Below are 101300 nucleotides of genomic sequence, written 5' to 3' on the forward strand. Positions count from 1 at the left end.
CAGCCCATCGTGCGCGCCTGGAGTGTGAGCACGGTGCGCGTGCTCGATGAGCTCGGCCATGTGCTGGCCAGCGCACCGCCGCCCACGGAGCCGCACTTTGTCGCTACTCCCGGCATGAACGCATTGGTGACGCACTGGGCACAGCCCCTGCTGAAGCCCGAACTGCACGGCGTGAGCGGCGCCCGCGCCCTGACCGAGACCCGCGTCACCCACATCGAGCGCGACGCACTCAATCACGGCCAATGGCAGCTGCGCGCCGAGGACAGCGCCGGCGGTCAGGTCGTGCTCGGCGGCTTCGACCGCGTGGTCCTCGCGCAGCCCCATCTGCAAGCGCACGACCTGCTACTAGCCTCCGGCCATGCGCCGCATCTGCGCCAAGCGCTCGCGCCCGTGCAGGTGGCACCGTGCTGGACGCTGATGGTGGCCTACCCCAACGCGATGCAGCCCGGCCTGAGCCATTTCGGGCCGCAATGGAACGCCGCGCGCAGCACCCACCACCGCATCAGCTGGCTGGCGCGCGAAAATAGCAAACCCGCGCGCGAACGCGTCGAGCGCTGGACCATTCAGGCCAGCCCGGACTGGTCGACCAAACACCTGGAGGACGACGCCGAACGCGTCAAGGCCAAGCTGCTCAAGGGCTTCGCTGAAATCACCGGGATACGAGTCACGCCGGCCCACGCGGTAGTGCACCGCTGGCGCTTCGCGCAAACCCAGCAGCCGCTGGGCCGCCCCTTCATCTACGACGACGAACTGGGCATTGGCCTGTGCGGTGACTGGTGTTTGGGACACCGGGTGGAGGACGCGTTTGTGTCTGGTCTGGAAATGGCGCTGGCCATTGTTTGACGCCTCCCTGCGCTGCTTCTCGTCGCCCCACAAGGCGAGCTCACCTGCGGCCCAGCGAAGCCGGTTTCGCGTTGTGCGCTGAAAATGCCGCTGGCCTTGGAAGCTGTTGTCCACCGCCGACCTGATGCCCAACACGCCATGGATTGAACCGGTCTACAGAGGCCGTTTTGCACCCTCTCCCACTGGGCCTTTGCACGCCGGCTCACTGGTTGCCGCGCTCGCCAGCTGGCTGGACGCCCGCGCGCACGGCGGCGCCTGGCTGGTGCGCATGGAAGACGTGGATGCTCCGCGCTGTGTGCCGGGTTCCGATCGCCTCATCCTGGAGCAGCTCGCTGCCTGCGGCCTGGTCAGCGACGAGCCGGTGGTATGGCAGTCGCAGCGTGGCGCGCGCTACCAGGCTGCGCTGGACTGCCTGATGGCAAGCGGCCTCGCCTATCCCTGCGCCTGTTCGCGCAAAGATATCGAAATAGCGCGGCAAGCGTTGGGGCCGCCCCGCCAACGCCACCAGGCGGCTGTCTACCCGGGTACCTGTCGGCCCGAGCGCGGCGGCTTGCAAGGCCGCGCGCCGCGGGCTTGGCGCTTTCGCTTGCCTGAAGACGCCCGCGTACAGTGGGCCGATGCGCGGCTGGGCCCCCAGGCGCAGGACGTCGCCTCGACCGTCGGCGACTTTGTACTCCGGCGTGCCGACGGCTTGTGGGCCTACCAGCTCGCGGTGGTGGTGGACGACGCAGAACAAGGCATCACCCACGTAGTGCGTGGGGACGATCTGGCCGACAACACGGCGCGGCAGATCCTGCTGCAGCAAGCCCTGGGCTATGCCACGCCCTCGTACCGGCATGTGCCGCTGGTGCTCGCGGCCGATGGTGAAAAGCTCAGCAAACAACACGGCGCGCAGCCGCTGGACCTCAGCCATCCCCTGGACGCCCTGAGCCAGGCCGCGAGCCACCTGGGGCTCGCGCCCGCGCAGACCGATGTGGCCACAGCGCTGGCGGGATGGGTGAGCGCCTGGTCAGTGGCAGTCCCAGCGGCCCCATCCACTCGGCCCAGCGAGGCCTAGGACGACGGCATGAAACGATTTATCTTTCGGGGCTGGCTGGCACTGTGCCTGCTGGTGCTGGTGGTGCTGCTGGGTTGTTCGTCCAAGAGCGACCACGCTAATGCTCGGGTGGAGCGCGACATCACGCTGCAAAGTCAGGTTTTTTTCGATGCCTCGGGGCAGCTGACGGTGGACCAGATCGCACAGCGACCAGACACCGAGCTGCAGCCGCTCGATCACTACCAGTCGTTTGCACTCGGCGATGGCGCGCTCTGGCTGCGCCTGAATCTGCCGCCGGTGCTGCCGCCACAGGACTGGTACGTGTTGATGGACGCTTCGGCCTTCATCGACCGGGCCACGCTGTACCAGGGCGACAAGCTTGGTGGCTGGATCGCGCAGCAGGCGGGTGACCAGTTGCCCGTCTCGCAGTGGACGATTGCCGACCGGTCGCCGGTGTTTGCCATCGCTGCCGGGGCTGATCAGGCCGCGCTGTGGTTGCGGGTCGCCACCGGACCGGCTGCCCTCAACCCGAGGGTGTATGTGTTGAACGAAACCGCGCTGCAGCACAAACGCCACTGGACTTACCTGCTGCTCGGGGGCTACCTCGGCTTTGGTGTGCTGGTGATGTTTCTCGGGTGGGTGCACCTGCGCCTGTATCGCGACCGGTCGTTTGGCGCCTACGTGGTCTACGTGGGCTGCATGCTGGGCTTCCAGCTTTCCTTCACCGGCATCGGCGCCCTATTTTTCTGGCCCGACTGGGCCTGGTGGGCCAATGCCGCCCCTTCGGTGTTCATGCTCTGGCTCACCGCCTCGGGCATCTGGTTTGTGCGGGAGGTGTGCGCGGTGTCGCGGCACTCACCCCGGCTGGATCGTTATGTGCTCGCCTGGTGCGCCTTCGGCTTCCTGTACCCGGCGGTCTACCTCGCGCTGCTCAACGGACCCGCTTTCTTGGTGCTCAGCCTCTATGGTCTGTTGTCGGTGCTGCTCAGCATCGGCCTTTGCCTGTGGACCTGGCGCCGAGGTGAGCGCTACGCGGGCTGGATGTTGCTGGGCTTTCTGCCGGTGCACCTGGGCTATCCGTTTCCCGCGCTGCGCAGTGCCGGCCTGCTGCCCGACAGCTGGGCCACCCAGTACGCGGTGCTGATCGGCTCCTGCATCGAGATTCCGCTGCTGCTGTACATCCTGCACCGGCGAGCCAAGGAGTTCAGCGAGAACCAGGCACGCATGCGGGTGCTTGATCACACCGATCCGCTCACGGGCCTGACCACCAGCCTGGTGTTTCGCCTGCGCTTGCGCGATGCGATCCGCCGGGCGCGCCGCTACCACCAGCATTGCGGTCTGCTGCTGGTGGAACTGTGCAACCACAAGGAATTTGTGCTGTCCGAGGGGCGCGAAGCCGGGGACCGCGCGCTGGTGATTGCCGCCGCTCGACTGACCCGCGTGCTGCGCGACGTGGACACCGTCTGCCGGGTGGCCGACACCCGCTTTGCCGTACTGGTGGAAGGCCCGCAGACACCGGCCGACCTCAAGCTGCTCGCGCAGCACATGGTAGCCAAGGGGCTTGAACCCGCGTCGGTCCTGCCTGGGCAGGCCAGTCTGCGGTTCCGGCTGGTCAGCGCCCTGCAGCCCGGGCGCGTGCCAGGCATGGGCGAGGAACAGGACGAAGCCACCGAGGCCAACGGCATGCTGGCGCAGCTGCACATCGCGCTGGACCAGATGGCAACCACCGATGACCGGAAGATGGTGCAGCACCTCTGGGCAGACCCCGAACCCGCGCCACCGGGTCTCGCCTGAGCGGACACTGGCGCTCGGGCGCGACAGCCGCTCGTCCTACAATCGGCGGCCCCACGCAAGCCAAGCCCCCATGAGCTCCCCCACACCGCCACCTGATGGCGCCAAAGCCGCTTACCCGCCCGACAAGCCCTTCATGCGCGTGGTCAAAAGCTACGTGCTGCGAGCGGGGCGCACCGGCCCGGGCCAGGTGCGCGCCTACGCCCAGTTCGGTCCGCGCTTTCTGCTGGCCTATCAGGCGGACCAGCCGCTGGACGTCGCAGCGGCCTTCGGGCGCGACGCGCCGCTGATCCTGGAAATCGGTTTTGGCATGGGTGGCGCCACCGCGCAGATCGCCCAGGCGCGACCGCAGGACAACTTCCTCTGCTGCGAAGTGCACGAGCCCGGCGTGGGCGCGCTGCTCAAGCTGTGCGGCGAAGGCGGCATCGAGAACATCCGCATCCTGCGACACGACGCGGTCGAGGTGCTCGACCACATGCTGCCCGAAGCCAGCCTGGACGGTGTGCACGTGTTTTTTCCCGACCCCTGGCACAAGAGCCGCCACCACAAGCGCCGCCTGATCCAGGGGCCGTTCGTCAACCGCCTCGCCCGCCACCTCAAGCCGGGCGGCTACCTGCACCTGGCCACCGACTGGGAGCCATACGCCGAGCAGATGTACGCCGTGCTGCGCGCCGAACCGCTGCTGGTCAACACCGTCGCCGAGCCTGGCCCGCACGGCTGCGCGCCCAAGCCGGACTACCGGCCGCTGACCAAGTTCGAAAACCGCGGCCTCAAGCTCGGCCACGGCGTGTGGGACCTGGTGTTTCGCCGCATCTGAACAGCGCGACGCATGGCCTGAAGGCTCAGTCGGCCGCGGTGGCCACCTCGTCAGGACCCATCATCACATCGGCCGTCTTGCCGATGACCTTGCCACCGATGCGTGCGGTGCCCACCGCCGCGTCCACCACCAGCCCCGCCGTGCCAACCACGGCAGAGGCCGCCACGTCGGCCACCGCGAGCACGGTGCAGCCGGGCAGGACGAACGTGCACGCCAGCAGCAAGGCGATGCTGGCGCGCTGACATCCCACTGCGATGCGGGTGTGGAGAGATGATCGATGGGGTTGGTTCATGGCGTGTCGGCGAGCGTTTTGGGCCTGCGGCGCAGAATACCTGCTTTGCGCAACCGGCCTGTAACCATATCCTTCAAGGCGGTGCATTGCCCTTTCAGCCGAGACCCATGTCACGCTCCCCACGCTCTACTTCGATCCCGCCGCGACAGGGTGTGTCGGCCAGTTGCGTGTCCTTGCAGCCCCTGACGGCAGCGCCGTGGACGACCCTGCTCGACTTCTTGTGTCACCGAATGCCAACCGTCACTCGAGCCGATTGGGTCCTGCGGCTGGCGCAGGGCCAGGTGCTGGCGGAAAACGGCGACGCCTTGTCGCCAGACGCGCCCTACGCAGGTGGCACCCGGGTCTATTACTACCGGGATGTGCCCGACGAAACCCCCATCCCGTTCGAGGAAACGGTGCTGTACCAGGACGAGCACCTGGTGGTGGCCGACAAGCCGCACTTCCTGCCGGTCACCCCGGGTGGGCGCTACGTGCAGCAGTCGCTGCTGGTGCGTCTGCAACGCCGCCTCGGCCTGCCCCAGCTCGCGCCCCTGCACCGCATCGACCGTGAAACCGCCGGGCTGGTGCTGCTGGCGGTGCAGCCGGCCGAGCGTGGTGCCTACCACGCCCTGTTCAGCGGCCGCACCGTGGAGAAGACCTACGAGGCCATCGCGCCGCATGCCGAGCACGGCGTGTGGCCACACACCCGATGCAGCCACCTGACCGAGCACCCCACCGATTTTTTTCGCATGTGCGAAGCCGAGCACGGCGCCGCCAACAGCGAGACCACCATTCACTGGCTGGAGCGGCACGGTCCTTGGGCTCGCTACCGGCTGTTGCCGCGCACCGGCAAACGCCATCAGCTCAGGGTGCACATGATGGCCCTGGGCTTGCCGATCGCGGGCGACCAGCTCTACCCTCAGGTGCTGCACGGACCCGATGACGAAGAAAGTTTCGAGCGGCCGCTGTGCCTGCTGGCCCAGGCCATCGCCTTCACCGATCCGGTGACCGGCGAAGCTCGGCGATTCGAGAGCCGGCGCAGGCTGGACTGGCCTATCCCGGCAGTAGATCGGCCAGCAAGCGGCTGACGTGCACCGCTTCGCGCTGCGCACCGTCGTGGATCTGGTGGCGGCAGCTGGTGCCGTCGGCCACGACCACCGCATCGGGTTCGGCCCGCACCGCGGGCAACAGACTCAGTTCGGCCATCTGCATCGACACCTCGTGATGCGAGGCCTCATAGCCAAAGCTACCTGCCATGCCGCAACAGCTGCTTTCGATGAGTCGAGGCTTCGCCTCGGGGATCCAGCCCAGCACCGTGAGGATGGGTGAGACCGCGTCGAACGCCTTCTGGTGGCAGTGCCCGTGCAGCAGCAAGGGCCGGCCCAGCGGCTTCAATGAAGCCTTGAGCGCATCGAGCCGACCGGCCCGGTCTTCGCGAACCAGAAACTCTTCCAGCAGCATCGACTGCTCCGCGATCCGGTGCTCACCGGCGTTCAAGCCCATCACCAGCAGCTCGTCGCGCAGCGTCAGCAGGCACGAAGGCTCCAGACCGACGATGGCGATACCGCGCTCGGCAAACGGCAGCAGGCTTTGCACCACCTCGCGCGCCTTCTCTCGTGCCCGCTCCACCATGCCCGAGGCGAGATAGGTGCGGCCGCAACACAGGTGCTGGCCGTCGGGTTTCAGCTTGGTCGCCACGTGCACCGTGTAGCCCGCGGCCCGCAAGACCTTGACGGCTGCCTGCGCGTTGTCGGCTTCAAAGTAGCCATTGAATGTGTCGACGAACAGCACCACGCCGCGCTCGGCGGCCAGCACCTGCTCGCGGCTGGCGGTCTGGTGGGTCTGGCTGGGCTGGTTGAAGAAGTGCCGGCTTTGCCATTCGGGCAGGCTGCGCTGCGCCGAGAAGCCCAGCAGCTTTTCCGCCAGCTTGGCCAGCAGCAGCATGCGGTTTCGCAGGTTGAGCAGGGGCGCGAGGCGGGCCGCCGTGCGCGCGTAGTCGGGCAGCTGCGCGACCAGCCGGTCTTTCAGGGTGAAGCCGTGTTTCGCCTTGTAGTGGTGCAGAAACTCGACCTTCATCTTGGCCATGTCCACGCCGGTGGGGCAATCGCGTTTGCAGCCTTTGCAGCCCACACACAGGTCCATCGCCTCCATCACCACCTCGCTGGTGAGCGCGTCCTGGCCCGCCAGGCCTTCAATCTGTCCGCTGAGTGCCAGACGCAAGGTGTTGGCGCGGCCTCGCGTGAGGTGCTTTTCATCGCGCGTCACGCGGTAGCTTGGGCACATGGTGCCGGCGTCGAACTTGCGGCAGTGGCCGTTGTTGTTGCACATCTCCACCGCCTTGGCCAGCCCCAGCGCCGGGTCACCGCCCGTACCCGGTTCGGAGGTCTGCTCGGTCACGGGGTCGTTCTGCACGTCCCAGGCGCGCCAGTCCAGCACCGGCTGGATCGGCACCACCTTGTAGGTGGGCGGGAAGCGCATCAGGCTCGCGTCGTCCATCTTCGGCGGATCCACCATGCGGTTGGGTGAAAACAGGCCTTCCGGGTCCAGCCGGGTCTTGATGCGCGCAAATGCCTCGTTGATGCGCGGACCAAACTGCCACTCGACCCACTCGCCGCGGCACAAGCCGTCGCCGTGCTCGCCGCTGTAGGCGCCCTTGTATTTGCGCACCAGCTCGCTGGCCTCCTCGGCGATCGCGCGCATCTTGCTCGCGCCATCGCGGCGCATGTCGAGAATGGGCCGCACGTGCAGCGTGCCGACCGAGGCATGCGCGTACCAGGTGCCGCGGCTGCCGTGCCGGTGAAACACCTCGGTGAGCGCATCGGTGTATTCGGCCAGGTGCACCAGCGGCACCGCACAGTCTTCGATGAAGCTCACCGGCTTGCCGTCGCCCCGCAGGCTCATCATGATGTTGAGACCTGCCTTGCGCACTTCCCACAGGTTTTTCTGCGGCGCATCGTCCACCATCTCGACCACGCTGCCGGGCAGACCCAGCTCGCCCATGAGATCCACCAGTTCGCGCAGCTTGTGCGTGAGGTCGGCCTTGCTGGCCCCCGAGAATTCCACCAGCAACACCGCTGCAGGCTTGCCGCCGTTGATGTGGGGCGAGAGCGCGGTGCGGATGGTGGGCGCAAACGCGGGGTTCTTGAGCGAGAGCTCGATCATGGTGCGGTCGACCAGCTCCACCGCGCTCAGGCACCCGCCGCTCATGCCTTCGCCCAGCTTGACGATGTGCTGCGCGCTGTCCATCGCCTGGTAGAAGGTGGGGAAGTTCACCACGCCGAGCACCTTGGCACGCGGCAGCTCGGACAGGCGCAAGGTGAGCGAACGGGTGAGTGCCAGCGTGCCTTCGCTGCCCACCAGCAGATGGGCCAGATTGACCGAGCCGTCTGCGTTGTAAGGCTTCTGATTCTGGTTGCGGAAGATGTCGAGGTTGTAGCCCGCTACCCGGCGCAACACCTTGGGCCAGCGTGCATCGATCTCGTCGGCGTGTTCCATCGCCAGGTCGCGCACGAAGTCGCCAATGGCCAATGCATCCGGCGAGGCCTGGCTGTAAGCGCCGAATTCAACCAGGCTGCCGTCGGCCATCCAGGCCTCGGCACCCAACACGTTGTGAACCATGTTGCCGTAGGCGATGGAGCGGCTGCCGCAGGAGTTGTTGCCCGCCATGCCACCCAGCGTGGCCTGCGCACTGGTGGAGACGTCCACCGGGTACCACAGGCCATGGGGCTTGAGCTGCGCATTGAGGTGATCGAGCACCAGACCCGGCTCCACCTTGGCGGTGCGCTCGGCGGGGTTGACATCGAGCACGCGGCGCATGTGCTGGCTGTGGTCGATCACCAGCCCGGCGCCCACGGTCTGGCCGCACTGGCTGGTGCCGCCGCCGCGCGGGACGATGGGCACCGAAAGATCGCGGCAGATGTCAATCGCCAGGCGCACATCGGCCGCGTCTGTGGGCACGAACACGCCCACCGGCATCTGCTGGTAGATTGAGGCATCGGTGGCGTAGCGGCCCCGATCTGCGGGGCTGAACAAGACTTCGCCCCGGGTCTGCACCGACAGGCGTTTGGCCAGTTTGCCCGCGACTTCGTTGCTCACACCGGCTACCCGGTCGTACATCGCCTCGGGGGCATCTCGGGTCACATTCAGAGGCAGAGGGGCATTCATTCGGCTTTTCCTTGAGGACTGGCGGTCCCGGTTTCCAACGCTCGCAGCTGCTCCATCACCACGTCGCGCTTGTTGTTCAGGTGTTTGAGCAACACGCGGCTCAGGGCGGCGCTGTCGCGGACCTCCAGCGCCTGAATCATGGCTTCATGCTCCTGCATCGCGCGGCGCCATTTTTCGCCATCCTGGTTGGAACGAAACCGCAGCGCCTGCAAGCGCGCATTGACCTGGTTGTAGGTACTGGTGAGCACCGGGTTCTTGGCCGCGAGGTTCATGCGATGGTGGATGGCGGCGTTGAGCTGGTAGTAGGCCGAGAGGTCTCGCCGGGTATATGCCGCCATCATTTCAAAGTGCAAAGCCTTGATCTCGGACAGTTCGGCTTCGGTCACCCGCTGCGCCGCGAGTTCGCCGGACAGGGCCTCCAGCCCGGCCATCACCTCGAAGGTGTCGCGCACCGAGGCTTCGCTGAGCTGCACCGCCACCGAGCCGCGGTTGGGCAGCAACTCCACCAGGCCCTCGGCGGCCAGCATCTTGATGGCCTCTCGCAGGGGGGTGCGTGAAATGCGCAGTTCTTCGCACAAGGCGCGCTCGTTGAGTTTGGCACCGGGCGCAATGCGGCCCTCGACCAGCATCTGGCGCAGTCGGCGCGCCACCTGCTCGTGCAACACCGGACGCTCGATGGACAAGATTTCTGCGGTCATGCAATCAATTCTGTATGCAAAAAAGAATCGCTTTCAGGTCCATTCTAGGGTGTTCGCCCTTGACATTTGTATTTTGAATACAAAAAATGGGGACACTCAAGAAAGGTCTCTCCGCATGCTGACGACGAACGCACACCCGACCGGCCGCCACTTCCTGCAAATCCCGGGTCCCTCGCCGGTCCCCGACCGCATCTTGCGCGCCATCAGCTCGCCCACCATCGACCACCGCGGCCCGGAGTTTGGCCGCCTAGGCCTCAAGGTGCTGGCCGACATGCAGGCCATCTTCAAGACCCAGCACCCGGTGATGATTTACCCGGCCTCGGGCACAGGCGCCTGGGAAGCCGCCCTGGTCAACACGCTGAACGCGGGCGACCATGTGCTGATGTACGAGACTGGTCATTTCGCCTTTCTGTGGAACCGGCTCGCCACCCAGCTCGGCCTGAAGACCGAGGTGCTGAGCCTGCCCGGCCTGGAAGGCTGGCGCCACGGCGTGCAGGCCGACCTGATCGAGCAGCGCCTGAAGGCCGACAGCGGCCACAGCATCAAGGCCGTGTGCGTGGTGCACAACGAGACCTCCACCGGCGTGACCAGCGACATCGCCGCCGTGCGCCGTGCGATCGATGCGGCAAAACACCCGGCCCTGCTGCTGGTCGACACCATCTCGGGGCTGGCTGGCGCTGACTACCAGCACGACGCGTGGGGCATCGATGTGTCCATCAGCGGATCGCAAAAGGGCTTGATGCTGCCTCCAGGCATCAGCTTCAACGCGCTGTCGCCAAAAGCGATCGAGGCCAGCAAGGCCTGCAAGACGCCGCGCAGCTACTGGGGCTGGGGCGAAATGATCGAGATGAACAAGACAGGCTACTGGCCGTCCACCCCCAACACCAACCTGCTGTACGGCCTGAGCGAAGCCTGCGACATGCTGCTGGCAGACGGGATGGAGAACGTCTTCGCCCGCCACCAACGCTGGGCTGCGGGTGTGCGCGCTGCGGTCAACGCCTGGGGGCTGCCGATCCAGTGCGCCGACGCCGCCGTGTATTCGCCCATCCTCACCGGCGTGATGACACCCGAAGGCGTCGATGCGGATGCCGTGCGCAAGGTGATTTACGAGCGTTTCGACTGCTCGCTGGGCACCGGCCTGGGCAAGGTCAAAGGCCGCATGTTCCGCATCGGCCACCTCGGCGACAGCAACGATTTGACCCTGATCGCCACGGTCGCGGGCTGCGAAATGGGCTTGCAACTGGCCGGTGTGAAGCTCGCCGGATCGGGCGTGCAGGCCATCATGAACCACTTCAGCAGCCACCCCGGCGGCCTGCTGAAGGCCTGATCACCATCATGTTTCCGTGCCCCGTGTTGTCCGCGCACGAGGCACCCTTTTCCAGCGGACACTCAACACAAGGAGACAGCCATGCAAGCCCCTACCCTCAAGTTCCCGACCTTAGCCGGTCCCCTGCGCCAGGTGACGGTTGCTGCCATTCTGGGTGCCAGCACGCTGTTGCTCGGCACCGGCATGGCCCATGCCCAGGTCGAGATCAAGCTAGGCCACGTCGGCGGCCCGGGTTCGCTGTTCGAGCGCTCGGCCAACGAGTACGCGCGCCTGGCCAATGAGCGCCTGGGCACAAAGGGCAAGGTGGTGGTGTTTGGCTCCAGCCAGCTGGGCAGCGATGCCGAGATGATGCAGAAGCTGCGCCTGGGCACCCTGGAAATGGCGCTGCCTTCGTCTGTGATGTCATCGACCGTGCCAGCCTTCGGCATGTTCGAAATGCCCTACCTGGTCAAAAACCGCGATCACATGAAAAAGATCGAGTCGGATGTGCTACGCCCGACTTTGCTGCCCCAGGCCGAAGAAAAGGGCTACAAGATCCTCGGGGTGTGGGAGAACGGATTCAGGCACATCACGAACAACGTCAAACCTGTAGTCAAGCCAGAAGACCTCGCGGGCATGAAGCTGCGCACACCCAAGGGTGTGTGGCGGGTCAAGATGTTCCAAGCCTATGGTGCAAATCCCTCGCCCATGGCCCTGTCTGAAGTCTTCGTGGCGCTGCAGACCGGCGTGATGGACGGACAGGAAAACCCGCTGACACAGATCTACTCGTCCAAGTTCCAGGAAGTGCAGAAGTTCCTGTCCATGACGGGCCACGTCTACACACCAGCCTATCTCACCGCGGGCGCACGCAAGTTCGGCACCCTGCCCGCCGACGTGCGCGAGATTTTGGAGAAGACCGCGCGCGATGTGCAGCCCTATGTCTACAAGACCGCAGCCGAGCTTGACGGCGAGCTGGTGGACAAGATCAAGGCAGCAGGTGTCAAAGTGAACGAGGCCGACAAGAACGCCTTCATCGCTGCGAGCAAGACGGTCTATGAAGAATTCGGCAAGGAAGTGCCAGGCGGCGCCGAGCTGGTCAACAAGGCAGTGGCCCTGGGCGCTGGTTTCTGAGCCCTGCGCTTGCCCGTCCATGCGCTGCGATGCGGCGCATGGACGCTCATTTTTACCCGCTGGCCGCGCCAGCCCCCGAGGATGATTCACTGTGTTCTTCACTCTGAGAACCGCGTTTGATCGCGCGCTGACGGCGTTCGTCATCTTGCTGCTGGCCTCGCTTGCCGTCATCGTCCTGATGGGGGTGACCTACCGAAAACTCGGCATCTCCATGGTCTGGTACGACGAGGTCGCGTCCATCGCGCTGGCCTGGCTCACCTACTACGGCGCGGCGCTGGCGGCGCTCAAGCGGGCGCACATCGGCTTTCCTGGGCTGGTCAATGCGATGCAGCCAATGCTACGCGTGCCCGTGGTACTGCTAGGCGAGGTGGTTGTGATCGGCTTCTTTGCCGTGCTCGCCTGGTACGGTTTTCAGGTGCTGGTGATTCTGGAAGGTGACGGCATGGTCAGCCTGCCCTGGGTGCCCACACGCTTGACCCAGTCGGTCATCCCCATTGGGGCGTTGCTGTTCATCCTGGCCCAGCTGTTCAGCTTGCCGGAACTGCTGGCCCAGGCACGCGGCGCAGGTGTGATCGACGCAGAGAAGCAGGAAATGCAGAAAGAACTTGAGAGGGCTCTTCAGAAATGACCGCCATCCTCATGTTCGTGGGCCTGCTGGCCCTCATCCTGATCAACGTACCGATCGGCATTTCCCTGGGCGTGGTGGCCATGGTGGCCATGGTGTTGCATAGTGGAACCGACGCCTTACTGAGCGCGGCCATCACCATGTTTTCGGGTGCCACCAGCTTCCCGCTGCTGGCGATCCCGCTATTCATCTTGGCCGGCGCCATCATGAATTCGTCCAGCCTGTCGCGGCGCCTCATCGCGTTCGCCTCGGCGCTGTTCGGCTTCATCAAGGGGGGTCTGGCGATGGTGAACATCGGCACATCGCTGTTCTTCGCCGAAATATCAGGCTCTGCCGTGGCCGACGTGGCCGCCATGGGATCGATCCTGATCCCGGCCATGAAGAAGAAGGGCTACCCGAAGGAATTCGCAGCCGCCGTTACCTCGTCATCAGCCACGCTGGCCATCATCATCCCGCCCTCCATCCCCATGATTCTCTATGCGGTGATGGCAGAGGCATCGGTGGTGCAAATTTTCGTGGCTGGCATCATTCCGGGCATCATGGGCGGCGGCGGCATGATGGCATTGGCTTACTGGTACGCCAAGCGCTACAACTACCCCGTCGAAGAGGTGTTCAGCTGGAAGAAGCTGTGGTCTACCTTCAAAGACGCAGCCTGGGCCTTCCTGCTGCCGATGATCATCCTGGGCGGCATCTTTGGTGGCGTGGTCACCGCCACCGAGGGCGCCGCGCTCGCGGTGCTCGCTGCGCTCTTCATCGGCGGTGTGATCTACCGCGAACTCAACCTCAAGCACCTCTACGAGTGCATGGTGGAAGGCGGCATCCAGACCGCAGTGGTGATGCTGCTGGTGGCCGCTTCTGCCCTGCTGGGAAGTCTGCTGACCGAGCAGCAAATGCCCCAGCAACTAGCCTCCTGGATTTCGGCACTCACCGACAACCGCTACGCGGTGCTCGCCATCCTCAACATATTTTTCCTGATGGTGGGTCTGTTCCTACACTCGGCCGCGGCCATCATCCTGGTGGTGCCGATCGTCATGCCACTGGTGAAGGCCGTCGGCATCGATCCGGTCCACTTCGGCCTGATCGTCACGCTCAACCTGGGCATCGGCCAGCAGACACCGCCCGTGGCCAGTGTGCTCATGACCGCATGCTCCATCGCCAAGGCCGACATGTGGAAGGTGACCCGCGTCAACCTGCCCTTCATCGGTATCCTGGTGGCGCTGCTGCTCATGGTCACCTACATCCCGGCGATCCCGATGTTCCTGGTGGAGTACTTCTACCGTTGAACCCACTCGGCAACGCGGCGCCTCTTCCTCGCAAGGCTTAGACCATGAGTTCAGACACTGGTGAAGTGAGCTTGGTCATTGAGGCCGACGTGGCCTCGGTGACCTTCAACCGGCCCCAGGCGCGCAACGCCATGACCTGGCCCATGTACGAGCAGCTGGTGGCCATCGCGCGACAGCTGACAAGCGACCGCGACGTGAAGGCAGTGGTGTTCCGCGGCGAAGGCGGCCAGGCGTTTGTGGCCGGCACCGACATTGAACAGTTCACCCAGTTCCAGTCTGCCGACGACGGCGTGGCCTACGAGCGCCAGATCGAGGCCTGCATAGAACTGCTGGGCGAATTGCCCCAGCCCACCGTGGCCGTCATCGAAGGCTGGGCCGTGGGTGGCGGCCTGGCGATCGCCACCGCCTGCGACTTCCGCCTGGCCACGCCGGGCACGCGCCTGGGCGTGCCCATCGCCAAAACGCTGGGTAACTGCCTGTCCCTGGCCAACGTGGCGCGCCTGCGTGCCGCCTTCGGCCACCAGCGCGTCAAGCGCATGCTGATGCTGGCCGAGTTCATTCAGGCTGAAGAGGCGCTGGCCTGTGGCTACCTGCACCAAGTGGTGGCGGCAGATCACATCGCCGCCGCCACCGCCGAACTGGTCCAGCAGCTGGGCGCGCTGGCCCCCATCACCCAGCGCGTGAGCAAGGTGGCGCTGGCGCGGCTGATCACACAAGACCTGCCTGTGGCCGATGACCTCATTCGTGCGGCCTACGGCAGTCAGGACTTTCACGAAGGGGTGCAGGCCTTTGTGGCCCGGCGCCCTCCCGTCTGGAGCGGCCAATGAAGCCGGCTACAACGCCGCGCAGCGGCCCACTGGGCGGCCTGCGGGTGCTGGAGATCGCGCAGATCATGTCCGGCCCGACCTGCGGCCTTTTGCTGGCTGACATGGGAGCCGACGTAGTGAAGCTTGAAAAGCTGGAAGGCGGCGACGATGCGCGCGGCTACCGCGACCCGCAAGTGAACGGCGTCTCAGCGCCATTCATGATGATGAACCGCAACAAGCGCGGCCTGGCGCTCGACCTCAAGCACGCCGAGGGGCGCGCCCTGTTGCTGCGCATGGTGAAACACGCCGATGTGCTGGTGGAAAACTTCCGCGGTGGCACCATGGACAAGCTGGGCCTGGGCTACGAAACGCTCAAGGCAGAAAACCCGGGGCTGATCTACTGCGCCATCAGCGGCTACGGGCGCACCGGTCCCTACGCCGACAAAGGGGGCTTCGACCTCATCGCGCAAGGCTTCGCTGGTCTGATGTCGATCACTGGCGAGCCGGGCCGCCCGCCCGCGAAAAGCGGCAGCGCGGTGTCGGACATGAACGCCGGCATCCTGGGCGCACTCGGCATCCTAGCCGCCTACATCCACAAGCTCAAGACCGGCGAAGGTCAGCTGGTCGACACTTCGCTGGCCGACGCGGCACTGCAACAGACCTACTGGCACGCTGCGGTCTGGTTCGCCACACAACAAACGCCACAGCCCACAGGCTCGGCCCACATCCTCACCGCGCCCTACCAGGCCTTCGAGGCCAGCGACGGCTGGATCAACATTGGGGGTGCCAACCAGGCCAACTGGGAGCGCATCTGCACGGTGCTGGGTCACCCGGAGTGGCGCGAAGACCCGCGCTTCGCCACCAACCGAGACCGCATGGCGCACCGCGAAACGCTGGTGGATTTGATGAATGACGTGGTGCGCCAGCGCACGAGAGCCACGTGGCAGGCCGCGTTCGACGCCGCAGGCGTCCCCGCCGGCCCGGTGCACACCATCGGCGAAGCGCTGTCTCACCCGCAGACGCTGGCGCGCCACATGGTGCTGGAACTGGAGCACCCAGAGGCAGGTACCACTCACGCCATCGGCTGCCCGATCCAGTTCTCCGCCACGCCGACCGACAGCCGCGCACCAGCCCCGTTACTGGGTCAGCACACCCGCGAGCTGCTGGCCGAATACGGACTCGCCGATGACGAGATCAGCGCGCTGATTGAGCGCGGCGTCGTTGCGCAGGCCGACTGAGCGACCCACTCACCCCGCCTCAGACCCGTTCGGCCACCCACGCTTGCACAGACGCCAGCGCCTGAGGCAGGGCGCTCGCATCGGTGCCACCAGCCATTGCCATGTCAGGCTTGCCGCCGCCTTTACCGCCAACCTGCTGCGCGACAAAATTGACCAGCTCGCCGGCCTTCACTTTGCCCACGCTGTCGGCGGTCACTCCTGCAGCGATCTGCACCTTGTCACCGTCCACCGCGGCCAGCACGATGGCGGCTGTTTTCAGCTTGTCTTTCAATTTGTCCATGGTCTCGCGCAGGCCCTTGGCATCGGCTCCCGGCAGGAGCACAGCCAGCACTTTGAGGCCTTTGACCTCCACCGCCTGGTTTACCAGCTCCTCACCCTGGGCCGACGCCAGCCGGCTCTTGAGCGCGCCCATTTCTTTTTCCAGGTCGCGCATCTGCTCCAGCAAGGCGCCGACACGCGCCGGCACTTCGTGCGGCGTCACCTTGAGCGTGCCCGCCACACCACCCAGCGTGGTTTCCATGCCCTGCACATAGCTCAGCGCGTTCAGACCGGTGACCGCTTCCACGCGGCGCACACCCGCAGCCACTCCCCCCTCGGCGGTGATGGTGAAGAAGCCGATATCGCCGGTGCGGGCCACGTGCGTGCCGCCACAGAGTTCGCGGCTGCTGCCAATGTCGAGCACGCGCACGGTCTCGCCGTACTTCTCACCAAACAACATCACAGCCCCGGTCTTCTGCGCGGCGTCGATGTCCATCACGCGCGCCTGGGTGGCCGCGTTGGCCACGATCTCGGCGTTGACCCGCTGCTCGATCTCGCGGATCTGCGCGTCGGTCACCGGCGCGTTGTGGGTGAAGTCAAAGCGCGTCTTGTCGGCGTCGACCAGGCTGCCCTTTTGCTGCACATGGCCGCCCAGCACTTCGCGCAGCGCTTTGTGCATGAGGTGGGTGACCGAGTGGTTGCGCATGGTGGCGCCGCGCTGCTCGGTGTTCACCTGTGCGCTCACCGCATCTCCCACGGCAAGCGTGCCCTGCTCCAGCGTGCCGTGGTGGCCAAACACGTCGGACTTGATCTTCTGCGTGTCTCCGACGGCGAAGGTGGCGGTTGGCGTGCGGATCGCGCCCTCGTCGCCCACCTGACCACCGCTCTCAGCGTAAAACGGTGTGGCGTCCAGCACCACCACGCCCTGCTGGCCGCTCTTGAGCTCCGCCACCGGGGTGCCGTCGAGGTACAGCGCCACCACCTTGGCCGGCGTTTCGAGCTTATCGTAGCCCACAAAGGTGTTGCCAGCACCGCTGTACTCCAGCGCCTTGTCCATCTTGAACTTGCCGGCTGCGCGGCCAGCGGCTTTTTGCTTATCCATGGCGGCACGGAAGCCCGCTTCATCCACCGTCAAGCCGCGTTCACGACACACATCCGCCGACAGATCGAGCGGGAAACCGTAGGTGTCGTGAAGCTTGAAAGCCACTTCGCCGGGAAGCTGTTTCACGCCCCCCGCCAGCGAGCCGTCCAGGATTTCCATGCCAGTGGCCAAGGTCTCGAAGAAGCGCTCTTCTTCGGTTTTGAGCACGTCGGTGATGCGCTGCTCCTGCGCCGCCAGGCTCGGATAGGCCTCACCCATGAGCCTCACCAGATCAGCGACCAGCTTGTGGAAAAACGGTGTCTTCTTGCCCAGCTTGTAACCGTGGCGGATCGCGCGGCGCACGATGCGGCGCTGCACATAACCCCGACCTTCGTTGCTTGGGATCACGCCGTCGCTCACCAGGAAGGCGGTTGCGCGGATGTGGTCGGCGATCACCTTCAGCGAGGGGTTGGCCAGATCGCTGCAACCGGTCTCGCGAGCAGCGGCCTTGATAAGCGCATCGAAGATGTCGATTTCGTAGTTGCTGTGCACATGTTGCAGGATGGCCGCCAGGCGCTCCAGTCCCATGCCGGTGTCCACGCAGGGCGCAGGCAGCGGCTTGACCGAGCCGTCTTCGGCCATGTCGAACTGCATGAACACGTTGTTCCAGATTTCGATGAAGCGGTCGCCGTCTTCATCCGGGCTGCCGGGCGGGCCACCGGGGATGTGCGGGCCGTGGTCATAGAAGATCTCGCTGCAGGGGCCGCAGGGGCCGGTATCGGCCATCATCCAGAAGTTGTCGCTCTTGTAGCGCCCGCCCTTGTTGTCGCCGATGCGGATCACGCGCTCGGGCGGCAGGCCGATTTCCTTGGTCCAGATGTCGTAGGCCTCGTCGTCCTCTTCGTACACCGTGGCCAACAGGCGCTCGGGCGGCAGCTTGTAGACCTCGGTGAGCAGCTCCCAGGCCCATTTCAGCGACTCGCGCTTGAAGTAGTCACCGAACGACCAGTTGCCCAGCATCTCGAAGAAGGTGTGGTGACGTGCGGTGTAGCCCACGTTTTCCAGGTCGTTGTGCTTGCCACCGGCTCTCAGGCAGGCCTGCACCGACGCGGCGCGCACGTAGGGGCGCTTGTCGGTGCCGAGGAACACGTCCTTGAACTGCACCATGCCCGAGTTGGTGAACATCAGCGTGGGGTCGTTACCGGGCACCAGACCGCTGGAGGCCACCACGGTATGGCCCTTGGAGGCAAAGAAGTCCAGAAAGGTCTTGCGGATGTCGGCAACGGTGGCCACAGGGGCGGTGACGGTTTCGGGGCGGGTCATGATGGCCTTGGGTGGGTTCGGATCGGTCAGGGCGGGTGCTCAGCAGGTCGGGCACCAAACCTCCTATTTTCCAACACTTCCGCGGTCGACCCCAGCGCGACCGGCTCCGGCTTGCGCCCTCATTGGCCCTGGCGACCCGGTCGCTGGCGGCTCTGCAGTCACAGCAGCAAAGGGCTATGCTTCCCCATGACGTGAAACGTGGCCCGCTGGCGACCTTCACAGCACCCCTTTCCCAACGGAGACACACCATGGACATGAAGACTTCCCCCCTGGCCCAGCTCAAAGACCCGACCCTGCTCAAGACCGATGCCCTGGTCAACGGCCAGTGGCTCAAGGGCGCGAGCCGATTCGACGTGCTGGACCCGGCCACCGGTCTCAAACTGGCCGACGTGGCCAACCTGGGCCCGGCAGACACCGAAGCGGCGATTGCCGCCGCCAACGCCGCCTGGCCCGCCTGGAAGGGCAAGACCGCCAAGGAGCGCAGCATCATCTTGCGCAAGTGGTACGACCTGCTGATGGCCAACCAGGACGATCTGGGTCGCATCATGACGGCCGAGCAAGGCAAGCCACTGCCCGAGGCGAAAGGCGAAGTGGCCTACGGTGCGAGCTTTGTGGAGTGGTTCGCCGAAGAAGCCAAGCGCGTCAACGGTGAGACCCTGCCGCAGTTCGATAACAACCGCCGCCTGATGGTCTTGAAACAGCCCATCGGTGTCTGCGCCGCCATCACGCCCTGGAACTTTCCCCTGGCCATGATCACCCGCAAGGTCGCCCCGGCGCTGGCCGCCGGCTGCCCAGTCATCATCAAGCCCGCCGAGCTCACGCCGCTGACCGCGCTGGCCGCGGCCGAACTGGCCATCCGCGCCGGCATCCCGGCTGGCGTGCTCAACATGATCACGGCCGACGCCGACAACTCGATTGCGGTGGGCAAAGTGCTGTGCGCCAGCGATGTGGTGCGCCACATCTCCTTCACCGGCTCGACCGAGGTGGGCCGCATCCTGATGGCGCAGAGCGCGCCCACGGTCAAGAAGATGTCGCTGGAGCTGGGTGGCAACGCCCCCTTCATCGTCTTCAATGACGCCGACATCGACAGCGCGGTCGAAGGCGCCTTTGCCAGCAAGTACCGAAACGCCGGCCAGACCTGCGTCTGCTCCAACCGCCTGTATGTGCAAAGCGGCGTGTACGACGAGTTCGTGCAGAAGTTCGCCGCTAAGGTGAAGACCGCCAAGGTCGGCAATGGTTTTGAAGAAGGCGTGAACCAGGGTCCACTGATCGAGGAGGCGGCGCTGGAAAAGGTGCAGCGCCACGTGGACGACGCGGTGGCCAAGGGTGCCCGCGTCGTAGCCGGCGGCAAGCGCCTGGCCGGCCAGTTCTTCGAGCCCACCGTGGTGGCGGATGCCACGGCCGACATGCTCTGCGCCAAAGAAGAAACTTTTGGCCCGTTCGCGCCAGTGTTCAAGTTTGAGCAGGAACAGGAAGCGATTGACGCGGCCAACAACACCGAGTTCGGTCTGGCCAGCTACTTCTACAGCCGCGACATCGGCCGCATCTACCGGGTGGCCGAAGCGCTAGAGTACGGCATGGTGGGTATCAACGTCGGCATCCTGGCCACCGAACACGTGCCCTTTGGCGGCGTGAAACAGTCAGGCCTGGGCCGAGAAGGCTCACACCACGGCATGGACGACTACGTGGAAATCAAGTACCTCTGCCTAGGGGACATCCAGAAATGAGCGCACTGCGCCGTGCGCTGGTGCTGCTGGTGACGCTGGCGCTCTGCGCCTGCGCCAGCTTCATGCCGGGTGATCCGCCACAGGTCGATGTGGTGGGTGTCCAACCGCTGCAGGGCCAGGGAATGGAGCTGCGCATGCTGGTGAAGCTGCGCGTCATCAACCCAAACGACACGCCCATCGAGTACGACGGCGTGTATTTGGAGATGGACGTGCGCGGCAAGCGTTTCGCCAGCGGCGTGAGCGACATGCGCGGCGCGGTACCGCGCTTTGGCGAGGCCGTGGTCAGCGTGCCGGTGAGTGTGCCGGCGGTGGCCATGCTGCGCCAGGCTCTGGGCATGGCGCAGGGCGATGCCAGCGCCATCAGCTACGTCATCAGCGGCAAGCTCTCAGGCCCACAGTGGCGCAACACGCGGTTCAGCTCGGAAGGCGAGTTCAAGCTGCCAGAGGGCATGCGCTGAAGGCGCCCCGCGTCAGTTGATTACCTTCCAGCTGCCATCGGCCTGACGGCAGGCAGTGCCGTAAACCGTTTCGGGTTGGCCGCCAATCAGCGCCTTCACCGAGTATTCGCGGCAGGGGCCTGCTGCTGATTCGTAGGTGCGCGTCGGCGTCACGGTGTACTGGTTGCGAGTGTCGGGATTGACCCAGGTCGAGGGCACCGAGGTGCGCACCGACTCCAGTGCATGCGCAGTCTTGAGCCGGTCGGTCTCGTCCATCGAGCGGCCGATGTTGCCGCCGATACTGGCGCCAACGATGGTGCCCAGTATGGTGGCCACGGTGCGCCCGGAGCCTCGGCCCACCTGATTGCCGATGACGCCACCCAGAATTCCGCCCACCACCATGCCGGACTGCTCCTGGGTCGGCGGCGTGTTGCAGCCAACCAGCGCCAGAGCAACCAGCGGGATGGCCAATAGGGTGCGATGCGTGGTCATGTCAGATCCTTTCAATCGGTTGAAGATGACTTCAGCATAGGCATACCCCAGGGAGTTATCTTGATCGGGGTCAAATGCGGGGCGCATTTGAGACTTGTCTCCAAAAGTGCCCTGGTGCTGTCTCGGACACGCTCCAAAACCCTATTCACGGGCAAGCAATTGAGTTCAACAATATTGCTACAAACTGATCGATAGAAGTCCACGCAGGCCTTCACTCAGTCGCTCATCCTGCAGGAGACACCCCATGACCCGCCCCACCCTCTTCCTCGCCTCTGTGCTCACCGCAGGGGCGCTTACCTTGGGCGGCTGTGCCACCCCGATGCAGGCCACCACCCCTCACCGGGTGGTGTTCCAGGTCAGCGACAACGACCCGGCCAAGTGGAACCTGGCGCTGAACAACGCCAAGAACGTGCAGCAGGAATACGGCTCGCGCCCGATGCAGGTGGAAATCGTGGCCTACGGCCCGGGCATCGGCATGCTCAAGGCAGATTCGCCCACCGCCAACCGCGTCACCGAAGCCAGCAAGGCCGGCGTGCAGATCGTCGCCTGCCAGAACACCATGAAGGCCCAGAAGCTGAACACGGCAGACATGAACGCCAGCATCGGCTACGTGCCAGCGGGCGTGGTGAAGCTGATGACGCGGCAGCGCGAAGGTTGGTCGTACATCCGACCCTAAGTCGACGGGGCGACATGGCCCCAGCTGCCTGTCCGGCAGACGGACAAAGCCCGATAGACTCCAAACAGCTGGCCACGCTTTGTGTGGCCAGCTTTTGACTGCACGCGATTCGCGCGGATACAGGGTATCTGGGCCAAGCCACTGACTGATGGGGCCCGGCAAGCACCTTGGCCAGTCTCGCTCCACCGCGACCCGTGCACCCGCACAGGCATCAGGAAACACACCGTGAACCTGCGATCCGTCGAGTCGTTCTACTGGGTGGTGATGCTGCGCAGTGTGACGCGCGCGGCAGAGAAGCTGCACCTGACCCAGTCGGCCATGTCGAGCCGCATTGCCATGCTGGAGCAGGAGCTGGGCGTGCAGCTGCTGGACCGGCGCGACAAGCAGTTCCGCATCACGCAGGCAGGCCAGCGGTTTTTTGTGCATGCCGAGCGCCTGCTGGATCTGCAGCGCGAGATCAAGTCGGAAATGGGCACGGCGGCGATCCAGCCCGTGGTGCTCAAGGTGGGCGCGTTTGAATCGGCTTCGCACTCCTGGCTGATGGACTGGGTGCGATCGCTGCACAAGGCCAATCCCATGCTGGCCCTGGAGCTGACGGTGGAGACCTCACCGGTGCTGGTCGATCTGCTGTCGCGCGGCGCCCTGGATCTGGCCATCGCGGCCCTGCCCGCGACTGGCAACAGCGTGCGGTCGCTGGCCTTGCCCTCGATGGAGATGAAGTTTGTCGGCCACGCCGAGCTGCACCGCCGCCGCCGCTGGACACCGGCGCAGCTGGCTGCAGAGGAGCTCATCACCTTCCAGCGCGGCTCCCAGCCGCACCTGGCCCTGCTCGACATGCTCAAGCGCACGGGCGTGGAACCTACGCGCGTACACACCGTGTCCTCCATCAGCGCCATGTCGCAGCTGGTTGAAGACGGGCTGGGCATCGCCACCCTGCCCGCTCTGGTGCTGCAGCGGCTGCGCCGCCGCATGCCACTCAAAGCACTGGCCAGCGACATCATCCTTCCGGCGCTACCGACCCACCTGAGCTGGCGGATCGACCCCACGCTAGTGGCCCAAAAAACGCTGATCGACAGCGTTTTGAACCATCTTGGGGTAAACCCGAAGCATCGATTAAATCGATGAACTGAGCGAGAAACTTTTTGTTTGCCCTGCTTTTGGATCACCCGCAAGATGCGTTCATGACACCGGGACTGGATCCCGGATGCATTTCAAGAACCAGGAAGGGACCACATGCAGGGCACCGCATTCAACTTCAACGCAGACGCCGCGCGCCGTGGCTCAGAGTTGCGTGCACGCATCCGCAGCGGTGAGCTGAACCGCCACACCAGCGGACTGGCCGATGACCTCGTGCAAGGCAACTTGGTGGTCCTGCCTGCGGCTGATGCTCATGACTTCCTGCTTTACTGTCAACGCAATCCCAAGCCCTGTCCAGTGATCAGCGTGGGCGAGGTTGGCGACCCGTCACTGCCCAGGCTGGGCCATCACATCGACCTGCGCACCGACCTGCCGCGCTACCGTGTCTGGCGCGACGGCGAAATGGTTGATGAGTGCGAAGACGTGAGCGCCGTCTGGCGCCCCGATCTGGTCTCCTTTGTCATCGGCTGTTCGTTCTCTTTCGAATGGGCCATGCGCACCGAAGGCATTGCGGTGCGCCACATCGAAGAAGACCGCAACGTCTCGATGTACCGCACTTCGATCGAAACCCAGCCGGCTGGCGCCTTTGGCGGCCCGCTGGTGGTGTCGATGCGCCCCCTGGTGGCGGCCGACGCGATCCGCGCAGTCCAGATCACTTCTCGATTCCCGGCGGTGCATGGCGCCCCGGTCCACATCGGCGACCCGGCCCAGATCGGCATCAGCGATCTGAGCCGGCCCGATTACGGCGACGCGGTCACCGTGCTGCCGCATGAGCTGCCCGTCTTCTGGGCTTGTGGCGTCACGCCACAGGCGGCACTGAAGCGGGCTCGGCCGTCGTTCTGCATCACCCACGCCCCGGGGTCGATGCTGATCACCGACCTACTGAACCACCAACTCGCCAGCAACTGAATGGCATTCCCACAGGAGAACCTCATGAAATCCATCATCTTCGGCCTCACAGCCATCAGCCTTGCGACCGCGGTCAGCGCCCAGACCAAATGGGACCTGCCCAGCGGCTACGGCGCCAACACCTTCCAGACCAAGAACCTCGAGCAGTTCGCAGCTGACGTGAAAGCCGCCACCGGTGGCAAAGTGGAGATCACCGTGCACTCGGGTGCCTCGCTGTTCAAGCAGCCCGAGATCAAGCGCGCGATCCAGACCGGTATGGCACCAGCCGGGGAATTCATCATCTCGGGCCTCGCCAACGAAAACCCACTGTTTGGCGCCGACTCGATTCCTTTCCTGGCCACCAGCTACGCCGATGCCAAGCGCCTGTGGGAAGCCACCAAGCCGGTGCAAACCAAGGTGCTCGCCAGCCAGGGCATCAAGATGCTGTTCTCGGTGCCATGGCCAGGCCAGTCGCTGTACTCGGTCAAGCCGATCACCAGCGCCGACGACTTCAAAGGCACCAAGATGCGCGCCTACAACCCGGCCACTACCAGGATCGCGCAGATGCTGGGCGCTTCGCCGGTGACCATCCAGTTGCCCGAACTCGGCCAGGCACTGGCCACTGGCGCAGCCAACAACTTCCTGACCAGCAGTGCCAGTGGAGCCGACGGAAAGCTGTACGAGCAGGTGAAGTACTTCTACCCGGTCAACGCCTGGCTGCCGCGCAACGTGACCGCCGTCAACCAGAAATCCTTTGACGCGCTGGACAAGGCGACACAGGACGCGGTGATGAAGGCTGCAGCCGATGCTGAAACGCGCGGCTGGAAGGCCAGCGAAAAGGTAGACGAGGATTCGATCGCGATCCTCAAGGCCAACGGCGTGACCATCGCGCAGCCATCCGAGAGCGTGAAAGCCGCACTGCAGAAGATCGGTGACACGATGACAGAAGAATGGCTGGCCTCTACCGGCGCCGACGGCAAGGCCATCATCGACGCTTACCGCAAGAAGTAAGCCCTCCTGCTAAGCGCCATGGCCCGCTCGGGCCAGGCGCCGCCCGACCACCGTCTGGAGTGCGCGATGCTGAATCGACTGGCTTTTGGTTTTTACAAGGTTCTGCTTGTGCTGGCCGGCGTGGCCATGATCGCCGCCTTCGTGTCGATCATGCTCAACATCATGGCGCGCATTTTTCTATGGAACATTCCGGGGCTTGACGGCTATGCAGGCTATGCCATCGCGGCAGCCTTGTTCCTTGCGCTGCCGTCCACATTGCAAAGTAACGAGCACATCCGTGCCACGCTGCTGCTGGACCATGTGAGCCCTGGCGCAAAAGGGGTCATGGAGACCGTCGCCTTGTTGCTCGGCACGGGCATCTCCATCTTTCTTGCCTGGTTCTCCATTCGGCTGGTGTGGGTGTCCTACACGCTGCACGACGTCGCTTTCACAGGTGACGCCACGCCCATGTGGATTCCGCAGCTCAGCATGGCTCTGGGCTGCGTGGGCTTTGCGATGGCCTTCGCGCAAGCACTCTGGTCCCGATTCACGGGTGTGCCATTTTTCGCCGAAGCCAGCGACGAAGTGACCCACGCTGACTAACGCGCACCCAAGGAGAGAAACATGGATGTTCTGATTGCCGCTGGCCTGGTTGCGGCGTTATTCATCGCTTTGGCGTCAGGTCTCTGGATCGGCATGGCCTTGCTGGCCGTGGGTCTGATCGCGATGGAGCTGGCCACCAGCCGTCCGGTCGGCGACAGCATGGTCCTGACGATCTGGGGCGCGCAGTCGAGCTGGACGCTGACCGCGCTGCCGCTGTTTCTGTGGATGGGTGAGATCCTGTTCCGAACCAAGCTCAGCGAAGACATGTTCAAGGGTCTCGCTCCCTGGATGAACCGACTGCCGGGCCGTTTGCTGCACGTCAACGTAATCGGCAGCACCATTTTTGCCGCGGTCTCGGGCTCGTCCGCTGCGACCTGCGCCACCATCGGGCGCATTGCGCTGCCGGAACTTCGCCAGCGTGGCTACCCGGAATCGCTGGCCGTGGGCTCGCTGGCTGGTGCGGCTACCCTGGGCCTGCTGATCCCCCCGTCGATCATCATGATCGTCTACGGCGTCGCGGCCGACGTGTCCATCTCCAAACTGTTCATTGCCGGCATCGTGCCAGGCATTGTGCTCGCGTCGCTGTTCATGGGCTACATCATTGTCTGGTCGCTCTTCAACCCGAGCAAGATCCCCGCCGCTGAGATGGGTATGCCCTTCATGGCCAAGCTGTATGCGTCGCGCCATCTGATCCCCGTGGTGCTGCTGATCGGCGCGGTCATGGGCTCGATCTACACCGGCGTGGCCACCGCCACCGAGGCGGCCGCCATCGGCGTGCTCGGCTCGCTGGTGCTGGCCACGGTGGAAGGCAGCATGAGCTGGAAGACCTTCACCGAGGGCGTGGGCGCGGCCTGCCGGGTCTATTGCATGATCGGTCTGATCCTGGCGGGAGCGGCCTTCCTGACGCTGGCCATGGGCTTTGTCGGCCTGCCACGGCACCTCGCCGAATTCATCACAGCACAAAACCTGTCGCCTTTCGCGCTGGTGTTGGCGCTGACCCTCTTCTACATCGTGCTGGGCTGCTTTCTGGACGGCATCTCGATGGTCGTGCTGACCATCGGCGTGCTGCTGCCAACGGTACAGGCCGCAGGGTTTGACCTGATCTGGTTCGGTGTGTTCACCGTGCTGCTGGTCGAGCTCGCTCAGATCACGCCGCCTGTGGGGCTGAACCTGTTCGTGCTGCAAGGCCTCACCAAACATCCGCTCACCTACATCGCGCGCACCGCGACGCCGATGTTTCTGATGATGCTGGTGGCGGCCGTGCTCTCGTACTTCGGGCAAGACCTGATCCTCTATCTGCCCAACCGGATGTGAGGGTAGCCAGATGACGCTGCGCCTTCTGGATGCCGGCGACGCGGCTTTCACCATCGAGCTGGGCAACAGCATCGACCCCGGCTTGCTCGCCAGCGTGCATGCGCTGGACGCCGCCATCGCCCAGGAGCAAGCCGCCGGGCGCCTGCCAGGCCTGATCGAGACGATGCCGACCTTCCGCTCGCTGACGGTGTTTTACGACCCGTTGGTAACCCGTCAGCAGACCTTGCTCGACACCCTCAAGCCTTTGTTCGATGGCGCCGATCACGCCACACCCATCGAAGGCCGCCGATGGCGCCTGCCGGTCTGCTACGAAGGCGAGCTGGGCCTCGATCTCGCGACCACCGCCCAGACCATTGGCGCCACCGAAGACGAAGTGATCTCGCTGCACAGCGGCACCGAGGTCCGCGTCTACATGCTGGGCTTCCTGCCCGGCTTCCCGTTCATGGGTGATGTGCCCGAGCGGCTGAGGTTGCCGCGTCGAACGCAGCCCCGCGTGCGCGTGCCCGCAGGCAGTGTCGCCATTGCCGGCGGGCTGACCGCTATCTACCCTTGGGAGAGTCCCGGCGGCTGGCACCTGCTGGGCCGCTGCCCGGTTCCGCTGTTCGATGCAACGCGGGAAGAGCCATCGCTGTTGTCGGCGGGTGATAGCGTTCGTTTCGAGCCCGTGTCGCACACCGAGTTCCTGAAGATGGAGGCGGCCAGCCAGGCCGGCGAGGTCGACCCGACACACTGGCTCGCCGATGAACAGGGCGCGGCATGACGGCGGAACCCCACATCGAAGTGATCTCGCCCGGCGCCTACGCGTCGGTACAGGACACCGGTCGCCGGGGCTACCGGCGCGTAGGGGTGCCCTGGGCGGGTGTGCTCGATCCGCGCCTGATGCGCGTGGCCAATGCGCTGGTGGGCAACGCAGACGGCACACCGGTGATCGAATGTTTTGACGGCGGCCTGCAGCTGGTCGCGCGAGGCGGCAACGTCAGGCTGGCGGTGGCCGGCCATGCGGTGGTCGAAATCGAGAGCGCGGGCGAACGCCGTGTGCTGGGCGCATGGCGCTCCTTGACCCTGACCGAGGGCGACACCCTGCGCTTGCGCCGACTGGAGCGCGGCCGGGTGGCGGTGATCGCCATCGAGGGCATGGCCTTGCCGACGGTGCTGGGCAGCGTGTCAACCTACGCGCGTGCGGCGCTTGGCGGCGTGGAGGGTCGCGCCTTGTCGATCGGCTCCACCTTGCCCGCCACGGCCGCGGCTGACCGCCCAGAGTCCATGCTGCCCGCTGCCCCGACCGTGGACGGCGGGCCGATCCGCCTCGTCGCAGGTCCACAGGCCGATCATTTTTCGGTCGCTGCGCTCGCGAACCTGGTCGACACGCCGTACCAGGTCACTCCCGAGGCGGACCGCATGGGCGTGCGCCTGGAAGGCGCCGCCCTGGAACACATCGGCTCGCCGGAAATCGTGTCCGATGCCACCGTGCCCGGATCGATCCAGGTGCCTGGAACGGGCCAGCCCATCGTCTTGCTGGCAGATGCGCAAACGGCCGGTGGCTACCCCAAAATCGCTACCGTGATCAGCACAGATCTGCCGCGGTTCGCAGCTGCGCGTCCCGGCGAGTCTTTGCGCTTTATGTTCATCGACACCGAAATGGGGGAAAACCTGGCGCGTGCAGCGGAGGCCGAGACGCGGGCCCTGCTGACCAGCCTGCGGCCACTGATGCTGGGCGGCGTCGATGAGGCAGCGATTTATGCTGGCAACCTGGTCAGCGGCTTCATTGACGCCTTGTCGGCTGAACACAGACCACTGACAGAGATCCTCTGAATCACGAACCCCAAGCCTCTGGATCAAGATATGAACATCAACCTGAATGCCGACTTGGGCGAATCGTTCGGCGCCTGGACCATGGGCGAGGACGTGGCCCTGCTGCAAGTGGTGGGCACGGCCAACATTGCCTGCGGATTCCACGCCGGGGACCCGCTGGTCATGCGCACCACCGTGCGCACTGCGCTGGCTGCAGGTGTGAGCCTGGGCGCCCATCCCGCCTACCCCGACCTGCAGGGCTTTGGCCGGCGGCCGATGAAGATGGCGCCAGCCGAACTGGAAGCCGCCATCATCTATCAAATCGGCGCCCTGGCGGCCATGGCCGCCGCGGAAGGTGGTCGTCTGACCCACGTGAAACCGCACGGCGCCTTGAACAACCAGGCCTGCGAAGACGCCGCGCTTGCCGACACCGTGGCCCGCGCGGTGCGCGCGATCGACCGCGAACTCATCTTGTTGGCGCCCGCACGCTCGGAGATGATCACCGCCGGCCAGCGCGCAGGCCTGGCCGTCGCCGCAGAAATTTTTGCTGATCGCGCTTACAACGACTCGGCCAACCTGGTCCCACGCAGTCAGCCTGGCGCCGTCATCCACGACCCTGACGAGGTGGTCGCACACGTCATGCGCATGCTGGACTCTGGCTGTATCGTGGCGCAAAGCGGCAAGCGACTGCCCACCCACTTCCACAGCATTTGCGTACACGGGGACACACCGGGCGCAGTCACCAACGCCCGCCGCCTGCGCGGTGCCATTGAAACCGCAGGCTGGACGCTGACCGGTCTGCCAGCCGTGCTGGCCGAGTCTGTCCAAGCTTGAGAGTGCCCTGCGATGGCGTAAACTCTGCACCACTGCGGGTGTAGTTCAATGGCAGAACGGCAGCTTCCCAAGCTTCATACGAGGGTTCGATTCCCTTCACCCGCTCCACACGAGTCGCCAAAGGCCGTCAAGGACATGCACCTGACGGCCTTTCTCATTGGCGAATCAAGACACTGCGTCAAGAATGCACCTAGATCTCGCCAAAGCCAGATGATGGTGCTGTTCGCGGCAAGTAGACACAAAACGTGGAGCCCTCCTGTTGCGCTGACTCTACCCAGATACGACCACCGTGAGACTGGATGATTCGCTTGCACATGGCTAGACCGATTCCGTCACCACTGATTGAGGCATCAGCGTCGACCCGGGTGAACATCCCAAAGATGTCCAATGCGTCACCAGCCTCTATGCCGAGTCCGTTGTCTCTGATTGACAAGGTCCAACCATCAACCGATTCCACACTTGCGAAATTCAAACAAGTGACTTCTCGCATCCCAGAGTACTTGAAAGCATTGTCCAAGAGGTTCGACCAGACTTCTCGTGTCAAAACAGGATCAGCCCAGACCACTGGCAGATCGTCAACTCCAGAGGCTGTAAAGGCTTGAGACGGAAATGACGCGGAGACCTCACCGATGCATTCGGTCGTCAGCTTTCTCATGTCCACCATGCAGCAATGGATACCCTTTCGGCCCAATCGAGAGAAAGCAAGCATTCCATCGATTAGAGATGAGAGTCTGTTCCCTGCTGAAATAACCTTGTCGCAATAGACCATCGCAGCATCGACATCGCCTGCAACGATGGATGACTTCACGATTTCAGAGAAGCTGGCCATATGCCGAACCGGCTTCTTGAGGTCATGCGAAAGCGCATGAGAGAAGACCTCCAGAGACCGATTTGCTTCTTCAAGCCTCGTAGTCCGCTCTCCCACCATGATGCGCAGCTTTTCATTGTTCAATCGCTTTTGCTCATACAGCTCCTTGTACACCGATATGTCCTGAATGGTCCAGGTCTCAGGTCCGCGCCAGTTCCGATCTTGGCGCTCTGGGACACCGCAGACGCGCACCCATCTCCGATGCCCATTGGTTGTGACGATGGGGAAATCGTGGTCAAACTCTTCGCCTGTAGCAAGGCTCTTGTCGATTCGCTCCTGGAGTTCTGGCAAGGCTTCGATCGCAACGAACTTCCGCAGGTCTCCTAAGCTGCCACCCGTGGTTGACTTGTCAATCTCAAAGATCTCGTTGATCTCCGAAGTCCATTTCAGTTGTTGCGTGACCCGATCAAATTTAACCAGCCCAAGCTTCAGGAGCCGCTGAGCTGCTTGGAGGTGGTATTGCAGCTGGGCATTAGATTTCTCGAGTTTTCGCCTCTCGGTGACATCCATCTGGATGGAAAAGTACGCGATCACCTCTCGGTCAATATTGCGAACTGGTTCGATGTTGAGAAGCAAGGTGTAAGGCTCACCGCTCTTGCGATAATTGACAACCTCAACGCCTGACACAGACCTTCCTTGACGCAGAGTATTGCCAAGTTGCTCGGTCACGCGTTTGTCGGTAAGAGGTCCGTGGGTTCTTGCACCTGCAGGGAGTCCCCGCACCTCGTCGAGAGTCCAGCCGGTGACGGCAGTGTAGGTCTGGTTGACCCAAGTCACACGGCGATCGGCATCAGTCACGACCACCATGTTGCTGCTCTCCTCTACGACCCGCTCCAAAATCATGAGCCAGGAAGTGAGGTCGTCTAATTCGTTTTCAGGACTGATCATAGATGGGGGGGGAAATCACCAGGTAATTCACAAGTAGTACCGGCCCAGATGGGCCTGGATCAGGCCTCTGATTTAGAGGACCACGCTCTTTATCACCGACCGGCGCTACACAATCAAGAGTAAATCACTTGGCCTTAGTGATCTGGGTCACTCGCAAGCCAGCGCGACGGAGCGACCTACACGTACATGTGGATAACATCACGGTCATGCTCCTACCTGTCCTGCATACTGCCTCGCAAAACTGGCGACTTCGACTTGCACAGCAAAAGCTAAAGCCATGGAAATGAGGAATGAGAATCGGCTCAGCGCGACTGCTGATCCCGGCTGTGACAGCTGCGCTACTCGCCAGCAGTGCCTGTTCGCTAGAGCTGCTTCGGCCAATAACAATTCGATCAAGTTGCATCTGCGCGAGCGCGCAGTGGGAGTGGGGGAGCTGATTGAGAAGCAAGGTGACCTCGCAAACTTCATTGGAGTCGTCAAGGTGGGTCTTCTGAAGGGCTTGCGGTCGAATGCCCAGAACATCAGCAAACCGATCGCCCTGTTTGGTCGTGGGCGCGTCGTTGGATTGTCCAGTGCGTATCGGCTGCCGTCGAGGCTGACTTTGGTTGCAGTCACCCCGATGCGCCTGTGCGAGGTGGGCTCAGAAACCTTCGAAAGACATACCTTGATGCAAGGGGGTCTGCAGGAATTGTTGCTCCGATCTGCAGCAAGCAAAGTGGACTGCTTGACGGATTGGGCTCGCCTCCTTCGTGAAGAAAGCCACCTGCAGCGGCTCTGCAATGCTTTGAGATTGATCGCTGTTGAGGAGGGAAGTCAAGCGTTTCGCATACCCAGTCATTCAGACTTGGCCGACTTGCTTGGCTCGCGGCGAGAAACGATTGCGCGAAACCTTTCCACACTCATTAGGCGTGGTTTCTTTCGGAAAACGGGGCGATGGCATGGTGTCTTGACAAGACCGCAGTGTGAGGTCCAGGGGATTGAATCCGAAACGGATTGATAGGCACGGAAGTGCTCTTTGGCCGACGCTTCTTGTGAGTGAGTCAAAGTGCGCTCTTTGCACCCCATGCGCTACGCCTCGCGATTCCATCAAGTAGGCTGGCTTTCATCGCCGAGGATGACTAGCCGCTGAAGGCGCGAACCGCGTTGGCCAAGCGCTCAGCTTGATGCTGCAAGCTGGTCGCTGCTGCAGCGCTCTGCTCAACCAGAGCTGCGTTTTGTTGTGTCGACTGGTCAAGTTGAGTGATTGCGGAGTCGACCTGTGAAATCCCCTCCGCCTGTTCCACGGTCGCGCTAGCGATCTCTTCGATCAGTCGAGAAACCTTCTGGACGCTGGCGACGATTTCGATCATGGTCTCTCCAGCCCGTCCCACCAATGAGGTTCCCTCGCGCACCTTGTCGCCACTGTCGTCAATCAAGCTTTTGATGTCCTTCGCTGCTGCAGCGCTTCGATGGGCCAGTGCACGGACCTCTCCAGCAACGACAGCAAAGCCTCTTCCCTGTTCGCCTGCTCTGGCGGCCTCAACTGCAGCGTTCAAGGCCAAGATATTGGTTTGAAAGGCGATCCCGTCAATGAGTGCGGTGATGTCGGCAATTCGTTTGCTACTCGTTTGAATGTTGGACATGGTGTTTGCGACTTCTGAGAACCCATGCCGCCCCGCGTCTGCAGCCGTGCTCGCCTGCTGAGCCAAGCTCTCAGCTGCCCGGGTCCGCTCCGAGTTATTCGCTACCGTCGCGTTCATCTGCACCATGCTGGCTGCCGTCTCTTCTAGGCTAGCTGCTGACTGCTCAGTTCTTGAACTCAGGTCGGAGTTTCCCTGGGCGATCTCTTTGCTCGCTGCTTGTATTCTTTCCACCTGCTGCGAAACGTCGTCGAGTAGTGAGCGCAAGTTCAGTCCCGCTTGATTCACGGCTCTGGCCAGCAGCCCTATGTCGTCCACTCTGTTCAGCGGAGCTACTGAAGTGGTCAGCCCAGCTGCAACTTTCTCGGCATTCGCGAGAATGACCCGAAGCGGCGAAGTGATCTGTTTCTCAAGCCACCAATTCACGGCGAGTCCGGCCAGTAGAGCTGTGACAACCTGCCCAACTGGGCCAATCGGGGCGAGTGTGGCAGCGGCAACATACAAGAGCACCAGACACCCAAGGGCAAGCCTCACTCGCCAGGCAGTGGGCAACAATTGCATAGCAGACATCCACTTCAACCAGCCCGCACGGACAACGAGTCCTTTGTGGAAGACAAGGCCAGAGGCTCGTCCCTGCCGGAAGGATTTGTAGAGGTCTTCGGCCCGATCAACTTCTTCTTTCGTCGGTTTTGTCCGGACAGACATGTAGCCAGTGACAACTCCGCTCCGATTTATTGGAGTCGCATTTGCTCTTACCCAGTAGTGATCTCCGTTCTTTCTCCGGTTCTTTACCAACGCTGTCCAAGACTGGCCCCCCTTCAACGTTTTCCACATATCGGCAAATGCAGCTGCTGGCATATCCGGATGCCGAACTACGTTGTGGGGATGCCCGATAAGCTCGCCGTTTTCGAATCCACTCACCTCTACAAATGCCTCGTTGGCATATGTCAAGTTGCTGTGAGTATCTGTGGTGGACATCAATGTCGCATCTTTGGCAAGGACATACTCTTGCTGTGTGACAGGTTGGTTGTTGCGCATTCCTGATCCTTTGGGTCTTGGTAAACGTTGGTTTGACGCTCACAAGTATCGGGAATGGTCTCGACAGTAATTTGGGAAAGTGCGGTTGCTTTCCTATACAGATTCGGCCCGAGTGATCTAAATCACTTTCATCCACCGTGGCAAGCTACTTACGTCCGCTATTCCTCTGAAATCGATCGCCAGACCCGTGAGGAACGGTGTCTCTCGGATGGCCGCAATTGGCCAAAGAGTGCGAGTTCACAGCGCGTTCGACATCGACAGCATTCGCTACTGCAAAGCAGTCGATCAGCCTGACCAAGCGAAGGATTGCCAGGGATCGAGCAGAGACCCTTGACCTGCAGCCAGACAGAAGACAGCCGACGACGCGGATCCGGGGTCAACCTGAATCTTCACTGCGTGGTCGCCACCAAAGAACCCTGGGGTAGCGTGAGCAAGACCGGGGAACAAATCGGGGAACAGATCAAGATGTTACGAATGTTATTGGCTTCCCTTCACCTCACACAGCGCAAACGGCCCCTCGGGGCCGTTTGTCTTGGGATCGATTCCGGACGGATTCAGATCAGCGGCACGCCGGTCTTGGCCTGGATCTGCTCGCGCGTGACCTCGGGCGCCAGCTCCACCAGCTTCAAGCCCTCGGGCGTCACGTCCATTACGCCAAGGTCGGTGATGATGCGGTCGACGACGCCCTTGCCCGTGAGCGGCAACGTGCACGCGGGCAGGATCTTCATGTCTTCGGTACCGTCCTTCTTCTTGGCCACGTGTTCCATCAGCACGATGACGCGCTTGACGCCGGCCACCAGGTCCATCGCACCGCCCATGCCCTTGACCATCTTGCCGGGAATCATCCAGTTGGCCAGGTCGCCTTCGTGGGTCACCTGCATAGCGCCCAGGATGGACAGGTTGATCTTGCCGCCGCGGATCATGGCGAACGACTGATCACTGCCAAAAATCGCTGAGCCTTTGATGGTGGTCACCGTCTGTTTGCCGGCATTGATCAGGTCAGCGTCAACCTCGTCTTCGTAGGGAAACGGGCCGATACCGAGCATGCCGTTTTCGCTTTGCAGCCAGACCTCGACATGGTCGGGCACGTGGTTGGCCACCAGCGTCGGGATACCGATGCCGAGGTTCACGTAAAAGCCGTCTTGCAGTTCCTGGGCCGCACGCGCGGCCATTTGGTCTTGGGTCCAGGGCATCTTGATCTCCTTATTTGCGGTCGCGGGTGGTGCGCTTTTCGATGCGCTTTTCCGGCGTGGGGTTGTGCACGATGCGGTGCACATAGATACCAGGCAGGTGCACATCGTCGGGAGCGAGTTCGCCGGTGGCCACAATGCGCTCAACCTCCACGATGCAGACCTTACCTGCCGTGGCGGCGGCCGGGTTGAAATTGCGCGCGGTCATGTTGAAACGCAGGTTGCCCGAGCGGTCGGCCACGTCGGCCTTGATCAGCGCCACATCGGGTATCAAGGCGCGCTCCATCACGTAGGTCTCGCCATCGAACTCGCGCAGCTCCTTGCCGTCGGCCACCAAGGTGCCGACACCTGTCTTAGTGAAGAAAGCGGGGATGCCGGCGCCGCCGGCCCGCAGCTTCTCGGCTAGGGTGCCCTGCGGCGTGAATTCGAGCTCGAGTTCGCCGGCCAAGTACTGGCGCTCAAACTCCTTGTTCTCGCCCACGTAGCTGGAAATCATCTTCTTGATCTGGCGCGTCTGCAGCAGCTTGCCGAGACCGAAGTCGTCCACGCCCGCGTTGTTCGAAATCGCAGTCAGGTTCTTCATCCCCGAATCGCGCAGCGCGTCGATCAGGGCTTCGGGAATGCCACACAGGCCAAAGCCGCCCACGGCGATCAGCTGGCCGTCGGCCACCACACCTTTGAGCGCTTCGGCCGCGCTGGGGTAAATCTTGTTCACGTCGTTTGCTCCAGGGATTGAACACCAGTGGGTACGATACTACGTAATGGCATACGTAGTTTGACCTAATGACTAACCCTGACACCTCCGCTCCGGACATCGACTACCGGCTCGCTTTCGATCTGGCGCCGCTTGGGATGGCGCTCTCGCGCCAGCGCGTCATGGTCGACTGCAACCAGGCGCTGTGCGACATGTTCGGGGCCACGCGCGAGCAGCTGCTCGGCCAGAGCTTTCAGATGCTGTACCCCAGCGCGGCCGAGTACGAGCGCACCGGTGCGCGCATCGCACCCATCCTGGGGCGCAACGGTACTTACGCCGACGACCGCGTGATGAAGCGGGTGGACGGGCGCTTCAAGGGCGAGACTTTCTGGTGTCACGTGACCGGGCGCGCCCTGCAACGCGCCGAGCCACACGAAGCAGGCATCTGGAGCTTTGAAGATCTCAGCTCCCGGCGCGCAGTGCGCGCCGAACTGACGCCGCGCGAACGCGAGGTGGCCGCACTGCTGATGGACGGCCTGACCAGCAAAGAAATCGGCAAGGCTCTGGCGATCAGCCACCGCACGGTGGAAATTCACCGCGCGCGGCTGATGCGCAAGTACCAGGCCCACAGCACGCCTGACCTAGTGCACCGGTTGCTTGCAGGATGAAACCCGGAGGCGCTTCGCGCCACCCCCTCAAGGGGGCAACCCGGTGCGGCCCCGCCAAGCTGGTTCCGCCGCGTTTCTGGAAGGCTCACTTCGCTTCAGAGAGACCAATTGGAAGGGTCTCCTCAGGTGCGTCGCATCACTGAGGCTGGAAGCCGCTGTCCTTGATGATGCGGGACCACACCTTGGCGTAGGCCTGCTCACGCGCGGCGAGCTGGTCACCCGACATGTAGCCCACCGACAGGCCCATGGCGGTCAGGCGGTCGCGCACCTCGGGCTGGGCGATGGTCTTCTGGATCGCGGCGCCCAGCTTGTCCAGCGTCGCCTTCGGCGTACCGGCCGGTGCGAATATGCCGTAGTACGGCACATCCTCAAAGCCGGCTAGACCCAGCTCGGACAGGGTCGGAACCTCGGGCATGGCTGGCTGACGCTGAGCACCCATGACGGCGACCACGCGAAGCTTGCCAGCCTTGTGGTTTTCAATGAAGTCAGGCACCGAGGCCACGCCGGCCGGAATCTGGTTGCCCAGCATGTCCGCCATCATGGGTGCACTGCCCCGGTACGGCGCGGTCACCAGGTCCAGGCCGTTTTTCTTGGCGATTTCCTGCACCAGAAACTGCGGCACCGAGTTGGGCGCCGGGATGCCCACCGCGCCCTTGCCGCCAGCCTGCTTCACGCTGTCCACATAGGCTTTGAAGGACGTCGCCGGCGTGCCGCTGGAGAGCGCAAACGCGTTGACGAAGGTGGCGAAGCCAGCCACCGGCACAAAGTCCTTGACCGAGTCGTAGCCCGCGTTCTTGGTCACCATGGGCAGGATGGTGATGCTATGGTCGTGGCTCAGGAACAGGGTCTGGCCATCGGGCGCAGCGGCCTTGAGCGTCTGGGCCGCAATCTGCCCACCCGCACCAGGCTTGTTCTCCACCACCACCGGCGCACCCAGCTCCAGCTGCAGGCGCTCGCCGAGGATGCGTGCAATCGCGTCGGTGCCACCGCCGGCCGGAAAACCGACCAGCATCTTGGTGACTGGCGCACCCTGGGCCGAAGCCCAGCCGGTGGCGGCGAGGGTGGTCACCAACGCCGCGCCACCCAGGGTGCGGCCAAGCAATCGACGAACAGACATCATGTTCAACTCCTGCAGAAAAAAAGGCGATGAGGGAAAACGAGTCAGGGCGCGGGCGCGTCCACCACCTCGGCGGCGGTTCGGAATGCTTCCACTGCGGTGGGAACACCGCAATACACGGCAGCGTGCAGTAGCACTTCCTGAACCTCCTGCACAGTGGCGCCATTGTTGAGCGCACCGCGCACATGGCCGCGCAGCTCATGCTGCTTGCCCAGCGCGGTGAGCATCGCCACTGTGACCAGACTGCGCGTCTTGCGATCCAGTCCGTCGCGCTGCCAGACATCACCCCAGGCGTTGCGAGAGATGTGGTCTTGGATCGGCTGGGTGAAATCGGTGGTGCCGCCCAGCGCTCGGTCAACGAACGGGTCGCCCATGACCCGGCGGCGCGTGGCCAGCCCCTTGTGATATTGCTCATCTTGCATGTGTGTCTCCGCGAGGTGGGTGGTGATGGGCGTGAAGGATAAACTCCTTTGCAGCTTTTCCGAACCACCAATGGAGACAACACATGAGCCAAGACCGCTATCCCCTGCCCGACCTGAACACGCTGCCGGAGGACATCCGCGCCAAGGTGATGGAGGTGCAAGAAAAGGCGGGGTTTGTGCCGAATGTGTTTCTGGCATTTGCTCGCCGTCCCGCCGAGTGGCGCGCCTTCTTTGCCTACCACGACGCGCTGATGACGCCCGAGGCAGTGGGACGAGCTTCAGGCCTGAGCAAGGGTGATCGCGAGATGATCGTCACCACCACCAGCGCCGCCAACCAGTGCCTCTACTGCGTGGTCGCCCACGGCGCGATTCTGCGCATCTACGAAAAAAAGCCACTGGTGGCTGACCAGGTGGCGGTGAACTACCGCAAGGCCGACATCACTCCGCGCCAGCGCGCCATGCTCGACTTCGCCATGAAGGTCTGTCTGGCGTCGCATCAAATCGACGACAGCGATTTTGAGGCCCTGCACGCCCATGGCTTCAACGACGAAGACGCCTGGGACATCGCGGCCATCACCGCATTCTTTGGCCTGTCGAACCGCATGGCGAGCTTCAGCGGCATGATGCCCAATCCGGAGTTTTACCTGATGGGTCGTGTGGCCAAGCAGAAATAAGTCCCGGTTCCCGGAAATATCCGCGGCTCATCGCCCGCGGTACATGCAACCCGCGGTACAAACGGACGGATGAATCGTTCCGATTTTTCCACCAACCATTCCGATGTGGAGCAGGCCGCACGGGATCGAGACTCACCGCAGAGCTGGCTGGTCAATACCCCGTTGCTCGACATCCAGCACCCCAAGATACGGCTGCTGGCGTTGCGCCTCACCCAGCTGCAGCAGGGGGACCGAAACAAGGCGCTGGCCTGTTTCCAGTACGTGCGCGAGCTGCCGTTTGCCTGCCTGCCCGACGGTAACAGCGTCTCGGCCCTGACCGTGTTGCGGCGCGGCAAGGGCGACTGCCACACCAAATCGACCCTGCTGGTGGCGCTGCTGCGCGCCATCCAGATCCCTTCCCGGCTGCGCTTCGTCACGCTGCGAGCCGACTTCCTGCGTGGTGTGATCGATCTGGGCACCCTGCCGATCGAACACTGCTGCGTCGAGGTGCTGATCGACGACCGATGGGTCGCGGTCGACAGCCATGTGATGGACCCGCTGCTGGCGCGTGCGGCCCTCGCCCGTCTGGATAAAGAAAACCGCGACCTTGGCTACGGCATGCACCGCCGGGGCGCCACGGACTGGGACGGCGAACAACAGGCGTTTGCGCCCTTTGTGGCGGACGACACCGCCAGTCTGCCGGTGCACGACTGGGGACCGTTCGACGACCCGTACCAGTTCTATAGCCAGGTGCCCGAGCAGCGTGAGCGCTTGGGGATCCGCGGGCGACTGACCTGGATGGTCGGTGCCCGCGTGGTCAACCGGCGGGTGAAGGCCTTGCGAGATACCGCGATGGGCCAGCTGCAGGCAGTTGCGTCACTGAGTCGTTGAGGCGCTTCAGGGCATCACCACGCGCAGCAAGCGGCCATTGCTGGTGTCTTCGGTCAGCAGGCAGCGCTGGCCGTCTGGTCCCTGGCGCACGTCGCGGATGCGCTAACCGAGGCTCACCAGCAGGCGCTCGCGGCCCACTTCGCGCTCGCCCTCAAACACCAGCCGCCACAAGCTGCGCCCGGCCAGCGCACCGATGAACACGTTGCCCGTCCACTGCATCGGCTGGCTGCCAGTGAAAAAGGCCATCCCGCTGGGCGCGGGCAACGACTGGCAAGCTCGGTGGTGCTCACAGCACCAGCGGTCGGAACAAAAAGCGCGCTCGGCGGGGCTGGTGCAGGATCAATCAGCGCTGCGGATTCGCTGCCACCACCGCAGGCCACGAGCCAACTGCTCAGGATCAGCGCTGCGGCAAGAGCCGTGGGGGGCACGAAAATTTCGGAGATGCAACGTGCCCGCATGCGAGGGCGCCCCCGGCCAACCGGGCGCAAGTATTTGTGAGCTCAGGTGAGCAGCTCGCGCATGCGCGCCGGCAGGGGCGAGGACTTCTGCTGCGGGAAGTTGACCCAGACAGTGGTCGCGCCACCCGATGCGTACAGCGTGTCGGGGTCGTCGCTGCGCGAGAGCGTGCACCAGCTCTCGAAGCTGCTGCGGCCGGGGTCGCTCACGAACAGCGTGGCCAGCACATCACCCGGATACTCCAGCTGTTTGTGGAAGTTGCAGAACGCGTTGACGATCACCGGCCCTTCGCCCCGCGGATCGGGCTCGCAGCCGATGGCGCGCATCCACTCGATGCGCACGATCTCCAGGTAGCGGAAGTACACCGTGTTGTTGACGTGACCCATGGCGTCCATGTCACCCCAGCGAATGGGCAGGGTCATGCTGAAGACCAGCTTCTTGTGAACGGGTAGTTCGAGTTTCATCGATGCGCGCGGATGGAGGCCAGCAGACCGGCCAGGAAAAAACCACAAGCCAGCCACTGAACCAGCGCCGGCCAGTGGGCAAACCAGAGGAATCCATAGAGCAGCCCAAACACGGTCTCGCTCACAATGAGCTGCCCCGCCAGGCTGCCACTCAAGCGGCGACTGGCCATGTTCCACAGCACCGACGCGACCCAGGCCGCGCCAATCCCGGTGACCACGCAGACTGCCACAAAGCTGGCCAACCCAGGCTGCTGAGACAGCGTGGCCAGATCGGTGCCGGCCACAGCCCAGATCAGCAGCGCGCCGAGCCCCGCGGCCACGCCCAGCCAGTTGGCCCACTGGGTGGAGTTCACCTCCGGGTGACGAGCCAGCCAGCGCGCATTGAGCAGGCCGAACAGCACCCAGGAAGCGGCCGCCAGCGCGGCTAAAAAAACGCCCAGCCAGACCTGCGGTCCGCCGGGCAGCGCGCCCAGCCCTTGTGCCGTGGCCTGCATCATCAGTCCCATGCCGGCCGCGGTCAGCAGCAGGCCCGGCATCAGCGTTGCCCAGCGCAGGTGAGCCGGCTTGCCCAGCAGCATCATCCAAAGTGGGATGGTGCCGATCACCAACACCGGCAGCGTGGCGCCAGCGGTCTGGATGGCCATCGCGAGCAACAGGTAATAGCCCGTGTAGCCGAGCACACTCAGCCCCAGGGCCGCCCCGGCCTGGCGCCAGGTCGGCACCAGCCCAACCCCGCGCAGCGCCGCCCACACCATCAGCACAATCGACAAAGCCGCGCAGGCTAGGTACCGCCCCACCGTGATGTCGACCGCACTGAAACCTGGCGCCATCAGCGGCGCTACAAACGCCATGCCCCAGAACGCGCCCGCGCCAAGCCCGGCGAGCACGCCGGTGGACATGCCGGAGGGTAGGCCCGGCGCCATCGAAACCGTGGTGGAGTTCAAATCAATTCAAGCCCGTGCGAAGCGTTGATCCTGAGAGCCGCAGGCTGTGCAGCATGAAAGCGAGGAGAGAGTCTTCCGGCGCGAGTTGTCGTGTTTCAGGGCGCCGCCTATCTGGCTTTGCCAGTGGGCCAGCGACGCTCCTGGGAGGCTGACGGTGAAGCCGGCGCGAGGGGTCAAGCTCCAAACCCATCATCGGCCGCAATCACCGCCCCATTGATGAAATGGCTCTCGCTGGCACAAAGCATCACCAGCAGCGCATCCAGATCACTCGGCTGGCCCACCCGCTTGCGCGGCAGCATGCTGATCAGCTTCTGGCCCTGCTCGGTGGTCCAGTGGTGGTGGTTAATCTCGGTGTCGATGTAGCCTGGGCAGATGGCGTTGACGTTGATGCCGAAACGGCCCCACTCCACCGCCATCGCCTTGGTCATCTGCACCACCGCTGCCTTGCTCATGCAGTACACGCCGATCTGTGGCAACACCTTCAAGCCGGCCATCGACGCGATGTTGATGATGCGGCCACCGACGTAGGTTCCGGGCGCGGCGCCCTTGGCGCGCGCCAGCATGCGCTTGGCCACTTCCTGCGCCACGAAGAACGCGCCCTTGGTATTGGTGTTGAGGATGAAGTCGTAGTCCTCTTCCGTCACATCCTGCAGCCGCTGCGTCGTACTCACGCCCGAGTTGTTGATCAGGATGTCGATCGCGCCGACCTCGGTCTCGGCATGGGCCACCGCAGACCGGATCGACGCGAGATCGGTCACGTCAAGCGCCACCACGTGCGCATCGCCGCCCTCGGCTTCAATGTGCGCGCGCAAGGCCATGAGGCGATCGGTGCGCCGGCTGGCCAGCACAACCGCCGCACCCGCGCGGGCCAGGGTTTTGGCGAACTGCTCGCCCAAGCCACCCGATGCCCCAGTGATGAGCGCCACGCGCCCCGACAGATCCAGGCTGTATGCCATTAGAGAGTCTCCTCAAAAGTCGGCGGGAGTGTCCGGTGACACGCCCTGAGTGACAACGATTGTGCCTGCTTCACCTCTAGAATCGGTCTCGAGCCAGACACAGGCTGCCCGCAGGGCATGATGAACCATCGGGTCTGCGCGCAATACACCCCGGTGGTTGCCACCAGTCCCCCACCCAGAGAGAGAGAGCACACAGCATGACGCAAGACGAGATCCTCGCCGCCCACGGACCCCGCGAAGCCATGGAGTACGACGTGGTGGTGATCGGTGGCGGCCCCGCGGGCTTGGCCACCGCCATCCGGCTCAAGCAACTCGCCACTGAAAAAGGAAGCGATTGCAACGTGTGCGTCCTGGAGAAAGGCTCGGAGCCCGGCGCTCATATCCTGAGTGGCGCGGTCATGGACCCGCAAGCGCTGACCGAGCTATTCCCCGACTGGAAAGAACGCGGCGCGCCGCTGAACCAGCAGGTGACCAGCGACGACGTGCTCTTTCTTTCCGAGTCCGGCCACAGGCGCACACCCGACTTCCTGGTACCGCGCAACTTTCACAATCACGGTAACTACGTCATCAGCCTGGGCGCGGTGACCAAGTGGCTGGGCGAGCAGGCTGAGGCCGCGGGAGTGGAAATCTTTCCTGGCTTCGCCGCGGCCGAGGTGCTGTACGACGACAAGGGCGCGGTCAAGGGTGTTGCCACCGGCAACCTCGGAGTGGGCAAAGACGGCGAGCCCACCGAAAGCTTCCAGCTCGGTATGGAGTTGCATGCCAAGTACACCGTCTTCGCTGAAGGCGCCCGCGGTCACCTCGGCAAACAGCTGATCGCGAAGTTCAAGCTCGACCAAGGCAAGGACCCGCAAAGCTACGCCATCGGCATCAAGGAACTGTGGGAAGTGCCGGCCGACAAGGCCCAACCCGGCAAGGTGGTGCACACCGCTGGCTGGCCCATGGACAACGATACCTACGGCGGCGGCTTTCTGTATCACCTCGAAGGCAACAAGGTCACGCTGGGCTTCGTCACCGGCCTCGACTACCAGAACCCATGGCTCTCGCCGTTCGAGGAAATGCAGCGCTGGAAAACCCACCCCGCGATCAAGGCCCACATCGAAGGCGGCAAGCGACTAGGTTACGGCGCACGGGCCATTACCGCCGGTGGCCTGCTCTCGCTGCCCAAGACCGTGTTCCCGGGTGGTGTGCTTGTGGGTTGCGACGCTGGCTTCCTGAACGCAGCGCGCATCAAGGGCAGCCACGCTGCGATCAAGAGCGGCATGCTGGCCGCCGACGCCGCGTTCGAGGCGCTGGCCGCGGGCCGCAGTAGCGACGAACTCGCCGCCTTCCCCGCAGCGTTCGAGAAGAGCTGGCTGCACACCGAACTGCACCAGTCGCGCAACTTCAAGCAGTGGTTCAAGAAGGGCGCCACCATGGGCGCGCTCATGACCGGCATCGAGCAGTGGTTCCTGCCCAAGATCGGTGTCAGCACGCCGCCCTGGACCATCCACCGCACGCAGGCCGATCACACCATGCTGCGCCCAGCCGCCGACATGCCGCAGATCAGCTACCCCAAGCCCGATGGCAAACTCACGTTCGACCGCCTATCCAGTGTGTTTGTATCCAACACCAACCACGAAGAGCAGCAGCCGGCCCACCTCACGCTCAAGGACGCCAGCGTGCCAGTGAGCATCAACCTCGCCAAATACGCCGGTCCCGAGAGCCGCTACTGCCCGGCCGGCGTGTACGAATACGTCAAGACCGAGGCAGGAGAAGACCGGCTGCAGATCAACGCCCAGAACTGCGTCCACTGCAAGACCTGCGACATCAAGGACCCGACGCAGAACATCGTCTGGGTGACCCCGGAAGGCGGCGGTGGACCCAACTACGCCGGAATGTGAACCTGCCTTTCACCCCGGCATGAGTGACCAGGCCCAATAACGCCCTGTCCATGGCGGGCGGCAAGGCCCCTGCACCATCGCCAAGCCATTTTTGCTCCCGCCCGGCAGGTCATCGGCCAGATGCCGAGGCCTTCCGGTACACTGGAAGCCGTCAGGAGAGAGCCCCCCCGGCACGGGGGCCGCCGAAGGCGCAGGAGGTCCGCGTTGCAGCAGCAAGCAGGCCCTGAACGCTCAGGCAAAAGGACTGACCAACACTGCCTTCACCGGCGGTGTCCCCCACTGGAGAGAGGTCTTCCTCGAGAAGGCCCACCGAAGGAGCAAATGCGGCATCACCCGCGTGAATCTCTCAGGTAAAGCGGACAGGGGGGCAGCACACGGATGCACCGTGTCACGTCCGCGCAAAGTGCGTGGACTCTGCCCCAACGCCACCTGAAAGCCCGCCGTGTCTGTCGCCTCCTCCACCGCCGATTTGCTCCAGACCCCGCTGCACGCCTTGCACCTCGAACTCGGTGCCCGCATGGTGCCGTTCGCTGGCTACGCCATGCCCGTGCAATACCCCATGGGCCTGATGCAGGAACACCTGCACACGCGTGCCGCCGCCGGGCTGTTCGATGTCTCCCACATGGGGCAGCTGAGGCTGGTCGGCACCGACGCCGCCTCGGCATTCGAGACGCTGATGCCGGTGGACGTGGTCGACCTGCCCGTGGGCAAGCAGCGCTACGGCCTGCTGCTGAACGACGCCGGCGGCATCATCGACGACCTGATGTTCGTCAACCGCGGCGACGATTTGTTCGTCATCGTCAATGGCGCTTGCAAGGATGGCGACCTGGCGCACATCGAAGCCACCATCGGCAAGCTCTGCCATGTCGACGCCCAGTTCGACCGCGCCTTGCTCGCGCTGCAGGGCCCGAAGGCCGTGACCGCCTTGCAGCGCCTGCTGCCCGGGGTGGAGAAACTGGTGTTCATGACCGGCGCCGCGTTTGACTGGGCCGGTGCCGACCTGTTCATCACCCGCAGCGGCTACACCGGTGAAGACGGATTCGAAATTTCCCTGCCAGCCGATCATGCGGACGCCTTTGCCCGCGCGCTGCTGGCCCAGCCCGAGGTCAAGCCGGTCGGCCTGGGCGCACGTAACTCGCTGCGCCTGGAAGCCGGGCTGTGCCTCTACGGTCAGGACATTGACGCCACCACCACCCCAGTCGAGGCAGGGCTCAACTGGGCGATGCAGAAGGTGCGCCGCACAGGCGGCGCCCGCGCCGGCGGCTTCCCCGGCGCAGAGCGCGTGCTCGCCCAGCTCGACGGCACCGAGCCGCTGGCCAGAAAACGCGTCGGTCTGGTGGCGCTCGAGCGAGTGCCGGTTCGTGAGCACGTCGAAATCCAGTCGCTCAATGGCTCAACCATTGGCGAAGTCACCAGTGGCCTGCTTGGGCCGAGCGCCAACAAACCCATTGCCATGGGCTATGTCAGCGCGGAGCAGTCCGCGGTCGGCACCCGCCTGCAGGCCATGGTGCGCGGCAAAGCCGTGCCCATGGAGGTAGCCGCGATGCCGTTTGTGCCCAACCGCTACTACCGAGGATAGGCAGCCTGCGCCCCATGGCGTCTTGCCCATGCGGGCTCGACGCCCCGCCCCCTTGATCTGCCACCCTCATTTTCCCTTTACGTCTACCCCTTTACTTTTGACAGGAGCACAGCCATGACCACCAAGTACACCGAAGACCACGAATGGATCCGCGTTGAGGGCGATGTCGCCACCGTCGGCATCACCCACCATGCGCAGGATGCGCTGGGCGATGTGGTGTTTGTCGATCTGCCCGAAGTGGGCAAGTCGTTTGCGCAAAAAGACGTAGCCGGTGTGGTCGAGTCGGTGAAAGCCGCCGCCGATGTGTACATGCCGGTCAGTGGCGAAGTGGTGGAAGTCAATGAAACCCTGCGTGGCGATCCGTCGCTGGCCAACAGCGATCCGCTGGCGACTGGTTGGTTCTTCAAGGTCAAGCTGTCGACGCCCGCCGAAGTGGACGCGCTGCTCGACGAAACCGCCTACGCTGCACTCACTTGACCCACCCTTGCCGCGCTTCGCGCGTCCCCCTCAAGGGGGCGGCGCTGGCGGCCCGGCGAAACAGGTTCCGCGACGCCCTGGGATCAAGTCGCCTCTCGCCGTTTGTGCCTGCTTTTGCCACTCTTGGTTTGTTGAAACTCCTCACTTACCCCTAGGTTCCACCATGCTGATGCCTTCCGCCAAACCCTTGGACGAACTCGAGAACGCTCCCGAGTTCATCGCCCGCCATATCGGTATCAGCGAAGCCGATGAAGCCCACATGCTGTCGGTCATCGGCGAGGCCTCTCGCCGAGCGCTGATCGACGGCATCGTGCCGCGTTCAATCGCGCGCAGCGCGGGCATGAAGCTGCCTGCTGTCGCCAGCGAGGCGGCAGCGCTGGCCGAGCTGAAAACCATCGCGCAGAAAAACAAGCTGCTCAAAAGCTTCATCGGTCAGGGATACCATGGCACCCACACGCCGGGCGTCATCCTGCGCAACGTGCTGGAGAACCCAGCCTGGTACACCGCTTACACGCCCTATCAGGCAGAGATTTCGCAAGGCCGCATGGAAGCGCTGCTGAACTTCCAGACCATGGTGACCGACCTCACCGGCATGGACATCGCCAACGCCTCCATGCTCGATGAAGCCACCGCGGCGGCCGAAGCAATGACGCTGGCGATGCGCTCGGTGAAGTCCAAAGGCCAGACCATCGTGGTGGCCGGCGACTGCCACCCGCAGACCATCGAAGTCATCCAGACCCGCGCCGCGCCGCTGGGCATCACGGTGCAGCTGGCCAGCTCCGCGCAAGAGTGGGATGCGGCGCTGAATGGCGACAGTTACTTTGCCGTGCTGGCGCAGTACCCTAGCACCAGTGGGCGCATCGATGACCTGCGCGACGATGTGCAGCGCGTGCATGGCAAACATGCCGCCTTCATCGTGGCCGCCGACCTGCTGGCCCTCACTCTTCTGGTTCCCCCGGGCGAGTTCGATGCCGACATCGTGGTCGGCACCACGCAGCGCTTCGGCATGCCCATGGGCGCGGGCGGCCCACACGCCGCCTTCATGGCTTGCCGCGATGCGTTCAAGCGCTCGCTGCCAGGCCGTCTGGTCGGCGTGAGCGTGGATGCGCACGGTAACCCGGCTTACCGGCTCGCCCTGCAGACGCGGGAGCAACACATTCGCCGCGAAAAAGCCACCAGCAACATCTGCACCGCGCAGGTGCTGCCTGCCGTGGTCGCCAGCATGTACGCCGTGTACCACGGCCCGCAGGGTTTGAAGCGCATTGCGCAGCGCGTGGCGGCCTACACGGCCATCCTGGCAAAGGGCCTGGAGCAACTGGGTGTGCCTTTGCGCGACCAACGCGCCTTCGACACGCTCTCGCTCAAGACCGATGGCCTCACCCAAAGTCTGGCTGCCAAGGCGCGTGGCCTCGGGGCCAACCTTCGCGTGTATTTCGACGACCACCTGTGCATCACGCTGGATGAGACCACCACCCGTGCAGACATCGACATGCTGTGGACCATCTTCGCTAAAGAGGACCAGGCCCTGCCCAGCTTCGACGCCTTCGAGAAAGGTATCGAACCGCTGATCCCCACCGAGCTGCGCCGCACCAGCGCCTACCTCACGCACCCGGTTTTCGAGAGCCACCACAGCGAGACCGGCATGCTGCGCTACATCCGCAGCCTGAGCGACAAAGACCTGGCGCTGGACCGCAGCATGATCCCGCTGGGCTCTTGCACCATGAAGCTCAACGCCACCAGCGAGATGATCCCCATCACCTGGCCCGAGTTCGCCAATGTGCACCCGTTCGCGCCTGCTGACCAGCAGCTGGGCTACCAGGAACTCGACGAGCAGCTGCGCGCCTGGCTATGCCAGGCCACCGGTTACGCGGGCATCAGCCTACAGCCCAATGCCGGTTCGCAAGGCGAATACGCCGGCCTGCTGGTCATCAAAGCCTCGCACGCTTCGCGCGGTGAAAGCCACCGCAACATCTGCCTCATCCCCAGCAGCGCCCATGGCACCAATCCGGCCAGCGCGCAAATGGTGGGCATGACGGTGGTGGTGACCAAGTGCGACGACAACGGCAACGTGGACATGGCTGACCTGAAAGCCAAGTGCGAACAGCACAGTGCGAATCTGGCCGCGGCCATGATCACCTACCCCAGCACGCACGGCGTGTTCGAGACCACGGTGAAAGAACTGTGTGCGTTGGTGCACCAGCACGGCGGGCGCGTCTACGTGGATGGTGCCAACATGAACGCCCTGGTGGGCGTGGCCGCACCGGGCGAGTTCGGTGGCGACGTGAGCCACCTCAACCTGCACAAGACCTTTTGCATTCCGCACGGCGGAGGCGGCCCGGGCGTGGGCCCGGTGTGCGTGGTGGAAGACCTGGTGCCTTTCCTGCCCGGTCACGCGACGGGCGGCGTGCCGGTCAACGGCGTTGGTGCGGTGAGTGCAGCACCCTTGGGCAATGCGGCCGTACTCCCGATCAGCTGGATGTACATTCGAATGATGGGCGCGGATGGCCTGAAACACGCCACCGAAGCCGCGATTCTTAGCGCCAACTACATCAGCAAACGGCTGAAAGACCACTATCCCACGCTGTACGCCTCGGCCAACGGCCACGTCGCGCACGAGTGCATCCTGGACCTGCGGCACCTGAAGGACACCAGCGGCGTGATGGCAGAGGACGTGGCCAAGCGGCTGATGGACCACGGCTTCCACGCGCCCACGCTCAGCTTCCCGGTGGCCAACACGCTGATGGTCGAACCGACAGAGAGCGAAACGCTAGGAGAGATCGACCGCTTTATCGATGCGATGATCGCCATCCGCGACGAAATCCGGCTGATCGAAAATGGCACCTGGCCCAAGGACGATAACCCGCTGAAAAATGCGCCACACACCGCTGCCAGCCTGATCGCAGGCGAGTGGACCCATCCGTATTCACGGGAAGTGGGAGCGGCCAGCAGCGGCTCACGCGCGAACCAGAAGTATTGGCCGCCCGTGGGCCGGGTGGACAACGTCTACGGCGACCGCAACCTGTTCTGCAGCTGCGTGCCGGTGAGCGAACTGGCCTGATCGAAACGCGCAGCCGCGTGCCGCGCGGACGAAAGATCGCCACCGGAATCTGTTGAAGCCACCGGCGTCAACCCATTAAGTAGGACCGCACCAGCAGACTGACGCCGCCCAGAATCAGCAGCGCCCACACCGCCTGCAGCGCGCGATGCGGCGGCAAGCGGGCATACAGGCGACTGCCCGCGACAAAACCCAGGAACGCAGCTGGCATCAACATCAACGCCGCGGAAAGCAGGTTGGGTTGCTGGTACAGACCGCTGCCGGTGAACATCACCAGCCGGACCAGCCCAGTGCACAGAATCAGCAGGCTGATGCTGGCGCGCAGCACACCTTTGTCAGGCAACCTGCGCGCCAGGTAGATGGTGTAGATCGGCCCGCCCGTCCCGAACATGGACGTGAACGCGCCGCCCACCAACCCAGCCGGGACGGACCACCCGGTCGAGGCGGGCCTCACGGCGGCGCGCACAAGAAGGCTCCACGAGGCGTAAGTCAGCACGAACCCCCCGAGCAACATCAGCAGCAAGCGTTCCCCAGCCTGCACCAGCAGACTCAGGCCAAACGACATGCCGATCAGCAACCACGGCGACAGCCGCAGCAACTCGCGCCAGTCAACGATGCGGCGGTGTCGCAACCCGAGCAGCAAACCAGCACCGATGTCGAACAGCAGCATCATGGGCACGGCAAAGCGCAGCGGGAAGATGTGCGCGAGAAACGGGATGGCGATAATGGACGCGCCAAATCCAGTCAGCCCATAGACCAAGTAAGCCAGCGCCACGACAGCCGCGGCGAAGACCAGCGTTGGCCAAGGCAGATCCATCATGGGCGCTGCATGACCGGCGCCGGCAGTCCATCGATCATCACGTTCAGGCAGGCCGGCAGGCCACTCAACAGCGCGCGCTGCAGAGCGGGCACCATGGCATCGGCACGGGTGACCTGCTCGCCATGGCCACCGAACGCAGCAGCCACCGCGTCATACCGGCTCGGCCGCAGTTCGCAACCGATCACCCGGGCGGCGCCGTAGTCGCGCAGCTGGATCTGGTATTCGGCATTCCAGCGAGCATCGTTGCCCACCACCGCAACGAAGTCGAGGCCGTAACGCACCGCCGTGTCGAATTCGGCGATGTGAAAACCTACGGTGCCGTCGCCCATGACCGCGATGACCGGGGCGCCAGGAACGGCGGCACAGCGCGCGGCGATCGCGTACGGCAGTGCCGATCCGATCGCACCGGCCACGCCATTGATGAGGCGGTGCGGCGCGTCCAGGCAGGCGCTGGCCCACTGCCCGATCTCACCACCGTCACACACCAGGACCGCGTCCGGATGGCTCTCGAGCGCGGCTTGAACTGGCCGCAGCATCTGCACCGGATGCAGGCCATCGACCTGCGAGGGCGACGCCTGTTCCCAGGCGGGAGGGCGCCACGCGATCGCCTCATTGAACTGGTCCAGCCAGTGGGCTTCGTTATTCGACGGGCCCTGCGGCTGCACAGCCATCAAGCCGACCAGCGCCGACGGCGCATCAGCAGTGGCGCAGACCTGCAGGCGATCGCCCAGCGCCTGGCGGCTCCGCTCGATCTCGCTGATATCGGCATCAATCTGGCACACCAGGGCATCGGCCGCGATCGCTGGCGCCTGTCCGAACTTGAGCGTGAAGTCGAGCCGCTTGCCCAGAAGCAGCACGACGTCGGCCTGGGCAAGCATCTGCGCGAAAGCACCCAGGCGCGGGTCCGCCACACCGCGCGGGCTGTCCATGCCTACCACCGGCATGCCGCAAGCGTACTGCAACGCGGCCAGCCGGGCGCGACCGGCGCGTGTCATGCACGACGGACCGGCCAGGATCACCGGTCGGCGAGCGCCCTTGAGCTTGGCCATGATGGTCTGCGCGGCCGCGCCATCCAGCAGCATGGCTTCAGCCGCAAAATCCCCGGCCGAGCGAGGCGCTGCCTGGCTGACCGGTTGCTCCAGCACATCGGTGGGCAGGCTCAGGTGCACCGGGCCCGGCCGCCCCGAGCGCGCGATGCGCACCGCGCGCACAAAGTCTTCGGCCACCGCGTCGGCACTGGCACAGGTCCAGGCGGCCTTGCAGACCGGCTCGGCCATCTGTGCCTGGCGCATTTCCTGAAATGCGCCTTGTCCCAGCAGCGCATTGGGCGCATGACCCGACAGCAAAACCACCGGCGCCTCGGCCATCAGGGCCGTGTACAAGGCGGACACCGCATTCGCATGGCCCGGACCTCCGGTCACCAGGGCCACACCGACCTCACCGGTGATTCGGGCCAGGGCATCGGCCATGTGCACGGCAGCGGCCTCGTGCCGGGTGTGGATCAGGGGGATGCCAGCGTCCAGCGCGGCATCGAACACCGGCATGATGTGGTTGCCTGAGAGCGTGAAGATGCGGCTGACGCCAGCCGCCTGAATAGCGGCAAGGAGCGCGTCACAGCCGCGCTGTGGATGGGATGGGGTCATGGGTTGTTCGGTTCTGGCGGGTCGATTCCGTTCGACCTGCGGCTCGCGGACCTTCGCTGGTGCCGACTCTACACAAGGCGTGCGTCCAGGCTTCCCGCCTGCGGCGCGTCAGGGCTTGTACTGGACCATCGCAGAACAAGCGCCCACAAGGTCAGGCCCGCCAAGCTCGGGCGCCATCAGGGGCTGGCTGGTGCCGCCTCCAGAATGGTCTGCCCCGGCGCGACGCGCGTGAACCGCACCGGTTCACGGTCGATCGCCAGCTCACCCTGGCGCTGCGTGACGACGATATAGGTGGAGCTGGGCAGGTCGCCGGTCTCCGGATGGTCTTCGCGAAAGTGCGCACCACGCGAATCCTCGCGCGCCAGGGCGGCCGTAGCAATGACACGGCTCACCGCAATCAGGTTGCGCAGGTTCAACCAGTCGTGCCAGCTCAGGTTGAAACCCCGGTCGCCATCTTGCACGCCGGTGCGTGCCAGCGCCGCGTCCAGTCCGTCGAGGGTGGCCAGCGCACGCCGCAGCCCGGTGGCATCGCGCAGGATACCGACGTCCTGCCACATGCAGTCGAACAAGGCTTCGCGGATCGCCTCCAGGTCGCCAGGCGGCTGCGCGAACGGCACCAGTTGTTCGGCCACGCTGGCCGCCAGAGCGGCTTCGTCGGGCGGGCGCAGCACACCTTCGCGGGCCACCCACTCGGCCATGCTGTCACCGGCAATGCCACCGAAAACCGTCGAATTCGCCACACCATTGCCGCCGAGCCGGTTGGCACCGTGCACACCGCCGGTGTCTTCGCCTGCGGCGAACAGGCCGGTCAGACCGGTTCGGCAATCGGCATCGAACACGACGCCGCCCATCAGGTAGTGCGCGGTCGGCACCACCTCGACCAGGCCAGCAGCCAGATCAAAGCCGCAGTCACCACAGCGTTCAACCATGCCCTTGAACTGCTGCCGCACGTTTTCGGGCCCCAGATGTTCCATCTTCAGGTAGACGCCGCCGTTGGGCGATGTGCGGCCCGCGCGCATCTCGGTATAGATCGAACGCGAGACGATGTCGCGCGTGGCGCGTTCGCCACGAGGGTCGTACTGGTCCATGAACCGTTGCTGCTCGCCGTTGAGCAGGTGGCCGCCCGCGCCACGCAGGCCCTCCTCCAGCACCGTGCCAGTCATGCGGGTGCCGTTGCCCGCGAGCAGGCCGGTGGGATGGAACTGCACCATCTCCATGTCGCGCAATGGCAGGCCCGCACGCAGCGCCATGGCCAGTCCGTCCGAGGTCTTGTCGCCGGATGGCGTGTGGTACTTGTACATGGTGGGCCCGCCGCCGGTGGCCAGCAAAACGGCCTTGGCCTGTACAAACACAAAGCCACCGTCGTGAATGTTGATCATCAACACACCGGCGAGGGCCTGGCCGTCGGCGGTCTTGATCAGGGAGACCGCGCGGTGTTCTTCCAGGCGGTGGATGCCACGCGACCAGACCTGTTCGGACAGCCGGTTGATGATTTCGATGCCGGTCAGGTCGCCCTTGTGCACGGTGCGGTCGAAGGTCTGCCCGGCAAAGGCCTTCTGGTGCACGGTGCCGTCGGGGTTGCGATCGAAGAAGCAGCCGAGCTCGTTCTCGAGTTCGTGAACCCGCTCGATCGCCTTGGTCACCAAGGTCCAGGCGAGGTCCTGATCAGACAGCCACTTGCTGCCTTCAATCGTGTCCATGAAGTGGCGCTCGACCGAATCGCCCGGCGCCAGTGCGACGTTGTAGCCGCCCTGCACCATGCGAGTGCAGCCGCATTTGCCGAGCAGGCCCTTGACGGCGACGGTGATGTGGCTGTCGTTGGCTTGCTGATGCGCATGCAGCGCTGCGAACAAGCCGGCACCACCCGAACCCAAAATCAGGATGTCTGTCTGCAGTCGTTGGATGGCCGTGCTCATTGCGTCACACCCAGGCTCGCCAGCACCGCCGCACGGCGCGCCTGCGCCGCGTCGCGCACACGGTCGTACAGGCTGCCGCCGTGGCTGTCCATGGCCACCAGCAGCGGGCCGAAATTGCGGATGCGGAATTTCCACAAAGACTCGGGGTTGAGGTCATCCAGGTCGACGTCCTCAATCGCCTCCACCCAGGTGGTCTCCAGCGCCGCGGTGCCGCCGATGATCGCCAGGTAGGCGCCACCCAGGTCCTGGAACGCCTGGGCCGAGGCCTCTCGTAACCCCCCCTTACCCACAATCAGGCGAACGCCGTACTGCTCCATCAGCGGTCGGGTAAAGCGCTCCATGCGGTCGGACGTGGTGGTACCGACGCACACCGGCTGGTAGCCGACCGGAAACGCCTCGCTGCGCTCGACCTTGCGCACATTAGGCGCGGTGTGGATCACGGCGTGGCCACGCAGATCGAAGTGGGTGGTGCGTCCGCGATCGAACATGTGAATCTGCGTCGCGTCACGGATGCCGAACAGGCGCGCTTGCAGCGTCACGGTGTCATTCACCCGAAGCGCGCGCACTTGCTCCTCGGTCGCGGGCATCGTCATTTCATGGTGGGCCATCGGTGGTGTGTCCGCTGTGTCTAGAAGCCAAACGCCACGCCGGCGGGCGTGATGTCAGCGCGCGCGCGCCGGGCCGAATGGCATTGCATGTTGACCGCAATCGGGTTCATGGTGATGTGGGTCGCGGCCAGTTCGATGTGCACCGCAAACGCGGTGGCGTCGCCGCCCAGGCCCTGAGGCCCCACGCCCAGCTGGTTGACGGCAATGGACAGCTGCTGCTCCAGCTCGGCGCCCGCAGCGTCAGCGCAGGCGCTGCCCAGTGGCCGCGTCGCCGCGCGCTTGGCCAGCGCCACCGCGAGGTCGGACGTGCCGCCCAGCCCAACACCGACGATGGTCGGCGGGCAGGTCTTGCCGCCTGCGGCCAGCACGCAGTCGATTACAAAGGTCTTGATCGCGGCGATGCCTTCGGCCGGCACCGCCATCTTCAGGAACGAGTTGTTTTCCGAGCCACTGCCCTTGGGAATCATCTCGATGCGCAGGTTTTCTGGCTCGTCGCTGAAGTCGATGTGGATCACCGGCACCTCGATGCCACACGAGGTGTGCTCATTCTTGCGTGTGAGCGGATGCACGACCGAACTGCGCAGCGGGTATTCGCGGGTGGCGCGCTCGCAGCCGCGGCGCACCGCCTGCTTGAGCGCCTGCCCATCCACCTCGACACCCGGGCCGATCCACAGGTTGTAGATCGGCACGCCGGTGTCTTGGCACAGCAGGTTGTCGGTCTGTTCGGCCACGGCGATGTTCTGCACCATCGTGGCCAGCACGCGCTTGGCGGTACCACCCGTCTCGCTCTTCTCAAGTCTGCTGAAACCCTGTTTGATGTCGGGCGGCAGCACCTTGAGCGCACGGATGTACAGCTCCTTGGCCGTGTCTTCCACAACTTGCAGGTCGATCTTCATGCCATCTTTCTAAGAGCGCCCAACACTCAGTTGGCCGACAGGCCGCGGTTCTTCACGACCGTGGCCCAGCGCGCCGACTCCAGCTCCATCGCGGCGACAAAATCGGCGGTGCTGTTGCCCACGGCGGAGATGCCCAGGTTGTCGAGCTGAGCCCGCGTCTCGGGGTCGGCCAGAACCTTGGCCGTGTCTTGCTGTATCTTGGCGATGATGGCTGGCGGCGTACCGGCGGGCGCGAACAGGCCAAACCAGCCGATGTTCTCGAAGCCTGGCAGACCGCTCTCGGCCACGGTGGGCACGTTGGGCAGGCGCGGCGAGCGCTGCTTGCCGGTGACGCCCAGCGCTCGAAGCCGACCATCGCCGAGCAGGGCCGAGGCGGCGGCAAAGTTGCCCACCATCATGTCGACCCGCCCCCCCATGAGGTCGGTGTAGGCCGGCGCCTCGCCCCGGTAAGGCACATGCATGATGGCGATGCCGGCGGCATCGGCGAAGTTTTCGCCGGCCAAGTGCACCTGGCTGCCCACACCGGCTGAGCCGAAGTTGATCTTGCCTGGCTGGGCCTTGGCCATCGCAATCAGGTCCTGGACGGTCTTGGCCGGCGAGTTGTCCGGCACCACCAGCAGCATCGGGCCACTGGCCACGTTGGTGATGGCCTGCAAGTCCTTCTTGGTGTCAAACGGCATGCTTTTGTAGAGATGCGGATTGATGGTGATGCTGCCCGAGGCCATCAGCACCGTATAGCCATCGTTGGGCGATTTGGCCACCACGTCTGCGCCGACGTTGCCCCCAGCACCGCCCTTGTTTTCCACCACCACCGAATGACCCCAGAGCACCGAAAGCTTCTGGCCTACCATGCGCGCGACCACGTCTGTCGTGCCGCCCGCGGCGAAAGGCACCACCATACGCACCGGCTTGTTCGGCCAGCTGGCCTGTGCGCTAACGGCCAGGGGGAGAGCAACGCCGGCCAGGGTCACGGCAAGAGCACGGCGCAATGGGGAGAAGGAGGAAATGGTCATGGCTGTTTGTCTCCGAAATGGATGGGGAACACGGGAAAAACCGCCGGCTGCATCGTCTGTGCGATGTCAGGACAGCAGTGACAGGGCGAACGCAAGCCCCGTGGCCAGGGAGAAACCGGCCGCGCCAGCGATCCAGTTTTTCCGCAGCCCCGAGGCAGAACCAAATTCAATCAACAACAGGCGCACACCGCCCATCATGTGCAGCGACAGGAGCACGACCAGCCCCCACTCGCCGAATTTGAACAGGCCGTGGTCGGCCAGTTGCAGAAAGCCGTCCAGCGCGGCCGCGCCATGCAGGGCCTGGCTCAGCGCCCAGAAGTGCACAGGCAAGAACAAAGCCAGGCCCAGCCCCGACAAACGGTGCAACAGAAAGGCCCACCAGGCGGGATGCGCATGAGCACGGGCCTCGGTTCGGCGCATGTTGCTCATGGCACTTCCCCGCCGATCACCACCGCCCACACTGCGCGCAAGCCGGTGAACAGAAGAAGCAGACCAAAGACGCGCGCCCCCCACAGCGCCGGACGAGCGCCGACACCCCACCATTCCCGAGCAATGTTGGCCATACCGACCGGCACGTGCACCGCACAGGCCAGGACAAAGACCCCATAAAAGGCGCCGAAGCTCCAGCTGCCGCGTGTGCGACCCAGAATCTCGGCCGCACTCAGGCCCCCGCGCACGGCGTAAATCATGACCGCCAAGTGCACCAGCACACACAGCGCCAGCACCATCGCACTGATGCGCTGCAAGTACCAGCGTTTGGCTTCGGCAATTGCGGAGGCACTCACGGCAGCCACTCCATGAGGTGAACCCTGGTCACAGCTGCCCCCGCACCGCGGCTCTGCCCACCGCGCGCTTGAGCCCGGCAATCGACAAGGTGGGAGACAGGTGCTTCGGGCAGTTTTCCGTGCACGACCCTTGTGTGTGGCAGGCATGGCAACCGGCGTCGCCAGCGACCGCACGCAGGCGCTCGCGCTGCTGCACGTCCCGCACATCGTTGACCAGGGTCCAGGCCCGGTTCATCGCTGCAGGACCAAGGTAGTCGGGTCGCCAGCCGACCACGTCGCAAGAGGCATAACACACGGCACAACCGATGCATTCAATGCCGGCGTTGGCGGCGACACGCTCGGCCGAGGCCGGCGCCACCTGCGCAAAATCGTCATGGCGGGTGCGGTCACCCTGGAACTGGCCCTTGGCAGCGGCCCACTTGTCGAAAAACACTGTCATGTCGGTGACGAGGTCCTTGACCAACGGCAGGTTGGCCAAAGGCGCGACCTCGATCCCACCCTGCGCATCGACCACCTTGGCCACGTGGGTGCGGCAGGTCCAGCGCGCCTTGCCGTTGACCGTCATCGCACACGAACCACACATGCCGACACGGCAGGCAAAGCGATAGCCCAGGGAAGGCTCAAGATGCTTCTGGATGTAGGAGATCACGTCCAGCACCGTCTGGCTGGCCTGGCGCGGCACTTCGTAGTGGCTGAACTCACCATCGGCGCGCCCGCGCCATACCGAGACCTTCAGGGGCAACGCACTGGCGGAGGAAAGAGAGGGCGAGGTGTCCATGCCGGCCATCCTAGGGACGGCGATTCCAAAAGAAAAGCCATTTTTTATGGGTTTGAGATAAAGTTTTTCTTTAGAATAATGGGCATCGCCATCCTGCTTGATCATGGACAAGCCACCATGCCTTCGATCCGCAACCTCAAGACGTTTCTCGCGGTGGCACGCCATGGCAGCTTCGTGGCAGCGGGCCACGAGATCGGCCTGACCGCGGCAGCCGTTGGCCTGCAGATCCGGGGCCTGGAGAACGAGCTGCGACAGCAGCTGTTCGACCGCAGTGGCCGCTCCATCGTGCTCAACACCGCCGGGCGTGCCATGCTGGCACCGATGGCCGACATCGTGGCGCGGTTCGACGCGCTGGCACCACCCGAGCAGGGCGAGTCCCTGAGCGGCAAACTCGTGATGGGCGCACTGGTGTCGGCGCTGATGGGCAGCTTTGCCGACTGCCTGCTGTCGCTCACGATCCAGAACCCGGCCCTGGACGTCAAGCTCTTTTCTGGACTGTCGGCCGACTTCACGCGCCGCGTGGAAATGGGCGAACTCGACGCGGCCGTGGTTGCGCAGCCGCCTTTTCGGCTCCCCACCAGCCTGGTCTGGACCTCGCTCTACGACGAGCCCATGGTGCTGATCGTGCCGCGACAGCCGCGTTTTTCGATCGCCGAAGCACCACTGACCATCTTGCGCGAGAGTCCGTTCCTGCGCTTCGACCGACAGGCCTGGACCGGTCATCTGGTCGACAAAGTGCTGACTCAGGCGGGCGCTACCGTGCGCGAAGGCATGGAGCTGAACTCGGTTGAGGCCATCCTGGCTTTGGTTCGACAGGGCTTTGGCGTGTCCATCGTGCCCAAGCTGGCTAACTTGCAATGGTCGCGCGACCGCGCCTTGCGCCTGATCACACTGCCCGGTGTCGACGTGCAACGCCATGTGGGTCTGCTGGAGCGACGCGAACACAGCCGCGGCCGCGTCACCGCCGCGATCATGGACTACTTCGCAGCACGTTAGGGGCAGAGCGCCGTCCGCTTCGGTAACCCAGTCAGGCGCAGGCCTGTGCTGCGCCCCTTCCCGTCCATCAGCCTGGTGTGGGTTCGTTTGATGAAAGAGTAGCCCCCACCTACAATCAACCATCGATCGGGAGAGACTGCGTTGAATCGCAGCGCCGAAGGAGCAACCGCCCCGGAAACTCTCAGGCAAAAGGACCGGTCGACGCATTGATCTCTGAAGAGCAGCCGGCTTCGTCAGTCGGCGCACCGCAGGAGCAAGCAGCGCCCGGGCGCGCTGTGAATCTCTCAGGTTCCAAACAGAGGGGGCGTGTGCCGCACATATTGCGTGGCGCACTCCACCCTTCTGACGCTTTGGAGCCTTTCCATGCAAAAGCAATCGATCGCCGTCATCGGCGGCGGCATCACCGGTGTCACCACCGCCTACGCGCTGGCCAAGTGCGGCTTTCAGGTCACCCTGTTCGAGCAGCACCGCTACGCTGCGATGGAAACCTCGTTCGCCAACGGCGGCCAGCTGTCGGCCTCCAACGCCGAGGTGTGGAACCACACGTCCACCATCCTCAAGGGCATGAAGTGGATGCTGAAGAACGATGCACCGCTGCTGGTCAACCCCAAGCCGAGCTGGCACAAGCTCTCGTGGTTCGCAGAGTTCATCGCCCAGATCCCGAGGTACGAGCAAAACACCATCGCCACCACCCAGCTGGCGATCGCCGCACGCAACCACCTGTTTGCCTGGGCCGAGGCTGAGGGCGTAGATTTTGATCTGAAGCGCCAGGGCGTCCTGCACATCTACCGCGACAAGAGAGGCTTCGATCACGCGACCAAGGTGTCCCGGCTGCTCGCGCAAGGCGGCCTGGAGCGACGCACCGTCACACCGCAAGAGATGCGCGCCATCGAGCCTACCCTGGCCGGCAACTATTACGGCGGCTTCTTCACCGAAAGCGACGCCACCGGCGACATCCACAAGTTCACCGTGGGTCTGGCCGCAGCCGCCCAGCGCTTGGGCGTGAACTGCCTCTATGGGCAAGACGTGCAGCGCCTGCACAGCGACGGCCAGCACGCCACCGTGGTATCCAAATACGACGCGGGTGAACACATGCACCGGTTCGACAGCCTCGTGGTCTGCGCCGGCACCACCAGCCGCGACCTGGCCGCGCAACTCGGCGACCGCGTGAACGTGTATCCGGTCAAGGGTTACTCCATCACCGTGAACCTGACCGACGAGCAGTGCCAGGGAGCCGCGCCCACCGTGAGCCTGCTCGACGACGAAACCAAGCTCGTCACCAGCCGCCTCGGCATCGACCGCTTCCGCGTCGCCGGAACAGCCGAATTCAACGGCGCCAACCGCGATATCCGGGCCGACCGCGTCCGCCCACTGACCGAATGGGTCAACCAGTGTTTCCCTGGCATCAATACACGTCAGGTGGTTCCCTGGGCCGGCCTGCGCCCCATGCTGCCCAACATGATGCCGCGCGTGGGTGCGGGCAAACGCCCCAACGTCTTCTACAACACCGGTCACGGCCACCTGGGCTGGACCCTAGCCGCCGTCACAGCCGACATGGTGGCCGAGCAGGTGCTGCAGTTCCACCGACAGATCGGCGGGCAAGCGAAGCCGGCCGCCGTCATCGCCCGGCGGCCAGGGCCATTCGTTGCCCCGTAAGATCGACCGGTGAACACAACGCCAGCCGCCAGCCCCAGCCATGCCTTGCGCGTGCTGAGCCTCATCCCGCCGATGACCCAGCTCAACACGCCCTACCCGTCAACCGCCTACCTCACTGGTTTTCTGCGCTCGCGCGGCATCGACGCGGTGCAGGACGACCTGGCGCTGGCGCTGGTGTTGCACGTGTTCACGCCAGCCGGACTGGAGGCAGTGAAGAGGCGCGCGCTGGAGCAGCCCGAGGCGGAGCGTTCGGCCAGCGTGCATGCGTTTCTCGACCAGTTCGCTGCCTACTGCGCCACCATCGGCCCGGTGATCCGCTTCCTGCAAGGCGGGGACTCCACCCTGGCGCACCGCATCGCCGCGCGCGGCCTGCTGCCCGAAGGACCACGTTTCGCCGCGTTGGATGTGTACGAAGACGTTGAGCTGGGCGATGGCGGCGGTGAGGATCCGCTGGCCTGGGCCTTTGGCGCCTTGGGCGTGCAGGACAAGGCTCGCCACCTCGCCACGCTGTACCTGAATGACCTCGCTGATGTGCTGCGCGACGCGGTGGACGAACGCTTTGAATTCGTGCGCTACGCAGAGTCGCTGGCCAGCAGCCAGCCCACCTTCGAGCCCCTGGCGACGGCGCTGGCTGCTCCCCCTACGCTGATCGACGATTGGCTGGCCGAGCTCACGCGGGCCACGGTGGAGCAGCACAAGCCCACATTGGTGTTGCTCTCGGTGCCCTTTCCTGGCTCGGTCTACGCCGCGCTGCGCATGGGCCAGACCATCAAGACTACGTTCCCGGACGTGAAGATCGCGCTCGGCGGCGGTTATGTGAACACCGAGCTGCGCGAACTCGCCGAACCGCGCGTGTTCGACTTCGTGGACTACGTGACGCTCGATTCCGGCGAGCGCCCGCTGCTCTCGTTGATCGAACACCTGAGCGGTCAGCGCGGACCGCAGCGACTCTTGCGCACCTTTGTGCGCAACAGCGAAGGCAAGGTGAAGTACATCAATCTCACCGAGCCCGACATCCCGTTCGAAGACGTGGGCACCGCAACCTGGGACGGCTTACCGCTCGCAAAGTACCTGAGCCTTCTCGACATGCTCAACCCCATGCACCGCCTGTGGAGCGACGGCCGCTGGAATAAGCTCACCGTGGCCCACGGCTGCTATTGGAAGAAGTGCAGCTTCTGCGACGTGAGCCTGGACTACATCGGGCGCTACGAGACCGCCACCGCAGAAAAGCTGGCCGACCGCATCCAGCGCATCGTGGAGGAGACCGGCCAGACCGGCTTTCACTTCGTCGACGAAGCCGCGCCGCCCAAAGCGCTCAAGGCGCTGGCGCAAGAGCTGATTCGTCGCGATTTGCAGATCAGCTGGTGGGGCAACATTCGGTTCGAGAAAACCTTCACGCCCGAGCTGGCCGAGCTGCTGGCGCAAAGCGGCTGCATCGCCATGAGCGGCGGGCTGGAGGTGGCGAGCGACCGGTTGCTGACCCTGATGAAAAAAGGCGTGAGCGTGGAGCAGGTGGCGCGCGTGACCAAGGGTTTTTCCGACGCCGGCATTCTGGTGCACGCCTACCTGATGTACGGCTTCCCCACGCAGACCGTGCAAGACACGGTGGACGCCCTCGAATACGTGCGCCAGCTGTTCGAACACGGGTGCATTCAGAGCGGCTTCTTCCACCGCTTCAGCTGCACCGTGCACTCACCGGTCGGTCAAAACCCGGCGGACTACGGCGTGCAACTCATCCCGCTGCCGCCCATCACCTTCGCCAAGAACGACATCGGATTTGTCGATCCCTCAGGCGTCGACCACGATGCATTGGGCATCGGCCTGCGCAAGGCGCTCTACAACTACATGCACGGCCTGTGCGTGGAAGACGATGTGCGGCGCTGGTTTGAACACCTGCCGGGCAAGGTGCCCAAGCCCACCGTGAGCCGGCACAAGATCGGCAAGGCGCTGCAGCAGCGCCCTTGAAACCGGCGCACCGGCTCAGCCGGCTGCGATCTGGCGCAAGGCCTGTTCAAACACCGCCGCCGGCTGGCCGCCGGAAATCAGGTGGCGGTCGTTGATGATGACGGCAGGCACCGAGTGGATGCCGTGGCTGGTCCAGAATTGCTCGCGCTCGCGCACCTCGGCAGCAAATTCGTCGCTGGCCAGGATGTCACGGGCTCGCTCGGCGTCCAGCCCCACCGAGTCGACGGCAGCGGCCAGCACCTCGGGGGAGGACATGTTTTCAGCCCGGCCGTGGCAAGCGGCCAGCAGCGCCTTCTTCAGCGCGTACTGCTGGCCCGGGTCGCCTTCCACCTCGGCCCAGTGCAGCAGACGGTGGGCGTCAAAGGTGTTCCACACGCGGCCACGGCCTTCGGCCTTGAAGGTGAAGCCCACTTCGGCGCCGCGCTGGCGGATGGTCTCGCGGATCTGCGACTGCTGCGCTGGCGTGGAGCCGTACTTCTGCGTCAGGTGTTCGCTCGCGTCCTGGCCCTCGGGCGCCATTTGAGGGTTGAGCTCGAACGGCTGGAAATGCAGGTCGGCGCTCACGGTGCCCTGCAGGTTGTGCAGAGCTTGTTCCAGTGCGCCCAGTCCAACGGCGCACCAGGGGCAGGTAACGTCGGACACAAAATCGATTTTGAGTGAAGTGGTCATCGTCAGATGGTAGGCAAGTTCGCGCAACTCTGCTGGGCGACAATGGCGATTTGCCGCCACACGCCACCATGACCGACCGCTATGCCGTCATCGGCCACCCCATCGCCCACAGCCAGTCGCCGCGCATCCACAGCCTGTTTGCCCAGGCCACAGGGCAGGCGATGGCCTACACCGCCATCGAAGCGCCGCTGGACGGTTTCGCAGATACCGTGCGCAGTTTCATGGCAGAAGGTGGACGCGGCGTGAACGTCACGCTGCCGTTCAAACTGCAGGCTTTTCAGATCGCGACCGACCCGATGGAGAGCGCCCGGCTGGCAGGTGCGGCCAACGCGCTGCGCTTTGAAGGCGACCGTATCCGGGCCGAAAACTTCGACGGTGTCGGCCTGGTGCGCGACATTCAACACAACCTGGCCATGCCGCTGGCGGGCAGGCGCGTGCTGATCTGCGGCGCGGGCGGTGCCACGCGCGGCGCGCTGCTGCCGCTGGCGCAATGCCGACCCGCTGTGCTCGCGGTGGCCAACCGCACCGCCGACACTGCTCACCAGCTGCGGCGCGACTTTGCTGCCCGCATCGATCTGCAGACCGGTGGCTACGACAGCCTGCCGGGTGAGACGTTTGACGTGGTGATCAACGCCACCTCCACCGGCCTGTCACAAACCCCGCTGCCCTTGCCCGCTGGCCTGTTTGCGTCAGGCGCGCTGGCCTATGAAATGGTCTATGGCAAAGGGCTCACCCCGTTCCTGCGACAGGCGCAGGCCGCTGGCGTGACCCGCCTGGCCGACGGCGTGGGCATGCTCGTGGAACAGGCGGCCGAGGCCTTCGACTGGTGGCGCGGCGTGCGCCCGGCCACGGCGCCAGTCATCCAGCAGCTCACTGTGTCATTGGCCTGAGCCGGCGCTTCGGCTTGCATCAGCGCGGAGCAAGTCGCTGGACACCAGGCTGACCATCGCGGGGCCACACCTATACTTGTGCAGCACCGACACCAGACCGCCACAGGCCACCGCCATGAAGACCCTGCTCATCCTCAACGGACCCAACCTCAACCTGCTGGGCACGCGCGAGCCTGCCGTTTACGGCGCGACCACCTTGGCCGATCTGCAGGCGCGCTGCGAGGCCGATGGCCAGCGACTCGGGCTTGCGGTCGAGTGCTTTCAGAGCAACCATGAAGGCGCGCTGATCGACCAGATCCACGAAGCCGGCCGGCGCTTCGCGACCGGCGAGTTGGTGGGCGTTGTCTTCAACCCCGGCGCCTTCACCCACACCTCGGTGGCGCTGTTCGACGCCATTCAGGGTGTCAAGCCCCTGCCGGTGATCGAAGTGCACATCTCCAACGTGCACGCGCGTGAACCTTTCCGCCACCATTCCTACGTGTCGCCCGCTGCCGCTGGCATCGTGGTGGGGTTCGGCATAGATGGCTACCGGCTCGCCATCGAAGGCCTGGCGTGCCAGGCTGCCGCCGCCTGAGTCCTCCGCGCGACAGCAGCGGGCGGTGATGGCGCGGCCGCGCGCCGCACAATCGCCCGGTGCAAACGCGTCACTTCCTGCAACTGCTGGGCCTCTCGGCCTTGTGGGGCGCTTCGTTCATGTTTTTGCGCATCGCCAGTCCGGTGATGGGCCCCTGGGTGCTCGCCGGTCTGCGGCTGGCGCTGGCGGCCGCCACGCTAGCGATCATCATGCGGCTGCTGCGCCACGACTGGCCTTGGACCCACTGGCGCGAGCTGCTGATGCTCGGTGCGCTGTCTACCGCCCTGCCTTTTCTGCTATTTGCCTGGGCCGCGCTGCGCTTGCCAGCCGGCTACAGCGCCCTGCTCAACACCACGGCAGTGCTGTTCGGTACGCTGGCCTCGGCCTGGTTTCATGAGGACACGCTGACGCGGCGCAAGCTGATCGGCTGCCTCTGTGGCTTCCTGGGTGTGGCCCTGATCGTGCGCCTGGGGCCAGTCCGGCCTGACGCGGCTACCCTGGCCGCCGCGCTGGCTTGCGTGACCGCCGCAGCGTGCTACGGCATCGCCACGCCGCTGATGAAACGCGCCACCACGCGCATGCAGCCATTGGCGATCGCAGCCGGCATCCACGTCCTGTCGCTGCCGCTGGTGCTGCCCGGTGCGCTGTGGTCGCTGCCGCAGGCCACCTTCACGCCCGGTGCACTTGCGGCGGTCGCGGTGCTGGGCGTCGTCACCTCGGGCCTGGCCTACTGGGGCCACCTGCGCATCATCCGCCAGGTGCCACCGGTGGCAGCCATGAGCCCGGCTTTCATGATTCCGGTGTTCGGCGTCACCTGGGGCCATGTGTTCCTGGGTGAAGCGCTGTCGCCTGGCATTTTTGCCGGTGGTGCGCTGGTGCTGCTCGCCACCGCGCTGGTCACGGGCTTCAACCCGCTGCGGCGCCCTGCGCTTGCCACCACTGCGCCCTGAGCGCACACAACAGCGCCACCGCAGCGCAGGCCGCCGCCAGCCAGAACACGCTGGCCAGGCCGAGCGCCGAACTCAGCAGGCCGCCAGCGACACCACCGATCACCCCCGGCAGGCCGTAACCCACCACGGTGTACAAGGCCTGTCCGCGCCCGCGCAGGCGGCCCGGAAAGTGGTGCGACAGCAAGGCGATACAGGCGGTGTGGTGCGCGGCGAAGGTAATGGCGTGCAGGGCCTGCGCGAACAGCAAGGCTGGCCACACCAGCGGCAGGCCAGCGGTGAGTCCCATGCGCAAGACCATGAGCGCTGCGGCCAGCACCAGCCAGCCAGTGAGCGAGAAACGCGGCAGCCAGCGCCCCTGGCTGAAGAACCAGCCGATCTCGATCACCACCGACACCGCCCAAAGCAGCCCGATCACGGTCTTGCTGTAGCCCAGCGCATCGAGGTAGAGCGACAGGAATACGTAAATGAAGATGTGCGCCAGCACGTGGCAGAACACCGCGGCAAAGAACCAGCGCACTGGCGGCTGACGCAGCACCGGCCAGATGTCGGGGTGGCGCTCGTCGGCGTGCGGCGTCTCTTTGAAGTCGGGCAGCAGCCACACGCTGACCACCACCGCGCTCAGGGTGAGCAGCGTCCAGGCCGGGAAATACCCGAGACCAAAGCGCTCGAACCACCAGCCTGCGATGACCACCGTCACCAGAAAACCCAGCGAACCCCATAGCCGCACGCGGCCATAGCGTTTGGCGTCGAACGCACCGCCGTGGCTCACCAGCTGCGCCAGCGCCGCCTCGCTCATTGGCATCATGGCGCTGGTGTGGGTGAACATCAGCAACAGCACAACGAACAGCGCAACGCCGCCGAGCGGAAACCACAACGCGAAAGACAACAGCAGCGCTACCGTGGCGCCATACCGCAGCAGCTTTACGCGCTCGCCGGTACGATCGCTCAGAGTGCCCCAGGCGTAGGGTGCAAACAGCCGAGTGGCCGATTGCACCGAGGTCAGCACGGCGATAGCGACCAGGCCAAAACCGAGCTCCTTGAGCCACAGGGGCAGGTAGGGATTGAAAAACCCGATGTGAGCGAAGTAGCTGGCCGACAACGCGGCGAACGGCAACAGGCGCTGGTCCTCACCCGCAGACCGGTCCGATGCCGCTGTGTCTGGCGGCGGATGCCCGGGCAGGCTCACACCGGCTTCTGACGGCTGGGATCGCTCCAGAGCACGCCCCCGCTGGCCCAGTTGGATTTGGGTACATCGGTGATGAGCACGTCCACCGAGTCGGGCGAGCCGCCCAAAGTGCTCACCGTGGCCTCGGTGATGGCTTTGACGAAGGCCTGTTTCTGCTCGGCTGTGCGGCCTTCGAACATGTCAACGCGGATGGTGGGCATGGGGGTGACTTTCTAACGGGGTCAAGGGGAAGCGCCAAGCAGCCCGCTAACGCCAGCGGGCGGACTTCACTCAAGCCAAATGGTCTGGGGCCCGCCCGGCAATCGGCGCCAGCGGCGGTACCACGTCACCACACTGCGCGCGGTGGCGCAACGCGTGGTCCATCACCACCAGCGCCAGCAGCGCTTCGATGATGGGCGTGGCGCGGATGCCCACACAGGGGTCGTGTCGACCCTTGGTGATGAGCTCGGTGGGCTGGCCTTCAGTATCGATGGATTCGCGCGGGATCAGGATGGAGCTGGTGGGCTTGATGGCGATTGACACATCCAGGTCCTGCCCGGTGCTGATGCCACCGAGCACACCGCCGGCGTTGTTGCCTAAAAATCCAACTGGCGTGAGCGAGTCACCGTGGGTGCTGCCACGCTGCGTGACGCTGGCAAAACCGGCGCCGATCTCCACACCCTTGACCGCATTCAAGCCCATCATGGCGTAGGCGATATCGGCGTCGAGCTTGTCGTACAGCGGTTGACCCAAGCCCACCGGCATGTGCTGCGCCGTCACGCGCAGGCGCGCGCCGCAGGAGTCGCCACTTTTGCGCAGCGCTTCCATGTAGGTCTCCAGCGCCGACACATCGGCCACCGGCGCAAAAAACGGATTGTGCGCCACGTGGTCCCAGCTCTCGAAGCCAATCACCTCGTCGCCGATCTGCGTCATGCAGCCCTGAAAGGTGGTGCCAAACTGTTCCTTCAGCCACTTGCGCGCCACCGCGCCCGCTGCCACGGTCGGCGCGGTCAGGCGCGCCGAGCTGCGGCCACCGCCGCGCGGATCGCGGATGCCGAATTTCTGCCAGTAGGTGTAGTCGGCATGGCCGGGACGGAAGGTCTGGACGATGTTGCCGTAGTCCTTGCTGCGCTGATCGGTGTTGCGGATCAGCAGGGCAATCGGTGTGCCGGTGGTCTTGCCCTCGTACACGCCCGAGAGGATTTCCACGGCGTCGGGCTCGTTGCGCTGGGTCACGAACTTGGAGGTGCCGGGCCGGCGGCGATCGAGCTCCACCTGAATATCGGCTTCGCACAGCGCCATGCCGGGCGGGCAACCGTCGATCACGCAGCCAATGGCCGGGCCGTGGGACTCACCAAAATTGGTGACGCAGAACAAGGTGCCGAAGGTGTTGCCGCTCATATGCGGTGGATTATCCCAGACCGCCTGCTGCGCACGGGCGCGAAGCTCAGGCACCAGGGCGCTGCTTGTCGCCCGGCTGCGGACGGCTTGACGAACCGCCGAGGCCATGCAGACCAGGAGTTCGCATGCTCGCGGGCCATGGAACACCTTGTGTTTTGCGCTGCACCACAGCAAATCCACTGACACTTTCCGCAGGAGCCCACCATGCTGGACAGAACCACAACCTTGTTTTCCCACGTCAAGTCCACCGACACCAACTACCGACCCGGTGGCCTGCGCGACTTCATTCTTTACCGGGATCTGGGCATCGCCGAGGCCGCCCAAGGCAAGGTGATTGCCCACCTGGTGAAGGCCAACCAACCGCCGGACCAGGGCACCGGCTGGCACCCCCAGGAGGCCTACTTCATGATCAAGGGCTGGGCCAAGTTCATGTACGAAGTTCAGGCGGCGCTGGTGCAGGCAGGCGACTGCGAGCGCCAGCGCCCGGGCATCCGCCACCTCCTTTTCGACTACTCACCCGACGAGGAGTACCTGGAGATCGTCTCTCCAGCCGACTTCAAACCGGTGGACATCGAGACACCCGCCTGCCAGGTGCCCGACCCCACACCCTGGCCAAGTCATGATGGTTAATGCGCCGGGATTGCCGCCACCCAAGCCCATCAAGGCACCGCAGACTGTTGACGACACTCAAGAAAACGTCCCAGATTTCGGGACATTTCGCACGGGGCCTTCAGACTCTCAAGGTACGTTGGATTCGCTCTTGCCCGTCTCTTCCTCCGGCCAGTCGCGGATGTAGGCCTTGAGCATCTTGTTCTCGAAGTTCTGGCTGTCGACCACGGCGCGCGCCACGTCATAAAAGCTGATCACACCCATGAGCATGCGGTTGTCCATCACCGGCATGTAACGGGTGTGGCGCTCCAGCATGAGCGGGCGAACTTCGTCTAGCTCTGTCGACGGGGTGCAGCTGATCGGGTGGTCGTCCATCACCGCGCGCACCGTCTTATTGCCCACGGTCCCGCCATTGCTGGAGAGGGTGTGGATGAGCTCGCGGAAGGTGAGCATGCCCACAAGTTCCCCATGCTCCATGACCGCAAGTGAACCGATGTCGTACCCAGCCATGGTGTCCACCGCCTGGCTCAGGGCGTCGTTGGGGTGGCAGGTGTAGAGCGTTCCGCCTTTCACGCGCAGGATGTCGCTGACTCGCATGGCTGTTCTCCTCGGTGTGCTGCTGTCGCCAGCCGGGCTGGCATGCAAAGGAATATAGCCCACAATAATCCCCAATCCCGCTGGCTGCAAGCCGGTGAAAACGCGATCCTCCACAGGAGACACTCCCCATGCCCGGTTATTCCGACCCCGGCTTCGACACGCTGGCACTGCACGCTGGCGCCACGCCCGACGCTTCCGGCGCGCGCGCTGTGCCGATCCACCTCTCCACCTCCTTCGTCTTCGAGTCCACAGATCACGCCGCCGCGCTCTTCAACCTGGAGCGTGCTGGTCACGTTTACAGCCGCATCAGCAACCCGACCAATGCGGTGTTCGAACAGCGCATGGCGGCGCTGGAAGGCGGCATCGGCGCCATCAGCACCGCCAGCGGCCAGGCCGCGCTGCACCTGGCGGTGGCCACGCTAATGGGCGCAGGTTCGCACATCGTCGCCAGCACGGCGCTCTATGGCGGCAGCCAGAACCTGCTGCACTACACGCTGCGCCGCTTCGGCATCGAGACCACGTTCGTGAAGCCAGGCGATATCGACGGCTGGAAGGCCGCCGTACGGTCCAACACCAAGCTCTTTTTTGGCGAAACCGTGGGCAACCCGGGGCTGGACGTGCTGGACATCCCGACCGTGGCGCAGATCGCGCACGAAGCAAAAGTTCCGCTGCTGGTGGACTCCACGCTCACCACTCCCTACCTCATCCAGCCGCTGGCGCACGGCGCCGACATCGTCTACCACTCGGCCACCAAGTTCCTCAGTGGGCACGGCACCGTGATCGGTGGTGTGCTGGTGGACGGTGGCAGTTTTGATTGGGAGAAGTCGGGCCAGTTTCCCGAGCTCACCGAAGCCTACGAGGGCTTTCACAACATGGTGTTCAGCGAAGAGAGCACGGTGGGCGCCTTCCTGCTGCGAGCGCGCCGCGAGGGCCTGCGCGACTTTGGTGCCTGCCTGAGCCCCCACAGCGCCTGGCTGATCTTGCAAGGCATCGAAACGCTGTCGCTGCGCATGGAGCGACACATGGCCAACACCGAAAAGGTGGTGCAGTTTCTGGCCAGCCACTCTGTGGTGAGCCGCGTGGGTCATCCCTTGCTGGAGAGCCACCCCAGCCACGCGCTGGCCAACCAGCTGTTGCGTCATGGCGCCAAGGGGGCGGGCGCGGTTTTCAGCTTTGACATCAAGGGTTCGCGCGAACAAGGCAAGGCTTTCATCGAAGCGCTTAAGATCTTCAGCCACCTAGCCAACGTGGGCGATTGCCGCTCGCTGGTGATCCACCCCGCCAGCACCACCCATTTCCGCATGAGCGACGAAGCTCTGGCCGGCGCGGGCATTGGCCCTGGCACGATTCGATTGTCGATTGGGCTGGAGGACGCGGACGATCTGGTTGATGATTTGAAGCGCGCGCTCAAAGCCGCCGAGAAAGCGGGAGCCTGAGCATGTACCTCAACGTCAACGGCGCCCAGACCTACTGCTACACCGGCGGCAAAGCCTTCGATGCCACCAGGCCCACGGTGGTTTTCATCCACGGTGTGCTCAATGACCACAGTGTGTGGATTCTGCAAAGCCGCTACCTGGCGAACCACGGCTGGAACGTGCTCGCGATCGACCTGCCAGGTCATTGCAAGAGCAGCGGCGAAGCTCCCGCCACCGTGGAGGCCGCCGCCGATTTTGTGGCCGCGCTGCTTGATGCCGCCCATGTCAAGCAAGCGGCGCTGGTCGGCCACAGCTGGGGCTCGCTGATTGCGCTCGAAGCCGCCGCGCGCATGAAGGATCGCGTGAGTCACCTGGTGCTGGTCGGCACGGCGTATCCCATGAAGGTCTCGCCGGCCCTCATCGAAGCTTCAAAGAACGCGTCGATGAAGGCGATCGAAATGATCAACGTGTTTTCCCGCAGCACCTTGGCTGCGCCACCCTCGGCGCTGGGACCGGGCACCTGGGTGTTTGGCACCAACACGGCACTGAACCGGCGCGTGCTCGCGAGCAACACCGAGGTCAATGTGTTCCACCGCGGTTTCGTGGCCTGCGATACCTACGCCCACGGCGAGCAGGCAGCGGCAGCCATCACCTGCCCGGTGCTGTTCCTGCTGGGCACGCAAGACCAGATGACCCCGCCGCGCGCCGCGCAAACCCTGATCGAAACGGCGCGCCAGGCTGGCCAATCGGTGCAGGTGGTGCGGGTGCCAGTGGGCCATCATCAGATGACCGAGGCTCCCGATGAGACGCTGGCGGCGATTCGAGATTTCTTGAAAACATGAAGGCTTCAGCCAATGAAGCACTGAGCCTTGCCGAGGTGTCCCGGGTAGTGGAAATGGCCTGGGAGGACCGCACGCCCTTCGAAGCCATCGAGCGCCAGTTTGGGCTCAACGAATCGGCCGTGGTGGCGCTAATGCGCCGCACTCTGAAATCGCGCTCATTCAAGATGTGGCGCGAGCGCATGGCGGGCCGGGTCACCAAACACGCCAGCTTGCGGCACCCTCGGACACAGAGGCACCGCGCCAGCCACACACGCCAGGCTTAGCGGTGGCGTCACCGGAATGTCTCCGGGTTGAGCCTGTGGCCAGGTTTGTCAAGCTGCCGCTGCGGATGTGCACGAGCATGTGGCATCCCCTGATACGTGCTCTGACACGCACCCGGGTGTGCGGCACTCGTAGCGTCATGATGTAGCTGCTCAAACGGCGAAGCGTGGGGAAACAGGCGCTGCAAAGCGGCTCTCACCTGGGTCAGCCGTGGGTCGTGGCCATGCGCGTCATCGGTGGTGTCGTTGACGCAAAAGAAGTCCAGCTGACCATTGGCGGTCACCAGCGCAGCGAGTGGATCTGACGGGTCGTTCTCTCCCGTGGCCAGGTAGAGGTGTGCGTAGTCCCGGATTCGGGCCAACCCATGAGCCAGCGCCCAGCGCAGCACAAAGTCAGACACCAGCGTCGGGTTGTCCCAGCTTCGGAACACGCCTGATCGCACGCGTTCAAACAACTCGGGCGCCTCGTCTTCAAGCCGCCAAAGAAGCGACTTGAGCATGGGGCGTGGCGAGTGGGCAAAAGTGCGTGGCGTGTGGCGATAGTCGGCTTGCGCGAGGGATGGCAGCCCGCTCAGCCACTGGGCCGACAGGCGGCTGGCGTTTTCCAGCGAGTTGTCCCCGGGTCGCATCGGTCCTTCGTCCACCTCCCGATCATCCGACCAGGCCACATAAAACCCATCTGGCCAGAACCAGTGGTCCAGCCGCACCGGAGCGCCAAAAAACACGTCGTCGTTGAGGTAAAAATAGCGCTCGGACAGCCCGGGAATGCGGTGGATGTAGGACTCGATGTTGCCGGAATCGAAGGTGGGCAGGCGGTGGGCGGGCAACAGGTCCTGGTGGCAGATCACCGTAAGGCGGCTGGAGGCGCGAAGCCAGGGCGGTGTCTGGCCATCGGTGACGATGTACACATGACCATGGTCAGGAAAAAACCGCTCCAGCGCACGCAGGCTGTAGCGCAGTTCGTCGTTGTCCCGAAAGCGCCCTTCCACATTGCCGTAGGGCGCCATAGACTGTGTCTCAGTGGTTCCCAGGCGCAAGGCCGCGGCGTGCCGTTTGGCGCGCCACATAGGATCGCTGCCATCCACCCACAGATAAACAATGTCAATGGCGGGGTCGGCATCAAGGGCATTCATGACTCAATACGGGCGCAGAAAAAAGAAAGAGGTCTTGAGCACAGGAACGCAATCAGACCGACAAGCGGGGGCGACAAGTCTATGGTGGTTCGGGTTCATGGGCGTCCTCCAGGGTGATTGGCGTGGCACCAGGTTGTGCGTGCCCACCTTGGAACACAGAGCGAGGCGGCCGTCACTTGGTTGCGTTCAAGGCACTTAGCGCTGCCAGAATGGCAACATGACTACCGCCATTGCCCTCCAAGCCATCACGCCGGACATGGCTGCTAATCGCGCCCAGGCCATTGCCGCCACCTTTGACCTGCGCGCCCTGCCCGCCGACTTTCTGGCCAACCCCTACCCCGTCTACGACGCGCTGCGCGAGACCGATCCGGTGCGCCACATGCCCGACGGCTCGTATTTCCTCACCCGCTGCGCCGACCTTGTCGCCGTGTATCGGGATGCGCAGACCTTCAGCTCGGACAAGCAGGTCGAGTTCGCGCCCAAGTACGGCACCGGTTCACCGCTCTTCCAGCACCACACCACCAGCCTGGTATTCAACGATCCGCCGCTGCACACCCGGGTGCGCAAACTGATCATGGGTGCGCTCACCCGGCGCGCCATCGCCGACATGGAACCTGGTCTGGTAACCCTGGTCGACGAGCTGCTGGACAAGATCGAGGAACAAGGCGGCGGTGACCTGATCGAGGACTTTGCCTCCGCCATTCCGGTGGAAATCATCGGCAACCTGCTCGGCGTTCCACACGCCGAGCGCGGGCCGCTGCGCGACTGGTCGCTCGCCATCCTGGGCGCGCTCGAACCGGTGCTCACCCCCCAACAGCAGGCGCTCGGCGACCAAAGCGTGACCGAGATGCTGGAATACCTGCGGGGTCTCGTCGCGCAGCGGCGCCAGCGACCAGGCGACGCCGAGCGCGATGTGCTCACCCGCCTGATCCAGGGTGAGGTCGATGGCGAGCGCCTGAGCGAAATCGAGTTGCTGCAAAACTGCATCTTCATGCTCAACGCGGGCCATGAGACCACCACAAACCTGATCGGCAATGCGCTGATCTGTCTGCAGGAGCATCCCGCCCAGCGCATCGCCTTGACTGGTGCGCTGCAGGGGAGCGCCAGCGACGCCGCAGCGCAAGAGGCGCTGCTCATGCTGGCAGTTGACGAGTTCCTGCGCTTTGAGTCATCCAACCAGTTGGGCAACCGGCGCGCGCTCCAGGCGACACGGATCGGCGATGTGGACCTGCCCGCGGGCGCGCTGGTCACGCTGGGCATTGGGGCGGCCAACCGCGACCCAGCGGTGTTTGATCAACCCGACGAACTGCGCCTGGACCGCGCAAACAACAGACACCTGGCTTTTGGCTTCGGCATCCACCAGTGCGCCGGCCTGAGCCTGGCGCGACTGGAGGGCCGCATCGCCATCGGCCGCTTCCTGCAACGCTTCCCCGGCTACCGCCTGACCGAGGCTCCCTTGCGCGGCGGCCGCGCACGCTTCCGAGGCTTCTTGCGCGCGCCGTTCGCCAGCGTCTAGACTGAATCCATCCACACGGAGACTGCCATGAACACCAGCAAAGCGCCCGTCACCGACGCCAGCCAGTTCCAAACCTTCGCCGAGTTCTATCCCTTCTACCTCGGTGAACACAGCGACCGCAACTGCCGCCGCATGCACTTCCTGGGCAGCTCCCTGGGTCTGGTGTGCTTGGGCCTGCTGGTCTGGACCGGCCAACCGCAATACCTCTTGTACGGCCTGCTGGCCGGCTACGCCTGTGCCTGGATCGGCCACTTCGTGTTCGAGAAGAACAAGCCTGCTAGCTTCAAGCGCCCGCTCTACAGCTTCATGGGCGACTGGGTCATGTACAAGGACATGTGGCTGGGCAAGGTCTCGCTCTGAGACTGCCCACCCCGCAGAACACTCACGCTTCGGGATTGCTGCCCAGCGCCTGAGCCAGGCTGAGCTGGGCCCAGCCACTGGCCTGCCACATGGCTTCGGTGTGCGACTCGCGTTTCAGCAGCAGCCGCTCGACCAAAGGGCTCAGCGGCGTGGTAGCGGGGTCGACCAGCAACACCCAGCGACCTTCTTCTTCGTCCAGACAGCCCGCCCAGTCGAGCTGGCGCAGCGCGCGCAATGGCTCTTCGAGCTGAAGCCCGTCGACCCGCAGCGCGCGCGCCAGCGTCTCCAGGTTCAAACCCCGCGTGCCTTCGGTCTCTGTGGATTTGGCGGCGTGTAGTTGAGCGGCCAGCTCTAGCGCAAGCTGGTAGTTCCAGCCCGGCGTGTCGCCGCGTCGTGCAATGCCGCTGAGCAAGCTGGGCAAGTAGGCTGTCACCACCGCGCCGAGCAGTACGATGACCCAGGCCAGGTAGATCCACACCAGCAGGATCGGCAAGCTGGCGAAGGTTCCGTACACCACCGAATAGGTGGGCACGGTGGACAGGTACCAGGCCAGCAGCTTCTTGGCCAACTCCAGGCCGCTGGCCACAAACAGCCCACCGATCAGCGCGTGGCTCCAGCGCACTCGGGTATTCGGCACGTAGCGGTAGAGCGCGGCGACACCGGTGGCCATGAGCACAAACTGGATCGTGTCCAGCAGCAGTTTCAGCTCGCCGGGCAAGGTCGTGACCAGGCCCGAAGAAGCCGACAAGGCGTACGAGGTCACCGACAGACTGCCCGCGAGGAACAGCGGGCCCAGCGTGAGCACGGCCCAATAGACCAGCACACGCTGGGTCAGCGGCCGGCTTTCGCGCACCCGCCAGATGTCGTTGAGCTTGCGGTCAATGGTCAGGATCAGCGCCAGCGCGGTGATCAGCAGCACCAACGCACCAGCCCAGCCCATCTGCCCGGCCTTGGCCGCGAACTGGTTGAGGTAGCTCAACACCTGCTTGGCGATGTTCTCGGGCACCAGGCTCTGCACCAGCCAGCGCTGCAAATTTGACTGCAGGCGCGCAAACATGGGAAAGGCGCTGAAGATGGCCAGCGCCACTGTGAACAGCGGCACCATCGAAATGGTGGTGGTGAAAGTGAGGCTGCTGGCGGTCACGCCCAGCCGGTCTTCTCGGAAACGCTCGCGCAGTGTCACAGCCGTGTTCCGCCAGGGGAAATTCAGCGTGTCGTGCCACAAGGTGCGCAGCAGGGTTTCCAGTTGCTGCCGGCGTTCGAGCAGGGTCATCCCGGTATCATCCCAGAAAGGTCCTCCAGCGCCGCGCCACCTCATCGGTCAGGCTCACATCGACGGTGATGCACCGGCCCGTCTGCTGGACATTGCGTCGCCCCATCCCGCCCCAATTGTTTTTCACCATGGCCCCATCCATTCCTCCTGCCGCCCCTACTGACGTGGGCTGGACCCGCACGCTGGCCGTGGGCAGCCTGCTCGCGCTCATCGTGCTCGGCCTGGCCTGGGAGCTCTGGCTGGCGCCGCTGCGCCCAGGCGGCTCCTGGCTGGCGATCAAGGTGCTGCCGCTCACCCTGCCCCTGGCCGGTCTGCTGAAAAACCGCATGTACACCTACCGCTGGCTCAGCCTGCTGATCTGGATCTACTTCACCGAAGGTGCGGTGCGCGCCACCAGCGATGCGGGCCTGTCCGCGGTGCTCGCCGCGGTGCAGGTGCTGCTGTGCGTGGCGCTGTTCGTGGCTTGCTCGATGCACGTGCGCCTGCGCCTGCGCGGAGCGGGCAAAGACGCGGTGGAGGCCGACAAGCTGCGCCACGCGGCGGAGATCGGTGCCGCGGCGGACCCGGTGCCGCCCGTCAAATCATGAGCGCCGGCGTGCTGGCAGCGCTGAGCGCCGCCGTGGGGTCCAGCCAGGTGCTCACCCATGAAGATCCCGCCACAGATCTGAGCGCCTGGGAGCGCGACTGGCGCGGTCGTGCCCATGGCCGCGCGCTGGCCGTGGTGCGTCCAGGCAACACGGAGGAAGTCGCTGCGGTTGTCAAGGCCTGTGCCGCGGGCGGCGTTTCGCTGGTGCCGCAGGGCGGCAACACCGGCCTGGTGGTCGGCTCGGTGCCCGATGGTAGTGGCTCGCAGGTGGTGCTGAGCCTCAGCCGCATGAACCGGGTGCGTTCCCTGGACGTGGCCAACCTCACCGTGACGGTGGAGGCAGGCTGCGTGCTGCAACAGCTGCAACAGGCGGCCGAGCAATCGAACCTGCTGTTTCCGCTCAGCCTGGCCGCCGAGGGCAGTTGCACCATCGGCGGCAACCTGGCCACCAACGCCGGCGGCACGCAGGTGCTGCGTTACGGCAATGCGCGCGACCTGTGCCTGGGCCTGGAGGTGGTGACCGCGCAAGGCGAGGTGTGGCATGGCCTTTCCGGCCTGCGCAAGGACAACACCGGCTACGACCTGCGCGATCTGTTCATCGGAAGCGAAGGCACGCTGGGCGTCATCACCGCGGCCACTCTCAAGCTCTATCCGCAGCCCGCCGCACGTCTCACCGCCTGGGCGGCCGTGCCGTCTCTGGACGCCGCGGTGCAGCTGCTCGGGCTGGCACACCAGCACCTTGGTGCCGGACTCACCGGATTTGAGGTCATGGGGCAGTTTGCGCTGAGCCTTGTCGAGCAGCACTTTGCGCAGCTCCGAGTTCCCCTGTGGGCGAGTTCTGCCTACTGTGTCCTGCTAGAGAACAGCGACAGCGAGTCCGAGGCCCATGCGCGCCAGCAGTTTGAGCGCCTGCTCGAAGCGGCACTGGAACAGGGCTGCGTGAGCGACGCGGTGGTGGCCGAGAGCCTTGGGCAGGCGCGCGGCCTCTGGCACATCCGCGAAAGCATTCCCCTGGCGCAGGCCCAGGAAGGCCTGAACATCAAGCACGACATCAGCATCCCGGTCTCCCGCATGCCGGCCTTCTGTGCCGAGACCGACGCCCTGCTGCAGCGTGAAATACCGGGGGTGCGACTGGTGAACTTTGGGCATCTGGGGGATGGCAACCTGCACTACAACGTGCAAGCCCCCGAGGGGGCAGACGGCAGCGCCTTCCTTCAGAAAGAGGAGGAAAGGGTTAATAAGCTGGTATTTGACGCGGTGTCGAAGTACGATGGAAGCATCAGCGCCGAGCACGGTGTCGGGAGCCTCAAGGTGGACAAACTGCCACTTCACAAGGACCCGGTCGCCCTGGACCTGATGCGAGCCATCAAACAGGCTCTGGACCCTCGAAACACCATGAACCCCGGCCGTGTACTTCTCCCATGCCTCTGCGCTCCGTCCTGACCCTACTGACCTGGCTGCCGCTGCTCGCGGTTTTGCCGGCGCGGGCCGCTGCGCCTGACGCAACCGCGGTACAGTGGCGCGAGCAGGCCCAGGCGCTGGAGCATGGCTCGGGTGTGGCACGCAACGTGGACGCCGCGATCAGCCTCTATTGCAGAGCTGCCATGGCAGGTGATGCAGCGGCTCGCTATCACCTGGGCTGGATCTACGCCAACGGCCGTGGGGTGAAGCGTGACGACGCCCACGCCGCCTACTTGTTCCGTCTGGCAGCCGATCAAGGCGATGAACCTTCGCGCAACATGCTGGCCCTCGTTGGTCCCGAGGCCACCAAGCCGCCTTGCGTGATCCAGGCCGAGGTCGCACAGGCTGAAGAGGAGTCTCGAGCGCGTGCCGCTGTCGAAGCTGCCCGCATTGCGGCGCAGGCAGCCGCCGAGCGCGAGGCACTGGACAACCGCTACCGGGCGCTGATCGACAGTGCGCAGCGGCGCAAGATCCTCGCCATCGTGCAACGGCTTGCGCCCGAGTACGGCATCCACCCGGGACTGGCTGTGGCCCTGATCCGGGCCGAGTCCAACTTCGATCCGCAAGCCGTCTCGACCAAGAACGCGCAAGGCCTGATGCAGCTGATTCCCGAAACAGCGGCACGCTTCCGGGTCACCAAGCCGTTCGATCCGGAACAGAACATCCGGGGCGGCATGGCCTACCTGCGCTGGCTGCTGGCGTATTTCCAGGGCGACGTGGACCTCACCGTTGCCGCCTACAACGCCGGAGAAGGCGCGGTGGACCGCTTTGGCGGCATCCCGCCTTATGCAGAGACACGCGGCTACGTCAAGCGAATCCGCGAGGTGTTTGCCCAGCCCACGCACCCCTTCGACCAACGCATCTCCGATCCTTCGCCGATGCTCAAGGCCGAGGCCAAACCCCGGACCTGAGCCAGGACGATGATGGGCTCGGGCTTGGTCAGGGTCCGCAATGATCTGCCGCTTCAGCCGCTGTGCCGCATGCCCCCCCGCCGTGCCCGTGCACAATCGGGGATTGCCCGCTGAACACCCCCGCCTCATGACCGCTCCCGCCACCCGCCCTGTCCGCTCGCAATACGAAGACTTCATGCGCCATGTCTACACGACCGGCGTGCAAAAGACCGATCGCACCGGCACCGGCACCACCAGCGTGTTTGGTCACCAGATGCGTTTTGACCTGAGCGAAGGCTTCCCGCTGGTCACCACCAAAAAGGTGTTTCTCAAAGCCATCATCGTGGAGCTGCTGTGGTTTCTGCGCGGCGACCGCAATGTGAAGTGGCTGCAGGAGCGTGGCTGCACCATCTGGGACGAATGGGCGCGCGAAGACGGCGATCTGGGGCCGGTGTACGGCGTGCAATGGCGCAGCTGGCCCACGCCCGACGGCGGTCACATCGACCAGATCGCCGATGTGATGCAGACGCTCAAGAGTAACCCCGATTCGCGCCGCATCATGGTCAGCGCTTGGAACGTGGCCGAGCTCTCGAAAATGGCGCTCATGCCCTGCCACGCGTTTTTCCAGTTTTACGTGGCACCCGCCACCGAGCCTGGCGGTCGCGGCAAGCTCAGTTGCCAGCTCTACCAGCGCAGCGCCGACATTTTTCTTGGCGTACCGTTCAACATTGCCAGCTACGCCTTGCTAACGCACATGGTGGCCCAGCAATGTGATCTGGATGTGGGCGACTTCATCTGGACCGGCGGCGACTGCCACATCTACAGCAACCACCACGAGCAGGTCGAGCTGCAGCTCAGCCGCCAGCCCTTGGCCTACCCCACGCTGCACATCAAGCGTCGGCCCGATTCGATCTTCGACTACCAGTACGAAGATTTTGAGGTGCAGGGCTACGAATGCCACCCGGCGATCAGGGCGCCCGTGGCGGTTTAGGCCCATGACCCCCACGCTCCACCGCTGCGCGGGTCGCTGCACCCCGAGGGGGCTGCCCTTGCTTGGGGCGGCCCTTCGCTGCGGTCGCATCCCCACATGATCTCTCGCAAGCAGGCTTGGGCACTGCTCGCCCTCACGCTCATGTGGGGCGTGAACTGGCCGATGATGAAGCTGTCCTTGCAGGAGATGAGTCCGCTCTTCTTCCGCGCCAGCACCATGCTGTTGGGCGCCGGTTGGCTGTTTTTCTACGTCGCGCGCAAGGGTGAGCGCATGTGGCCAGCAGGGCGGGAATGGGGTGCGATTGCGCTGCTGGGCCTGCCCAACGTGCTGGGCTGGCACACGCTGTCGATCCTCGGTGTTCAGGAGCTGGCCTCGGGCCGAGCTGCCATCCTCGGCTTTACCATGCCGATCTTCACCGTGTTACTCGGCGCCCTGTTTTTTGGTGAGCGAGTCACGCCGCGCGTGCGCGTGGCGGTGCTGTGCGCCGGTCTGGCCATTGGCCTGTTGCTGTGGCACGAGCTCGCCCGCCTCAGCGGTCGGCCCACTGGCATTCTCTGGATGCTGTCTGCAGCGGCCAGCTGGGCACTGGGCACACTCATGTTTCGCCGAGCCCAACTCACGCTTTCGCCGCTGGTGGTCACCGTATGGATGCTGCTGCTGGGCAGCGTGGCCGTCTGGGCGCTGGCGTTTGCGCTGGAGCCCCCGCCGCAGCCGTCGCGTTTCTCCCTGCCTATGTGGGTCAGCCTGGCCTACAGCGTGATCATCAACTACGGCTTTGCCCAGCTGATCTGGTTCGGCATGGCGCGCGAGCTGCCGCCGGCCACCAGCGCCATGAGCATCATGGCGATTCCGCTGGTAGGCACGCTCAGCGCCACACTGATCGTGGGTGAAGTCCCCCACTGGCAAGACTGGCTGGCCATGGGCTTTGTCATGATGGCTATCGCCAGCGTGTTGTGGCCTGTGCGCCGACCGCCCGTGATCGCCGCGGCACAATCGCCCCATGCCTGATTCTCTACCGCAGACCACACCCGGCCGTCTGCACCTGATCTATGCCCGCGCCGCCAACAGCGTGATCGGCCGTGAAGGAACCCTGCCCTGGCACCTTCCTGAAGATCTGGCGCATTTCAAACGCACCACGATCGGCTGCCCGGTCATTATGGGCCGCAAGACCTGGGACTCGCTGCCACCGCGATTTCGCCCGCTGCCCGGTCGTGCCAACATCGTGATCACGCGCGATCCCAGCTGGTCTGCCGAGGGTGCAGAAGCCGCCCACTCGCTGACACAAGCGCAAGCGATGTGCCCACCGGGCACCGATGCCTGGGTAATTGGCGGCGCCCAGATCTACGCCCAGGCCCTGCCTCTGGCCAGCAGCGTAGTGGTCACCGAAATCGCACAAGACTTTGAAGGTGACGCCTTCGCCCCTGCGCTCGGTGCGGAATGGCGGGAGGCGCAGCGTGAAGACCACGTCTCGTCCACCGGCCTGCCCTTCGCATTTGTGACCTACCTGAGATCCACCTGACATGAAAGTCGCCACCTGGAACGTCAACTCCCTGAATGTGCGCCTACCGCAGGTGCTGGACTGGCTAGCTGCCAACCCGGTCGATGTGCTCGCTCTGCAAGAGCTCAAGCTCACCGACGACAAGTTTCCAGCGCTGGCGCTGGGTGAGGCAGGGTACCAGTCGCAGTGGTTTGGTCAGAAGACCTACAACGGGGTGGCGCTGCTGAGCAAGACACCGGCGCAAGACGTGATCAAGAACATCCCGGGCTTCGCCGACGAGCAGTCGCGCGTGTTGTGCGCGACGTTCAACGGCGTACGGGTGATCGGTGCCTACTTCCCCAATGGCCAGGCGCCTGGCAGCGAGAAGTTTGCCTACAAGATGCGCTGGCTCGATGCACTGCGCGCCTGGGTCCAACAGGAGATGGCAGCGCACCCCCAGCTTGTGCTCATGGGCGACTACAACATAACCTTCGACGATGCCGATGTCTGGGACCCGATCGGCCTGCGCGAGAGCATCCACTGCACGACCGAGGAGCGCGCGCACTTGCAGGCCTTGATTGGACTCGGCCTGCACGACGCTCATCGCCTGTTCGAGCAGCCGCCCAAAAGCTACAGTTGGTGGGACTACCGGCAACTGGGTTTCCAGAAAAACCGCGGCATGCGCATCGACCACATCCTGGTCAGCGATACGCTGAAAGCGCGCGCCACGGCATGCAGCATCGACCGCGAACCCCGTAAAAACCCCCAGCCCAGCGACCACGCGCCAGTGGTGCTCACGCTGGCGGACTGAGCCGATCAGATAAAGGGGGCAGCGACCCGCCAAGCGGCGGAGCCTGGCCCCCCTCTCACTCGAGGTTCAGCTCCTGGATCTTTCGCGTGATGGTGTTGCGCCCGATACCGAGCTTCTGAGCGGCTTCAATGCGCCGGCCCCGCGTGTTGCCCAGGGCGGCCTGGATAAGCGCGGTCTCGAAGCGGCGGCTCAGCGTCTCCCATACATCGGTGCGGCCCGCTTCCAGCAGCTGCAATGCCTCCGCGCGAAGATCGCTCTCCCAGCTGGATGCCGCCGCGTTGGCCACCAGCGCCTCGCTCACTACCGGCGCGACAGGCGCCGGGTCTGGCATGGCGGTCTGCAAGACGGCTGTGACAGGCGCCGGCTCGAGCATGACTGCGGCGTGAGCCTCTGCCGCCTGCGCACCCATCGACGCCAGCACCTCGGGCGGCAGGTCCTTGACTTCGACCACCTGGGCAGGCGCCATCACGGTGAGCCAGTGGCACACGTTCTCCAGCTGCCGCACGTTGCCCGGAAAATCAAACAAGCCCAGCAGCTTGAGCGCGCCCTCGGATATGCGCTTGGGCTCCACGCCCAGTTGCTTGGCGCTCTGCTGCATGAAGAGGCGCGTGAGCATGGGCACGTCTTCACGCCGCTCGCGCAGCGCTGGCAGCCGCAGCCGGATCACGTTCAGCCGATGGAACAAGTCTTCTCGGAACCCACCCTCCTTGACACGCTGCTCCAGATTCTGGTGGGTCGCAGCGATCACGCGCACGTTCGCGCGCACCGCGCTGTGACCACCCACGCGGTAGAAATTTCCATCGGACAGCACACGCAGCAAGCGCGTCTGCAGGTCAAACGGCATGTCCCCGATTTCATCCAGAAACAGGGTGCCACCGTCGGCCTGTTCGAAGCGGCCACGGCGCATGGTCTGCGCGCCAGTGAAGGCGCCGCGCTCGTGACCAAACAGCTCGGATTCCAGCAGGTCTTTCGGAATCGCTGCTGTGTTGATCGCCACGAACGGGCCGCTGGCGCGGGGTGAATGCTTGTGAAGAGCACGCGCCACCAGCTCCTTGCCGGACCCGGACTCGCCGGTGATCAACACCGTAACCTGACTCTGGCTGAGCCTTCCAATGGCGCGGAACACATCCTGCATGGCAGGCGCTTGCCCCAGCATTTCCGGTGCATCGCCCATGCGCTCTTCGGCCACTTCTTCGCGCTGGCTCTCCTCCACCGCCCGGTGGATCAGCTCCACCGCCTTGGGCAGGTCGAACGGCTTGGGCAGGTATTCGAAGGCACCGCCCTGAAACGCGGAGACCGCGCTGTCCAGGTCGGAGAAGGCCGTCATGATGATGACGGGCAGGCCCGGCAAGCGCTCCTTCACCTTTTCCAGCAGGTCCAGCCCGGAGCCGCCGGGCATGCGGATGTCGCTCACCAGAATCTGGGGGCCTTCGCTCTCCGGCGTGTCAATCAGTGCCTTGAGCACCTCTTGCGGATTGGTGAAGCTGCGCGTGGGCAGGTTTTCGCGCAACAAGGCTTTTTCAAGAACAAAGCGGATCGATTGGTCGTCATCAACTATCCAGATCGGCTTCATGTGTGGTTCTTCCCTTGGTCAGGCGGCGCTAGTGGCAATCGGTGCAGATGCAGAGGCTCATGGCAGCGGAATCAGCAGTTTGAAATCCGTGTGCCCCGGCTGGCTCTCGCACTCGATCAGGCCATGGTGTTGCTGCACGAAGGTTTGCGCCAGCGTCAGCCCCAGGCCGGAGCCGCCATCGCGCCCCGACACCAGCGGGAAGAAAATGCGGTCCTTGATCGAGTCTGGTACGCCAGGCCCGTTGTCGATCACATGCAATTCCAATGCCAGGCGGTAGCGCTGCTTGCCAAATGTGACCTGGCGATTGACCCGGGTGCGCAGCGTGATGCGAGCATCACCCGCCTGGATGCGCTCGACCAGAGCCTGTGCGGCGTTGTGTGCGATGTTGAGCACGGCCTGGATCAGCTGTTCACGATCGCCGCGAAACTCGGGGATAGAGGTGTCGTAGTCGCGCACAACCCGCAAGCCCTTGGGAAACTCGGCCACGATGAGTGAACGCACCCGCTCGCACACCTCGTGGATGTTGACGTCACCCACCACGTGCGGGCGACGATGCGGCGCCAGCAGGCGATCCACCAGCGACTGAAGCCGGTCTGCCTCGTGGATGATGACCTGCGTGTATTCGATCAGCTCCTTGGCGCTTGCCCCTGGCGGGCTAGGCACATTGGCCTGCCCCGACGGTCGGCTGGAAAACTCCATCTGCAACAGCTGGGCAGCGCCCCGGATGCCTCCGAGCGGGTTCTTGATCTCGTGCGCCAGATTGCGAATCAGCTCCTTATTGGCCTGGGCCTGGTCCATCAGGCGCTCTTCGCGCTCCTGACGGGTCTGCTGCTCCAGCGGCAACAGCTCCACCACCACCTCGCCCACTCCCTCAGTCTGCGCCACGACCACGTGCACCGGCAGTGGCTCGTGGTTGGTCCGTTTGAGCCAGGCGTCATAGCGCAGCGCGGCAAAGGCATTGTCGCGCGCGCCGTTGAGCGCGTTCTGCAGCAACGCAGGTTCGGTGAAACAGTCCTGCAGGGCGCTGCCGGTGATGCTGCGGCGGGAGATGCCCAGTGCGTCTTCAAGCGCGGCATTGGCATAGAGCACCCGGCCTTCACCAGACACCACCGCCACCAGAGTGGCGAGCAGGTCAAGCGCCTGGTAGCGGGTATTGGCCGGCGCCTTGCGGGGTGCGCGTGAGCGGGCAGCGAGGGGAGGTGCCGACGCGGGCACCTGGCTTGGGATGGTGGACTTTTTCAAGCCACCTATTGTGCGGCAGGTGCGGTGGCAGAGGTCGCGCCCGGCAAACGGCCGAGCTCGCGGCGGATGCCTTCAACATCGCTCTCCGCGCGACCCACGACCGCCTTCAGTTCGGCCACGCGATCAAGGTAGCGCTGGTAGTTACGCGACTCAATACCCTGCTTCTCGGGCTCACCGTTGGCGTATTCCTTGCGCGCCTGGGCCAGGCGCTCCTCGGCCTTGCGCAGCTCGGCTTCCAGGATGGTGCGGGCATCGCTGTCGCGTTGGCGTTGGGCGGTGACGTCGATGCGGTCGTTGCTGTTGCGAGCAGCTGTCGGCGTGCTGCGGGGTGCGGTGCTGGTGCGCGTAGCGGCGCTGGCCTGCGGGGTCGTGCCTTGCACGATGGTGATGTTGCCACCCTCCATGAGCTTGCAGCCGCGCGTCTTGGCCACCTCGGGGTTGTTGATGTACTCCACCGGCTTGCCTTCGCAGCGGTACACCCGCTCCTGTGCCTGGACCGGCAACGCACAGAGGCCCGCCACGCCAGCCAGCGCCATCGAGAGTCCGATCCAACGGTTTTTTTGCATCAACACACACTCCACAATCCAGGGACACCATAGCGCTCCAGAGAGCACCTCGAATTTCAGTATGACTGATCCGTCCACCGAAAGTGCCGCAATCGGCCGCACCGCTTGCTGAATATGCCGCACATCACGACAAAAGGGACAGCCTGAGCTGTCCCTTTTGGCATTTGACCCACACCCCAAGGCGGGATCACGAAAGCCGGCCCGCAGGCCGGCGGCGCATCACAGGCTAAAGTACATGTCGAACTCGACAGGGTGCGGCGCCATGCGGAAGCGGGTCACTTCAGCCATCTTGAGCTCGATGTAGGCGTCCAGCATGGAGTCGGTGAACACGCCACCCTTGGTCAGGAACGCACGGTCCTTGTCGAGATACTCCAGCGCTTGGTCCAGGCTGTGGCAGACGGTGGGGATCAGCTTGTCCTCTTCCGGTGGCAGGTGGTACAGGTCCTTGGTGGCGGCCTCGCCCGGGTGGATCTTGTTTTCAACGCCGTCCAGGCCAGCCATCATCAGCGCCGAGAAACACAGGTAAGGGTTGGCCGATGGATCGGGGAAGCGCGCCTCGATGCGGCGTCCCTTGGGGTTCGCCACGTACGGGATGCGGATCGATGCCGAGCGGTTGCGCGCCGAGTAGGCCAGCTTCACTGGGGCTTCGAAGCCAGGAACCAGGCGCTTGTAGGAGTTGGTGCCGGGGTTGGTGATGGCGTTCAGGGCACGGGCGTGCTTGATGATTCCGCCGACGTAGTACAGCGCGAAGTCCGACAGACCGGCGTAGCCGTCACCGGCGAACAGATTCTTACCGTCTTTCCAGATCGACTGGTGCACGTGCATGCCCGAGCCGTTGTCGCCGGCGTAGGGCTTGGGCATGAAGGTGGCGGTCTTGCCGTAGGCGTTGGCCACGTTTTGCACCACGTATTTCAGGACCTGGGTCCAGTCGGCGCGCTCGACCAGCGTGCTGAACTTGGTGCCGATTTCGTTCTGGCCGGCGCCCGCCACCTCGTGGTGGAACACCTCGACAGGGATGCCCAGCGATTCGAGGATCAGCGACATTTCGGCGCGCATGTCCTGCATGCTGTCGACCGGGGGCACAGGAAAATAGCCGCCCTTGACGGTGGGGCGGTGGCCGCGGTTGCCGCCTTCGAGCTTGGCGCCGCTGTTCCACGGGGCTTCGTACTCTTCGATTTCGTACATCACACGGCCAGGTTCGTTGCTCCAGCGCACGCCGTCGAAGATGAAGAACTCCGGCTCAGGCCCGAAGAAGGCGGTGTCGCCCAGACCGGAGGCCTTGAGGAAAGCTTCCGCGCGCTTGGCAATAGAGCGAGGATCGCGGTCATAGGCCTTGCCGTCACCCGGCTCGATCACGTCACACTGCAGGAACAGCGTGGTTTCTTCGTAGAACGGGTCGATGTTGGCCGTATTAGCGTCGGGCATGAGCTGCATGTCCGAGGCTTCAATGCCTTTCCAGCCCGCCACCGAAGAACCGTCGAACGCGTGGCCCGAAGTGAACTTGTCCTCGTCAAAGTGCGAGATTGGCACGGTCACGTGCTGCTCTTTGCCTCGGGTGTCGGTGAAACGGAAGTCAACAAACTTGACTTCGTTGTCTTTCACCATTTGCATCACGTCTGCGACGGTCTTGGCCATCAAATACTCCTGTAGCTGGGTCGGTGGAAAAAAAGGACGAACGGTAGGACTAAGCAGTTTCTGTGCCATTTGGCTGACCTGACGCGGTCGGCCACGGGCCTCGCAGGCGCCGCTTGGGGGCATTATCGTTCACGAGGTTGGACCTTCCCGCCTCGGTGCATTCAAAACGAGGCCAGCTGGGCGCGATGCCCCACAAACGGGCGCCGGCAACAAATGCACCAAACCAAGGCATTCCATCAACGCACCATTTCGGGGCCCAAGCGCGCACCCTGATCGCGCAGCCCTTTGAGCAGCTGGACAAACGCCACGCCCACAGCCACTGGCTCGCCCTTGACGCCGAGCTCGATGTGGCGTCCGAACTGGGGATGGTCCACGCTGGGCAGGCTGAACACCTTGACCGCGTGCGCCTGTTCGATGCCCTCCATGAGCGGTGTTAGCGCAGCTTCCATGGCGCCCATCACCACCACCGAGCGCTCTACCCAGGCCCCCAGCCGATGCCAAGCCTGGTAGTCGGTATCCAGCACCGACTCGATCATGGGCCAAGCCATGACCGGAAAGCCGGGCAGGAAATGCACCACCCCACCACCCTCACCCTCGCAGGTGAAGCCCGGGATCTTGTTGTACGGGTTGTGGATGAGCCGCGCGCCGGCTGGAAAAGTTCCCATGTTGTAGCGGTGCACGTTGTCGGGGCGCTGCGGGTCGAAGATCTGGCCTTGCTCGATGGCGACATCGCGCATGCGCTGCTCGATCAGCGCCTTGGCTTCCGGGTGCAACACCAGATCGCGCCCCAGCGCAGCGGCGGCGCATTGGCGAGTGTGGTCGTCCGGTGTGGCACCGATACCGCCGCAAGAGAACACCACCTCGCCGCTGGCAAAAGCCTCGCGCAGGGCGGCGGTGATGCGGGCCCGGTCGTCGCCTATGCAATGCGCCCAGGCCAGCGACAGGCCGCGCGCAGACAACAGCTCGGCGACTTTGGGCAGGTGCTTGTCGGCCCGCTTACCCGAAAGAATTTCATCCCCGATGATGATCAGACCAAATGCGGGAGGCGCGCTGCGTGTAAGAAGCGAGGCGGTGGCGTTGGTCATGGTTGGGTGTTTAAGTCAGTCGAAGGCGCGTTCGGCAAGCTCTCGGGGTGATCGCCTTGGGAAGGGGCTGGTAGCGGTTCGAGATCCGTCACCACATCGACCTGCGCGGTCAGCGGCGAGGCGCGCAGGGTTTGCAGGCAGCTGAGCGCATAGTGAGCAAACCAGAGCGACGCGAATGCGAACACCAGCGTGTACACCCAGATGGCCACTGGCACCAGCAGCGGCGCCATGGCGATGAACATGGCACCGGACGCCCAGAGCAGGCTGGGCGCTGCGCCTAGGTAGCCACTGAGAACGCCCATGAGCAACAGCTGACCTCGCCGTTCACGCAGGATCTGCTTGCGCTCTTGAGCACTCGCGTGCACCGCCAGCGCGTCAAATGCAAACACCCGGTAGGTCAGCCAGCCCCAGATCAGCGGCGGCAGAATCAGCACCAGGGGCGGCACCAGCCACAACGGCATCGACACCACGAGCGCCACCAAGGCCAGCAGGGTGGAGCCCAGCGACCAAAAGACGCTCACCAGCAGCGAGCCCCCATGTTTACGCTCCAGCCCGGCGAAGCGGCGCTGGCCTACCATCTCCACCATGGCCGGCGTCATGAACATGGCCACCAACAGCAGACACAGCAAAACGATCATTGGCGTAGCCAGGACCAGCACCAACAAAGGGCCAAACACCGATCGCAAAGCGCCCAGGCCAATGCTGTCGAGCCAGGCCAGGAGGGTCTGCACCAGCGAATAGCTTTCCAGCCATGCCGTGACCGATGCGACCGAGCCCTCCCAGAAGAAGTACCCCAGGCCAAACGACAGCGCCACCATCATGATCAGCGGCAAAAAGGACAGGGCGATCACCCGCGGATGCACGCAATAGGCCACCGCGCGCCAGAACGAATCGAACAACAAGCTCATGGCGACCAAGAATACCGGGTTTCCATGGAGACTTGGATAGAGCCGAGAACCCTAGGGCGCGGAAAGCTTCCATCGCGCCCGCGCAGCCCGAAGCCGCCCAGCCAGCCTGGCAAGCCGCCCACGCCTCACCCGTTCATAGGATGTTCAACCGGCATCAGGCTGTGCACAATGACAAGTTTGCCTACTTGCACACCTAGTCCATGCGCACTCACCCCCGAAACTGCAGCACTACGAGGCTTCGATCCCCTCAGCATGGGTGCTCTGGCCCCTTCAAACCCGGGGCAAACCCCAAGAACTTCACATCAAGTGCTTTTACAAAGGCCGCGCATCCCGTCCCGTGCGACCATTAGTCCGTACACTTTGATACACATTTGTTGCATCTCTGCTCGTGACCTATTCCTTCAACCCTTGGCTGCTCGCGGCCCTTGTTCCAGTGCTGCTGGTGCTGGGGGCTATGGCGCATCAGCAATGGGTAGACCGCCGCACACGCAAGCAGCGACGCATTCCCAAACACTGGCCCCTGGGTACCCGCCCGCTGGCCAACAGCGAAGAAGCCCGGGTTTGGAACTGGTTGTCTCGAGCCTTTTACGACCATCACGTGATGATCAAGCTGCCGGTGACCCGATTTACCTTGCCGCGCGACAAGGAACAGGGTATGCACTGGTACCGGCTGCTGGGCAGCGTGTACTGCACCTTCACCATTTGCAAGGCCGACGGACGCGTGATCGGCTGCTTGGACGTACCGGGCACGGCCGGGCTGCCCCGCAGCACCCGAGCGCTAAAGCATTCGCTGCTGACCCAGTGTGGCCTGCCCTACTGGATCATCCGCTCCGAAGCACTGCCAACGATTGCCGAGATCCGGGCCGAATTCCTGGGTGAGTCGCTCACCGCGCAGGGTATGCGGGAGCGCGAGTTCGAGGAGCGCGCTATCATCGCTGCCCAGACCAACTTGCGCACCGCGCTCAATCGCCAACGCAGCAGCCGGCAGAGCGACTTCGGCCCCATGTCCAATTGGCCCAACAGCAACAGCGGTAGCCTGCGCACCAACGACGGCAGTAGCGAATGGCAGGACAATTCCTTCCTTGTCCCGCTGGATAGCCGCCGCGGCGACCTGCTCTGACCGTTCGGGGCTTGCAGGTCAGACCGGCTTGACAACCTTTCCGGTCAAATCGCTCACCTCTGCCTCGCTCAACCACCGCCAGTGCCCCGGCAACAAGCTCTCAGGCAGCGCCAATGCACCAATGCTCAACCGGTGCAAAGTCTCCACCCGGTTGCTCACCGCAGCCACCATCCGCTTGACCTGGTGGTACTTGCCCTCGGTCAGCGTGAGTTCCAGAGTGTGTTCATCCACGGCTCGGCAAGCCGCCGCACGCACCGGTTTCGGATCGTCGTCCAGCACCACGCCCGCCAGCAACCGGTCTAGCTGCGTCGCATCCAGCGGGTGCTTCACCTGCGCCAGGTACACCTTGGGCACATGGTGACGCGGCGAGGTCATGCGGTGGATGAACTTGCCGTCGTCCGACAGTAACAGCAGGCCCGTGGTGTCCTGATCCAGCCGCCCCACCGCCTGCACACCCGCCGCCGCGCCGCCGCCCCGCATGCGCAGCGGGCCGGGCAACAGAGTGTAGATACTCGGATAGGTGCTCGGTTTTTGAGAGCATTCAAAGCCCGCTGGTTTGTTCAGCATCAAATAAGCCTGCGCCTGATAGACCCAGGTCTCGCCTTGCACCGTGAAGGTCAGGCCGATGGGATCGAAGGCGTGGGCGGGGTCATCCATCGCCACCAGTTGCTCGCCAACCTGCACCTGCACCAGGCCCTGCTGCACCAAGCCACAACAGACCCGTCGGGTGCCAAAACCTTGCGAAAAAAGAATGTCCTGAAGCTGCATCATGTGAGGTGCATTGTCGCCGCACCGCAGAGGCCGGTGATCCATCGGCGACAATCAAAGGTTGCACGCCGTCCCACTCACTCCGTCGGATGAAACAGAAGTTCAAACAGTGGTTGCCTGACCCCGAAACCGTGCGCACCAATCGCTGGCTGCGCTGGATGGGTCCGATCCTCAAGCACCCGCGGCTCTGGCATTTCAGCCGCAAGGGCATCGCCATGGGGCTGGCGCTGGGCATCTTCTTCGGCCTGCTGATCCCGGTGGCCCAAATTCCATTTGCTGCCGCCACAGCTGTCTTGCTACGGGCCAATTTGCCTATGGCGGTTGCCAGCACGCTGGTAACTAACCCAGTCACGTTCGGGCCGGTCTATTACGGCGCCTACCAGCTGGGCAAATTTATACTCAACGAGCCCTCGCTGTCCGAAGAAGATGCGCTCAAAGCGCTCGACAAGGCCCATGCCACGCAGAATACCGACCTGAGTCTGGCCGATCGCGTGCGCGCGTGGCTAAAGCAGTTCGGCAAGATCGGCAAACCACTGGTCGTGGGCCTGGCGATCGTGGCTACGTTCAGTGGATTGCTCGTGTACTTTCTGGCCAGCGGCTTGTGGACCCTGAAAACCCGATGGGCCCGCCGACAGCGCCTGCGCAAACGCGGTCCCGGCCGACATCAGGGCGCCGCCAAAACGGCAACGCCCTCCACGGTCCGCGGCCCAGACCAGACGCCCGAGCCATGAAAACGCCGCCAGGCTGGTGGGTCTGGCGGCTCTTCAATGAGATGGGCTGGGGTCTATTGAAAGATGCCCCAGAGCCAGCAGAAACAATTGAATCCGCGTCAAACCGGAACAAATTTGTTCCCCGGTTTGTTCCCCGGTTCCGTGCCCCCTGCCGCGTCTCGTTCATGCCAAGAAAAAAGCATGGAAAGAATTAGAACACGCTTCATGCGGTCGATCCGTGTTGTCGCACCGCCACGGCCGCAAAGTTCCCGGCGCCAAAGAAGGTCGATCTGTACGCTACCCGGGCGCCCCATCGAACGGCAACACACCGTCATCGCTGCTCGAATCCACACCCAATCGATACCCCATGACCCGGTAGCCGCGCTGGCGTTTGTCCCACATGCGCAGCAACGCAGGGTGCCCTGTATCGACGAAGTCGATGATCCGGACATCGGTCTTGCTCGCATGCTCGCGATGCAGGCGGCCCGCGTATTGCTGCAGCGTGCCCTTCCAGGAAATCGGCATGGCCAGCACCAACGTATCCAGTGGCGGGTGATCGAAGCCCTCGCCGACCAGTTTCCCGGTGGCCAGCAAGATGCGTGGCGCCTCGGGCGCCAGTGCGTCCAGCTCGGTGATCAACGCTGCCCGCTGCTTCTTGGACATGCGCCCGTGCAAAACGAAAGGCTTTGGCACCTTGGTTTCCAAGGCCACAAGGATGGCGTCAAGGTGTTCGGTACGCTCGGTCAGCACCAGCACCTTTCGGCCTTGTTCATACGCCGCTGCGACCTCTGTAGCGATAGCGTCGGTGCGAACCAGGTCGTTGGCAAGGTGACGGAACACGTCTTGGATGCCCGCCGCCGCAGGCAAGTCGATACGGGCAAACCGGGATCGCGGCACTACCTCCAGATCGTGCGGCGCGCTCGCCGGTCTGGCCGCGGTGTGGCGGATCGGACCGCACTGCATGAAGATGACCGGCTGCAGGCCATCGCGGCGAATGGGTGTCGCGGTCAAGCCCAACACATATTTCGCCTTGGTCTTCTTGAGGATGGCGTCAAACGACGCGGCGCCCACGTGGTGGCACTCGTCCACGATCACCTGCCCGTAGTTTTCGACCAACGCATTCACCTCGCCTTGGCGCGACAGCGACTGCATCACGGCGATGTCGATCTGCCCGGTGGGTTTGGCCCTGCCGCCTCCGATGGTGCCAACCACGCCCTTGGCAGCCTTGGTGTCCAGGCCGAGAAAGGTCTGCAAGCGCTCCTGCCATTGCTTTAGGAGTTCGGTGCGGTGCACCAGCACCAGAGTGTTCACGCCGCGCCGGGCGATGATGGCAGCCGCCGTCACCGTCTTGCCAAACGCGGTGGGTGCGCACAGCACCCCGTCATCGTGTTGCAGCATGGCCGACACAGCTTGTTCCTGGTCAGGCCGCAGAGTGCCGACGAAGCTGGCCTGGATAGGATCGCCACCAAACCTCTCGTCCCGCGAGTCGCAGCGAATGCCGTTGTCCTTCAACAAAGCGCGTGCGGCGTCCAGACAGCCGCGCGGCAAGGCGATGTGTTGCGGGTAGTTCTCGGCGTTGCCGATGACACGCGGCTTGTCCCACACCGACATGCGCATGGCCTGGGCTTTGTAGAACTCGGGGTTCTGGAAAGCCGCCAAGCGGATCAGCCGATTGGCCAGCGCCTGGGGTAGCGCGCCTTTCTCGAAATAGATCAAGTTGGCCAGCGTCACCGTCAGTGCCTGGGGCAACGTGCCCGCCAACCGATTGGTCTTGGTGGCCTCACGCTTCCAAGGCGTCGCCAAGTCCTCATCGTCGATGAAGTTCACATCCAGGGGATGGATGCCGCCGGTAGCGCGCAGAACGGTCGGCTCGATATCGCGCGGTGCCATGGGTTGAACGGACGCGAGAAACGCCCACTGGTCGTGGTGCGGTCGCAGTGCGGCGTCCACAAACACGCTGCAGCCGTTCTCTCGCGGGTGCTTCTGCAGGGGCAAGGCGATCAGGTTGCCAAAGCCGCCTTTGGGCATGGTGTCCTGGTTGGGAAACAAGCGGTCGTAGGACGCCAGCTTGAGCTGCCGGGTGCGCGCGCAGGTGTGGCTGATGATGGCGGTGCCAAGGCGCCGCGCATCGCGCGCGAACACGCGCCCCGCGAAAAACACCCAGGCGTGGGCACCCTGCCCCGAGCGCGAGATTTCCAACGCTGCCGGCACACCCAGTTCGCTACAAGACTGCATGAATGCCAGGGCGTCCTGCTGCCATTCGGCCTCGTCAAAATCCACCGCGAGAAAGTGGCAGGTGTCGTCCTCCAGCAGTGGGTAGACGCCCACGGTCTGTTTGCCGGCCAGGTGGTCATAGATCACCGCGTCCGACAAGGGAATCAACAGACGCTGGCTGCAGTCGCCGCACTTGATGCGCGGTTTCTCGCACACCCCCGCCCGCCACTCGTTGGCGCAGGCCGGTGCATAGCCTGATTTGCCCGAAGTCCGGCTCTCCCAGCGCACCGGATACACATCGGTGCGGCCTCGGAAGAGCCGCCGAAACAGCGCCACCTTGTCGGCGGTACTCAGACCCCAGCGCTGTGGTTCAGGCACTTCTTCCGGAGCGGGCTCAACCGAAACAGGTCGAGCATCTGGCAATGGTGGCGTGCGCCACTCGATACCATGCGACTCCAACAGCGCCACCAGTCGCGCGTTCTCGGCCCGCAGCGCCGCGAACGCTTGGTGTTCAGGCATCGCTCTCGTGCGCAGCGAACAGCGCATCCATGTCGTCACCCACGCCATAGCCGATGTTGTGGCACTGCTGACGAACCGCGTTCATGCGTGCCCAGAGCGCCGGGCGTTGCGCCGCCGGCAAGGTGTCCGTGGTTTTCAGCGCCTGCTCGAACATCCGCACCAGCGCATCAAAGTAGACTTCGTCCTGCAGGCCAACTTCGCAGCTGAAACCCGAGGCCTGCTCGCAATAGAACACCATCAGCTCGGCCAGCTCATCGGCCCGGCCCACCGCTTTTTTGTAGTCCGCGATGGCCTTCTTGGCCTTGGCAACCGAGGTGTCCTGGTTCTTGAACATGTCGGGCCACAGCCAGCGGGCCATGGTGGCCTTGTAGGGCTTGAGCACGTCATCACCCAGGTGAAATCGGGCGTGCAGAAAGGCCTGGTTGTCCTTGCTGGCGGCGTAGAGTTCTTGCACCAGGCCGAGCATGCCTGCACGGTCGTGGTCAGCGAGTTTGGCTTTGACGTCAATCCAGGATGGGCTCGATTTTTTCATTGCGATGGTGATGCGTGTGGGTGCCTGGCCAGCGTGATGCTGCACGCTGGCAGCTCAGTGGTGGTCGGATCGCTTCTGGCCATTCGACAACGATGTGACCGGTCATACATCGTCCCCTGCCTCATCTGACCGCCCCACACGCCGCAACTCCAGCTCCCTCCTCGTCTTGTCCAGCTCCGCCTCCAGCAGCTTCTCGTCGGGCAATACAGTCTGGTACTCTACGGCCATCACCTTGTTGGGCAATCCTTCAAGCGCATAGTGGGCTTCGTTGCTGCCCTTGCTGGTGCACAGCACCAATCCCACGGGCGGGTTCTCGCCGGGTTTCATCCAGTGCTCGCGGGCGTAGTTCAGGTACATGTGCATCTGGCCGGCATCGGCATGGCTGAACTTGCCGATCTTGAGGTCGATGACCAGCAGACACTTGAGCCTGCGGTGGAAGAACAGCAGATCAACGCGGAACCAGCTGTCGTCCAGTCGCAAGCGGCGCTGGCGCCCCACAAAAGCGAAGTCGTCACCCAGTTCCAGCAGAAAGTCGGCCAGGTGCCGGATCAGCGCGTCTTCCAGATCCGATTCGGAGTATTCATCCTTGAGGTTGAGAAACTCCAGTACGAAAGGGTCTTTCAACGCTTGCTCAGGCGTGATGGCGTCTTGCGGTTCTGCAACTTCGGCTTTTTGCAGCATGGCTGCCTTGTTGCGCGACAGGGCGATTCGCCCATAGAACTGCCTGTTGATCTGGCGGTCAAGCTGGCGCACGCTCCAGCCGCAGCGCAGTGCCTCGGTTTCGTAAAAGCTGCGGGCCGACAGCGCCCTGACGGACAGCAGGCGCACATAAGCCGACCAGGGCAACGGGAAGACCTGGGTCAACGCGTGTAGCGCCCCTGATTTTTGATTCAGAGATTTGGAAATCGGTGCGGAGGCCGACTCACCAGGCGCCTGCTCAACCCGGGAGGCCTCCAATTTCGCAGACGGTGTCTGCGAAATTGCCTCGGGTGGCCAGGTCAGATAGAAAAGGCGCATCTGTTCGAGATTGCGTTCGGAAAACCCTCGGCTAAAACGACTCGTCAAATCGACCGAGAGCCGCTTCAGTAGGGCATGTCCGTAAACGGCGCGGTCCTGTCCGCCCTGTTCGAACTCGACGATGCGTCGGCCGACTTCCCAGTAGCTGGCCGTCATCACCGAATTGACGCTGCGCGCGGCGGCATGCCGGGCGCCTTCCAGCAAAGCAACGATGTCGCCGTGGATGCCCGTGTAACCCGAAGCCTCGCCGAACACGCCGGAAACATCTGTCTTGGTCATCGATCTCTCAGGCTGTTGATGCCTTGACATGCTACCTCCCCTGTGTTTCCGGTGTGCTTGGGGAAAGCCGAGGGAGCGGTGGTTAAATGTGCTGACTGTTGCCAGCGGACGCGAGAAACCGGCGCAAGACGAGCAGCGCCGCCCACGTGGCATCCATTTGCTGGCGCGCAGCCTATCCTGCCCTACCACTCTTCACTCCTACACAACAGGGTCGGACCGTCCGACCCCTTGTTCCGCAAAAAAAAGAAACAGTTCAAACTCAGCAAATACATGCTTGGGAACGATCCAAAAACACGTCCCCGGTGATTCAATCTGTCTGTCAAGCAGCTTGACAACTCGACCTAGAGATCACATCCATAGGGGCCGAACTCGACCCTCTGCAATTGCATGAGGCCCCAGCATCAACGGCCGGTTCGCAGCGAGGCTGTGTGAAAACCCTCTCCCCGCTCGAAATCGAACTCGGTAGAGTTCGCAGACATATTGAACACGGGGGTCAATATGTCGAGATACATCGAAGGTCAGGACAGACAGCAGGTCACGTTGCTACCGGAGTGCCTGGATGACTTCATTGCAGAAGACAACACCGTTCGGATCGTGGATGTCTTCATCAATGAGTCAGCCCTGATTTATTCGATTTCAGGCCACGCCCAGTCGCAGCAGTGACGAATTCGGAATCGGACGGATGGCGGGATCAACCGCATATTCGATTTGAAAATCTGTGCCCGAAAGTTTGAGCTGCGTGATGGTTCCGACATACGCAACCTGGTTTCCTGCGCCCTGAGTTTCGGACATAAACAACGTAGGCAGTTTTGCCACCGCATTGATATCCAGAACTTTATTCGGCATGAAGCGCTGAGCAATGGCGGCGTCGGTGTACTCCAGTACGCGGCCACTGCCGAACGAGTCACGATGGGGCTCCCAGCCTCCGCCCGAAACGATCAAATTAAACATCCATCAATCCCATCACTTGAGTTCGTACCAAACACCACGCCCGCTGCCCTGCTGATTCAAATGACCGTGCTCGACCAGGTTGCGGAAATGTTGCTTCAGCGTGTTTCGGCTGACACCCGCCAATTTGATCGCATCGCCAATCGTGACGCGCCCGTGCTCGCGGGCAAATTCGACGATCTGCAGTGACAGCTCGGGCAAGGCAGCCAGTACGATCTTCTCGCGCTCCACCTTCTTTTCAAGCCGCCGTACCTGCTCGGCCAGTGACCGCAGGAAGAACACCAGCCACGGTTGCCAGTTGGGAGCATCGGTCCGGATGGACCCCTGCGTCTGCCGCAAGGCAAGGTAGTACGCCTCTTTATTCAGCTCGATCACGCTCTCCAGTGAGCTGTACGGCACGTAAGCGTAGCCTGCCTGAATGAGCAACAAAGTGGTCAAGACACGACTGAGGCGGCCATTGCCATCCTGGAACGGGTGGATCTCCAAGAACACCACGACGAAGATGGCAATGATCAAAAGCGGGTGCAACTGCGCCTTGTCGCGCTCCCCATTCACCCAGGCAACCAATTCAGCCATCAGACGCGGCGTGTCGAACGGGCTTGCCGTCTCGAACACGATCCCGATCTGCACACCGTTTTCATCGAAAGCGGCCACGCTGTTTGAGTTGGTCTTGTACTGTCCGCGGTGCCGCGAGTCCTTCTCACTGTGGCGCAGCAGGATCTGGTGCAGTTGCTTGACGTGGTTCTCGTTGAACGGAATGTCACGCCAGGAGCTGAACACCAAGTCCATCAGTTCGGCGTAGCCAGCCACCTCCTGCTCATCACGGGTCTCGAAAGACTGGATGGCCAGGTTGGAAAGCAGCTTCTCCACTTCCCTGTCAGACAGCTTGCTGCCCTCGATACGGGTTGACGACCCGATGCTCTCGATGGTGGCCACCCTGCGCAAGGCAGACAGACGATCAGGCGCAAGGGTGCCCAAGGCACGCCAAGCGCCTTTGAACTCATCAATCCGAGCGATCAGGCTCAAGATCTCGGGGGTGATCTGAAGGGTGTCAGAGCGAAGCATAGAACCAATAATACACCCAATAACACCCATTTCTCAAGATGTGAACCCTGCGGAGTCCCGACGGAAGAATGGGTGTAAATGGATGTTTCATTGGTTCACGCCCTGCGGCTTGTGGTGCCCAGCAGTTCCCATACGAATTTTCGTATGGAGAAATTTGATGAGCACCAAAATTTGCGCCTGCTGTGGCCAGTCTTTCCAGCCTGTTGATTTCCGCGCAATCCTCACCCCGGGGTCAGATTTACGTGGAAATCAACAGCCTTGGCTTCCTGCCCGACCAGCGCGTTCATACAACCCCCTATCAACAGGAGAAGTTGTGATGAACGAGAAACAAGCATCCGTCGCCGCGCGGATCGCGGAGCTGTCGAGCCTGCCCATCGCCGAGTTGTGGCCAGTGTGGGATCGGTACTTCAGCAGCCGCCCCATCAACCCGAACCGCGTATTCATTGAGTCGCGCATCGCCTACAAGATGCAGGAGGAAGCCTTCGGCGGTCTGGCGCACAACACGCGCCAGCGCTTGGAGGCCATCGGTGCCAAGCATTCCAAGATCAAGCTACGGGCTCGCCCGCGCGACACCAACTTCGCGCCCGGCACCGTGCTGCTGCGCGAATGGGGCGACCGCGAGCACAAGGTGGCGGTCACCGCCGAAGGTCTGTTCGAGTACGAGGGCAGCACCTTCAAGAGCCTGACAGCCGTGGCCCGGCAGATCACCGGCACGCACTGGTCGGGGCCATTGTTCTTCGGCCTGACCGGCAAGGCAGGTGCGCAATGAGCGACGCCACCCAAATCGCCTCTCCCAAGGCGCGCAAACGCTGCGCCGTCTACTGCCGGGTGTCGTCGGACGAGCGCCTTGACCAGGAGTTCAACTCCATCGACGCGCAGAAGGAGGCTGGCCACGCCTACGTCGCCAGCCAACGCGCAGAAGGATGGATTCCGGTGGCCGACGACTACGACGACCCCGGCTTCTCCGGCGGCAACACGGATCGTCCCGGGCTGAAACGCCTGATGGCCGACATCGAGCGCTGCCAGATCGACATCGTGGTGGTCTACAAGATTGACCGCCTGACGCGCAGCCTTGCCGACTTCTCCAAGATGGTCGAGGTGTTCGAGCGCCAGGGCGTGTCGTTCGTGTCGGTCACGCAGCAGTTCAACACCACCACCTCGATGGGACGGCTGATGCTCAACGTGCTGCTGTCCTTCGCCCAGTTCGAGCGCGAGGTCACCGGCGAGCGCATCCGCGACAAGATCGCCGCCAGCAAGCGCAAAGGAATGTGGATGGGGGGCGTGCCGCCGCTCGGCTTCGACGTCGAGAACCGTCTGCTGGTCATCAACGACACCGAGGCGGCGGTGGTGCGGCGCATCTTTGAGGAGATGTTGACCATCGGCTCGCCCACCCAGATTGCCGCCAACCTGACGATGGATGGCATCACGACCAAGGCGTGGACGACACAGGACGGTCAGACACGGGCGGGCACGCGCATCGACAAGAAGTACCTGCACAAGCTGCTGCGCAACCGCATCTATCTCGGGGAGTTGTCGCACAAGGGCAGTTGGTACCCGGGCGTGCATCAAGCCATCATCGATCCAGGGCTGTGGGGCCGGGTTCACGAGGTGCTGGCCAAGGACGGTCACACCCGGTCGGTGGAAACCAAGATCAGGTCGCGCACCGACGCCTTGCTGCGCGGCCTGCTGTACGCACCCTCAGGCGAGCGGATGTACCCGACCTACTCGCGCAAGAACGGGCGCAAGTACCACTACTACGTGTCCAAGTCGGAAGCGCGGTTCGGCGCGCCGGGCAAGGGGTATGAGCGCCTGCCCGCGCCGGAGATCGAGGGGGCTGTGGTGGCCCAGATCCGAACGGTGCTGACCAGCCCGGAGACCGTGGCGTCAGTGGTGCGGCACATCCAACGCAACGGGGCCCAGATCGACGAGGCCACCACCGTGATGGCTATGGGACGGCTCAACAACGTGTGGGATCAACTGTTCCCGGTCGAACGCCACCGCATCGCCAATCTGATGATCGAACGCATCGACCTCGTCCACGCAGGCGAGGTGCAGGGGATCAAGGTGAGGTGGCGTGAGGTGGGTTGGAACGCGCTGATCGCGGAGTTTGCCCCGGACAGCATCGGTGCCGAACTGCTGGAGGTTGAAGCCTGATGGACGAGTCGATGGAAACCTTTGTGCCCCTGACGTTCCGACGCCGGGGCGTCCAGCGCGTGGCCACCGACGAGCGCAGCGTCCACGACGTGACCCTGCTCGACGGTGTGGCACGCGCCTTCTACTGGCAGCACCTACTGGACACCGGCGCGATGCAGAGCGGTTCCGCCATCGCCCGCGCCGAGAAGCTGCACCACTCGGTGGTAAACGAACTGCTGCGTCTGACCCTGCTGGCCCCCGACATCATCGAGCAGTTCATGGCGGGCAAGCAGCCACGGCGGCTGACGCTGATGTGGTTTCAGCGAAACCGCCTAATGGTCGACTGGCACGCCCAGCGCAAGCTCATGGCCACCTTCGAGGAGGACGTATGAGCAGGAAGCATCGCGGCCACGCCAAGGGCGACCCGGTGACGTATCAGACGCCGCTGCCCGCTGGCGGCGTGCAGATGGAGACCTTTCTGCCCTGGACGCTGGTGCGCCGGGGCCTGAAGAAGCAGGTCATCACGCCGCTGGACGCGCCGCAGGAGTTCCTGGACGAGGCCCGCCGTGAGCGGCAGGTGCGCGAGATGGCGCAGGACACCCCCTTGATGCGGGCGCT

97 protein-coding genes, 1 tRNA gene, 1 pseudogene and 3 riboswitches are annotated in these 101300 nt (G+C 64.0%); of the genes and pseudogenes, 56 read left to right on the forward strand and 43 right to left on the reverse strand.

Features of this window, described 5'->3' with window-relative positions; all coding sequences use genetic code 11:
• The 4 genes from GPT34_RS10320 to trmB form a co-directional block, all read left to right on the forward strand.
• Nucleotides 1-843: amine oxidase (locus tag GPT34_RS10320; protein ID WP_291011877.1), on the forward strand; the 843-nt coding region annotated here is incomplete at its 5' end.
• A gap of 124 nt (nucleotides 844-967) precedes the next feature.
• Nucleotides 968-1900, forward strand: a complete 933-nt coding sequence (gene gluQRS, locus GPT34_RS10325; protein WP_291012079.1) for a tRNA glutamyl-Q(34) synthetase GluQRS — start codon at nucleotides 968-970, stop codon at nucleotides 1898-1900.
• 9 nt (nucleotides 1901-1909) lie between these two features.
• Nucleotides 1910-3673 carry a 7TM diverse intracellular signaling domain-containing protein gene (locus GPT34_RS10330; RefSeq protein WP_291011880.1) on the forward strand — a complete coding sequence of 588 codons (1764 nt, stop codon included), beginning with the start codon at nucleotides 1910-1912 and terminating at the stop codon, nucleotides 3671-3673.
• 70 nt (nucleotides 3674-3743) lie between these two features.
• Nucleotides 3744-4487: a tRNA (guanosine(46)-N7)-methyltransferase TrmB gene (gene trmB, locus GPT34_RS10335; protein ID WP_291011883.1), complete on the forward strand. Its 744-nt coding sequence runs from the start codon at nucleotides 3744-3746 to the stop codon at nucleotides 4485-4487.
• 25 nt (nucleotides 4488-4512) lie between these two features.
• On the opposite strand, the gene GPT34_RS10340 is transcribed toward trmB, so the two are convergent.
• Nucleotides 4513-4779, reverse strand: coding sequence for a hypothetical protein (locus GPT34_RS10340; protein WP_291011886.1), 267 nt, complete (start codon nucleotides 4777-4779; stop codon nucleotides 4513-4515).
• Nucleotides 4780-5009: 230 nt separating this feature from the next.
• Here GPT34_RS10340 and GPT34_RS10345 point away from each other — a divergent pair, with 230 nt between their 5' ends.
• The gene (locus tag GPT34_RS10345) at nucleotides 5010-5846 is read left to right on the forward strand and encodes a pseudouridine synthase (protein ID WP_363356728.1); all 837 of its coding nucleotides are present in this window, start codon (nucleotides 5010-5012) and stop codon (nucleotides 5844-5846) included.
• Here the strand turns inward: GPT34_RS10345 and GPT34_RS10350 are convergent.
• Both GPT34_RS10350 and GPT34_RS10355 read right to left on the reverse strand, forming a co-directional pair.
• Nucleotides 5812-8874: an FAD-binding and (Fe-S)-binding domain-containing protein gene (locus GPT34_RS10350; RefSeq protein ID WP_291012081.1), complete on the reverse strand. Its 3063-nt coding sequence runs from the start codon at nucleotides 8872-8874 to the stop codon at nucleotides 5812-5814. The two genes, GPT34_RS10345 and GPT34_RS10350, sit on opposite strands and share 35 nt — an antisense overlap.
• A gap of 44 nt (nucleotides 8875-8918) precedes the next feature.
• Nucleotides 8919-9620, reverse strand: coding sequence for a GntR family transcriptional regulator (locus GPT34_RS10355; protein ID WP_291011892.1), 702 nt, complete (start codon nucleotides 9618-9620; stop codon nucleotides 8919-8921).
• A 115-nt stretch (nucleotides 9621-9735) separates the two neighbouring features.
• Between GPT34_RS10355 and GPT34_RS10360 the strand changes: the two genes are divergently transcribed.
• The 6 genes from GPT34_RS10360 to GPT34_RS10385 all read left to right on the forward strand — a co-directional run bounded on the left by GPT34_RS10360 (nucleotide 9736) and on the right by GPT34_RS10385 (nucleotide 16009).
• On the forward strand, nucleotides 9736-10947 hold the full coding sequence (locus tag GPT34_RS10360; RefSeq protein WP_291011895.1) for an aminotransferase class V-fold PLP-dependent enzyme: 1212 nt from the start codon (nucleotides 9736-9738) through the stop codon (nucleotides 10945-10947).
• 81 nt (nucleotides 10948-11028) lie between these two features.
• Nucleotides 11029-12057, forward strand: coding sequence for a TRAP transporter substrate-binding protein (locus GPT34_RS10365; protein ID WP_291011898.1), 1029 nt, complete (start codon nucleotides 11029-11031; stop codon nucleotides 12055-12057).
• Nucleotides 12058-12148: 91 nt separating this feature from the next.
• On the forward strand, nucleotides 12149-12685 hold the full coding sequence (locus tag GPT34_RS10370) for a TRAP transporter small permease (RefSeq protein WP_291011901.1): 537 nt from the start codon (nucleotides 12149-12151) through the stop codon (nucleotides 12683-12685).
• Nucleotides 12682-13965, forward strand: a complete 1284-nt coding sequence (locus tag GPT34_RS10375) for a TRAP transporter large permease (RefSeq protein WP_291011904.1) — start codon at nucleotides 12682-12684, stop codon at nucleotides 13963-13965. Before GPT34_RS10370 ends, GPT34_RS10375 begins: the two co-directional genes overlap by 4 nt.
• 44 nt (nucleotides 13966-14009) lie before the next feature.
• Complete coding sequence (locus GPT34_RS10380; protein ID WP_291011906.1) at nucleotides 14010-14792, forward strand: enoyl-CoA hydratase/isomerase family protein; 783 nt, start codon at nucleotides 14010-14012, stop codon at nucleotides 14790-14792.
• Nucleotides 14789-16009: a CoA transferase gene (locus GPT34_RS10385; RefSeq protein WP_291011908.1), complete on the forward strand. Its 1221-nt coding sequence runs from the start codon at nucleotides 14789-14791 to the stop codon at nucleotides 16007-16009. The genes GPT34_RS10380 and GPT34_RS10385 overlap by 4 nt, the downstream gene beginning before the upstream one ends.
• Nucleotides 16010-16028: 19 nt before the next feature.
• Here GPT34_RS10385 and alaS read toward each other — a convergent pair whose 3' ends face one another.
• Nucleotides 16029-18671 (reverse strand): alanine--tRNA ligase, encoded by a 2643-nt coding sequence (gene alaS / locus GPT34_RS10390; RefSeq protein ID WP_291011910.1) that lies wholly within the window; start codon nucleotides 18669-18671, stop codon nucleotides 16029-16031.
• Between the two features lie 248 nt (nucleotides 18672-18919).
• On the opposite strand from alaS, the gene GPT34_RS10395 reads away from it, so the two are divergent.
• Both GPT34_RS10395 and GPT34_RS10400 read left to right on the forward strand, forming a co-directional pair.
• Nucleotides 18920-20398, forward strand: a complete 1479-nt coding sequence (locus GPT34_RS10395; protein WP_291011912.1) for an NAD-dependent succinate-semialdehyde dehydrogenase — start codon at nucleotides 18920-18922, stop codon at nucleotides 20396-20398.
• The gene (locus GPT34_RS10400) at nucleotides 20395-20856 is read left to right on the forward strand and encodes an LEA type 2 family protein (RefSeq protein ID WP_291011915.1); all 462 of its coding nucleotides are present in this window, start codon (nucleotides 20395-20397) and stop codon (nucleotides 20854-20856) included. Before GPT34_RS10395 ends, GPT34_RS10400 begins: the two co-directional genes overlap by 4 nt.
• 12 nt (nucleotides 20857-20868) lie before the next feature.
• Here the strand turns inward: GPT34_RS10400 and GPT34_RS10405 are convergent, their stop codons facing one another.
• On the reverse strand, nucleotides 20869-21327 hold the full coding sequence (locus GPT34_RS10405; RefSeq protein WP_291011918.1) for a glycine zipper 2TM domain-containing protein: 459 nt from the start codon (nucleotides 21325-21327) through the stop codon (nucleotides 20869-20871).
• A gap of 244 nt (nucleotides 21328-21571) precedes the next feature.
• On the opposite strand from GPT34_RS10405, the gene GPT34_RS10410 reads away from it, so the two are divergent.
• The 10 genes from GPT34_RS10410 (at nucleotide 21572) to GPT34_RS10455 (ending at nucleotide 29668) form a co-directional block, all read left to right on the forward strand.
• Nucleotides 21572-22003: a DsrE family protein gene (locus tag GPT34_RS10410; RefSeq protein ID WP_291011921.1), complete on the forward strand. Its 432-nt coding sequence runs from the start codon at nucleotides 21572-21574 to the stop codon at nucleotides 22001-22003.
• Nucleotides 22004-22228: 225 nt separating this feature from the next.
• The gene (locus GPT34_RS10415; protein ID WP_291011923.1) at nucleotides 22229-23128 is read left to right on the forward strand and encodes a LysR family transcriptional regulator; all 900 of its coding nucleotides are present in this window, start codon (nucleotides 22229-22231) and stop codon (nucleotides 23126-23128) included.
• A 108-nt stretch (nucleotides 23129-23236) separates the two neighbouring features.
• Complete coding sequence (locus GPT34_RS10420; RefSeq protein ID WP_291011925.1) at nucleotides 23237-24049, forward strand: putative hydro-lyase; 813 nt, start codon at nucleotides 23237-23239, stop codon at nucleotides 24047-24049.
• A 24-nt stretch (nucleotides 24050-24073) separates the two neighbouring features.
• On the forward strand, nucleotides 24074-25039 hold the full coding sequence (locus GPT34_RS10425) for a TRAP transporter substrate-binding protein (RefSeq protein WP_291011927.1): 966 nt from the start codon (nucleotides 24074-24076) through the stop codon (nucleotides 25037-25039).
• A 66-nt stretch (nucleotides 25040-25105) separates the two neighbouring features.
• Entirely contained in the window at nucleotides 25106-25621 is a 516-nt protein-coding gene (locus GPT34_RS10430; RefSeq protein ID WP_291011928.1) for a TRAP transporter small permease subunit, read from the forward strand.
• 21 nt (nucleotides 25622-25642) lie between these two features.
• Nucleotides 25643-26935 (forward strand): TRAP transporter large permease subunit, encoded by a 1293-nt coding sequence (locus GPT34_RS10435; RefSeq protein ID WP_291011929.1) that lies wholly within the window; start codon nucleotides 25643-25645, stop codon nucleotides 26933-26935.
• A 10-nt stretch (nucleotides 26936-26945) separates the two neighbouring features.
• Nucleotides 26946-27695, forward strand: coding sequence for a 5-oxoprolinase subunit PxpB (pxpB, locus tag GPT34_RS10440; RefSeq protein ID WP_291011930.1), 750 nt, complete (start codon nucleotides 26946-26948; stop codon nucleotides 27693-27695).
• Nucleotides 27692-28747 (forward strand): biotin-dependent carboxyltransferase family protein, encoded by a 1056-nt coding sequence (locus tag GPT34_RS10445; protein ID WP_291011931.1) that lies wholly within the window; start codon nucleotides 27692-27694, stop codon nucleotides 28745-28747. The genes pxpB and GPT34_RS10445 overlap by 4 nt, the downstream gene beginning before the upstream one ends.
• A gap of 30 nt (nucleotides 28748-28777) precedes the next feature.
• Nucleotides 28778-29560, forward strand: a complete 783-nt coding sequence (locus GPT34_RS10450) for a 5-oxoprolinase subunit PxpA (RefSeq protein WP_291011934.1) — start codon at nucleotides 28778-28780, stop codon at nucleotides 29558-29560.
• A 34-nt stretch (nucleotides 29561-29594) separates the two neighbouring features.
• Nucleotides 29595-29668: transfer RNA gene (locus tag GPT34_RS10455), tRNA-Gly, on the forward strand.
• Nucleotides 29669-29750: 82 nt separating this feature from the next.
• Here GPT34_RS10455 and GPT34_RS10460 read toward each other — a convergent pair.
• A complete protein-coding gene (locus GPT34_RS10460; RefSeq protein WP_291011937.1) occupies nucleotides 29751-31316 on the reverse strand; it encodes an ATP-binding protein in 1566 nt (521 codons plus the stop codon).
• Nucleotides 31317-31593: 277 nt separating this feature from the next.
• On the opposite strand from GPT34_RS10460, the gene GPT34_RS10465 reads away from it, so the two are divergent.
• On the forward strand, nucleotides 31594-32313 hold the full coding sequence (locus tag GPT34_RS10465; protein ID WP_291011940.1) for a Crp/Fnr family transcriptional regulator: 720 nt from the start codon (nucleotides 31594-31596) through the stop codon (nucleotides 32311-32313).
• Between the two features lie 121 nt (nucleotides 32314-32434).
• Here the strand turns inward: GPT34_RS10465 and GPT34_RS10470 are convergent, their stop codons facing one another.
• The 3 genes from GPT34_RS10470 to GPT34_RS10480 all read right to left on the reverse strand — a co-directional run bounded on the left by GPT34_RS10470 (nucleotide 32435) and on the right by GPT34_RS10480 (nucleotide 35878).
• Complete coding sequence (locus GPT34_RS10470; protein ID WP_291011943.1) at nucleotides 32435-33973, reverse strand: PAS domain-containing methyl-accepting chemotaxis protein; 1539 nt, start codon at nucleotides 33971-33973, stop codon at nucleotides 32435-32437.
• A 554-nt stretch (nucleotides 33974-34527) separates the two neighbouring features.
• On the reverse strand, nucleotides 34528-35166 hold the full coding sequence (locus GPT34_RS10475; protein ID WP_291011946.1) for a 3-oxoacid CoA-transferase subunit B: 639 nt from the start codon (nucleotides 35164-35166) through the stop codon (nucleotides 34528-34530).
• Between the two features lie 10 nt (nucleotides 35167-35176).
• Nucleotides 35177-35878, reverse strand: a complete 702-nt coding sequence (locus tag GPT34_RS10480; RefSeq protein ID WP_291011948.1) for a CoA transferase subunit A — start codon at nucleotides 35876-35878, stop codon at nucleotides 35177-35179.
• 68 nt (nucleotides 35879-35946) lie between these two features.
• On the opposite strand from GPT34_RS10480, the gene GPT34_RS10485 reads away from it, so the two are divergent.
• Complete coding sequence (locus GPT34_RS10485; RefSeq protein ID WP_291011950.1) at nucleotides 35947-36525, forward strand: LuxR C-terminal-related transcriptional regulator; 579 nt, start codon at nucleotides 35947-35949, stop codon at nucleotides 36523-36525.
• Between the two features lie 136 nt (nucleotides 36526-36661).
• Here the strand turns inward: GPT34_RS10485 and GPT34_RS10490 are convergent, their stop codons facing one another.
• Entirely contained in the window at nucleotides 36662-37645 is a 984-nt protein-coding gene (locus tag GPT34_RS10490; RefSeq protein ID WP_291011952.1) for a Bug family tripartite tricarboxylate transporter substrate binding protein, read from the reverse strand.
• Between the two features lie 41 nt (nucleotides 37646-37686).
• Nucleotides 37687-38064, reverse strand: coding sequence for a 4-carboxymuconolactone decarboxylase (gene pcaC / locus GPT34_RS10495; RefSeq protein WP_291011955.1), 378 nt, complete (start codon nucleotides 38062-38064; stop codon nucleotides 37687-37689).
• Nucleotides 38065-38147: 83 nt separating this feature from the next.
• Between pcaC and GPT34_RS10500 the strand changes: the two genes are divergently transcribed.
• Nucleotides 38148-38738 carry a peroxidase-related enzyme gene (locus GPT34_RS10500; protein ID WP_291011958.1) on the forward strand — a complete coding sequence of 197 codons (591 nt, stop codon included), beginning with the start codon at nucleotides 38148-38150 and terminating at the stop codon, nucleotides 38736-38738.
• A 69-nt stretch (nucleotides 38739-38807) separates the two neighbouring features.
• On the forward strand, nucleotides 38808-39608 hold the full coding sequence (locus GPT34_RS10505) for a transglutaminase-like domain-containing protein (protein WP_291011962.1): 801 nt from the start codon (nucleotides 38808-38810) through the stop codon (nucleotides 39606-39608).
• A 102-nt stretch (nucleotides 39609-39710) separates the two neighbouring features.
• Here the strand turns inward: GPT34_RS10505 and GPT34_RS10510 are convergent, their stop codons facing one another.
• The 4 genes from GPT34_RS10510 to GPT34_RS10525 form a co-directional block, all read right to left on the reverse strand.
• The gene (locus GPT34_RS10510; RefSeq protein WP_291011965.1) at nucleotides 39711-39872 is read right to left on the reverse strand and encodes a PQQ-dependent sugar dehydrogenase; all 162 of its coding nucleotides are present in this window, start codon (nucleotides 39870-39872) and stop codon (nucleotides 39711-39713) included.
• A gap of 236 nt (nucleotides 39873-40108) precedes the next feature.
• Nucleotides 40109-40528, reverse strand: a complete 420-nt coding sequence (locus GPT34_RS10515) for a thioesterase family protein (protein ID WP_291011967.1) — start codon at nucleotides 40526-40528, stop codon at nucleotides 40109-40111.
• The gene (locus GPT34_RS10520) at nucleotides 40525-41472 is read right to left on the reverse strand and encodes a DMT family transporter (protein WP_363356740.1); all 948 of its coding nucleotides are present in this window, start codon (nucleotides 41470-41472) and stop codon (nucleotides 40525-40527) included. The genes GPT34_RS10515 and GPT34_RS10520 overlap by 4 nt, the downstream gene beginning before the upstream one ends.
• A 173-nt stretch (nucleotides 41473-41645) precedes the next feature.
• The gene (locus tag GPT34_RS10525; protein ID WP_291011970.1) at nucleotides 41646-42428 is read right to left on the reverse strand and encodes an SDR family oxidoreductase; all 783 of its coding nucleotides are present in this window, start codon (nucleotides 42426-42428) and stop codon (nucleotides 41646-41648) included.
• A gap of 197 nt (nucleotides 42429-42625) precedes the next feature.
• Here GPT34_RS10525 and GPT34_RS10530 point away from each other — a divergent pair, with 197 nt between their 5' ends.
• The 4 genes from GPT34_RS10530 to gcvP all read left to right on the forward strand — a co-directional run bounded on the left by GPT34_RS10530 (nucleotide 42626) and on the right by gcvP (nucleotide 49425).
• Nucleotides 42626-44311 carry an electron transfer flavoprotein-ubiquinone oxidoreductase gene (locus GPT34_RS10530; RefSeq protein WP_291011972.1) on the forward strand — a complete coding sequence of 562 codons (1686 nt, stop codon included), beginning with the start codon at nucleotides 42626-42628 and terminating at the stop codon, nucleotides 44309-44311.
• A 142-nt stretch (nucleotides 44312-44453) separates the two neighbouring features.
• Nucleotides 44454-44568: riboswitch (glycine riboswitch) on the forward strand.
• Between the two features lie 12 nt (nucleotides 44569-44580).
• Nucleotides 44581-44684, forward strand: a riboswitch (glycine riboswitch).
• A 69-nt stretch (nucleotides 44685-44753) separates the two neighbouring features.
• Complete coding sequence (gene gcvT, locus GPT34_RS10535; RefSeq protein WP_291011974.1) at nucleotides 44754-45890, forward strand: glycine cleavage system aminomethyltransferase GcvT; 1137 nt, start codon at nucleotides 44754-44756, stop codon at nucleotides 45888-45890.
• Between the two features lie 114 nt (nucleotides 45891-46004).
• A complete protein-coding gene (gene gcvH, locus GPT34_RS10540) occupies nucleotides 46005-46367 on the forward strand; it encodes a glycine cleavage system protein GcvH (protein WP_291011976.1) in 363 nt (120 codons plus the stop codon).
• A gap of 163 nt (nucleotides 46368-46530) precedes the next feature.
• A complete protein-coding gene (gcvP, locus tag GPT34_RS10545) occupies nucleotides 46531-49425 on the forward strand; it encodes an aminomethyl-transferring glycine dehydrogenase (RefSeq protein ID WP_291011978.1) in 2895 nt (964 codons plus the stop codon).
• A 67-nt stretch (nucleotides 49426-49492) separates the two neighbouring features.
• On the opposite strand, the gene GPT34_RS10550 is transcribed toward gcvP, so the two are convergent.
• The 9 genes from GPT34_RS10550 to GPT34_RS10590 all read right to left on the reverse strand — a co-directional run bounded on the left by GPT34_RS10550 (nucleotide 49493) and on the right by GPT34_RS10590 (nucleotide 57881).
• Nucleotides 49493-50242, reverse strand: a complete 750-nt coding sequence (locus GPT34_RS10550; RefSeq protein ID WP_291011980.1) for a sulfite exporter TauE/SafE family protein — start codon at nucleotides 50240-50242, stop codon at nucleotides 49493-49495.
• Nucleotides 50239-51885: a thiamine pyrophosphate-binding protein gene (locus tag GPT34_RS10555; protein WP_291011983.1), complete on the reverse strand. Its 1647-nt coding sequence runs from the start codon at nucleotides 51883-51885 to the stop codon at nucleotides 50239-50241. Before GPT34_RS10555 ends, GPT34_RS10550 begins: the two co-directional genes overlap by 4 nt.
• A gap of 176 nt (nucleotides 51886-52061) precedes the next feature.
• The gene (locus GPT34_RS10560; RefSeq protein WP_291011985.1) at nucleotides 52062-53801 is read right to left on the reverse strand and encodes an FAD-binding protein; all 1740 of its coding nucleotides are present in this window, start codon (nucleotides 53799-53801) and stop codon (nucleotides 52062-52064) included.
• Nucleotides 53798-54409 (reverse strand): fumarate hydratase C-terminal domain-containing protein, encoded by a 612-nt coding sequence (locus GPT34_RS10565; protein ID WP_291011987.1) that lies wholly within the window; start codon nucleotides 54407-54409, stop codon nucleotides 53798-53800. The genes GPT34_RS10560 and GPT34_RS10565 overlap by 4 nt, the downstream gene beginning before the upstream one ends.
• Before the next feature lie 20 nt (nucleotides 54410-54429).
• A complete protein-coding gene (locus tag GPT34_RS10570) occupies nucleotides 54430-55305 on the reverse strand; it encodes a fumarate hydratase (protein WP_291011990.1) in 876 nt (291 codons plus the stop codon).
• A gap of 26 nt (nucleotides 55306-55331) precedes the next feature.
• Nucleotides 55332-56318, reverse strand: a complete 987-nt coding sequence (locus tag GPT34_RS10575) for a tripartite tricarboxylate transporter substrate binding protein (RefSeq protein WP_291011993.1) — start codon at nucleotides 56316-56318, stop codon at nucleotides 55332-55334.
• Nucleotides 56319-56384: 66 nt separating this feature from the next.
• A complete protein-coding gene (gene sdhC / locus GPT34_RS10580; protein WP_291012085.1) occupies nucleotides 56385-56738 on the reverse strand; it encodes a succinate dehydrogenase, cytochrome b556 subunit in 354 nt (117 codons plus the stop codon).
• Between the two features lie 5 nt (nucleotides 56739-56743).
• Nucleotides 56744-57103: a succinate dehydrogenase gene (locus GPT34_RS10585; protein WP_363356745.1), complete on the reverse strand. Its 360-nt coding sequence runs from the start codon at nucleotides 57101-57103 to the stop codon at nucleotides 56744-56746.
• Between the two features lie 28 nt (nucleotides 57104-57131).
• Nucleotides 57132-57881, reverse strand: a complete 750-nt coding sequence (locus GPT34_RS10590) for a 2Fe-2S iron-sulfur cluster-binding protein (protein ID WP_291011996.1) — start codon at nucleotides 57879-57881, stop codon at nucleotides 57132-57134.
• A 117-nt stretch (nucleotides 57882-57998) separates the two neighbouring features.
• On the opposite strand from GPT34_RS10590, the gene GPT34_RS10595 reads away from it, so the two are divergent.
• From GPT34_RS10595 to GPT34_RS10605, 3 genes are all read left to right on the forward strand, one after another.
• A complete protein-coding gene (locus tag GPT34_RS10595) occupies nucleotides 57999-58877 on the forward strand; it encodes a LysR family transcriptional regulator (RefSeq protein WP_291011999.1) in 879 nt (292 codons plus the stop codon).
• A 117-nt stretch (nucleotides 58878-58994) separates the two neighbouring features.
• Nucleotides 58995-59084: riboswitch (glycine riboswitch) on the forward strand.
• A 156-nt stretch (nucleotides 59085-59240) separates the two neighbouring features.
• A complete protein-coding gene (locus GPT34_RS10600) occupies nucleotides 59241-60533 on the forward strand; it encodes a D-amino acid dehydrogenase (RefSeq protein ID WP_291012002.1) in 1293 nt (430 codons plus the stop codon).
• A 72-nt stretch (nucleotides 60534-60605) separates the two neighbouring features.
• Nucleotides 60606-62498, forward strand: coding sequence for a B12-binding domain-containing radical SAM protein (locus GPT34_RS10605; RefSeq protein WP_291012088.1), 1893 nt, complete (start codon nucleotides 60606-60608; stop codon nucleotides 62496-62498).
• A 15-nt stretch (nucleotides 62499-62513) separates the two neighbouring features.
• Here the strand turns inward: GPT34_RS10605 and GPT34_RS10610 are convergent, their stop codons facing one another.
• Entirely contained in the window at nucleotides 62514-63167 is a 654-nt protein-coding gene (locus GPT34_RS10610) for a DsbA family oxidoreductase (protein ID WP_291012005.1), read from the reverse strand.
• Nucleotides 63168-63235: 68 nt separating this feature from the next.
• Between GPT34_RS10610 and aroE the strand changes: the two genes are divergently transcribed.
• From aroE to GPT34_RS10625, 3 genes are all read left to right on the forward strand, one after another.
• Nucleotides 63236-64057, forward strand: coding sequence for a shikimate dehydrogenase (gene aroE, locus GPT34_RS10615; protein WP_291012007.1), 822 nt, complete (start codon nucleotides 63236-63238; stop codon nucleotides 64055-64057).
• Nucleotides 64058-64172: 115 nt separating this feature from the next.
• Nucleotides 64173-64631, forward strand: a complete 459-nt coding sequence (gene aroQ, locus GPT34_RS10620; protein WP_291012009.1) for a type II 3-dehydroquinate dehydratase — start codon at nucleotides 64173-64175, stop codon at nucleotides 64629-64631.
• Nucleotides 64632-64690: 59 nt separating this feature from the next.
• Nucleotides 64691-65581: a DMT family transporter gene (locus GPT34_RS10625; protein WP_291012011.1), complete on the forward strand. Its 891-nt coding sequence runs from the start codon at nucleotides 64691-64693 to the stop codon at nucleotides 65579-65581.
• Here the strand turns inward: GPT34_RS10625 and GPT34_RS10630 are convergent.
• The 3 genes from GPT34_RS10630 to aroC form a co-directional block, all read right to left on the reverse strand.
• Complete coding sequence (locus tag GPT34_RS10630) at nucleotides 65538-66761, reverse strand: MFS transporter (protein ID WP_291012092.1); 1224 nt, start codon at nucleotides 66759-66761, stop codon at nucleotides 65538-65540. The genes GPT34_RS10625 and GPT34_RS10630 overlap by 44 nt on opposite strands.
• 2 nt (nucleotides 66762-66763) lie before the next feature.
• Nucleotides 66764-66967 carry a 4-oxalocrotonate tautomerase gene (locus GPT34_RS10635; protein ID WP_291012013.1) on the reverse strand — a complete coding sequence of 68 codons (204 nt, stop codon included), beginning with the start codon at nucleotides 66965-66967 and terminating at the stop codon, nucleotides 66764-66766.
• Nucleotides 66968-67037: 70 nt separating this feature from the next.
• Nucleotides 67038-68147: a chorismate synthase gene (gene aroC, locus GPT34_RS10640; protein ID WP_291012015.1), complete on the reverse strand. Its 1110-nt coding sequence runs from the start codon at nucleotides 68145-68147 to the stop codon at nucleotides 67038-67040.
• Between the two features lie 204 nt (nucleotides 68148-68351).
• Between aroC and GPT34_RS10645 the strand changes: the two genes are divergently transcribed.
• A complete protein-coding gene (locus GPT34_RS10645) occupies nucleotides 68352-68777 on the forward strand; it encodes a cupin (protein ID WP_291012017.1) in 426 nt (141 codons plus the stop codon).
• Between the two features lie 108 nt (nucleotides 68778-68885).
• Here GPT34_RS10645 and GPT34_RS10650 read toward each other — a convergent pair whose 3' ends face one another.
• Complete coding sequence (locus GPT34_RS10650; RefSeq protein ID WP_291012019.1) at nucleotides 68886-69353, reverse strand: CBS domain-containing protein; 468 nt, start codon at nucleotides 69351-69353, stop codon at nucleotides 68886-68888.
• A gap of 128 nt (nucleotides 69354-69481) precedes the next feature.
• On the opposite strand from GPT34_RS10650, the gene GPT34_RS10655 reads away from it, so the two are divergent.
• From GPT34_RS10655 to GPT34_RS10665, 3 genes are read left to right on the forward strand one after another with little or no spacing between them, the layout of a single operon-like run.
• Entirely contained in the window at nucleotides 69482-70789 is a 1308-nt protein-coding gene (locus tag GPT34_RS10655) for an O-acetylhomoserine aminocarboxypropyltransferase (RefSeq protein ID WP_291012021.1), read from the forward strand.
• Nucleotides 70790-70791: 2 nt separating this feature from the next.
• Nucleotides 70792-71610, forward strand: coding sequence for an alpha/beta hydrolase (locus tag GPT34_RS10660; protein WP_291012023.1), 819 nt, complete (start codon nucleotides 70792-70794; stop codon nucleotides 71608-71610).
• Nucleotides 71607-71873, forward strand: a complete 267-nt coding sequence (locus GPT34_RS10665; protein WP_291012025.1) for a TIGR03643 family protein — start codon at nucleotides 71607-71609, stop codon at nucleotides 71871-71873. The genes GPT34_RS10660 and GPT34_RS10665 overlap by 4 nt, the downstream gene beginning before the upstream one ends.
• An 8-nt stretch (nucleotides 71874-71881) precedes the next feature.
• Here the strand turns inward: GPT34_RS10665 and GPT34_RS10670 are convergent, their stop codons facing one another.
• Nucleotides 71882-73003: a Stealth CR1 domain-containing protein gene (locus tag GPT34_RS10670; protein WP_291012027.1), complete on the reverse strand. Its 1122-nt coding sequence runs from the start codon at nucleotides 73001-73003 to the stop codon at nucleotides 71882-71884.
• A gap of 217 nt (nucleotides 73004-73220) precedes the next feature.
• On the opposite strand from GPT34_RS10670, the gene GPT34_RS10675 reads away from it, so the two are divergent.
• A complete protein-coding gene (locus GPT34_RS10675) occupies nucleotides 73221-74519 on the forward strand; it encodes a cytochrome P450 (protein ID WP_291012029.1) in 1299 nt (432 codons plus the stop codon).
• Between the two features lie 27 nt (nucleotides 74520-74546).
• On the forward strand, nucleotides 74547-74879 hold the full coding sequence (locus tag GPT34_RS10680) for a DUF962 domain-containing protein (protein ID WP_291012031.1): 333 nt from the start codon (nucleotides 74547-74549) through the stop codon (nucleotides 74877-74879).
• A 22-nt stretch (nucleotides 74880-74901) separates the two neighbouring features.
• On the opposite strand, the gene GPT34_RS10685 is transcribed toward GPT34_RS10680, so the two are convergent.
• Nucleotides 74902-76152, reverse strand: a complete 1251-nt coding sequence (locus GPT34_RS10685) for a YihY family inner membrane protein (protein ID WP_291012033.1) — start codon at nucleotides 76150-76152, stop codon at nucleotides 74902-74904.
• Nucleotides 76153-76280: 128 nt separating this feature from the next.
• On the opposite strand from GPT34_RS10685, the gene GPT34_RS10690 reads away from it, so the two are divergent.
• The 7 genes from GPT34_RS10690 (at nucleotide 76281) to GPT34_RS10720 (ending at nucleotide 82368) form a co-directional block, all read left to right on the forward strand.
• Entirely contained in the window at nucleotides 76281-76739 is a 459-nt protein-coding gene (locus tag GPT34_RS10690) for a DUF2069 domain-containing protein (protein ID WP_291012035.1), read from the forward strand.
• Complete coding sequence (locus tag GPT34_RS10695) at nucleotides 76736-78181, forward strand: FAD-binding oxidoreductase (RefSeq protein ID WP_291012037.1); 1446 nt, start codon at nucleotides 76736-76738, stop codon at nucleotides 78179-78181. The genes GPT34_RS10690 and GPT34_RS10695 overlap by 4 nt, the downstream gene beginning before the upstream one ends.
• Nucleotides 78160-79110 (forward strand): transglycosylase SLT domain-containing protein, encoded by a 951-nt coding sequence (locus GPT34_RS10700; protein ID WP_291012039.1) that lies wholly within the window; start codon nucleotides 78160-78162, stop codon nucleotides 79108-79110. The genes GPT34_RS10695 and GPT34_RS10700 overlap by 22 nt, the downstream gene beginning before the upstream one ends.
• 127 nt (nucleotides 79111-79237) lie before the next feature.
• Nucleotides 79238-80080, forward strand: a complete 843-nt coding sequence (locus GPT34_RS10705) for a thymidylate synthase (RefSeq protein WP_291012041.1) — start codon at nucleotides 79238-79240, stop codon at nucleotides 80078-80080.
• 96 nt (nucleotides 80081-80176) lie between these two features.
• The gene (locus GPT34_RS10710; RefSeq protein WP_291012043.1) at nucleotides 80177-81088 is read left to right on the forward strand and encodes a DMT family transporter; all 912 of its coding nucleotides are present in this window, start codon (nucleotides 80177-80179) and stop codon (nucleotides 81086-81088) included.
• Nucleotides 81081-81599 (forward strand): dihydrofolate reductase, encoded by a 519-nt coding sequence (locus GPT34_RS10715; protein WP_291012045.1) that lies wholly within the window; start codon nucleotides 81081-81083, stop codon nucleotides 81597-81599. Before GPT34_RS10710 ends, GPT34_RS10715 begins: the two co-directional genes overlap by 8 nt.
• A gap of 1 nt (nucleotide 81600) precedes the next feature.
• The gene (locus GPT34_RS10720) at nucleotides 81601-82368 is read left to right on the forward strand and encodes an exodeoxyribonuclease III (protein ID WP_291012047.1); all 768 of its coding nucleotides are present in this window, start codon (nucleotides 81601-81603) and stop codon (nucleotides 82366-82368) included.
• Between the two features lie 55 nt (nucleotides 82369-82423).
• Here GPT34_RS10720 and ntrC read toward each other — a convergent pair whose 3' ends face one another.
• From ntrC to GPT34_RS10750, 6 genes are all read right to left on the reverse strand, one after another.
• Nucleotides 82424-83941, reverse strand: coding sequence for a nitrogen regulation protein NR(I) (gene ntrC / locus GPT34_RS10725; protein ID WP_291012049.1), 1518 nt, complete (start codon nucleotides 83939-83941; stop codon nucleotides 82424-82426).
• Between the two features lie 57 nt (nucleotides 83942-83998).
• Complete coding sequence (gene glnL / locus GPT34_RS10730) at nucleotides 83999-85156, reverse strand: nitrogen regulation protein NR(II) (protein WP_291012094.1); 1158 nt, start codon at nucleotides 85154-85156, stop codon at nucleotides 83999-84001.
• 32 nt (nucleotides 85157-85188) lie between these two features.
• A complete protein-coding gene (locus tag GPT34_RS10735) occupies nucleotides 85189-85749 on the reverse strand; it encodes a hypothetical protein (RefSeq protein WP_291012052.1) in 561 nt (186 codons plus the stop codon).
• A gap of 219 nt (nucleotides 85750-85968) precedes the next feature.
• Nucleotides 85969-87384: a type I glutamate--ammonia ligase gene (glnA, locus tag GPT34_RS10740; protein WP_291012055.1), complete on the reverse strand. Its 1416-nt coding sequence runs from the start codon at nucleotides 87382-87384 to the stop codon at nucleotides 85969-85971.
• A 236-nt stretch (nucleotides 87385-87620) separates the two neighbouring features.
• Nucleotides 87621-88469 (reverse strand): molybdopterin-binding protein, encoded by an 849-nt coding sequence (locus tag GPT34_RS10745; protein WP_291012058.1) that lies wholly within the window; start codon nucleotides 88467-88469, stop codon nucleotides 87621-87623.
• The gene (locus GPT34_RS10750; RefSeq protein WP_291012060.1) at nucleotides 88466-89377 is read right to left on the reverse strand and encodes an EI24 domain-containing protein; all 912 of its coding nucleotides are present in this window, start codon (nucleotides 89375-89377) and stop codon (nucleotides 88466-88468) included. The genes GPT34_RS10745 and GPT34_RS10750 overlap by 4 nt, the downstream gene beginning before the upstream one ends.
• Before the next feature lie 388 nt (nucleotides 89378-89765).
• On the opposite strand from GPT34_RS10750, the gene GPT34_RS10755 reads away from it, so the two are divergent.
• Nucleotides 89766-90497 (forward strand): DUF2726 domain-containing protein, encoded by a 732-nt coding sequence (locus GPT34_RS10755; RefSeq protein ID WP_291012062.1) that lies wholly within the window; start codon nucleotides 89766-89768, stop codon nucleotides 90495-90497.
• 18 nt (nucleotides 90498-90515) lie between these two features.
• Here the strand turns inward: GPT34_RS10755 and GPT34_RS10760 are convergent, their stop codons facing one another.
• Nucleotides 90516-91265 (reverse strand): 16S rRNA pseudouridine(516) synthase, encoded by a 750-nt coding sequence (locus GPT34_RS10760; protein WP_291012097.1) that lies wholly within the window; start codon nucleotides 91263-91265, stop codon nucleotides 90516-90518.
• 89 nt (nucleotides 91266-91354) lie between these two features.
• On the opposite strand from GPT34_RS10760, the gene GPT34_RS10765 reads away from it, so the two are divergent.
• Nucleotides 91355-91996: a DUF2062 domain-containing protein gene (locus tag GPT34_RS10765; RefSeq protein ID WP_291012064.1), complete on the forward strand. Its 642-nt coding sequence runs from the start codon at nucleotides 91355-91357 to the stop codon at nucleotides 91994-91996.
• A 276-nt stretch (nucleotides 91997-92272) separates the two neighbouring features.
• On the opposite strand, the gene GPT34_RS10770 is transcribed toward GPT34_RS10765, so the two are convergent.
• The 5 genes from GPT34_RS10770 to GPT34_RS10790 all read right to left on the reverse strand — a co-directional run bounded on the left by GPT34_RS10770 (nucleotide 92273) and on the right by GPT34_RS10790 (nucleotide 98510).
• Nucleotides 92273-94708 carry a DEAD/DEAH box helicase family protein gene (locus GPT34_RS10770; RefSeq protein WP_291012066.1) on the reverse strand — a complete coding sequence of 812 codons (2436 nt, stop codon included), beginning with the start codon at nucleotides 94706-94708 and terminating at the stop codon, nucleotides 92273-92275.
• Nucleotides 94701-95240, reverse strand: coding sequence for a hypothetical protein (locus GPT34_RS10775; RefSeq protein WP_291012068.1), 540 nt, complete (start codon nucleotides 95238-95240; stop codon nucleotides 94701-94703). The genes GPT34_RS10770 and GPT34_RS10775 overlap by 8 nt, the downstream gene beginning before the upstream one ends.
• Before the next feature lie 102 nt (nucleotides 95241-95342).
• Nucleotides 95343-96536, reverse strand: a complete 1194-nt coding sequence (locus GPT34_RS10780; protein WP_291012099.1) for a PDDEXK nuclease domain-containing protein — start codon at nucleotides 96534-96536, stop codon at nucleotides 95343-95345.
• A gap of 636 nt (nucleotides 96537-97172) precedes the next feature.
• Nucleotides 97173-97487, reverse strand: coding sequence for a hypothetical protein (locus GPT34_RS10785; protein WP_291012070.1), 315 nt, complete (start codon nucleotides 97485-97487; stop codon nucleotides 97173-97175).
• A gap of 12 nt (nucleotides 97488-97499) precedes the next feature.
• Nucleotides 97500-98510 (reverse strand): Fic family protein, encoded by a 1011-nt coding sequence (locus GPT34_RS10790; RefSeq protein WP_291012072.1) that lies wholly within the window; start codon nucleotides 98508-98510, stop codon nucleotides 97500-97502.
• A 355-nt stretch (nucleotides 98511-98865) separates the two neighbouring features.
• On the opposite strand from GPT34_RS10790, the gene GPT34_RS10795 reads away from it, so the two are divergent.
• The 4 genes and pseudogenes from GPT34_RS10795 to GPT34_RS10810 all read left to right on the forward strand — a co-directional run.
• Nucleotides 98866-99318 carry a DUF2924 domain-containing protein gene (locus GPT34_RS10795; RefSeq protein WP_013246687.1) on the forward strand — a complete coding sequence of 151 codons (453 nt, stop codon included), beginning with the start codon at nucleotides 98866-98868 and terminating at the stop codon, nucleotides 99316-99318.
• Nucleotides 99315-100703, forward strand: coding sequence for a recombinase family protein (locus GPT34_RS10800; protein WP_291012074.1), 1389 nt, complete (start codon nucleotides 99315-99317; stop codon nucleotides 100701-100703). The genes GPT34_RS10795 and GPT34_RS10800 overlap by 4 nt, the downstream gene beginning before the upstream one ends.
• Nucleotides 100703-101074 (forward strand): site-specific recombinase resolvase, encoded by a 372-nt coding sequence (locus tag GPT34_RS10805; RefSeq protein ID WP_291012077.1) that lies wholly within the window; start codon nucleotides 100703-100705, stop codon nucleotides 101072-101074. The genes GPT34_RS10800 and GPT34_RS10805 overlap by 1 nt, the downstream gene beginning before the upstream one ends.
• Nucleotides 101071-101300 (forward strand): annotated as a pseudogene (locus tag GPT34_RS10810) (LacI family transcriptional regulator); the annotation flags it as partial. The gene GPT34_RS10805 and the pseudogene GPT34_RS10810, both read left to right, overlap by 4 nt.

Source organism: Hydrogenophaga sp. (genome assembly GCF_011390835.1).
In the GTDB taxonomy this organism is placed as follows: domain Bacteria; phylum Pseudomonadota; class Gammaproteobacteria; order Burkholderiales; family Burkholderiaceae_C; genus Hydrogenophaga.

Excerpts from the sequence above, each read along its gene's own strand:
- GPT34_RS10550 (WP_291011980.1), bottom strand. The coding sequence starts at position 50,242 with ATGATGGATCTGCCTTGGCCAACGCTGGTCTTCGCCGCGGCTGTCGTG.
- GPT34_RS10600 (WP_291012002.1), top strand. The coding sequence starts at position 59,241 with ATGCAAAAGCAATCGATCGCCGTCATCGGCGGCGGCATCACCGGTGTC.
- GPT34_RS10430 (WP_291011928.1), top strand. The coding sequence starts at position 25,106 with ATGCTGAATCGACTGGCTTTTGGTTTTTACAAGGTTCTGCTTGTGCTG.
- GPT34_RS10380 (WP_291011906.1), top strand. The coding sequence starts at position 14,010 with ATGAGTTCAGACACTGGTGAAGTGAGCTTGGTCATTGAGGCCGACGTG.
- GPT34_RS10750 (WP_291012060.1), bottom strand. The coding sequence starts at position 89,377 with ATGAGCTTGTTGTTCGATTCGTTCTGGCGCGCGGTGGCCTATTGCGTG.
- GPT34_RS10365 (WP_291011898.1), top strand. The coding sequence starts at position 11,029 with ATGCAAGCCCCTACCCTCAAGTTCCCGACCTTAGCCGGTCCCCTGCGC.
- GPT34_RS10555 (WP_291011983.1), bottom strand. The coding sequence starts at position 51,885 with ATGACCCCATCCCATCCACAGCGCGGCTGTGACGCGCTCCTTGCCGCT.
- GPT34_RS10565 (WP_291011987.1), bottom strand. The coding sequence starts at position 54,409 with ATGGCCCACCATGAAATGACGATGCCCGCGACCGAGGAGCAAGTGCGC.
- GPT34_RS10800 (WP_291012074.1), top strand. The coding sequence starts at position 99,315 with ATGAGCGACGCCACCCAAATCGCCTCTCCCAAGGCGCGCAAACGCTGC.
- GPT34_RS10345 (WP_363356728.1), top strand. The coding sequence starts at position 5,010 with ATGCCAACCGTCACTCGAGCCGATTGGGTCCTGCGGCTGGCGCAGGGC.
- GPT34_RS10610 (WP_291012005.1), bottom strand. The coding sequence starts at position 63,167 with ATGACCACTTCACTCAAAATCGATTTTGTGTCCGACGTTACCTGCCCC.
- GPT34_RS10460 (WP_291011937.1), bottom strand. The coding sequence starts at position 31,316 with ATGATCAGTCCTGAAAACGAATTAGACGACCTCACTTCCTGGCTCATG.
- ntrC (WP_291012049.1), bottom strand. The coding sequence starts at position 83,941 with ATGAAGCCGATCTGGATAGTTGATGACGACCAATCGATCCGCTTTGTT.
- GPT34_RS10650 (WP_291012019.1), bottom strand. The coding sequence starts at position 69,353 with ATGCGAGTCAGCGACATCCTGCGCGTGAAAGGCGGAACGCTCTACACC.
- GPT34_RS10720 (WP_291012047.1), top strand. The coding sequence starts at position 81,601 with ATGAAAGTCGCCACCTGGAACGTCAACTCCCTGAATGTGCGCCTACCG.
- GPT34_RS10505 (WP_291011962.1), top strand. The coding sequence starts at position 38,808 with ATGAATCGTTCCGATTTTTCCACCAACCATTCCGATGTGGAGCAGGCC.
- GPT34_RS10340 (WP_291011886.1), bottom strand. The coding sequence starts at position 4,779 with ATGAACCAACCCCATCGATCATCTCTCCACACCCGCATCGCAGTGGGA.
- GPT34_RS10410 (WP_291011921.1), top strand. The coding sequence starts at position 21,572 with ATGACCCGCCCCACCCTCTTCCTCGCCTCTGTGCTCACCGCAGGGGCG.
- GPT34_RS10765 (WP_291012064.1), top strand. The coding sequence starts at position 91,355 with ATGAAACAGAAGTTCAAACAGTGGTTGCCTGACCCCGAAACCGTGCGC.
- GPT34_RS10710 (WP_291012043.1), top strand. The coding sequence starts at position 80,177 with ATGATCTCTCGCAAGCAGGCTTGGGCACTGCTCGCCCTCACGCTCATG.
- GPT34_RS10575 (WP_291011993.1), bottom strand. The coding sequence starts at position 56,318 with ATGACCATTTCCTCCTTCTCCCCATTGCGCCGTGCTCTTGCCGTGACC.
- GPT34_RS10795 (WP_013246687.1), top strand. The coding sequence starts at position 98,866 with ATGAACGAGAAACAAGCATCCGTCGCCGCGCGGATCGCGGAGCTGTCG.
- GPT34_RS10400 (WP_291011915.1), top strand. The coding sequence starts at position 20,395 with ATGAGCGCACTGCGCCGTGCGCTGGTGCTGCTGGTGACGCTGGCGCTC.
- GPT34_RS10635 (WP_291012013.1), bottom strand. The coding sequence starts at position 66,967 with ATGCCCACCATCCGCGTTGACATGTTCGAAGGCCGCACAGCCGAGCAG.
- GPT34_RS10570 (WP_291011990.1), bottom strand. The coding sequence starts at position 55,305 with ATGAAGATCGACCTGCAAGTTGTGGAAGACACGGCCAAGGAGCTGTAC.
- gcvP (WP_291011978.1), top strand. The coding sequence starts at position 46,531 with ATGCTGATGCCTTCCGCCAAACCCTTGGACGAACTCGAGAACGCTCCC.
- pcaC (WP_291011955.1), bottom strand. The coding sequence starts at position 38,064 with ATGCAAGATGAGCAATATCACAAGGGGCTGGCCACGCGCCGCCGGGTC.
- aroQ (WP_291012009.1), top strand. The coding sequence starts at position 64,173 with ATGAAGACCCTGCTCATCCTCAACGGACCCAACCTCAACCTGCTGGGC.
- GPT34_RS10690 (WP_291012035.1), top strand. The coding sequence starts at position 76,281 with ATGGCCCCATCCATTCCTCCTGCCGCCCCTACTGACGTGGGCTGGACC.
- GPT34_RS10360 (WP_291011895.1), top strand. The coding sequence starts at position 9,736 with ATGCTGACGACGAACGCACACCCGACCGGCCGCCACTTCCTGCAAATC.
- GPT34_RS10695 (WP_291012037.1), top strand. The coding sequence starts at position 76,736 with ATGAGCGCCGGCGTGCTGGCAGCGCTGAGCGCCGCCGTGGGGTCCAGC.
- GPT34_RS10705 (WP_291012041.1), top strand. The coding sequence starts at position 79,238 with ATGACCGCTCCCGCCACCCGCCCTGTCCGCTCGCAATACGAAGACTTC.
- alaS (WP_291011910.1), bottom strand. The coding sequence starts at position 18,671 with ATGACCCGCCCCGAAACCGTCACCGCCCCTGTGGCCACCGTTGCCGAC.
- GPT34_RS10680 (WP_291012031.1), top strand. The coding sequence starts at position 74,547 with ATGAACACCAGCAAAGCGCCCGTCACCGACGCCAGCCAGTTCCAAACC.
- GPT34_RS10500 (WP_291011958.1), top strand. The coding sequence starts at position 38,148 with ATGAGCCAAGACCGCTATCCCCTGCCCGACCTGAACACGCTGCCGGAG.
- GPT34_RS10780 (WP_291012099.1), bottom strand. The coding sequence starts at position 96,536 with ATGACCAAGACAGATGTTTCCGGCGTGTTCGGCGAGGCTTCGGGTTAC.
- GPT34_RS10775 (WP_291012068.1), bottom strand. The coding sequence starts at position 95,240 with ATGAAAAAATCGAGCCCATCCTGGATTGACGTCAAAGCCAAACTCGCT.
- GPT34_RS10590 (WP_291011996.1), bottom strand. The coding sequence starts at position 57,881 with ATGGACACCTCGCCCTCTCTTTCCTCCGCCAGTGCGTTGCCCCTGAAG.
- glnA (WP_291012055.1), bottom strand. The coding sequence starts at position 87,384 with ATGGCCAAGACCGTCGCAGACGTGATGCAAATGGTGAAAGACAACGAA.
- GPT34_RS10675 (WP_291012029.1), top strand. The coding sequence starts at position 73,221 with ATGACTACCGCCATTGCCCTCCAAGCCATCACGCCGGACATGGCTGCT.
- GPT34_RS10605 (WP_291012088.1), top strand. The coding sequence starts at position 60,606 with ATGACCCAGCTCAACACGCCCTACCCGTCAACCGCCTACCTCACTGGT.
- GPT34_RS10405 (WP_291011918.1), bottom strand. The coding sequence starts at position 21,327 with ATGACCACGCATCGCACCCTATTGGCCATCCCGCTGGTTGCTCTGGCG.
- GPT34_RS10595 (WP_291011999.1), top strand. The coding sequence starts at position 57,999 with ATGCCTTCGATCCGCAACCTCAAGACGTTTCTCGCGGTGGCACGCCAT.
- GPT34_RS10420 (WP_291011925.1), top strand. The coding sequence starts at position 23,237 with ATGCAGGGCACCGCATTCAACTTCAACGCAGACGCCGCGCGCCGTGGC.
- GPT34_RS10785 (WP_291012070.1), bottom strand. The coding sequence starts at position 97,487 with ATGTTTAATTTGATCGTTTCGGGCGGAGGCTGGGAGCCCCATCGTGAC.
- GPT34_RS10355 (WP_291011892.1), bottom strand. The coding sequence starts at position 9,620 with ATGACCGCAGAAATCTTGTCCATCGAGCGTCCGGTGTTGCACGAGCAG.
- GPT34_RS10525 (WP_291011970.1), bottom strand. The coding sequence starts at position 42,428 with ATGGCATACAGCCTGGATCTGTCGGGGCGCGTGGCGCTCATCACTGGG.
- GPT34_RS10660 (WP_291012023.1), top strand. The coding sequence starts at position 70,792 with ATGTACCTCAACGTCAACGGCGCCCAGACCTACTGCTACACCGGCGGC.
- GPT34_RS10425 (WP_291011927.1), top strand. The coding sequence starts at position 24,074 with ATGAAATCCATCATCTTCGGCCTCACAGCCATCAGCCTTGCGACCGCG.
- GPT34_RS10445 (WP_291011931.1), top strand. The coding sequence starts at position 27,692 with ATGACGGCGGAACCCCACATCGAAGTGATCTCGCCCGGCGCCTACGCG.
- GPT34_RS10330 (WP_291011880.1), top strand. The coding sequence starts at position 1,910 with ATGAAACGATTTATCTTTCGGGGCTGGCTGGCACTGTGCCTGCTGGTG.
- GPT34_RS10515 (WP_291011967.1), bottom strand. The coding sequence starts at position 40,528 with ATGAAACTCGAACTACCCGTTCACAAGAAGCTGGTCTTCAGCATGACC.
- GPT34_RS10715 (WP_291012045.1), top strand. The coding sequence starts at position 81,081 with ATGCCTGATTCTCTACCGCAGACCACACCCGGCCGTCTGCACCTGATC.
- GPT34_RS10470 (WP_291011943.1), bottom strand. The coding sequence starts at position 33,973 with ATGCGCAACAACCAACCTGTCACACAGCAAGAGTATGTCCTTGCCAAA.
- gcvH (WP_291011976.1), top strand. The coding sequence starts at position 46,005 with ATGACCACCAAGTACACCGAAGACCACGAATGGATCCGCGTTGAGGGC.
- GPT34_RS10465 (WP_291011940.1), top strand. The coding sequence starts at position 31,594 with ATGGAAATGAGGAATGAGAATCGGCTCAGCGCGACTGCTGATCCCGGC.
- sdhC (WP_291012085.1), bottom strand. The coding sequence starts at position 56,738 with ATGCGCCGAACCGAGGCCCGTGCTCATGCGCATCCCGCCTGGTGGGCC.
- aroE (WP_291012007.1), top strand. The coding sequence starts at position 63,236 with ATGACCGACCGCTATGCCGTCATCGGCCACCCCATCGCCCACAGCCAG.
- GPT34_RS10645 (WP_291012017.1), top strand. The coding sequence starts at position 68,352 with ATGCTGGACAGAACCACAACCTTGTTTTCCCACGTCAAGTCCACCGAC.
- GPT34_RS10385 (WP_291011908.1), top strand. The coding sequence starts at position 14,789 with ATGAAGCCGGCTACAACGCCGCGCAGCGGCCCACTGGGCGGCCTGCGG.
- GPT34_RS10685 (WP_291012033.1), bottom strand. The coding sequence starts at position 76,152 with ATGACCCTGCTCGAACGCCGGCAGCAACTGGAAACCCTGCTGCGCACC.
- GPT34_RS10530 (WP_291011972.1), top strand. The coding sequence starts at position 42,626 with ATGACGCAAGACGAGATCCTCGCCGCCCACGGACCCCGCGAAGCCATG.
- GPT34_RS10665 (WP_291012025.1), top strand. The coding sequence starts at position 71,607 with ATGAAGGCTTCAGCCAATGAAGCACTGAGCCTTGCCGAGGTGTCCCGG.
- gluQRS (WP_291012079.1), top strand. The coding sequence starts at position 968 with ATGCCCAACACGCCATGGATTGAACCGGTCTACAGAGGCCGTTTTGCA.
- GPT34_RS10350 (WP_291012081.1), bottom strand. The coding sequence starts at position 8,874 with ATGTACGACCGGGTAGCCGGTGTGAGCAACGAAGTCGCGGGCAAACTG.
- GPT34_RS10655 (WP_291012021.1), top strand. The coding sequence starts at position 69,482 with ATGCCCGGTTATTCCGACCCCGGCTTCGACACGCTGGCACTGCACGCT.
- GPT34_RS10760 (WP_291012097.1), bottom strand. The coding sequence starts at position 91,265 with ATGCAGCTTCAGGACATTCTTTTTTCGCAAGGTTTTGGCACCCGACGG.
- GPT34_RS10560 (WP_291011985.1), bottom strand. The coding sequence starts at position 53,801 with ATGAGCACGGCCATCCAACGACTGCAGACAGACATCCTGATTTTGGGT.
- trmB (WP_291011883.1), top strand. The coding sequence starts at position 3,744 with ATGAGCTCCCCCACACCGCCACCTGATGGCGCCAAAGCCGCTTACCCG.
- GPT34_RS10670 (WP_291012027.1), bottom strand. The coding sequence starts at position 73,003 with ATGAATGCCCTTGATGCCGACCCCGCCATTGACATTGTTTATCTGTGG.
- aroC (WP_291012015.1), bottom strand. The coding sequence starts at position 68,147 with ATGAGCGGCAACACCTTCGGCACCTTGTTCTGCGTCACCAATTTTGGT.
- GPT34_RS10770 (WP_291012066.1), bottom strand. The coding sequence starts at position 94,708 with ATGCCTGAACACCAAGCGTTCGCGGCGCTGCGGGCCGAGAACGCGCGA.
- GPT34_RS10395 (WP_291011912.1), top strand. The coding sequence starts at position 18,920 with ATGGACATGAAGACTTCCCCCCTGGCCCAGCTCAAAGACCCGACCCTG.
- GPT34_RS10485 (WP_291011950.1), top strand. The coding sequence starts at position 35,947 with ATGACTAACCCTGACACCTCCGCTCCGGACATCGACTACCGGCTCGCT.
- GPT34_RS10450 (WP_291011934.1), top strand. The coding sequence starts at position 28,778 with ATGAACATCAACCTGAATGCCGACTTGGGCGAATCGTTCGGCGCCTGG.
- GPT34_RS10490 (WP_291011952.1), bottom strand. The coding sequence starts at position 37,645 with ATGATGTCTGTTCGTCGATTGCTTGGCCGCACCCTGGGTGGCGCGGCG.
- GPT34_RS10375 (WP_291011904.1), top strand. The coding sequence starts at position 12,682 with ATGACCGCCATCCTCATGTTCGTGGGCCTGCTGGCCCTCATCCTGATC.
- pxpB (WP_291011930.1), top strand. The coding sequence starts at position 26,946 with ATGACGCTGCGCCTTCTGGATGCCGGCGACGCGGCTTTCACCATCGAG.
- GPT34_RS10475 (WP_291011946.1), bottom strand. The coding sequence starts at position 35,166 with ATGCCCTGGACCCAAGACCAAATGGCCGCGCGTGCGGCCCAGGAACTG.
- GPT34_RS10735 (WP_291012052.1), bottom strand. The coding sequence starts at position 85,749 with ATGCAAAAAAACCGTTGGATCGGACTCTCGATGGCGCTGGCTGGCGTG.
- GPT34_RS10700 (WP_291012039.1), top strand. The coding sequence starts at position 78,160 with ATGCCTCTGCGCTCCGTCCTGACCCTACTGACCTGGCTGCCGCTGCTC.
- GPT34_RS10805 (WP_291012077.1), top strand. The coding sequence starts at position 100,703 with ATGGACGAGTCGATGGAAACCTTTGTGCCCCTGACGTTCCGACGCCGG.
- GPT34_RS10435 (WP_291011929.1), top strand. The coding sequence starts at position 25,643 with ATGGATGTTCTGATTGCCGCTGGCCTGGTTGCGGCGTTATTCATCGCT.
- GPT34_RS10745 (WP_291012058.1), bottom strand. The coding sequence starts at position 88,469 with ATGACCAACGCCACCGCCTCGCTTCTTACACGCAGCGCGCCTCCCGCA.